This window comes from Cognataquiflexum rubidum (assembly GCF_022538115.1).
GTDB classification, from domain to species: Bacteria; Bacteroidota; Bacteroidia; order Cytophagales; family Cyclobacteriaceae; genus Cognataquiflexum; species Cognataquiflexum rubidum.
This window is the reverse complement of record NZ_JAKZAL010000022.1, coordinates 1-85017: the sequence shown is the minus strand read 5'-3', so window position 1 is coordinate 85017 and position 85017 is coordinate 1. Positions and strand designations below refer to the sequence as shown.

Below are 85017 nucleotides of genomic sequence, written 5' to 3'. Positions count from 1 at the left end.
CCTTCTGCGAAGATCCGCGAAATCTGCGGGAGAAAAGTATTCAAAAATTCCTGATTTGGTCCCGCAGACCACGCAGACTGACGCAGATGATTACGATAAAGTGTCCCGAAAAAACAACTGACCTGTCAATCCCTTCTGCGAAGATCCGCGAAATCTGCGGGAGAAAAGTATTCAAAAATTCCTGATTTGGTCCCGCAGACCACGCAGATTGACGCAGATGATTACGATAAAATGTCCCGAGAAACAACTGATCTTTCAATCCCTTCAGCGAAGATCCGCGGGAGAAGATTTATTTGTAACTGAACCTGAATGATGAAAGGTCCGGGGAATTTTCTTTTTTTCTTTTTAATTCCAATTGGTACAAATATTCCCCAAGCTCCGCAAAGAACGGAAAACCAATGGAATCGTACTCATAGACATCGTCATTGAGGGTTTCGTCGGCATTGGTATAAATCACCGCAGATACAAAAAACTCCGTTCCCGTCTCATAATCCACAAAATAAGAACCGTCCAAAAGGTGCCCATAGGCATTTCCGGTTTTGTTGAAAATCCTGAATCTCTCTGGAATGGGATTTTTGTCCGTTCCGAATTTGAAAAACTTGGAGTAGCTATCGTAAAATTCAGGCAATTCATATTTCGGATAGTCACTTTCCAAAGGCAACATCGACATGTATTTCAAGATAAATTTCCTGTCAGCCTCTGTGATTTGAAATCTTTGCTCAGGAGAAAATTTTCCGGGGAAAATGATCCTTTGGACGACACCATGAAGGTCCGAAAGCGCAAACTTATTTTTGAAGGTAAATTCCATCGGAGTATTTACCTGTTCGCCATTGCTGTAGTAAGCCTTTCCGATAGTAGGGCGGTCAGTGTTGGCATAGATTTCTGAGGTTTCCCTAGCCGGGATTTCCATCAAAACATTCCCCACACTATCCACAAACCTAATTGGGTTAAAATGTCTATTTTCCTCTTCGGTCATCGGCATACTGAGACGGTGGTTGATAATAGTGTGGTTCAGTCCCTTTTCTTTGAGCTTGGTATTGATATAATCCTGACCCAACAGTTCATACAACCTGTTGTAGGCATCATTGTCGCTGACAAGAAGAATTTTTTTGATGTATTGGGCGATGCTTGGAAGGTTGTTTTCAGCCGAACTGTCTACCAAAGCGGGAATCTGAGAAGGCCGGATCGAATCGCTGAGCATGATGCTTTTAGCAGTAAGGCCTACTATGTTTTGCGCAGCCAACCATTCCAAAGCCAAAATCGCAACCGGAAGCTTTACAGTACTCGCGGGATAAAAATAAACCTGATCATCAAGTCCTACATTGAAATCCTTGAAAACAGGATTACCCACAGAATCCCGGTCGATCTGAGTGTACAAAATCTGTGCTTTATACGTCTCAGGATGTTCCAAAACCTGCCGGAGAACGGGATAACTTTCCGGGATATCTTCAAATGGAACAGGTTCTTTTTGGGAACAGGAAATCAACAGAATTCCGAACAGGAAAATCAAAACAGGTTTTTGTAACATGCGCATCATCTTTGACTATTTGACTTCAAGTAAGCCATATTCATTTTTTTACCCAAATATCAACTTCAAAAATCTCTAAGTAAGACTTGTAATGGCCTTGTGGAGGATTAGGATATCTGACGCTTCGTGACAGCCCGAAACCACGATCCTGTTTGCAAAAGGATCAGTAGGCTTTGGGTAAGGAAAGGAGGAAACGATGATACCTGCCTCTTCAAGAACGGAAACCCAATTTTGATCAGGAAAGGAGAAAACAGGAAAATCGCCAGATTGCTGTAGCCGGGAATGGTCTCCCAATAGATTTTTGAGGAGGCTTAAATTAGATCGGGATTTTTCTTTTTGTTTTTGGAAAAGATGCTGTCCCTGAAGAAAGGCATACAAAAATCCCGGTGAAGGAGGGGAGGAAGCCCGAAAGATCGCCATTTGGGAGATTCCTGCAATGGTTTTTTCATCTGCCAAAATGATTCCGGCAGGAAGGGAAAGTCCTTTTCCCAATGAACCTGAGATGACCAAATTTACCGGAAGGTTTTTCCATTGGCTGTAAGTCCCAAAGATATCTTCGCCCAAAACCCCGAAGGCATGGCTGTCGTCGATGAGTAAAGTATAATGGTGCCGCGAAGGTAGGTCTCTGATCCAATCAAAATCAGGAACGGCAGGCTTTAGCGGGTCAACGGCATTGGCAATAATCAGAATATTGGAAGAAGGAAGCTGTGCGCAGGTTTCTTGGCAATAGCCGATCCAACGGTCGAAGCTGGGGTCAGGATAGGAATTCAGCCCCTCTGCCAAAACCGCGGGGTGTGTTTCCGGGGCAATAAAAATCTGATGCGCATCTTTCTTTAAAAAACTGACGGCGGCAGTTCCTGCTAAGAAGCCACTGCTCCAAACCAGGGATTTCTCAGCCTTTGCCTTTTCTGCAAAAAAAACTTCAAACTGCTCATAGACAGACAAACGGACATTATTGACCCTGCTGAGTCCGTGGCTGAGTCCGTATTTGGAAATTCCTTCCGTGACAAGTTTTTCAAAATCCCCAACACATCCCATTCCCAAATACGCCGTCCCGCTATAGAACAAGAATTCCCTTCCTTCGTGGAAAACGGTTCTACCGATTTTGGATTGAAGTTCAAAGGGTTTTTGGAGGGTCATGTTGGTTTGGATATTCTTGATTGGGTTATGGGGTGAATATGATGAATGGGAATCTTTTTGCCTAACTTTTTTATTGAGATGTTGTCTGTCTTTGTAAATCTAATGTTTAACACTAAAACGACTGAGTATCTACGGGGAAATAGACCGAAAAAATGGCACCCTCACCTTCAACTCCCTGTGCCTCTATGTAACCCCCGTGAAGTTCAGCTATTTTTTTACAAATGGATAAGCCAATACCTGTACCCATGAATTCTGCTTGACTATGTAAGCGTTGAAATATCTTAAATACTTTTTCTTTATAGGCTTCATCAAACCCTATTCCATTATCTTTTACAATAATTTTATAAAATCTTTGTGATTCAAATTCAATTTTGTTGCTGGTCACAATTTCACTTGAAATACTTATTGCCGGCGTAACTTCAGGTCGGGTAAATTTTATTGAATTGCTGATAAGGTTCAAAAAAAGTTGCCGTATTTGAAAATGAATTCCGTACATAATAGGTAAATGATGTAATTGTATGGAAATATTATTTTCTTCAATATTTTCCTTAAAATCTAACAAAATATCCTGGAAGATTGTATTTAAATCAACAGGATCAAGCTTTTTTTCATCGTTCACAACTTTGGAGTAAGTGAGCAGATCATTAATTAATACTTGCATTTTACTTGCCGAATTCTGCATTCGGAAAATATTTTCTTTCACAGAATCAGGGATTATAGCCCCATCTTTTTCGAGAATGATGGAACCATACATCTGAATTTTCCTTAATGGCTCTTTCAAATCGTGGGTACTAATCCAATTCATATTGGCAAGTTCATCATTTGATTTTTGCAATTTCTCATTTAGGGATACATACCTTCTTTCTTCTGCCATTAAATCCGCCAAATGCAATTGACGTTGTATAGATACGGAAATTGCACCGGCCTCCTTAAGCTCTGGGGTTTTCCATTCGGAACTGCAAAGTTTTACGGCCTGTTTCCAAATTTCAAATGATTTACGGGGTGAAAGCAATAAATTTTCATCATTTTTCTCTATAGCCTTGGAGGGGTCGCCTGCCCAATAAATATTTTTCTCCACTTCGCGTCTCGTCCATACAATACAATTCTTATTACTTAAGGGTAAATACACCACACCTGCAATGGTATTTGCTATTTGTGTTGCTCCGGCATAATGTTGGTGCAATTGATGGGTGGAAAAATTTTGGGAACCCTTTTCTAATTTTAGCCAACTTACTAAGTCCTCTATTTCAGGCGCGCCTGGTAACGACCCCTCGATATAATTTGCTTCATTAAAATGAAGAATGACTCCATTAGCATTTATTAAATCTTTTAGTTTTATGAGGGTACTTTTATCCGTAATATTATTTTGATTTTTGACCAACAGATTTTGCAAATCAACTATTTTCCTTTCTGTTTCTTTAGCAAGCTCAAACTCATCTGCTGTCTGCCTCACATCTATCTGCGATGAAAGAAATATGCCCTGTAAATGTGCTGAAAGTCTGATATAGTATGGTATGTGCTTGGCACTGTTATGCTGACAAGAAATTAAACCCCATAATTTGCCATGATGAATTAGTGAAATTACAAAAGTGGCACCCACTTTCATATTCTTTAAATACTGCAGGTGAATTGGCGAAACACTTCGTAAATTTGACAGGCTCAAATCGAGATTTTTATTTTTTGCACCTTCACTAATGGTAAAAATAGGTACAGGTGTATAGGAAACATCTACCAACATTCTTACCAAATTGCGCAGATAAAGTGCTCTAGCCTGAACAGGAATATCTGTATGAGGATAATGTAAATTTAGAAACGGATCAAGATTTTCGTTTTTACTTTCTGCATATACTTCTCCATTGTACTCTTTGTCAAAGCGATAAATCATTACCCTATCATAACCGGTAATGCTTCGGGTTTCATCAGCAATATCCTGGCAAAGACTCTGAAGATTATCTGCACGCTCGGTATAATATGCAAATCGTTTCATTTGGATAAAAATGTCCGGCAGTTCCATTTTTTCTTCTGAAAACATTTCAAATTCCAATACGATTACTTCATTTGAAGCGTGTGCTGTGACATGAAAACTTTTTTCTCCAAAATTCATCACAAAAGGTCTAGCAAGCTCTTGCGACTCATTGTTAAACTGTTGTTCTATATTGAGAATATCTTTTTTGTCAAATATGTCCTCTAGTTTTATTCCCAATAACTCTACATGTGTTTTATTTAAAAATTCAAAACAGTTTTCGCTGCAATAAGCAATTGTAAAATCAACAACAGTAACTGCAAGTAAAAAACCGTGCGGCTGAATACTGCCCGGTATATGGATGGGTTCACTTTCGCAGTTTGTGATGGATACTACATCCTCATTTATGATACTTTCTATGTTCATATGTTGTAAAGGTTAGAGGGCTGTCATCAAGTAAATCATCTATTATTTTAAAAGTAATAATGGCACCTGCTATTATTTGCTTTTCCTCAAGCTCGGATGGTGGCAGAGTGGTAAGCTGTTGTAAAAATTCTTTCCACATACTGCCGGTTTTTTGTTTATAAGCAGAAAAATAGGCCGAGTTTACAAACCCGGAGGTAAGTTTTTTTTGAAGGTGTTTTACAATTATTTGACCACCAAGCGTTGAGCCTTCCAATACATACAAGGCCCCCGCAGCACTGTAAATATCAGGATATGTTTCTTTAAAAAAGGATTCTGATGGAGAAGTATTTTTATAGTATGCGGCACCATAATTTCCCAAATCTTCTTCGATAAAATGGGCTTTTTTACGCTCGGTTATATTTTTAAAATGGGGTGGCAACATTGGATACATGAATTGTTCAAAACCTTTGACAAAGCCGTATAATCGAATCAAATAATTAAGGTAAATATTTTCATTAACGTGATCACTCAATAAAGCCAACGACAATTTATTTGTTTCAAGCTGTTTATGACATTCAGCTGAAAGAGCCCTTAAATTTTGTATAAACACCTTCGATATATTTAGGTTTGGCTTATTTTAATGTGTCCCAGTCCATTTGTAAACATTTTGATAATGAATCTTTGAATGAGCTGTAGCTGGTTGGTTTTTTCAAATACAGATTTGCCCCCATTTTATACATGTCTTTAATCTGCTCAGGGTGTGATGATGTGGAAAGAATCACAGTTTTAATAAGCTTCCACTTTTCTGAATTTTTGATCTCCTGTAAACATTCTAAACCATTTTTGAGCGGCATATTTAGATCTAAAAAAATGAAGTCAGGTAGTTGTTCTGCATTGTTAAGCAGGCTCATAAACTTGATGCCATCTTTGGCAACAAAAATTTTATAATCAGCAGAAATTTCAGAAATGGTAAGGGTAAAAAGATCCCTGTCTTCTTCATCGTCCTCGGCTAAAAAGATGTGTTCTTGCATCTTATTTTTTTAAATTTTGTAATTAAAATATTATTCAGTAAACATATTGAAAACTTTTTTGTTTTTTACATCTTTTTGTCCTGCTTAGGCTAAAAAATCAAGTTAAAGTAAGGCTTTCTATACAATCTGAAGAATTTTTATAAACCCGTATAATTTACTGACTAATTGTTTTAAAAAGAATGAGTTAGCCTTACTGACAATTTTAAATTTTTAACCCTTCCTCAAAAGAATTGCTAAATAATGGAAACGGAGCTTGAAAAAGATTAATAGTTTAGGTTTTTGCTAAAAGTCGAATTTGAAACAATAAACGGTAATTTTATTAGTGCTGTTTAGTGAAATTTCAGGGCCAAATTGGGGCATTAAAGCAGTTTTTTTCAAACCACTCTATGTGGCTTGAATGGTTAACCTAGGTTAAAAATATGACAGCTCCAATGGGTGGTACTTCTTTCTAGGTGGTAATCAGGTGAAAAATGTGTGTCTCATTTTCTGCACATCTATCCATCTTGCATCCTAACGTAGATTTGGTAACCTTAAGAAGAAAAGACAGGAATCGATGTATTCCTTCGATAAGTCCACTCATGCTATATAAGCGTGAAGGATGCCACTGAATGTTGGTAGAAGCCCCATCCTCGTTTTTTATCATCAAGTTAAAATTTATGTTCTGAATACCCCATCTCCCAAGTTTGCCGGTTTGTTGGGTTTTAGTGACCTTCAAAGAGGGTTTTACCTATTTCTGTGTAACAATTAATTATCCATAAATATGCAAAGTGGGGCTCTTTAGCTTCCTATTCCATCAAAAATTCATTTATTTGCATTCCGAATTTTACCTGCCAATAAATACCATCAGGTATGCAGCAAATATCTCCCTTGTATGCCGATTAAAACCAAGCCATTGTTTTTGATTTTTTTTATTCCCATGATATTGGGTCTAAGCTCTTGTCAGCAGGATACCGTCTGTGACTGTGAGGGAAATGATCTGGTTTATTTCAATGATTTTTCTAGTGAAGACCTCAACAATATAGAAAACGGAAGGCTATTTGTGTTTGAAAATAAAACCCTTCTCGGCAATTATCACAATGAGGAAGTAACCTTGAACCTGTCCGCTCTGCCTACGCACAATATCGTCAAAGTTACCGTTGAGTTATATGTCCATGATTCATGGGATGGCAATCCTGACAATATAGGAGGCCCAGATTATTGGTTTATGAAGGTAGATGGTGCGGAAGTTATGAGAACCACATTTTCCAATACTCCATGTGGGTTTAATTTCTGTCTGATGCAATCTTATCCGAGTAATTTTTTCCGTCAAAATTTACCAAAAACGGGAGCCATAAGAACCAACCTTCCCGGACTTTGCCATTTGGCAGGTGTACCGGAAAACACCACAGTTTACAGCATTTCGCAGTTGGTATCCCATACCGGTCCAACTGTAAAAGTCACTCTTGGTGATGAATTGCTGCAGCTCAACAGCCCCAATCCAAAATGTGATGAAAGTTGGTCTGTTGGCAAAATCGAAGTTTCTACCTTATTTGTGATGTGATAGGATGAAAAAAGCGATACCGTCATATTCAAATTTTGTTTTTAGCATCCTGTTTGTTCTGATTTTTCAAAGTATAGGATATTCCCAAACAGTACCTGTGGGCACACCGGTATTGGAGGAATACATGCGACGGATGCAGCTTCAGGGTAAACTGAGCGAAACAAGCAGTTTTTCTATACGTCCCATTCTTCCAGTACACGTTTTTGACAGGGAAGTGGGGTTCGACCTAGACAGCACTTTTATTGATCTTGAGACTTCGACTAACCAGGGTTTTTTGGGTGAAAAGGAAAAGTTGAAGTTCCTCGTCATGCCTATTACCAATAGGTTTCAATTCAATTCCGATTATGCTTTTGGACTTAATGACGGGGCAATGATCCCCAATAGAGGTTTTCAGAATGTGTTGAGCGCGGGGGTGTTTTTTGAATATGGGAAGTTCAGCCTTCAGCTTCAGCCTGAGATTCTTGTCGCCCAAAACAAAGATTACCTCGGGTTTCCGATTGAGGAGCCGTCAACTATCTTTTTTTATTATGAACACATGAACAGGATTGACATGCCGGAGCGGTTTGGGAACGCGCAATACAGCAGAATCCTAGCCGGTCAATCAAGTTTTAGATTCAACCACAAAGGTATGTCCCTTGGTGTTTCAACCGAAAATCTCTGGTGGGGACCCGGCAAAAGGAGTTCGCTCTTGATGAGTAACAATGCACCGGGATTTCTTCATTTTACCTTAAACACCCAAAAACCAATTGAAACCAAAATCGGACATTTTGAAGGTCAGCTGATTTCAGGTTTCTTAAGAAGCAGTGGATTTCTTCCACCGCATCCGGATAATGCATTTCTGCAAAACCCATTTCTTGTTTCAAAAAGGGAAAATGGAAACAGGTACTTAGGTGGGTTGGTTTTGACTTACCAACCGAAGTGGTTGAAGGGATTTTCTATCGGCTATGGTTCTGTCAGTCAGATGTACAGTGCCGACATGTCGACTTTTGCTGATTACCTTCCGGTCTTCAATGGGGAAAAAGGTCTCTATAACGTCCACAATCCAACCCGAGACAGTAGGCAACAATTCAGTACCGGGTTTTTCAGGTGGCTGAGTGCAAAAGGACATTTTGAGTTTTATGGAGAATATGGGACCAATGGCAACAGCATCAGGACCGCTGATTTTATAGTTACGCCCGAAAGAAACAGGGCTTTTACCTTTGGATTTTCAACATTGATCCCGTTGAAAAAAGAAAATCAATTTCTCCAGATCAGTTCAGAAATGACCCAATCCGGTCAGACTATCAGGGAAAGCATCTTTAACCTTGACACTTGGTATATCCATGACCATGTCAGACATGGATACACCCACCAAGGGCAGGTTTTGGGGATCGGTTATGGTCCGGCGACAAATGTCAATTGGGTGGAATTTGGATGGGTGAGAGATTTCAGCAAAATCGCCTTCCATATTGAGCGCATTGTGTATAACAATGATTTCTATAATTTCAGGTTTGAAGATATCAAAGATTGGCGGACCAAATATGTGGACATTGTTCCTTCTCTCGTGGGGGAATGGAGGTTTGGTAATCTTTTGGCTCATGGAAATTTTCAATATGTCAATACCATGAATTATAAATGGTTTCTGATAAATGATCCTGATAATTATTTTATACCGGGATGGGACAGGAAAAATGTCGTGATCAACATCGGACTTACCTACATTATAAAATAAAATATGAGTATCCGCCTTCTTACCAGAATAGGATTACTTACAGAGTGGTCTCGTCCACGATAATTATCGGGGTCGACCACCGGAATTTATTGATATTGAAGGGGGGTGGTAGAAATGCGGCTTTGCCGCATTTCTACCACCCCCCTCTGATCTCACGATATCCGTTCACCGAGCTTGCCGAGGTGTGGAAAATTGATATTTGGCTACTGGTATAAAAGCGGATAATCATAAAATAAAATATGAGTATCCGCAATGTTGCACGTTGGGCTTGTAGAGACTTAATCGGTTGCGGATGCTTGTCCACGGACGACTGTCCACAGGACCGCTGATCGTTCCCCCGCCATTATTTGTTTGGATACGTCCCATAAAGCGGATACACACAAAATAAAAAGAGACTTTAAAAAAAGCCTCCTTTCAAGTAGCAAACCGTTAAACTTTTAGATTTTTTATTTTTTGGTGAGGACAAAATTGCCGGCACCCTGCTTCAATGTCATCTCGTTGGATTCCGGATTAAATTCCAAAGTCAGTCCTGCCGGAGTAAAGACGAAAATATGCCCTTCTTTGTATTCTAATGAGAATTTGGGTTGGCCGGTAGCCTGTCCGATCAGTGTGGTATTTTCTTTGGTGATGGTTACTTCCAATGGGAACGAAGCGCTTCCGTACACACCGAGATAGGGATCAAGATCTTCGGTCTTCAGGGTATTCGCCGCAAAAGTCGGGATCTCATAATCCCTCCCAAAGTAGGCGCTTAGTACGGCGATGGCTGCTTGGTTTGGGTCATAGCTGGATCCGTTCACAGCCATGGCAAAAGCAAGTTTTTGTTCCGGAAAATAACTCAGCATGGATTTGAATTCATCAATGCCTCCGGTATGACCAAAAGAAGCTTTGTCATAAAATGGTATGACAAACATCCCCCTTCCAAAATTATCCCTCATTTCTTTCATCATTTCCAGACTTAAGAAGGATATGATTTTACCGGCAAACAGTCCTTCGATGAATATGGTCAAGTCCTCAGTAGTCGAGACCATGGCCCCTGCGCCCAACGGAATGGACATATCGGTCTCGCTTTCCTTTTCCCATTTGCCTACAAATTTGTAGGAGTATGATTCTTTCGCAGCAATTGCTGTTTTTTGTCCCACATAGGTGTCATTAAGATTTAATGGTCCGGTAATGTATTTTTTCACCAGATTGGAATAGGGCTGCATATACACATCTTCGAGAATCCAGGTCAGCAAGACATAATTGGAGTTGCTGTAATCGGCTTTGGAGTCGGGTGCGAAATCGCTTCCCCCTTCCCTGATGATGTCATAAAGACCTTTTCGGGACTTATTTTGGGTATTCCAAGATAAGTAATCCGGATTGGAAATGAAGCTGTGGATACCGCTTCGGTGGTTCATCAATTGGCTGATGGTGATGTCAGAAGCGTTTTCAATTTCAGGAAAGAACTTATCGATTTTTTGGTTAAGGTCGATTTTTCCCTCTTCCATCGCTTTTAAAATAAGTACCGATGTAAACATCTTTGTGATGGATCCGATCCTGTATTTGGTGGCAGGAGTTGCAGGGATATTGGCCTCAAGATCCGCAAAACCGAAGGCTTTCTGATAGACAACTTTGCCTTCATTGGAGAGGGTTACAGATCCCATCATTTTTTGGTTTTCGGACAAAGTCTGAAAGTACGTATCAAGTTTGGCTTTATCGAAAGTTTGGGCAGTCACCGTGTGGAGTAAAAAAACTGCGAAAAGGGTTGAAAATATTCTGGCCATGATGGATTATAGTTTTAAAGGAACATTGCTTTTATAAGGGGACTTAACTTACAACAAGAAATTAATTTTACTCGAAAACCCTACACCAATTAGATATAGGGTTCGGGATTATTTAATTGTCCAACCTGTTTCTTTCTTCTGTACTTCCGCTGCTGTTAGAGATTTTGAAATTCTCACCTTTGGCAAATTTATACCTCAAGGTAAACCTTACTCCCTGATTGCTTCTGTATTGCTGGAATTGGGTATCGATATTGTCAAACTGTACTGCGGCATTGATCACCTGACTTCTGAACAGGTCGGTACCGTTGACAGTAAGACTCAGCTTGTCTTTCATCAGGTTTTTTGAAATCCCTGCATCTACCCATCCAAATCCCTTTATGGATGCTTGGCCGTATTGGGAAGGACCGATATACATCGCCATCAACTCACCTCTGAATCCTCCAGGCAGGTTGAAAGTATGCTGTGTTCTGAGAGTCAATGAAGTTTGGGACACATCCAGCAAAGCATCTCCAATCATTGACTTCCAACGTGCATTGTTGACTTGGACCATGTTGCTGGTATTCCACCACTTTCGGATCTCGACAGGAATCATGGCTCTGAAATTCCAGTTTTGTGATTTGTCCAGGTTGGCGGTGTAAGTCGTGGTGGTTCTGCTTTCTTCATCTTGGGTAAATATTTGTTGGAATACATCTGTGGTCAACGAATATCCCAAAGTAAACTGGTACTGACCTTTGACCACGTGGTTCATTTCCAGGTTGTTGGAATACTGCGGTCTCAGGTAGGGATTTCCCTGCTCGGTAGTCAAAGGATCTATGTAGAATATAAATGGATTCAACAGTCGGTAATTGGGTCTGTTGATCCTTCTGTTGGCGTTATAGACGATTTGATAGTCTTTGCTTACTTGCTGCTGTACAAAGAAACTCGGGAAAAGGTCGATGTAGTTTTGTTTGTCTATTCTTTCCAAGGTAACTGAGTTTCCTGTGATGTCGGAATATTCAGTTCTCAATCCTACCTGATAGCTCACTTTCTCAGAAAATTTGCTTTTGTAAGTTGCATAGGCAGCGAGGACATTTTCTTCATAAATGAATTTGTTTGAATTGGGATCCTGCTCAAAAGGCTCTTCTTCAACTGCTTTGCTGAGGTCGAGGTCATTGTCCGATTTTACCCAACTTCCTTTTAGTCCTGTTTCCAGGATTCTCCCTTTTCCGAGCGGTTTGGTGAAGTCAGCTTTTGCGGTGAAGATGTTATAATCCATCTCATTGAGTGTCAGGATATAGTCTCTGTCAGCTGTTGGCTCATTGTCATTGATCCATCTATTGTTGGATAGCAGCGAGGAGGCATTTGATTTCATCTTGGTGTAATCCACGTCAGTGGTAAATTTGGTTCCCAGTGTGTCCAAAAGACCGACATAATGGAAGTTCCCAAATATCCTCTTGTTTTGACTTTCCCCTTCGTTGTTTGACCTTAGAAAGAAAAGGTCTTCCGTTCCCGGATTATTGATTTCAGTAAATGACTTCCCGTCATTTTTTCCTTTGTAATCGGAAGCTTGGAGGGAGATTCCGACACTGTGGTTGTCATTGATCTGGTAATCCGACCCGCTGTTTAAAAACAGACTTTTATTGATCGTGGTGATCTTGCTGCTTTGGTCAAAATTGGAAACCCCTTCTTCCAGTTGGAAATTTCTGTTGATGCTGATGTCGTTTAGATAGTTGAATTCATTGTAATTCAAGCTGGCAGCATTGGTCCACTTTCCTTTTTTTACATTCAATGTGATCCCTGCATTTGGGCCATATATTCCATTGTACATGCCACCTGTCTGGATATTGCCAAACATACCGTCCATGTTGTTTTTCTTCAGTTTAATATTGATGACTCCGGCAGTTCCTTCGGCATCGAATTTGGAAGTCGGGTTGTTGATGATTTCTATGCTTTTGATATTGTCAGCGGGCATGGAGCGGAGAAAGTTGGCGAGGTCATTTGCCGACATATATGTTTGACGGTCGTTGATCATCACAGTCACCCCGGGGCGGCCGTTGAGGTTGATGTTGTCATTTTCGTCCACGTAGACACCTGGTGATCTACCGATTACGTCCAAAGCTGTATTTCCGTCAGCCATGACAGTGCCTTCGACATTGATGGTGGTTTTGTCCGCTTCGACGATGATATCCGGTCTAGTGGAGCGCACCGTGACTTCCTCTAGGTTTCCGGCATCTTCCTCAATAGAAATGGTTCCGAATTCCTTATTTGATCCCACTTTGATTTCAAATTCTTCAGATTTGAAAGTTTGAAAACCTATGGAGGAAACCACAAGCTGGACTTTTCCGGATCTTGCTGTCTCGATTAAAAATTCTCCGGTGTCGTTAGTGACGGCACCTGTGATCAGGGTACAGGTCTGGGCTTCAACCAGGGCAACGTTGACAAATGGAAGTGATTCTCCTTTTTGGTCCTTGACCTGCCCGGTAATCAAAGCGACATCTTTCGCTGCAAGATTGCTCAATCCTAAAAAGAAGAATAAGAGGACTGTAAAAATCTGGGTTGAAACTTTCATAATAATAGGTTGGTTTAGTTTTCATGTACTGTACCAACCTTATTGAGAAATGGATGCCAATAAATAAAAAATAATGTAAATACCTGTTAATCAAATAATTAAATTATTTTATGTTTTTTAACCGTGTACATTACCGTACACAAAGAACGTACAGTAGGAGCACAAAAAAAGCCTTGGAAGGTGAGTTCCAAGGCTGATTTATCAATATATATATTATCAATTACTTTGCAGCGGCATATCTTTTTGATACCTCTTCCCAATTGACCACGTTCCAAAACGCAGCAACATAGTCAGGTCTTCTGTTTTGGTAATTGAGGTAATAAGCATGTTCCCAAACGTCAAGGCCCAGGATAGGTGTGCCGGGGCATTCAGACACGTCCATCAAAGGATTGTCCTGATTTGGGGAAGAACATACACAAAGTTCCTTTTTGGTATCTACACAAAGCCAAGCCCAACCTGAACCAAATCGTGTAGCGGCAGCTTTTGCGAATTCTTCTTTGAATTTGTCGAAAGAACCGAATTTTGCATCAATGGCAGCACCGATTTCTCCTGTAGGATTTCCTCCACCGTTTGGTTTCATGATGGTCCAAAACAGGCTGTGGTTGTAATGTCCGCCACCGTTGTTTCTTACAGCTGCATTGCTGCCGGCCACTTTCATCAATTCTTCAATGCTTTTGTTCTCGAGGTCAGTTCCTGCGATGGCATTGTTAAGGTTTGTCACATAAGCATTGTGGTGCTTTCCATGGTGTATTTCCATGGTTTTGGTGTCGATATGCGGCTCTAGCGCATTGAAATCATAAGGGAGTTTTGGAAGTTCAAAAGCCATTTTTATAAAGGTTTATGGTTAAACATAAAATAATGAATTCGAATGTGTCGTACTCAATCCAACCAAATTGACTGTAAAAAGGTTCTAAAATGACCTAAAATGAATCAATCTCTTAGCTTTTTGAAGAATTTATCCAGAATTTCCTTGGACTCCAAAGCCATCAATCCTTGAGTTACTTTTGTTTTGGGATGAAGGAGGTTTTCAGACAATCTTGAGAACCCTCTTTTGGGATCTGAAGCTCCATAATGAATTTCTCCTAATTGAGCCCAAAAACATGCCCCGGCACACATGGCGCATGGCTCAAGGGTAACATACATCTTGCATTCAGTCAGGTATTTGGCTCCCAAGGAATTAGAAGCGGAGGTGATGGCGAGGATCTCCGCGTGGGCGGTTACGTCTGTGAGTTTTTCGGTTTGGTTATACGCCTTGGCAATGATTCTATTTCTGCATACAATAATTGCCCCGACGGGAATTTCCCCTTCTTCAAAAGCCTGCTTGGCGAGCTTCATGGCCTCGTTCATAAAATATGCATTTGTATATAATTCCATTTACGCTCGGATATCCAAAAATAAAAATGGCGTAGATTTTTCTTAAAACCTACGCCATTCAAATTGAATTAGAATATTTTATCTGAAATAATCCAACACTTCGTTTCTAACGCCTTCATTGATAATCAAAGCCATGATCAGCGATACTACCAATCCGATGGTAGCTTTGGTAAGGTCTTTTCTAGTGAGGTATAAAGCATGCATGATGTTAAGCTTTCTTTTCTCCAGCTTTTTGGATTTGGCTAGGGCGATGGCAATTTCTCTTCCTCCCAAAAGCCCTATGAAAACCCAAGTGGTACTCATGGGGATATTGTTTGCCATTTTGAAGTAGAATAGAATAACAGCATAGACCAAATCCACCAAGGTTGCTGCCCGTACGTCAGTTACCCTTGTTTTTTCATTGACTACAGATTGGATTCTGTCTCCTTTCATATAGAATAGAAATCCCAAGCCGATGAAAATAAATCCGGCAAAAGCTACGAATTCCCAGACATTGAGACTCCTCGGCAAGAAGACAGCAATATTTGCGGCATCCTGCATGATCCAAACTCCCCATAGGATACCGGAAGTAATCCATTGCAATACCAACCAATAAGGCTTAGGTTTTCCTTTAAGGTATGTTTCAACGAATTTTTCGAGAATAAACCATACCAATATCGCCAAGGTAAATGCAAGCAAGTATCCTATGAAAGACTTCTCCATGACGTCTACGATGGTACCCGCTTTATAGGTAAAGACATTCAATAGTAAGAAAGTGGTGGAAACGGGCATCCTCAATCTGGTCATGACCAAAAGTACTATCGGTGCGGCAAGTTGGAGAAATACGAAACTTTCCGGGGCTTTTTCCAAACCCGGAACCATCAATCTCTGGTAGCTAACGTCACCGTTATAAGTAAACCAGCTGTAAGTGACCACAGCCAAAAAAATCAACCCCATAAATAACCAAAGCCAATACCACTTTCGGTTCTGATTGGAAGCGATGAATGTTCCGATAGTCTGAATGCTGTCATTGGCAATGGCAGAATAAGCAGCTAAAATAAACCCAAACCACATTGCCCAATAAGTGTACGGAGAAATTATACCTGCTATGGAAATCAGAATGCAGATGGTAACTAAAAAAGTTCTTTCTTTCTTTGTAAAATCAAAAAGTGAATAGGCTGCTTTGGATAAGGCATCCTGATTTATATTTTGGTCTTTTGGCTTAGCCATTTTGAATATGGGTGAAAGATTTTTTCCGCTGCAAATTTAAAGAAGTTTAATTCGCCTCAATATTAACAAATTGTTAAGACTAACTTGATTGCAAAATCAAATCTCTGCTAAAAATTCCAATTCTGACTTGTAATTGCTTTATAAATTAAAGCATTTGGGTCAAAAGGACAAAAACGGGGGGATATATTAGTTTTTTAAAGGTTAGTCCAAGTAAAATTTAATGTTAACAAAATATTCATCCTAAATCCCGTTTTATTAATTTGCTTTACTTTTATTTTGCACCTAAATTAAAGAGAATTAACCCCTTAATGAGGGGTTTTAAATAAATGACCGAACTCAAGGAAGCTAGTCAGAAGTCCAACAAGGGATTGATAATATTTCAAATGCTGTTGGCATTTGTTCTTTTCATGTTTTCCATTGATTTGCTGACCATGTCAATGGTCAAGTTGAACAATAACTTGGCTGAAGAACTTTTTCAGGCTACCAATAATCCTTTTGTGGGGCTTTTTGTAGGATTGTTGATAACTGCTTTGGTTCAAAGCAGTTCGATGGTGACTTCCATGATAGTGGCAGTAGTGGCCTCAGGAAACCTTACACTGACCCAAGCTGTGCCTTTGGTCATGGGTGCAAATATCGGGACGACGCTTACAAGTACTTTGGTGGCTTTTTCTTATATCATGAAGAAAGGGGAATTTAAAAGAGCCCTAACTGCAGGTGTTGTCCATGATATTTTTAATATCCTGACGGTGATGATCTTGTTTCCTTTGGAGATATACTTTGGTTTTTTGAGTAGGACTTCCTCCTTTTTGACCAATACTTTTTTTGATTTCAATTCAGAATTTGTGGGTGATTACAGTTACAACGTTTTGTTTACCAGACCTTTGACCACTTGGCTTGTCGATATTCTTAACAGTCCGGTGATTGGATTGATACTTTCTATCATTCTGGTTTTTGTTTCGATCAAGTTCCTGTCTGACACTGTTTTCAGAACATTTATTTCCACCAATTTTGAAAAAGTAAGCAGGCAAATGTTCAAATTCCCATACATATCCTTTTTGTACGGCTTGTTTTTCACTGCTGCTGTCCAATCGAGTACAGTCACGACCTCACTGATTGTGCCGGCGGTTGCCAACCGAAAGGTATCGCTATCCAAAGTTTTCCCTTTTATCATCGGGGCCAATGTGGGGACCACGATCACTGCGGTCATTGCTTCCATCTATAAAACCGAAGCGGCTATCAGCATTGCCCTTGTTCATGTGCTGTTTAATCTTATGGGTGCTTTGGTGTTTTTACCTTTTCCGGCATTGAGGAATATTCCGGTAAAATTGGCGACATTCCTTGGAGATCAGTCTATCAAAAGGAAATTCGTAGGATTTGCTTACATCTTGCTTACCTTTTTTATCATTCCCTTCATTTTGATCTATTTCAATAAAGAAAATCGCGGAGAGAAGGAACAGAATCCAAACGATCCGCCGAAAACTGAAATTCAGGCGGAGAAGCCTGTGTAGAAAAATTTATTATGATTATCCGCTACTTTGCCACTAGCTCAAAATTCAAGATTAAAACTGGGGATAATCGGTTCTTAGACCATGGTTGACAGTCCATACATGTCCGCCGTGGCGGAGCCACTTCACGGGATTTTCAATCCGAGTTTTATATGGTTTGTGGCAAGAAAGCGTTTATAAATGTAAAACAATATGTATATCCGCCTTCTTACCAGTATAGGATAACTTACAGAATGGTCTCGTCCACGATAATTATCGGGATCGACCACCGGAATTTATTGATATTGAAGGGGGGTGGTAGAAATGCGGCAAAGCCGCATTTCTACCACCCCCCTCTGATCTCACGATATCCGTTCACCGAGCTTGCCGAGGTGGAGAAAAATGATATTTGGCTACTGGTATGATAGCGGATAATCATATAAAACAATATGCTTGTCCGCTTTATTGCAGATAGCCAACAAATAATGGTTGGGGAACGATTAGCGGTTCTGTGGACAGTGGACCGTCGTCCGTGGACAAGTATCCGTACCCGATAAAGTCCTTTCAAGCCCAACGTGCAACATTGCGGATACTCATAAAATTTATTCTTTTGCTGATCTGACGATCTGCACACCCGAACTCGTCCCGATTCTATCTGCGCCGGCCCGTACCAGTCCAAGTGCCTGCTCCAAGGTTTTGATACCCCCACTTGCTTTGATGCCCACATTACTTGGCAAATGGGCCCGCATCAGCTTGATGTGGCTTTCTTTGGCCCCTTCCGGTGCAAACCCTGTGGATGTCTTCACATAATCGACCCCTGCATCTGCACAGATTTCACAGGCCTGAATGATCTCCCCGTCGCTGAGGTAAGCTGTTTCCAAGATGACTTTCAGTATCCTCTCGTGGTCATGGCAGACTTGCGAAAGCCTTGCCAGTTCTAACTTGGGCCAGTTCATTCCAGCTTTGAAAGCCGTAATAGACCAGACAACATCGATTTCGTCAGCCCCAAGCTTGATCAATTGTTCTGTTTCAAAAACTTTGGTCTCGGTAAGGTTATATCCCAAGGGAAAACCCACCACGGATACCAATTGGATGTCAGCCTCTCCGATTTCCCTTTTCGCTTTTTTTACCCAAAAAGGAGGTACACACACGCCCACAAAACCATATTCCTTGGCTTCTTTGATGAGATTTTCTATATCCGCATCCACAGTTTGCGCTTTGAGGACTGTTTGTTCTATATATTTTTCAATCTTGATCATGCTTGTTTGGTTAATCTTCCGGACTATTTACATAATCTTTCAAAAAAATAAATTCAATGGTCAGATCGCCCTCTTTGGCGATGGTGGCCTTGTCCAAAACCTTTGATTCTTCTTTTAATAATTCCGGTATCAATTGATGGATCAATTGATTTCCGAAATCCTCCGAAGCATTTCTGGGAAGTTCTGTAGGTAGATTATCGATAGCCATGACAGAGATACTCGTCTGCTTTCCAAATGCCGGCAATACTTCAAAAGTATCCCTTTCGATATCATAGATAGGATTCAGGATGGAACTGCTTTTGACAGTAGTCGGTATCGATCCGTTGATGTCGCAGGTTATGTCTGCTATCACAGAGATACTGAAATCTTCGGAGCTGATATCCTTCAATTTAAAAAGGTTCGGCGCTCGTGGATCCCAATAGGAAGCTGCCATCAGGATATCACTTACTTCAGCGTATTTCAAAAAATGACTTTCATATTTGTCAGGCGAAGAGTAAAATTCCTCCCTTTCATAACCTCCATCCGTTTTCCTTCTATAATAATCATGGGTGGAAAGGACTGTAAATACGGGCTCTTCGAAATATTGCAATAACAACTCCTTGGCGTCGACCTGTCTGATTCCGACATGTTCAAGGATTTCCACTACACCTTTTCCTACCCGGCCTGTGCCAGTCACCACGATTTTGATGGGAGGCAATTGCACTTTGACCAACTCTTGGTCTAGTTCCTCCTTATCAAAGCAGTCCATAGCTCTTTTTAATTCAAAAAGACCGGATTTTTTGCCATAGGCCCAAAGTCCGTTATATGCTCCCACTATTCCTGCCCAATGTCCAAAAGCCACGGTGCGGTTGCCTTTTTCATCTTTTAAGACTTCATAATCCATCAGGGTGATGTTTTTTTCCAGTACGGCCTGAAGCAATTTCCTGTTATGGGCTTGCTCTTTGATCGTGTGGGAAAAGAACATGTACGTTTTGTCAGGAATTAATTGGGAGACGGGCACTTCTTTGACCCCCATCAGCAAATCGCAAAACGAAATATCCCCAACCACTTCTATGCCTTCCTGTATATATTCTTCGTCAGAAAAACACCTGAAAGGACTAGACTCCACATAAAAAGAAAATGAATCCTTGTACAATTCACTTAAATATGACAATTGTTTTGGGGTAAAAGGAACCCTTCTGTCAGGTGGAACTTTGCCTTCTTTGATCAAGCCTATCTTCATGTAATCAGGATTAAAATGCCTTTTGGGTTTATTGATTTTGACATGCGGTTCACAGCAGCACTGCTTTGGATTATTATCCGCCGCAGAGGGATAGAAACTTTCTTTTTGTCAGGAGAAAAAGGATATTCGTAAAAAAAGTTGATGTCATGCCTTATCTGATTTTAGTTATCCTTTGGGTTTTGTTCTATTTTCTTCATTCTCTTCTTGCAAGCCTGAATATAAAAAGAAAAATCAAAGGATGGATGGGAAGGCAATACATATGGTACCGATTGCTGTATTCTGTTTTTACTACTGTATTTATTTTTGGCATTTTGGTATATAGTTCTACGTACACTCCATTTGATATTCTTGTCAAAACACCAACTATCACCTATCTCGGATACATGTTGGCGAGTTTCGGAACCATCATCATTGTCCGTTCATTTAAGTCTTTCAGCAAAAAGAGATTTATCGGACTCGAGCCCCATGATGACATGGAGCAAATCGAGGATTTTGTGGCTTCGGGTCTTCATGCTTACGTCCGACATCCGATTTATTCGGGTACGATCTTGATATTTTTGGGGTTTTTCTTTTTTGAGCCTACCCTCAGTTCTATTATCCACTTCGCCATGTTGCTTTTGTACTTGCCATTTGGTGTTCATTATGAAGAAAAAAAACTGATAGAACTCTACGGGGAAAAATACATTCAATATAAAAGAATGGTCCCCTCCATTATTCCCAAAAAGTGGGGGAAAGCATAAAGAAATAAAAAAGCCACCTGTTGGGGTGGCTTTATATGGGTATTATTGTTTGCTATATTAACTGCCTTCAAGGGCATTTGCACCGGCTACGATTTCCAAAATCTCGTTAGTGATGGCAGCCTGACGGTTTCTGTTGTACATCAGTTTCAATTCCTTCAATAATTCATTGGCGTTTTCTGTGGCTTTGTCCATGGAAGTCATCCTTGCACCATGTTCTGAGGCGTTACTGTCCAATATTGCTTTGTAAAATTGGGTTTTCAAAGCTGTCGGTACCAAATCACGGATTACGTATTCTTTAGAAGGTTCTAAGATATAATCAGTATTGGTCGTTACTTTCTTTGTAACCAATTTTTCCACTCCGCCCATAGGAAGGAACTGTTCTACAATGATGTCTTGGGTAGCAACATTTCGGAAATGGTTGTACACCAAAACTACCTGATCAAACTGCTTGGAAATGAATCCATTCATGGCAAATTCTGCAATATTCCTTACCTCGTCATATTTGACATCGGCAAAAACCTCGTAGAAATCGGTCTTTGTTTTATAATTCCTTCTCGTGAAAAATTCGAAAGCTTTTTTGCCCAAGGGAAGTATAGTCACATTTTTTCCTTTGTACTCTTTCTCTACCAATTGGACAGTAGCCTTAATGATATTTGAGTTGAAGGCACCACACAATCCTTTGTCAGAAGTCATCGATACTATCAGCACATTCTGGATAGGCCTTTGTTCTGCATAAACTATATCCAACTCACCACCCATGGTAGATACCACTTCGTTTAAGATGGCGGTCAGTTTTTGTGAATATGGACGCATTTTGATGATCCTATCCTGCGCTCTTCTCAGCTTGGCTGCCGCCACCATTTTCATGGCTTTGGTAATCTGCTGCGTGGAGCTTACTGAAGTGATTCTTTGCTTTACTTCCTTAAGATTGGCCATATTGTTCTTTTATGAGAAAAGAAATTTTGAAAGTCAGGAGAAGGCATGAGCTTTCTCCTGACTTTTTGTTTAATCAATTATAGTTTTGCAAATTTTGCAGACAAATCTTTAGCAGCACGCTCAAGGATTTTTCCTGCTGCATCGATGTCATTTTTAAGGATGAGTTCCAATGCTTCAGGATGGCTGCTCTTCAACAAGTTGTAGAATTCTTTCTCAAATTGTCTTGCTTTTTCAGGCGCAATGCTATCCATGAAACCTTTGGTGGAAACATAGATGATCGCCACCTGAAGCTCTACAGGTACCGGAGCATACTGAGGCTGCTTGAGGATTTCCTGGTTTCTTCTACCCCTCTCGATGGTTCTCTTGGTACTTGCATCAAGGTCCGAACCAAACTTGGAGAAAGCTTCCAATTCACGGAACTGAGCTTGGTCAAGCTTCAATGTACCCGCTACTTTCTTCATGGCTTTGATCTGAGCATTACCACCCACACGGGATACCGAGATACCTACGTTGATCGCAGGACGGATACCGGAGTTGAAAAGGTTGGACTCCAAGAAGATCTGACCGTCAGTGATGGAGATCACGTTGGTAGGGATATAAGCAGACACGTCACCTGCCTGGGTTTCGATGATCGGAAGTGCTGTCAAAGAACCGCCACCTTTCACCAAATGCTTGATAGATTCAGGCAAGTCATTCATCTGACTTGCAATTTTGTCAGAGTTATTGATTTTTGCAGCTCTTTCGAGAAGTCTGGAGTGAAGGTAGAATACGTCACCCGGATATGCCTCACGTCCCGGAGGTCTTCTAAGAAGCAAAGAAACTTCTCTGTAAGCTACCGCTTGCTTGGACAAATCATCATAAATAATCAGAGCAGGACGTCCGGTATCACGGATAAACTCACCGATACAAGCACCTGTAAATGGAGCAAAGAACTGCATCGGAGCCGGGTCAGAGGCTGCTGCTGATACCACCACAGAGTATGGAAGTGCACCGCCTTTTTCCAAAGCCGAAACAATACCCGCTACTGTAGAGGCTTTCTGTCCGATCGCAACATAGATACAATATACAGGTTCACCTTTTTCGTAATATTCTCTTTGGTTAAGGATCGTATCGATAGCCACGGCAGTCTTACCTGTCTGACGGTCACCGATAATCAGTTCACGCTGACCTCTTCCGATCGGAATCATGGAATCAATAGCCTTGATACCTGTTTGAAGTGGCTCGTTTACTGGCTGACGGTAGATTACACCCGGTGCTTTACGCTCCAAAGGCATTTCATAAAGTTCTCCTGCCAATGGACCTTTGCCATCGATAGGATTACCCAAAGTATCTACCACACGGCCCAACATGCCATCACCCACTTTGATAGAGGCGATTTTTTTGGTTCTCTTTACATTGTCGCCTTCTTTGACAAGTTTGGAATCACCGAAAAGTACAGCACCGACATTGTCTTCCTCAAGGTTGAGGACCATTGCCTTAAGACCGTTGTCAAATTCCAATAATTCACCGGCCTGAGCTTTGGTTAGTCCATAAATTCGGGCTACCCCATCACCTACTTGGAGGACGGTTCCTACTTCTTCAAGTTCAGTATCAGTCTTGGCGTTTGAGAGTTGTTCTCTCAAAATTGCCGTAACTTCATCAGGTCTTATTTGTGCCATTATATTTTTATTAAAATGTTTTCTTTGATTTAGTATAGTTTCACGAAATGCCTTTGGGCAAAATTCATTCTGGCTTTTCTTAGCTTGCCACTCAGTGAATCATCCCAAAGCTTGTCATTTACTTTGAGAACAAATCCACCGATAAGGCTTTTGTCTATTTTTTCGACCAATTCCACCTTCTCAAGTCCGGAAATCTCTTTTACGATTTCGATGATTTCTTTTTTAAGGGCCTCGGTCAATGGAAGGGTAACTGTCACCTCCGCAACTTGGATACCCTTGTACTCATTGTACTGCTTCAGAAATTCCTGTGCAGTGGTAATCAATACATTTGACCTGTTCTTTCTGGTAACCAGGTCAAAGAAACTCATCGTGATATGGTGGGCAGTTTTTCCCAACAGACCCTTTAGAATATTGAACTTTTTGTCATAGGTGACAATAGGACTGTTCAGTGCCAGTCCAACTTCTCTATTCTGTTCTGCTATGGAAAGTAATCCCTTCATGTCTCCGATTACAGCCTCTAGCGCATTCTTCTCTATTGCTAGTTCAAGAAGGGCTTTGGCGTATCGGGAGGCTACTTTAATATTTGACATATTAGTTTAACTTAATGTCTTTAACCAATTCTTCAACAAGCTTTTGTTGGGCAGCATCTTCAGAGAAGTTTCGCTTCAGCAGTTTTTCAGCAACAGCAAGTGAAAGTATTCCAACTTGTACCTTGATATCTTCTATAGCTGCCAATTTTTCTGTTTCGATGGTGGCCTTTGCGTTTTCAATCATCTTTGCACCTTCCTGATGGGCTTTTTCTTTTGCCTCATCGATCATTTGCTTGGCTGCTTCGGATGCCTTGAGAAGCATGGAATCTCTTTCTATTTTGGCTTCATGAATGATTCTCTCATTTTCAGCCTTGAGATTAGACATTTCATTTCTGGCTATTTCAGCAGACTTGAGGGCGTCGTCTATGCTTTTTTCCCTCTCATCCAATGCAGCAAGTATGGGCTTCCATGCATATTTTGTGAGGAGAAATAATACGATCAAAAATCCAAGTGCTGACCAGAATATCAATCCCAGTCCGGGTGTAATAAGTCCCATATTGCTTTATTTTAAATGAATAACAGAGCTTGTTCAATAAGTCAAAAAGGTTGGGATTGGCCTAGCGCCAATCCCAATTCTTTTTTTGTTAGAAAGTGTAATCACCCAAAGCAATAAGTAGACAAACTACCACTGCAAACAGGGAAACCACCTCAATAAGAGCAGCGATGATCAACATGGCAGTCTGGATTTTTCCAGCTGCTTCAGGCTGACGGGCAATGCCCTCCATAGCTTGGCCACCGATTCTACCGATACCTAGACCTGCGCCAATCGCAACAATTCCAGCACCGATACCAGCACCCATCAGTGCAAATCCGGCAGTTAATAAGATTGAAGTTAACATACGTGTTTGATTTATAAATTGAACAAAGTAATTACTGATTAATGATGATCATGCTCTGCCACTGCCAAGCCAATGTACATGGCTGAGAACAGGGTGAAGACATAAGCCTGAATGGTGGCAACCAAGATTTCAATAAAGTTGATAAAAACAACCATAATGGTACTCGCCACACCGACTGCCATGGACTCAAATACAAATATCAAGGCAATGAAACTCAAGATCACAATGTGACCCGCGGTAATCGCCACAAACAAACGGACCATTAAGGCAAATGGCTTGGTAAACAATCCGATGATTTCGACCGGGACAATGATCAACAACAATGGAACAGGTACTCCCGGAGTAGCAAATACGTGCTTCCAGTAATCTTTATTTCCATTGACATTGGTAATAACAAAGGTGAATATGGCAAGGGTAAATGTCAAAGCGATATTTCCTGTGAAATTGGCTGCTTCAGGAAAGAGGCCAAGGATATTTCCCACCCAAATAAAGAAAAACAGGGTCAACAGGTAAGGAGTAAATTTTCGGTATTTTTTGTGACCAATATTCGGAAGGGCGATTTCGTCCCTAACAAAAATCACAATAGGTTCGATGAAAGAGGCAATACCTTTGGGTGCAGACCCGGGATTTTTCCTGTAGAATTTTGCAGAATTGAGCATCAAGAAAAGCAATACCGCAATGATAATGAACATCATCGATACATTCTTAGTGATCGAAAAATCAATGAATGTTCTTGAAGGATCGGCTGCAAAAAGTTTGTAATTCTCATCAATATAATAGCCACCAACACCATAATCTTTTCCGAATTTATGTGTCTCGTGGTTCTGAAAATTAGAGGACAAAAAGAACTCCAATCCCTGATCGGGAGAATAAATAATGACCGGTAAATGGAGGGTAACATGTGTATGGCCGATAGTAGCAAAATGCCACTCATAATTGTCCATAACGTGCGGAAGGATAAACCCTGTCTTGCTCTCACCGTCACCGGCTGCCTGAACAGGATTCGAAAAACCTAGCCAAAATATTGATAACAAAATACTTAGGCAAAGAAATTTACGGGCCATCAAATGATTGTTTAGTACCTACTTCGGATTTGGGCGCAAATTAGCTAGAAGCGTGTAGATATCAAACAATAAGTAAAAGAAATAAATGATAAAGAAATTGACCACAAACAGAATTAAATTCTCAACTCTCAGGAACAACATGATGGCAACGAAACCTGTACTCGCTAAAAACCGAATACCTATTGCCCCCAATAAGATATTCACAGAATTTTCTTTGCTGATCTCTAGCAGATAATGGGTAAACATTCCGGTAAGCCAGGTCAATAAAACGAAAAACGAAAGGATCGTCCACAAACTTTCATGAACCCATTCGGGTTTGATATATTCCTGTAGGAGGTAAAATATCCCTCCGATCAGCAGTGAAAACAGAAACAGTTTGATGGTTAGAATTTTAATGGCCTTCATGGGATCCGAATGAGCGCGCAAAGCTAATTATTTTTACGGTTTCCCGCGGATTTGTCATCGTTTTTGAGATTGACATACAGGTGGTAAAAAGAAATCACAACCGACAGCAGGCAAAAAAGTAAAATCCAGACAGGAAATTTCATGCTGCTTTTTTGCTGCAAGTACCATCCAAACCACGTCCCTGCCCCGATGATGACAAAAAGTTGAAATGAAAGGCCTATATATTTGAGATAGGTAGGCGGATCAGACGGACTGTAACTGTTTTTGGGGTTTGTCTTCGGCATCTGAGTTTTTGGATACGACCATTCCTTTGGACATCATCTGACATTTGCCATTGAAAACCGCACCATTTTCCACGATCAGTTTTTGTGTGGTGATATTGCCGTTGATTATTGCTGTCTTTGTAAGGTAAAGGGTACCTGAGACAAACACTTCTCCGTCTATTTTTCCGGAGATTTCTGCTTCAGGCGCAGTGATGTTTCCTTTGATCAAAGCAGAATCGCCAACCACTATTTTGGTCTTTGATTCCACCAACCCCTCGAGTTGACCTTCAATCCGGATATTTCCAGCCGCAGAGATATCTCCCGTGATTTTTGTTTCTCTGGAAATAACATTGGTAGAACTGACCATGTCGGCTACCGATTTTTTTTCTTCTGTCTTGTTATTGAACATAGCTAATCAAAAGTGATGAATTCCTGAGGATTAAGTGGTGTGCCTTTGTACCATAATTCGAAGTGAAGGTGCTGACCGGTGGTGAGTTCTCCGGTGTTGCCTATGATGGAAATGATCTCGCCGGCACGGACGAGGTCTCCTACTTTCTTCAATATTACCGAATTATGTTTATAAATTGAAATCAATTCATTGGAATGTTGGATGCTGATAATGTATCCAGTATCCAAAGTCCACGAAGCCAAAATGACTGTGCCATCCGCAATAGCTTTGACCGGTTCATTTTCCTTTGCAACAATATCCACCCCAAAGTGGTCTTCCTTAGGAGCAAAAACGGCAGTCAATACGCCTTTGATCGGCGTAAAAAAGAAGGTCTCGGCAAATGAACCGGTGGAAATCCCAACGGGATCGGATACCTCTAAGGGCGAACTGTTAAATTCATCGAGGATGCTCAAGGTCGCCTCACTTGGTTCGAAAACAGTATTGCCAAAAGAATCCCGTGTAGGAATGCCGGGTGCCATTTCTGCCATTGCATTGGAATCAACGCCTTCATTGCCACTGATGATTCCTTGGATATTGGCCAGGTAAGCATCTTTCTGGCTGACGGCTACCGATAAGGAATCGACAATATCAGACAGCATGAGAATCTTGGCGGTGTTTTCGGTTTCCATGTACACGGGATCAAACCATTGCCTCAAAATGGTCCTCGTCAACACCAGAGAAACAAAAAATATTACCGAAAGAGAAAGAATACCCAGAATGATGGCCCTCGAAAATGACACATTGAAAGATCCCACAACAGAAAAATCGTGCTTCTTTCTGATCACAATGAGGTACTTTTCTGTGAGCCAGTTCCTTATTTTTATCCTGATACTCAATATTTCTTCATTTGGGTTGTGACCGTAAAAATATAATATTATTCGTAAGCGTTAATTAATTTACATCATTTCAAGTAATTTGGGCGTTCTAAGCCTTTGGCCTACCCATGAATAGAATCATTTTCCTTCTTTTGTTTCTTTGCTCTTTGGTGCTGCTGTCGTGCTCTTCGGAGAAGAATACCTTTACCAATAGGCTTTTTCACAATACAACAGCAAAATACAACGCTTATTACTATGCCGATGCAAAAATCCGGGAATTAGAGACCGGCATCGCCGCTAACCATCGGGAAGATTTCAGTCAGGTACTTCCTGTTTTCTATCTCATCGACAGCGCCTTTATTGATTCCAATGAAGAACTGTTGGAGGAGGTGCGGTCATTTGCTTCCAAAGCTGTGGATTGGCACAGGATTTCGAAATGGGTGGGTCCAAGTTATTTTCTGATCGGGATGGCGGATTATTATGAAGCCAACTTTGACGATGCGAGCAATACATTTAAATACCTCAATGTCAACGGCAAGAAAAAGGACATCCGCCACCGAAGTCTGATCCAACTGATGCGGCTTTTTACGGACTTGGAAAACTTCGACGATGCGGCCTATGTGATTGACTTCCTTTCCAAAGAATCCGGAATCAGCTCAGAAAACAAATTTTTGCTATACAAAACCCTTGCCTACTACTACCATAAAAGGGGTGAACTGAATGGCAAAATCGGTGCCCTCGACAAGTCTCTCAGCCATACCAAAGACAAAAAAGAGAAATCACGCATCAACTTTATCCTTGGACAGCTTTACCAAAGGGAAGGAATCGACGCCTTGGCATACGATTATTACCTTAAATCCGTGAGAGGCAACCCTCCTTATGAAAGGGCATTCTTTGCGCAGCTGTATGCACAGCAGGTCGCAGAACTCAATCAGACAAAGGACATCGACAAAGTCAGAAATTACTTTGATGGACTTTACAAAGACAGTAAAAACAAAGACTTGAAAGATGTCATCCTCTTCGAAAAAGCAAACTTCGAACTGAAGCAGGGAGAAATTGAGGCAGCCGAAAAGCTATTGATCCGGGCAGCCAAGGAAGAAAGCCAAAACCCGATCCAAAAAGGCTATATCTACGAAAAACTGGCTATGATCAATTTTGACAAGAAAAATGATTTCAGGGCAGCAAAGTTTTACCTAGACAGTGCTTTGGCCAATTTCCGACCGACAGATCCTTTTTATCAGGATATTACTGTCAGAAAAAAAGTCCTGGACAACTACGTCCTCCACTACGACATCGTCACCAAAAATGACAGCCTTCTCCTACTTGCTGAACTGAGTATTGAAGCCCAAACATTGATCGCAGAGAATTTCATCAAACAGGAAGAAGAGCGGTTGCTGAGTGAGGCGGCTGCCAAGGATGACAAAAAACCATCCGGCATATTCGACAACCTCTTGGCCTTCGGAGGAAGAGGCGGCGGAGGGGAATCTTTCTATTTTGATAATTCCGTAGCCATTCAGCAGGGTTCCATAGACTTTAACAGAAATTGGGGCAACAGGCCCCTGCAGGACAATTGGAGGAGAACAAGCCAAAACTTCCAGACTTCATCAACCCGTCCCGCGGAGGTGACTACCACCTCGTCAGATACGACTGCCACGGAAGAGAATCCGATATTGTCAGGACTCCCGACCACTGAAGAGCTGCTTTCAAAAATCCCAAGTAATCCCGAACAGATCAATGAAATGAAATTGGAATTGGAGCGGTCTTACTTTGAGCTGGGAAAAATTTTGTTTTTTGACCTCAAAAATCCCCCAATCAGCATCGAAAACCTCGAAAGCCTGATTACCAAGTACCCCAACACGATCAAAAAACCCGAGGCATATTATATCCTTTACCTTGCCAACAAAGAAACCGGAGGCAATACCGACATTTTTGCGCAGCGGCTCAACAGGGAATTTCCGGATTCACCGTTTACCATGTCGGTCAATAATCCCGACCAAGCTTCAGGCAATGTCGCTTTCCTCGAAACGTCCCGAAGTTACAAAACGGCCTACGAATTGTACCATAACAATCAGTTTGGTGAGGCAAAGACCCTGATAAGGTCCACGCTCGAAGCACATCCGCTGACTGCCAATACCAACCGACTCCTCCTATTGGACATCATGGTCACAGGTAAGACTGAAGACATCTCAAGGTATCAGGAAAGGCTTGAAAACTATATACAGACCACCGAGGATGAAGGGCTTGTAGAAATGGCAAGAAATATGCTAGGTGCATTTAAGGTAGATGAAGAAGTGGCGGAAGCCGAAATTACCGAACAAAATGAGGCTGAAGTGCAGGAAGAAACCGTCGCGGAAGAGGGTGTCGCTGAAGAAGAGGAAGCAGAAGCAGAATCTCCCTACAAAAATAATCCTAACCAAACCCATATATTTGTGATCGTGCTCGGCGCAGATAAGTCAGGCGAATCCAAAAACCTCCTCGCAGATCTGGAAGGTTTTCACAATGAAAACTTCAAAGGATCAAGACTGCGGACCGGAAACATGAACTTAAGCAGAGAAAATACGATTTTCATTGTCAGTCCATTTATCTCCGCCCAAAAAGGAATCGAGTACCGCAAAATATTCATGGAAGGATTTAAGAATGAATCATTGACTGACGAAGACAAGGGCAACTGTTTTCTGATTTCGATCGAAAACTTCCAAGAACTGAACAAAAGGAAAAATCTGGACGAATACAGAAATTTCTACAAGAATTCATATTATTAACTATGTATGTTTGCAATGATGCCAGTTGTTGGAATTCAATTTTAATTCTTGCGTGCGGACGTAATTGCCCGGTACATCCCTGTCCGACGGCAGGCGGGGGTCTTCCGACTTCCGTCTTCCGTCTTCCGTCCCGTTTAAAGAGTATAAAGGATTACTGGCAAAGAAGCATATATCCACAATAAACAATCACAGTACCAAATACCTGAACATAGATGACCCAAAAAATAATTAAATATATCTGGATGGTTTTTGCAGCGGGACTCTTGGGTTTCGTTTTGTTTGTCTGGGCAGTAAGCGGAAATTTCCTCGGACTTTTCGGTGAATTGCCTGATTTCAAAGAACTCGAAAATCCCCAAAGTGAGCTCGCCTCGGAATTGTATTCCTCAGACGGGGTTTTGCTCGGAAACTATTTCAGAGAAAACAGAAGCCCCGTGGCCTACAGCGATCTTTCTGTAAACCTTGTCAATGCGCTTATTGCTACGGAAGACATCCGGTTCAACGACCATTCCGGCATTGATTTCTTCAGTATGGGGCGGGTGCTGTTCAAGTCCATCATCCTCCAACAGGGCACAGGTGGTGGCAGTACACTCAGTCAGCAGACAGCCAAAAACCTCTTCAAAACCAGAAACCTTGAATCACAGGGGATATTGAGCAGAATCCCCGGTTTGAGGATGCTTATTATCAAAACCAAGGAATGGATCGTTGCTGCCAAGCTGGAGAAATCCTACACCAAAGAAGAAATTTTGACTTTGTACCTCAACACTTCTGAATTTGGCAGCAATGCCTACGGCATCAAAACTGCCGCAAAAACATTTTTCAACAAAGAACCCATTGATCTCAATATTCAGGAATCTGCCACATTGGTTGGTTTGTTTAAAGCTCCTTCTTATTACAGTCCTGTATTCAATCCGGATAATTCTTTGAGAAGAAGAAATACCGTTTTGGGACAAATGGAAAAATATGATTACCTCACCGAGGCTGAATTTGACTCCATATCCAATATTCCGATTGAGTTGGATTACCGGGTTGGCAATCAAAACCAAGGATTGGCAACCTACTTCCGAGAAGTGATCAAAGCTGACCTGATCAAATGGACCAAGGAAAACCTCAAATCTGATGGTACTCCCTATGACCTGTTTGGAGATGGGCTGAGGATCTATACCACCATTGACAGCCGCATGCAGCAGTATGCCGAAGAATCTGTTGAAGAGCACATGCGGGAGTTGCAGAAGAAATTTGAAAAAGAAATGGGTACCCGTGCCCCATGGATCGACAGCAACGGAAAGGTTATTCCTGATTTCCTCGAGACTGCCGTCAAGCGGACTGATGCTTACCGAAATTTGGAAAAAAGGTACGGTGCCGGTGCTGATTCCATTGACATCAAGTTGAATGAGAAAAAGAAAATGAGGATATTCTCATGGGAAAAAGGAGAAATCGATACCCTGATGAGTACCATGGATTCGATGAGCCATTACAAAAAACACCTGCAGACCGGCTTCGTCTCTATGGATCCGCATACCGGCCATATCAAGGCTTGGGTCGGTGGTATCAACCACAAATACTTCAAGTTTGACCATGTGAAGCAAAGCAAAAGACAGCCGGGCTCGACTTTCAAGGCCTTCGTCTATGCCGCTGCCATCGAAAATGGCTACAGCCCTTGCTATACAGTCATCGATCAACCTGTAGAAATCAATACACCGGGACAGCCAACCTGGAGTCCAAGCAATGCGGACGGGAAGTTCTCTTATGAAAAGATGACGATCCGTCTTGCGATGGCACAGTCCATCAACTCCATTACTGCCTTTATGATGAAAAAACTCGGTCCAAAGGTTGTGGTCGAAACTGCCCACCGATTGGGGATCACTTCTGATTTGGAAGAAGTCCCCGCACTTTCCCTGGGAACTTCCGATGTATCGGTGTATGAGATGGTCGGTGCCATGGGCACTTTTGTCAACAAAGGAGAGCATATCGTTCCTTTCTACATAGACAGGATCGAGGACAAAAACGGAAACTTATTACAGCAATTTACCCCGAAGAAAAAACCTGCCATGAGCGAAGAACACGCCTACCTGATGGTATACATGCTTCGTGGAGGTTTTGAAGAATCAAGAGGAACCTCACAGGGGGTATCCTGGACACTGCGGGATGAAGGCAATCAGTTGGCAGGTAAAACCGGTACTACCCAAAATGCCTCTGATGGTTGGTACATCGGAATGAGCAAAGACCTCGTGTCCGGAGCGTGGGTTGGTGGAGATGACAGGGCGATCCACTTCAGAAGTTGGACTAATGGTCAGGGCAGTCAGACAGCTAGGCCGATTTGGGTCAAGTACATGGCCAAAGTCTACGCCGATCAGACCTTAGGCTATACCAAAGGACCTTTCCCAAGACCTGAAAGACCGCTGAGCATCGAGATCGATTGTGACAAATACGAATTGGAAAACAGCCGGTTCACGGATTTTGATTACGATCAGAAGAAGAATGATTTTTAGTCCATGGTTGATAGTCGATAGTCCATGTTTGAAAGTCGACAGACCACAGTCGACAGTCCATAGCCGCGGCAATTGAACTTCAATCCGAGTTTGATTTGGTAGGGGCTGTAAGAGGGAAGAAACATGCTGTTTATTTCTTTTTCCAATTTCATGCTTACTCACCTCACCATAGAATGGATAAGTTGAAAATCAGTTCATGACACTATGGACTATGGTCTGTCAACTATTGTCTCTTAGAGAAAAACCATTTCTAGAAAATAAATTCAGCCTTTCACAGGGCTGTTTTTTTTATATTTGCACCCATGCAGGCATCCTCCTACCTCGTTGAAGACTACCATTCCCTTCCGGATCTGCCGGGAGTGTACAAGTATTTCAATGCCGAAAATGAACTCATCTATGTGGGTAAAGCAAAGAGCCTGAAGAAAAGAGTGGCTAGCTATTTTGTCAAAACCCTCGGCATCAATTACAAAACCAAAAGGATGGTGAAGGAGATCCGAAAGATCGAAATCACCATCGTGGACACAGAGTTTGATGCCCTGCTGCTGGAAAATAACCTGATCAAAAAGATCCAGCCCAAGTACAACATCATGCTCAAGGATGACAAGACCTATCCTTACCTCCTGCTGACCAATGAGCCTTTTCCCCGGCTGTTTCCCACCAGAAGAATGATCTCCGGAAGGGGAACATACTTTGGACCATTTGCCAGTGTCAAGGGGATGAACAATGTCCTCGAACTCATCCGTGGCATTTTTACCATCCGTACCTGTCGCCTCGACCTGAGTCCGCCCAAGATCAAAGAAAAAAAGTATAAAGTCTGCCTCGAGTACCATATCGGCAATTGCCTTGGTCCCTGTGAAGGGCTTCAGACCGAAGCCGATTACCTCAAAGAGATCGAACAGGCCAAGCATATCCTCAAGGGAAATCTGGGAGTACCCAAAATCCACTTCAAAAAGAAAATGCAGGAGGCAGCCGAAAGCCTGGCTTTTGAAAGGGCGCACTATTTCAAAAACAAACTCGAACTCCTCGAAAAATACCAAGCCAAATCCATGGTGGCCAATCCGGCCATCCACGACCTCGATGTTTTTGGGATAGAGTCGGACGAGAAATCTGCCTATGTCAACTTCCTCAAAATCAAAAACGGCGCAGTCATCCTCACCAAAACCGTCGAACTCAAAAAGAAACTTGATGAAACGGACGGAGAACTTCTTCTGACGGCCATCATCCGTCTGCGGGATCAATTCAACTCCGAGTCACTGGAAATCATCGCCAATATTCCCCTCGAAGAGGAATTTGAAGGACTAAACTTTGCCGTCCCAAAAATCGGGGACAAAAAGAAACTCGTCGAACTCTCCCTCAAAAACGCCAAGTACTACAAAAAGGAAAAGCTGCTTGCCTCCGGTGAAGTGCAGGACAAGAAAAACCGCGTACTCCGGCAGCTACAATCGGACCTTTCTCTCAAGGAACTGCCCATCCACATCGAGTGCTTTGACAACTCCAATATCCAAGGAACCAATCCCGTGGCAAGTATGGTATGCTTTATCAACGGCAAGCCCGCCAACAAGGAATACCGCCACTTCCATATCAAGACCGTCACAGGTGCAAACGACTTTGCGAGTATGAAGGAAATCGTGGGCAGAAGGTATGAGCGCATCCTCGAAGAGGCAAAGCCACTTCCCAAGCTGATCGTCGTCGATGGCGGCAAGGGACAGCTGTCTTCCGCTGTGGAGGCGCTGAAAGAACTTGGCATCTATGGTCAGGTGCCGATCATCGGGATTGCCAAGAGGCTGGAGGAAATCTACTTTCCCGAAGACAACTACCCGCTGCATATCGACAAAAAATCCGAATCCCTGCGTCTGATCCAAAAGATCCGGGATGAGGCACACCGCTTTGCTATTACCTTCCACCGTCAGGTCCGCAGCAAAAACGCCTTCAACACCAAGCTGACCGATATCGAAGGCATCGGCGAAAACACCGCCAACAAACTCCTGAAACACTTCCGCTCTTTCAAAAAAATCCAGGAAGCCGATATCGAAGCCCTTGCCGAAGTGGTCGGCAAAGACAAAGCCGAGAAGGTGTATTTGGCGGTGAGGCCGGATGGGGATCAGAAAGATCAGGAAGGGCCAAGCTTTATTTAGGAGGAGGGGTATCTCAAGATTTAAGAATTCTCTCATCCATAAACAAGCGCTTTAGATTTATTAATGGAGTTGATTAAGATTGGGTTTTTTAGAGTTTGCTCTTCTACTAAGTCAACTTCACGTCCAAATAATTTCTCCAATCTTTCCTTGAAATCCATATAGTTGTCAAAATACTTTGATAATTCAATGGGTTTAAATCTTACAAGAAAATCAATATCACTTTCTTTATTGAAGCTAGAATTTAGTACTGAACCAAATAGATACAGCCTTTCCACATTGTACATGGAACAAAGTTTTTTTAAGTCTTCTATATTTCGGTCAACTATTCCCATGAGGCAAATTTAGGCATAAAATGTACAATTTTTTGTGATAGCAAAATAATTACCGGAAACGTTGGACCCCTTTGCATTCACCTTTCACCGCCGCAGAAACGCCTTCAACACCAAGCTGACCGACATCGAAGGCATCGGTGAAATCACTGCCAACAAGCTATTGAAGCACTTCCGCTCCTTCAAAAAAATCCAGGAAGCCAATATCGAAGCACTTGCCGAAGTCGTCGGCAAAGACAAAGCAGAAAAGGTTTTTTTAGCGGTGAGGCCGGAGAGGGATCGGGATGAGCCGGGAGGGGAAAATGATCTGTAGGTGGTTGGCTTTGGGGATCTGTATTGAAAAGTTTTAGGTTTTGAGCAAAGAGAGCTTAAAAACTTTAACTCGATTGGTGGTTATATTTTTTACTTCGCTTCTATCTCTGTTAAGTTGTCATTATTCCAAAGGAGTCCAATGTAGTCTGTGTCGTTCTCTTTAATTGGTTCAAAATTTATCTCAAATTGTTTACCCCCTCCTTTAACGTTTGGGTTATATGGTGTAATAGCTGCTAGATAAAAGTCCTTAGTCCAATCGTCCTTAAATCTTTGTTTGATGTTCAATTGTCCCTTTAATTCTTTGTCCACACAAGCAATGATTTGATCTAATGTGTCAATAATGCGGTGAACTCCATTTAGTTGATCACCATAAGGTCCGGCATTATTTCCTTCTAATATAAAAACTGTTGGCTTTCCCTGTCCTGCTAATTGATGTTCGCCTGTCCAAGTGTAATTTTTGGATGGATTATCACCCTTGATTCTGGTTGTTAGCTCTCCGATTTTGTGATCTTGAATCTTTATTTTTCGTCCGAATAGAAATTCACTTATTAGTCCCATTTTTTGTTTTCTTTTAGTGTTCCTATTTCAACAGCAACTTGTTAACATCCTTCAATTGAATTTTGGGTAAACCCCTAATTCAATCAAGTTCTGGATTAACCTTATACCTGTATCATTGGTATCGTGGAAACTCAATAATCCAAACGCAATTCAACCACTACCGGCAAATGATCTGATAAGATTTGGGTAGTGTCAGTGCTAATGACATTTGCTTTAGTCACTTTATCAACCAAATTTTTTGATGCAAAAATATAATCCAGTCGTCTTTGATCCCCATGTTCGCCTTCTTTTTCAATCAATGTTGGAAAGCTTCCTGTAAAAGCATAAGAAGAGCCACGCATCTTGGCATCAAGATCAGTGAATCCAAAATCCATAACTTCCTGGATCACTGAATAATCCAGATTACCCTGATTTAGGTTTACATCTTTGTTCTTTTTGTCCATTTCATCGAAAAAAGGTTCCAGCCTTCCATGTGCATAAAATTCCGAATCAAGTGGAGAGAGGTTATTGAAATCGCCGGCAAGGATAACTCCGGCATTTGAAGGAAGTCCTTCAACATCCTTAAGGATTTGATCTATTTCGTTTTTTCTGATTTCCCAGTTGCTGGGGTGCAAATGAATAACGTAATAATATATGTCCTGTATCTTCACCCGCAGTAAGCCATGATGGAAGCCTTCTTTGATTCTGTATATATCTTCTATGGGATATCGGGAAGTAATACCGGTTGGAAATCCATCCTCTTTCAACAAGACCGAATATGCATGCCCATAACTTTTGGCATCTTCAGCTAACTTTTGATGGGTATATTCATTAAGTTCCTGAAGTGATACAATATCAGGTTGTTGCCCGTTCATCCATGCAATCCATGCCTTTTTTCTTTCCGGTACTTCAGTAAATCCATACCAGACATTGTAACTGATAATTTTCAGATTATCGGATTTTTGATTTACCTTATTTTTCTCTGAATTACACGAATAGAAAAAAAATGTACATAATACGATAATGGCTGCTGTTCTAATCTTTACAGATTTATTCATTATTGAAGTAATTTTTTTGATTGGTTTTTTTGAATGTCAGCAATGCTTCCTGTTGCTCCTGTTATTAGAATTGGTTTCATTTTCTATAAATGCTCCCCAAAGGATTGTATAGCAACAATACTAGTTGTTATTTTTCAATCATCTAAACTTAATCTCTTTTAGATATAAATCCAATCCTTCCGTATTCTGAGTTACTTGACTAGTGGGATTTTGATATGGAGTGACAAAATAGCTCTTGAATAAAAAAACCGTACTTTCTGAAAGTACGGTTTGGGAAATCTTCCAAAACAGATCTGAAAGATGATTGCTTCCTGACCTGTTTTGTGTTTGGATGGGCATGGGATAATTTAGCGGAACAGTCCAAATTTCAATCCGATATAGCCTGTCAATCCCGAAATATCTGACTGATTGAAGTTGCGGTACTCCATCTGTCCCACAAACCGGTAACCGGCCCCGACATTCAACCGGACGTATTTGTGCAGGTTGACTGCCAACAATGCGGAAGGTTCGAGCTGAAAGAAATTGGCTTCGCCAAGACCTACATTTCCGTTTTCATTGTCCATTTCCACTTCCCCATAGCCGATATAGAGGGGAAAGCTTACGTGCAGCAGGTTTTTGGACAATAGGGTATATTCCGCAAATCCGCCGACTGACCAATAATCCATATACACATTAGGGACGGTTTCGCTTTGCGGCCGGATATCATTTACGGAGGTATTGAAATACGCCCCAAAGGCAATATTGTCCTTAAGGTTTACACCGCCTCTCAGGTTGAAAAGTGAAGCACTGCCTCCGTCCATTTGGGTAAAGCCAAAAGACGGTGCTACAAAAAAGCCCAAATCTTTGGTATTTATTCGTGTATTGTTTCCAAAAAGAGTTTTGGCTTCGCCTTCTTCTTGGGCCATCAGATTACTATGGGAAAGTGTAAGGCAAAGAACAATTAGTGTGGAATAGAGGATTGTTTTCATATTATTTGATTTTAGGTTTTTTTACTGTTGTTGAAATACGAGTTTGTCGCCGCTGTCTTCAAATCTGATGGTATTGCCACTTTGGGAGATAAAATACCAATCATCACTGAGTTCGTACAACTCGGAACTTTCCGGAAAATCCATCCGCAATTCCACCCGGCCGTCATCCCTGAAAACAAGGTAGGTGCCGTTGATGGAGGTTCCGGTTTTGGAGGCGACAACCGAACCATCCGAGTTGAACAAAAAAGTAAAAGGGCTGAAAATTGCTGTTTTGTCCCTTCCTTCTTCGACAAACTCTGTTATAATCAATCCATCAGGCAAGGTGAGTGAAGCATTGATGGATTCGGTCGAATTCTGAGGGCTGAGGTTGTCCTCATTTTCACAGGCAGTAAGCGCAAACAAAATGCAAAATGCGATTAGGATTCTAGTCATATTTCTGATCTTATTTAGGTTTAGTCCAAATAACGATAAGGGCATTTGCGGGTTGGGTTTTTTGAATTATTTTTTTCTTTTTCCGTAAAAAGCCCCTTCTGACTACCTGTAGAGGTATTAATCAAAATGGAACCATCTCCAAGCCATTGGCTTGCTTTGACTCCTATTTACATTTTGACAATACCCGATGTGGATTTTCATTATTCAAAAAGACTTCAGAAAAAGGGGTGGGCAGTACGACATATTTCGGAGTAAGAAAAAAAAGGTGTTTCAATACCTTCCGAAGGTCCGCGTCATACTTCGGAAGGTAGCCATCATACTTCCCTGAGTACGCAGGGATTTCAAAAAATAGACTTTGAATCAAAAAAGGGGGAAACGCTATTAATTTCTACTGAACATTGATACCGCCATCAATAACCTGGGTCGTGCCTGTGATAAACTGACTGTCGTCGCTTGCCAAAAACAAGACGAGTTTTGCAATTTCAATGGGTTTGGCATACCGGCCAAGGGGGATGGTCAGCTCGAGTTGCTTCTTGACCGCATCTCCCTGACCCGGGGAAAATCCTTCTTCGAGCGAACGCATCATGCGGTTGTCGACCGGGGAAGGATGCACACTGTTGACACGGATTTTTCTTGGAGCAGCCTCCACCGATGTCGCCCGCATGATGCCTACGCCGGCATGCTTGCTGATGATGTAGGCACTGACATTGGGACTGCCCAGCAAGCCTGCCACTGAGGAGGTGATGATGATGCTGCCGCCGTCATTCATGTGGGGCAAGACGTATTTATTTCCCAACCAAACACCCCGCACATTGACGGCAATGACTTTGTCAAACATTTCTTCCGGGTAGTCAACGATCGGTTTTACCGTTCCCTCAATTCCTGCATTGTTAAAAAACACATCGATTTTTCCAAAGGCTTTTACTGCCGTGTCCACGTAACTTTTGACATCCGATGCTTTGGTCACATCCGCCACACAATACTGCACGGCTTTTCCTCCCAATTCTTTCACCGCTTTTTTGAGAGGCTCTTCCTCCAAATCTACCAACAGGACTTTTGCTCCTTCTTCTAAAAATAGCTTGGCCGTGGTCATGCCGATACTGCCTGCACCACCGGTAATGATGGCAACCTTGTTCTCTAATTTTTTCATCTCAAATTGCTTAAATTAAAATCAATATGTTTTTGTGTTTTCTAATTCTTAAATCAATGTCGTTCAGTTAAGCTTTTGCGTACTACAAACCTTTTCCAAAGTTGGGATCAGACCATGAAAATCTTAAAACCCATTCCGAACTTTGGAAAAGTTTATCAGATCCCCCTAACTAAATGACATTGATTTTTAATTCCTGATTGCTGCCGGAGATTTGTCAGTTTTATTGATTGGATTCCTTTTCTTTCATCTTTTTCATCATTTCCATCATTTCCGGGTTTTTCATCATGGACTTGCACATGTCCGACATCATGGTGGTGTCTTCTTTGGCAGTTTCCATCATTACTGACATCATGCGTTTTGACATTTCAGGATTTTCTTTCATCATTTTCTTCATCATGCTTTTGTCTTCCATCATGACATTCATTCTTTCGTGCATCAGCATTTTGCCGTGGTCGCCGGACATGATGGCCTGCATCATTTCTTTTGACATATCATGGTCGCTGGCTATGTTGTTCATGATCTCCATCCTGGAATCTGATTCAGAAAGAACCTGCTTCGGTGACTGACATGAAGCAAACAGCGCGGTGAGGGCAATAAGCCCAACAAATTTTTGTAGTGTTTTCATAGTTTTAGTGGTTAGTTTTTATGGGTATTCGCAATGTTGCACTTTGGGCTGGAGGAGCCTTTATCTTATTCGGACTCTTGTCCACGGACGACAGTTCACCCTCGACAGAACCTGAGTTACCTCTCGTGATAAACACTGTTCTGTTTTCCAGCTTTTTCATATTTCCACAATCATTTTTCCTTTGTTTTTTCCATCAAACAAATCAATAAATGCCTGGGGAATATTATCGAAGCCTTTCACAAGGGTTTCGCTAAAGGTGATTTTGTCGTCTTTTAGCCATGCTGATAATTGTTTGATGGCAGGCGGAAATTTTTCCTTTAAATCACCAATAATAAATCCTCTCATTGTAGCACTTTTGGTGAGAATGATGGGTTGCAATCGGGGGCCCAACTGAACCTCAGTTTCATTGTAGAGCGATATAGCACCACAAACAGGCAGTCGGGCGTACTTATTTATGTTTGCTAAAACAGCGTCGGAAATCTCTCCACCGACATTATCAAAGTAGATATCTACCCCTTTCGGACAGGCAGTTTTGATAGCATCTTTTAAATTTTTTGCTGTTTTATAATTGATGGCATGATCGAAATTAAACTTTGATGTAAGTAGAGATACTTTTTCATCCGAACCGGTAAGGCCAACCACCCGGCAACCGTGCAATTTGCCAATTTGACCCACTACTGTCCCAACTGCCCCTCCTGCTCCGGAAACGACAAGAGTTTCGCCTTTCTTGGGTAACCCTATTTCCATCAAGCCTAAATAAGCCGTAAGCCCTGTCATGCCTAATATTCCCAAATAGCTTGATAATTTGGCGTCAGCTTTATTCACCTTAACTAAGTCTTTACCATCAGAAATCTGATATTCCTTCCAATCCAAATTATCCGAAACAAAATCACCCTTTTTAAAATCGGCATGTTTACTTTCTATTACCTCGGCGATAATTCCCGATTGAATGGGTTTATTTAATTCAAATGCAGGGGTATATGATTTAACATCATTCATTCTGCCTCGCAAATAGGGATCGACAGAGACATACACTGTTTTTAAAAGTACCTCACTGTCTTTTGGTGCCGGCATTTCTTCACTACTGATTTTAAAATCATGAAGTGTTGGTTTTCCATGAAAGCGTTTGTTCAAAAGGATAATCTTGTTCATGATTTTTAATTTTGGTGAACGGCTTTCTCTATTGGAACTTCTCCACTTAGAATTTCGAAAACCTGGTTCTGTTTAACGCCATCTTCCAAGGCTTCCACTAGTGTTTTAGCTACATCCGCTCTTGAAATAGTCCCTTGAATTTTCAGTTTCTCATTGAGTTGAATTTTGCCTGTTCCATCCTCGTCTGTCAAATGACCAGGTCTCACAATACTATAATTCATACCACTTGAACGCAGGTGATCATCTGCATTTTGCTTTGCTCTCAAATAATCTTCAAGTTCGTCACTCACAGATGGATTATCTGCTCCCATAGTGCTCAACATGACAAACTTCTCAAGTCCTGCCTCCTTAGCAGCATCTGTTAGCCTTTTTGCGCCCTCCTGATCCACACCTATTATATTTTTACCTTTTGATCCAGCCGCAAAAATTACTTTATCCGCATTTTTCATCACGTGGTTTACATCTTCCTCTAAATCGGCAAGTACCGCAGATACACCTTGCTTTTCAAAATAATCTTTTTGATCCTGTTTTCTGACCATCGCTATAGGTTGATAGATTTCTGATCTCCTTAATAAATCGATGATGATTCTCCCTGTGGTTCCGTTGGCACCTGCCACTAATACATTTTTTCTTACTATTTGTAAGGCCTTCATATTTTTTAGTTTTAATAAATTTTTAGATTACACATGCTGTTTATTTCTCAGAATTTCTCCATGACTGCCATGCACCAGTCGACCAAAGTGCCCAAGCTATGAGAACTGGTGGCGTAGCTTACTTTTGCTCGGTTGGTAGGATATGCACATCGTTTACATTCACTCGAAGCGGTTGCTTGAGAGCATAATAAATCGCTTCCGCTATATCCTCTGGTTCAAGTGCAGTCATCTTCTGCATTTCTGTTAGGTTACCTAAAATATCTTCATCAGTTATGGTATCCAGTAGGTTTGTAGCTACAACTCCCGGTTCTATAGAGGTAACGCGTATGCCATACGTTGGAGCTAACTCCTGTCGCAGTCCTTCGGTAAACATTTTCACCGCGGCCTTTGTGGCGCAATAAACGGCACCGCCCGGAAAATAACTATAAGATGCGGTTGATGAAATATTGATAATATGTCCGCTTTTATTTTTTATAAGGGTAGGAAGAACAGCTGCGACACCATTCAACACGCCTTTTATATTTACGTCTACCATTTTCTCCCACTCGTTGGTTTTGAGTTTCTCAACAAACGATAAAGGCATCAAGCCCGCATTGTTAATTATGGCGTCTACAGTTCCATAAGCTTCGAGTGTTTTGGCAACTAACCTGTCCATATCAGGCATCTTGGTAACATCTGCAATGACAACCAAGGCCTCACCAGTTTCCTTCTCGATGGACTTCTTCAGCGCTTCCAGTTCATCTTTTCTCCGTGCAGAAAGTACTACTTTAGCACCATTTTTGGATAGTTTTAAGGCTGTTGCTTTGCCTATACCACTGGAGGCTCCTGTTATTATGATGACTTTTCCTTTCATTTCCATTTTACAATTAATTTTAGTTTCACTGAATTTATGTTTTGATGCAACCGCATGTTAAAATGGATCATTGAGCTCACTTACACGGATAAGCTTCTTATTGACAAACTCATGGATTCCCAGCTCGGAGAGTTCACGGCCAAATCCCGAACGCTTGGTTCCGCCAAAAGGAAGGTCAGCCTGTGTCCAGGTAGGGTGGTTGATAAATACCATTCCGACATCAATCTGATCGGCAATCCTTTTACCGCGCTCGATGTCTTGGGTAAAAACAGATGCCGCCAAACCAAAATCAGAATCGTTGGCAAGGGCGATGGCAGCCTGTTCGTCTTTTACCACATAGAAGGAAGCCACCGGACCAAATAATTCTTCATGGTAGGCAGCGATACCAGGTTTCAGGTCGGTGAGTATGGTCGGTTCCATAAAGGCACCTTCTCGGTCTGCACGTTTTCCTCCCAATAAGATTTTAGCGCCTTGGTCAACGGAGCGTTTTACCTGATCAGCTACTTGAACGGCTCCTTCTTCACTGCTCAAAGGGCCCAATTCTGTCTCGGGATCCATCGGATCACCTACTTTCATTATTGAGAGCGCATCCTTAAATTTTTGGATAAATGTGTCTGCAATGGCCTCCACTGCGATGAAACGCTTGGAAGCAACACAACATTGACCGTTGTTATTCATCCTGCCGACAACTGCCCATTCGACGGTTTTATCCATATCGGCATCCTCAAGGATAATAAAGACATCGTTTCCGCCAAGTTCCAAGACCACCTTTTTCAGATATTTCCCGGCTTCCATGGCGACACTTGCGCCGGCCTCTTCACTTCCTGTCAGGGAAACTCCTTTGATTCTTTTGTCGGAAACAAGTGCAGACGCACGCTTGCCTGAAATAAAGAGATTGGTGTACAATCCCTGAGGCGCTTCTGCTTCTGCAAAAAGTTCTTCAAGAGCAGCGGCACATTGTGGTACGATGGAGGCGTGCTTGAGCAAAATAGTATTGCCGACCATGATATTGGGAGCGACAAAGCGGGCTACCTGATAGAATGGAAAATTCCAAGGCATAACGCCTAGCAAAACCCCAATAGGACTGCTGCGTACTATGGCCGATCCAAATTCAGGATCGAGAACTTTATCTGCGAGAAATTCCTCTCCATGATTAGCGTAATAATCAAATATATCGGCGCTCAGGTCGATCTCGCCTTCGGCCTGCGCTAGGATTTTTCCCATCTCCAAGGTAATGGTTTGAGCGAGTTCTGATTTTTTGACCCGCATGAGGGTGGCGACTTTGTGTAGTAAATCAGCCCGGTGCTGGTAGCCGGTTTCTTTCCAGTTGGTAAAAGTTTCCTGTGCTTTGGCTACTTTACCTTCCACTGCCGTCTCCGTCATTTCTTCGAATGACTTTACTGTTTTATTTGTAAAAGGATTGGTTGTTTGAATGGCCATATTGGTTTGTCTTTAATTTAATAGGATAAGGATCTCTTCCTTACCTGTGTCGAAAGCACTTCCGGGAGTATGCTTCCATTCCATGATCCGAAGAAGAGGAATCAGAAATGGCAGCAGACCTAAAAAAAAGCTTTGATGATGATGTGTCTCCCCAGCTCAAAATGTTAGGCTTTGGTTGGCATTTGTTGCGATATTTGCTCAAAAAATTGTCTTGAGGGATAGAGTTAGCTACCTTATTTCAAAGTAGCCAAGCCAAAAAAAGACAGCATGAGTAATCCTCCCTTTTCCAGCTTAATTGGGATCAGGCTTTTGCAGAATCCATTTGTTCACAGATCTCTGCACATTTTTTGCAGGCCTCTGCACACTCTTTACAGCTATCATGGTGAGCGGCATGTTTTTCACATTCTGCGGCACAGGCCCTGCAGATTTCTGCACACAAAGCGTGGAGTCCCGACCCGTAAACAGATCCCCTCGCATCAAACCTTGCACACAATGCGCAGATGTCAGCACAGTCCCGGCATATTGAAATACAATTCAGGTTGCTTTCTTTGATACAATCGGTGATGCATTTTTCGCAGGTCACCAGACAGGCCAAGCAAGCGTCAATACAACTTCTCAAGTTTTCCATTTTGTTGTGGTCTAAATAATGAAAGAATTATTACAATCTTAAAGGTGACCATCTTTGAAGCGGTAAGCATTGTGGATATTAAACAACATGTTATGTATATCCCACATTTTGCCTATGTACAATTGCAAAGGTTTGGGTAATCTGTTGTTTTCCTTTGTCCAAAAAAAGGTCTAATGACAATGGATTTCTGCCATCTGTATGGTTTTGAAACAGGGGGATTTTACCGACTTCTTATGGGTTACCTTAGTGGAAAAAAAGAGTATTTCAATACCTTCGGAAGGTATTAATCAGGATTCTGGTTTTAAAAATGGTCTGAAAAACTAGTTTACAAAACTTTGAAAAATTCTTTGATCAGGAGCTGATATACTTTGTCAACCTTTGGATTTGGACCCGGTGCATCCGCTGCAAAATGATAGGGTAAAGGTTTGATATGATGTTCAAAGCCATCGTCAGCAGCAATGTGATGACATGACCATTTGACAGGAGTATCATGCATACAATGGTGGTCACAATAAAAGCTCCTAAGTGCCCGAATTCCGATTGTCTGGTTTGGAAATCAAAATTTTGGATCCCGGATTTGGTTCCGTTAAAGTATTTTTTTCTGTTCTTTTCCTTTCCCCAAAATGCAATCAATAAGAATGACCTGAAGAATTTTATCCCCAAAATGTTGTAGGCAGCAGAGAGGGCTTTTGGGTTTTTGACCTCATAGTAGGCATCGGGTAAGAGTCTGCTGCTTGGATGGGCAAATCCCGTAAATGCAAAAATTCCTGAAATGAAAAGGTTGAGCAATACCGCCAAAATGAAGCTCAGCAACAAAGATAATCTGTCAGGGGATGCAGTGTCAAATACAAGAATGAGCTTGTAGGTATTGTAGGCCAAAAAGATCGAAATCAAGGGAAAAAATATCTTTTTAAGCATGAGGGAGTGGTTTTTTTATGGGAACAATTAAGCAGGGAAGAAAGGATTTAAGAATCATAATTTGCCCTAGGGATTATTTTGATTTAGTGTACAACAATTCAATTCCGTCATATATTCCCTGTGGGATGACAGAGTTGTGGGTGGCGTTTTCGTATTGCTTGTATGTCATTACTAATTTTTCGTTGTCTTTGGATTTCAACTCTTCGGTAAGTTCTCCCAAAGGAATCTTCAACATATTGATTTCACCTGTGCCCATGGCAATGAACATTTTCGCTTCTTTTTGACTCAGAAGGGAGGCTTTATCCTGAAATATTTCCGAATCATTCCACCATATAGCCGGGGCAATCAGGATGTAATTGGCAAATAAATCATTGTAATTCACAAAGGAATAAAAAGCCAACAAACCGCCGAAGGAGTGACCCAAAATACCCCTTGTCTTGGCATCGACTTTATATTCTTTTTCAATTGATGGAATGACCCGGTTTTTCAGAAATTGCATAAAATGCTCCGCACCTCCCGTGTTGGTTTCATCCAAGAACATACCACCAAACTCAATTTTTAAATTCAACCAGCTTAAGTCATAAACAGATGGCGTGTAATCCATATTCCGCTGTTTGTGCCAGTCTTTTTCATTCCCTACTGATAATATTCCCACCAAAATCACCTCGTCCATTTCGCTCGACATGGATTTAAGGCGATAGCATCCCCTCACCAAATCCTGTAACCAATAAGCATCTAAATAATAGAGGATTTTATATTCTTTATCCAGTTGATAGTTTGATGGAAGCGTTATAGCGAGTTCATAAGCTTGGCCTTTATCGTTATTTAGCTGTTTGATAATTGTTTTGGGAGGGTTGATTTCTTTTGATAAGTTTTGGGACTTTGACTCAGTTACATGTAAAAAGAATGAAATCGAGAGGAGTAAAAGAATTTTGTACATAAGCCGGAATAATTTTGTGGTTTGAATAGGAGGCTTTCCGAATGCCCTAATAGAATTCGAAAAAGAGTAATTCTATCAATGTTGTCTCTTCTTTGAAAACAAAGCTTTAACCGGATATGAAAAAGATTGATGGACAAATTGATTACCTAAACTAAACCATTTTTTTGGGAAGTGCAATCATTCCATTGGAAGTTAAAAAACCCTTTGTCTTGGCTTGAATTTATGGTTGTTGGTAGATGGCCTAGTTCTGTTCCATTTAAGGGGGCTTTACTTCCGCAGCCAATCTTTGTGTCTTCACAAACATTATCATTCTGAATTTTTCCTTCTCCTCTTTTTTCCTCTGTGCCCTCTGAGTGCTCTGGGGTGAATTATTTTTCCCCGCAAAGGAAAAGAAGGTTCCGCAACGGGACGCAAAGGATTTTGATTTCCCTGTTTTTGGCGGAAAGCTCAATACACAATTTGCATGGTTTCGGCCAAAAACCGGAATCGTGGTTTTTGTTTCTAAACCCGAGTTGCGTTCCTCACTCGGGGCTACCCATATTTGACCACTACGTGGTCGGTCGCCGCCGCCAATGTTTGTGTCTTCACAAACATTATCATTCTTAAATCCTTTTGCTCTCCGTCTCTGCGTGAGGTTTATTTTTTACCTCAAAGGAAAAGAAGGTTCCGCAACGGTGCGCAAAGGGAGAAGTTTATCCCTTCAGACATATCTTATCACAGGAGCTCACGAGCACAGAAATCTCAGCGTTTTTGTTTTTTCTTGGTAAAAGCCCTGAAAGGGCGGGATACCAAAGGGATGGGTGCAGCCCATCCATAGGAGTGTTTGGATTTTGGGTAGCCCTGAAGGGGCGGAATAATCTCTTAGTCAAGTTTCGCCCTTTCAGGGCTGAAGGGATAGCAGGGTCCAAGCGGGAGAAATAAAAAATCCCTGTAAGATCGCTCTCACAGGGATTTATCAATTTAAATGGATCTTAATTTTCCCTTTGTTTCCAGTTGGTTCAAAAACCAATTTTTACGTCAATTGAGGGATAAATATCTATCAATATCCATCCCGATAGCTATCGGGATCAATGAATATCAATTTTTATACATTAAGAATTTTCATTGGCTTAATGATCTCCACTTTCAGACGCAAGGTCCACCTTCTCAGGTGATCTCCAGAGTGCCGACAGCAACAATTCCCTCATAAAGAAAAACTCTTTCGGGACTTTGTCATAGGCTTTTTCGAACAGTTCACTGTGGCCGAGCAATTCAGTCTTCCAAGGCTCCGGTTCGATCATCATGATCTTGTCAAAATCCTCTTTGCTGAAATCATGCATGCCTTCCCAGTCCATGTCTTTGTACCTAGGTCTCCAGCCAATCGGACATTCGACAGCAGAAATCCTTCCTTTGCAACGGCCGATGATCCACTTGAGCACACGCATGTTGTCACCGAATCCCGGCCAGATGAAGTTGCCTTCTTCGTCTTTTCTAAACCAGTTGACACCAAAGATTCTTGGGGCGTTTTGCAGGTCTCTGCCAAACTGTAGCCAATGGTTGAAATAGTCTCCCATGTGGTAGCCCATAAATGGCAGCATCGCAAATGGATCCCTTCGGACTTTTCCTACTTCGCCAAAAGCTGCCGCGGTAGTCTCCGAACCCATTGTCGCAGCCATATAGACCCCAAAATTCCAGTTGAAAGCCTGGTATACCAAAGGCACCGTAGAGCTTCTTCTTCCTCCAAAAACAAATGCTGTGATGGGCACGCCCTCGGCATTGTTCCACTCCGGATCTATTGCAGGATTTTGGTTTGCAGGAGCGGTAAATCTTGAATTGGGATGCGCAGCAGGTTTTCCGCTTGCTTTGTCATAGGGTTTGCCGTGCCAGTCAGTAAGACCTTCAGGCACTTCTTTGGTCATGCCTTCCCACCATACATCCCCGTCAGCGGTGACGGCGACATTGGTAAAAATCGTATTTGCCCGGATGCTTTCCATGGCATTGGGGTTGGTCTTGTAGTTGGTGCCGGGAGCTACGCCAAAGTATCCTGCTTCGGGATTGATGGCGTGAAGCCTTCCGTTTTCTCCTTTGTGAACCCATGCAATGTCATCCCCGATGGTGGTGATTCGCCATCCTTCCATTTCTTTGGGAGGGATCATCATGGCAAAGTTGGTCTTGCCGCAGGCGCTTGGAAACGCTGCTGCGATATAGCTTTTTTCCTTTTGAGGACTTTCTACTCCTAGGATCAGCATGTGCTCGGCGAGCCATCCTTCTTCCCTTCCCATGGTGGAGGCAATCCGCAGTGCAAAGCATTTCTTACCCAAAAGGGCATTTCCGCCATACCCGCTTCCGTAGGAGATGATCAATCTTTCTTCGGGAAAATGTGATATGTATTTGACAGCGGGATTGCAGGGCCATTTGACGTCTTTCTTTCCTGCTTCTAATGGTGCACCAAGTGTATGGATACACTTTACAAAGTTTTCATCGATGTATTTTAAGATCGGAGCTCCCATCCGTGTCATGATTCTCATATTGACGACCACGTATTCGCTATCAGTAATCTGAACACCATATCTGGAAAGGTGCGAACCCACCGGACCCATGCAAAAAGGAATGACAAACATCGTCCTGCCCTTCATACTTCCAGCCGTAAGACCGTTCAAAATCTCCTTCATTTCTGACGGATTCATCCAGTTATTGGTCGGTCCGGCATCTTCTTTTCTTCTGCTGCAGATAAAAGTTTTGTCTTCTACCCTCGCTACATCACTTGGATCAGAAAAACAGGCAAAACTATTCGGTCTTTTCTCAGGATTGAGTTTGATGAAGGTTCCTTTGTCCACCAATTTTTGGCAAAGTGTATCATACTCATGTTCAGAACCATCGCACCAGTGGACATTTTCAGGGCCGAAGTGGGTTGTCATGGAATCCACCCAGTCCTTTAATTCAGTTTTGATTTGTGTCAGCATAGTTTCTTGATTTTAGCAGATTGTTTTTTTAGAGTTGAAATTTGGGTTTAAAAGTCAATTGTAGGTTTTTTTGCTGCAAAAATACAGGCATTCAATCCAAAAAGCCTATTTCTTTCTTTATTCAGAATTTTATATTTTTTGATTAAATTTTACCTGATTTCCACAACCCTAAATTATTCATTTCTCAGCGAAAAATAGCCTAAAGTCAGGTGATTAAAATTTTACTAAAACATGATAGATGTCATTTTCAGGTAATTATGAAAAGTATCTCCGAATGGAGACTTTCCGGTTTGTGGAGGATTCCCGGAGTCAGTGAGGATTATTTGCTATGTGTTTCCTATAATCCAAAGACTTTTATTTGAAATTCAAGGCATTTCCAATTCTTTAAAACCGCATTTTCTAACTTATAAATAGTAAAGCCATGGGCAAACTTTCATTTGTACTGAGTCTTGTATTTTATGCAGGGCTGTTGTTCCTGAATTATCCTAAGCCCAATTTGGGAGGAGACAGCGCCATGGGCTATGGACTTGGATTGGCTTTTCTCGGATTTGGCTTTGCTTTAAGCAGTATTGGTCTGTTCGTTGGCTTGGCACGCGTTGGGGTATTTGGATATTTCGTTCAGGATCCTTTTTGGAGAAACCTTTTGGCAGTAATACTCTGCATCGCATTTGTAATTACAGTGTTTTTTTCAGCCGCACTAAAATGGGACAATATCACCGAGGCAGTGAGTTTTTCCCCTTGGCTAGCCAACATGAATTCCCTGATTTGGTTTCCTTTGTTGATTTTCATCCCCTCGTTTCTGGTGCTTTTTTTGGGAAAAGAGCCAAGTTTTGCGCCGGCAAAGATCTTTTTCTCCATAGGATTTTTGTTCAGCCTTGTTTTTACTGCCGGTCTGTTGGTTGATTGGCTTGTCTACCAAAGTAAGCAGCAAAAAGAAATGGTTTCCCAAATCCAGACGCAGGACAAAGAACAATATGAAACTTACATGAGGGAAATTGAGGGTTTGGATTCTACCCAAAGTATCCTTGGGGTTTTGCCGCTAACCGGGAGGTTTCACGAAGCTGAAGTCAGAGAGGCGGCAGTGGCTAAAATCAAATCGAGGCCTGATTGGGAAAATGAATTGATCGGGATTCTGGTATCAGAATACAATTACCATTACGCCTATGATTTTTTGGATGGAAATAATGTGGACCATCCAGCATTGTTTACCGAGCCGGTCCGCCTCAGCATCCTGCAGATGGCTTCGGATATCAGGACGACCATTCCAAGCGCGGACAACCTTCAGGATTGGTCATTTGATCATTTTGGGATTGAAAGGTTACTCCGTGTGGTTGACGGGCAACTTGCGGGACAGGGTATGAATTTTTATCCTGCGATCCTCGAAGTCAGAAAAGCCTTGGACACAACACCTCCGGAGCGATTCAAAGGAGTTAAGTATTCGGTTACTCCTGTTTTGGATAAGTGGTTGAAAAATAATCCGCGGTAGGGATTTAGGGTAATTGATAAAGATTTTCTGCGGATATAGTTTTCAGTTCGCCGAATCTGAAATTCGAGTTACAGCTACCAAAATAAATATGAATAGAGGTTCAATGAAGCCTGCTGTGGACTATGGTCTGTGGACTATTGACAAAAATTTAAAACTCCTTCCATTTAAATACCTCCAAATCAAACCTAGGCTTTTTCCCAAGGATTTTATCGGCAATGCCTTCTCCAAGTCCGGCGGAGTGTTTGAACCCATGTCCGCTGCAGGCTGAAGCCACCAAAACCTCCTGGAAATCAGGCAATTCATCCACTACAAAATAAGAATCGGAAGTGACGGTATAGATGCAGACTTTGGATTGGACCACCTTTTTTTCGATGTGGTTAAACCGGTTGGCAATTTTATTTTGGATAAAATCCTCACATTCTGCTTCTGAAACATCCCTCAAAATCGTGTCGGGATGGTTTCTTTCTACAAATGATTCCGAGGCGACTTTGATCGTAGCGCCATCCAAAGAAGGAAAACCATAGATAAAGTCTTCAGGCCCCGAATCATAGCCCCACATGAATATGGGGGTTTTTCCCAGTTCAAATGCTTTTCCTTTTTTGGGAATCCAATGCAAGATCTGTCTGCAGATTTTGAATTGGGTCTTGACAAAGGAAGGCAGGAAATCCTTGACCCAAGGACCAGCGCTGATCACAGCCTGAGCCGCTTCGAATGTCCCTTGGTTGGTTTGGATCTGCACACCGCCACCCGATATAGGCGAGATACCCAAAACTTTTGTGTGGGTTTTGATCACGGCGTCATTTTGTGCGGCAAGTTGGAGTTGGGTAGAAATCGTCAACTCCGGTCTAAGAAATCCTGCACTCGGTTCGAAATAGACTTTGCCGCTTTCTTCCAAATTGAATTCAGGATATCGGTTTCGGAGTTCTTGGGCATCAAAAACCTCATAGGGGATGTTTCCCTCTTTGGCGAATTGGACTGTCCTTTCGAAAAACCCTTCCGAGCCATGCTTCGCCCAACTTTGGACTCCAGAGTCAAAAAGCAAACCGCCTGTGGTCGTCATGATGGTAGTCCCGGTTTGGGACTCAAGTTCCTTCCAGATTTCGTGGGACCTTTTGACAATCGGTACGAAATCCATTCCTTCGCCAACCGCAAGTCGGGTAATCCTTGTTTCTCCATGGGAAGAACCCATGGTATGTGGAGGGGAGAATTGGTCGATACCAAGGATTTTTTTTCCTGATTTGCTCAGTTGCCAAAGGGTCGATGAGCCCAATGCGCCAAGGCCGATCACTGCCACATCATATGTATTTCTTTCCATGAGGATTGGATGGATTTCTATTTGTCAAAAAAGGGAGGTCTCTTTTTCTGCCATTCGGTATTTTCCTGATAAGCTTTGCCCAGCATTACCAGCTTCTCTTCATCAAAAAGATTGGCAAGAAAAGTAATGGAAGTCGGACTCCCGTTTTCAGCAAAACCGTTTGGCATGCAGAGGGCCGGATGTCCAGTCAGGTTGGTAATCTGAAGTTGGTTTCCCGCAAAGGAAGGAGTTACGATCACATCATATTCCTGAAAGAGAGAATGCATTTCTTCAATCAAAATGCTGCGATACCTGTTGGCTTGGATGTATTCGACCGCCGGGATAAACCTTGCTGCACGGAAGAGATTGGGCCAGGCATTGCGGTGTTGGGCGACCAGTTGGTCATCTAGATTCAATCTTGTCAAGTCATCAAAAGCCGCGGCACCCTCCACATACAGTGATATCAACATGCTGCTCGGGTCAACAGAAGTTTTGAGTTCGACAGGATGGAGTTCCAATCCCATCGCCCTGAGGTCTTCCAATACTTTTTGGTCTTTGTCTATATTTGGCCTGTCACCTTCGAAGAAAGGAGCGAAATACCCGATTTTAAGGTCTTTGACTGATTTTTTGGAATTGTATTGAAAGGCAGCGGCAATAGTACTTTTGTCTTTGGAGTCAAATCCATGGATGACCGAAAGCACGATACCGTTGTCCAAAGCAGACCTGGAAATTGGGCCGATTTTGTCCATGCTCCAACTCAGTGCCATGGCACCGTGTCGACTTACCCTTCCAAATGTAGGTCTCAGTCCTGTTACTCCGTTTCTTGTGGAAGGCGAGACGATGCTTCCGAGTGTTTCTGTTCCGATGGCAAAAGGCACCAATCCCGCACTCACGGCAGAGGCCGATCCAGCTGATGAACCGCTTGAACCTTGCTTCATGTTCCAAGGATTTTTGGTCACACCTCCGTACCACACATCCCCCATGGCCAAGGCACCCAAGGTAAATTTTCCTACCAATACTGCGCCTGCTTCATTGAGCTTTTCGACCACTGTTGCTGTTTCATCAATTGCCTGATCTTTATAAGGCATGGCACCCCAAGTGGTTTTGGTTCCTTTTACTGCCAACAGATCCTTGATGCCATAAGGAATGCCATGCAGCGGACCGCGGTCGATTCCTTTTGCTAGCTCGGCATCCATGGCTTTGGCTTTTTGCATGGCCTCAGTTTCCATTAAGGTGATAAGGCACTGAAGTGTATCCGAATAAGTTTTGATCCTGTCGAGGTAGATTTTTGTCAATCTTTCCGAGCTCAGCTTTTTGCTTTTGATCAAAGAAGAAAGTTCAGCGACAGAAAGGTAGGCGATGTCAGCTTCTTTTTTGGGTAGACTGACATTGACAGGTAATCCCCAATCACTTTCTTCCTGAATCTGGTTTGGTACAAAACCATGGGGAAGGGGGTTGAAACCAATGGCAGGAGCAACTGAATTTGTGATGGGCTGCTTGCGCATGGTCTCGTAGCTTGTCCTGTAATTGGTCAGGTTTCGGTTCATGCTGTCTCTCTCGGCCGGAGAAAATTCCAGTCCGATCAGGATTTCGGCGTTTGCAATGTTTTCGGAAGTGATGTCCGCCATCATTTTGCCGCCGACAAACCCTGCAGACAAAAGAAGTATTCCTCCTGCAATTAAACCTATCCGGTTCCTATTTATGATTCTCTTCATGTAGATTTACGTTTGGGTAAAAAACCTATTCGGACAAGTAAATGTTATTTTCGAGGAATATAGCCAATTTAGATTATGGACAAAAACAGCATTACACCAAGTTTTCCAATGCCCCTGCGCGGCCTGTTATTGCTTACAGGGATGTACACCTTTGCTTGGTCCGCTTTCTTCAGATATTTTGGAGAAGACTTTTTGAAATGGCTGTCTATGAATCCGGGTTACCTCGCTGATTCCAATACCAACGTCTTCGGGATTTTCGGGATGATCTTAGGGTTCCTGATTTTTATGAGTGCCTTTTATCCGATCAGTTGGCAGTATTTGATTTTGGTCGGGATCGTCGGACATCTGGCACTTCTTGTTTGGGTTTTCATTGCTTTTATCCCTGATTTGGGATGGAACAAAAGGACTGTGTTCCAAATCGGTTTCAATCAAATCATCTGGGTGATACTGCTCTCAATTATTTTTATACGGTCTGTCAAAGTGAAAAAATATTTGAAAACCATAGAAGACTGACCCTCGGAGAAATGTTTTTTTAGGCTCAACATTGATCCATTGTGAAAAAATCAGGAGCCAAGCATTTTCTGTTAGAAAAAGACCTGACTCCTGATCCTGTAAATGCCCTTCAAAAAAGCTTTGATTACCTCTCTGCTTTGAATCTGAAGTGCTGATTGTCTTAAAGAAGGATAATCAAAAGGATGATAATGATAATCAAAGCCCCTGTGGAAATGTAAAGACCTGTTCCACGGAGGGCTCTGGCTTCTTTTTCAAGGCTTTTCAATTCTGCTTTGATTTCGGCTTTTTCAGCTTTTTCAAGATTGGATAATTCCATATCTCGGATTTCAAGAACCCGGGCTTCGATTTCCTCAAGTTTTACCTGCTCTTCAGCGGTCAATACTTTTGGTTCTTTTTTGCCTTTGCCTTCAGCAAATGTAGGTGTGGAGGAAAACAGGAGCAAGGCGGCCGCTGTCGTCATCAAAATGTTCGATTTTTTCATATGGGGGTAAAATTGATTTGCTTATTTAAGGCTGCCGATCATGTCCTCTGGCTTCACCCATTCGTCAAACTGCTCGTTTGTCAATAGACCCAATGCCAAAGCAGCTTCCCTTAGGCTTGTGCCTTCTTTGTGCGCTTTCTTCGCAATGGCTGCTGCGTTTTCATAACCAATGTAAGGATTTAACGCTGTCACCAACATCAGGGAATTCTCCAAATGTCTCTTGATAAATGGTTTATTTGGCTCAATACCGATAGCGCAGTTGTCATTGAAGGAAACACAGGCATCACCGATCAACCTAGCGGACTGTAGGAAGTTGGCAATCATCATCGGTTTGAAGACATTCAGCTCAAAATGTCCGTTTGATCCGCCGATGGAAATAGCCACGTCGTTGCCCATGACCTGTGCGGCAACCATCGTCATGGCTTCCACTTGGGTCGGATTGACTTTGCCTGGCATGATAGATGATCCCGGTTCATTTTCAGGGATCAGGATTTCACCGATACCGGATCTTGGTCCTGAAGAAAGCATCCGGATGTCATTGGCGATTTTCATCAGACTTACTGCCAATTGCTTCAAGGCGCCGTGGGTTTCCACAATGCCGTCATGGGCCGCAAGTGCTTCAAATTTGTTGGGTGCAGTGACCATCGGCTGTCCGGAGAATTGGGCGATTTTGGCGGCCACCAATTCAGAATAACCTGCAGGGGTATTCAATCCGGTGCCTACTGCAGTTCCGCCAAGGGCAAGTTCTGACAGGTGGGACAAAGTATTTCTCAATGCTTTCAGTCCATGTTCAAGTTGCGCGACATATCCCGAAAACTCCTGTCCCAAAGTAAGCGGGGTGGCGTCCATAAAGTGGGTCCTGCCGATCTTTACGACACCCATAAACTCCTCTGATTTTGCTTTAAGTGTATTTTTGAGGAGCTCCACACCAGGGATGGTGGTTTCCAAAACCATCTTGTAAGCCGCAATGTGCATGGCAGTGGGGAAAGTATCGTTCGAAGACTGTGATTTGTTCACATCATCGTTGGGGTGGATTTTCTTTTTGGCATCTTCCAATGAACCTCCCAAAAGCACATGTGCCCTGTAGGCGATTACTTCGTTGGCGTTCATGTTGGATTGTGTCCCAGAACCTGTCTGCCAGATCACGAGTGGAAACTGATCATCATGCTGCCCTGTCAATATCTCATCGCAGACCTTGGCAATGATATCGGCTTTGTCCTGAGTCAATACTCCGAGCTCGGCATTGGCGATGGCAGCGGATTTTTTGAGGATGGCAAATGCCCTGATGATTTCGATAGGCATCCTGTTTTTTTCACCGCCGATTTTAAAATTGTTGATGGACCTTTGGGTCTGCGCTCCCCAATATTTGTCAGCAGGAACCTCAACAGGCCCCATGGTATCTTTTTCTATCCTGATGCTCATATTTATTTGATCCTGTGGTTATTTTTTGATGCGCTAAATTACTACCTGATTGGAAGAATACATAAGGATAAGGGGAATTAATCCTTTCGATCCAAATTGAGCATCTCATGGAATATCTCCTGTGAGATTTTGATTTTCCTTTTGAAATAACTCCATGCAAAATAGTAGTTGCCAATGGCGGCAAGAAGACTGATGCCGGCATAAACAGGATTTTGGGAGACCAAGCCAAAAACCACAGCCAGGCCCAAGGTCACCACCGTCCAAAAACCCAAGAAAAATGTAGAACTCGGGAATAGCCTATATCTGAGAAAAAGGATACAACCTTTGGGTGTGGCCTCGATTTTGCCCAAGATCAAGGGCAAAAAACTGTCCGGCTTATTGATGGCCAAGGAGAGTCTGAATGATTCTTTTTCCACTTTTCCGTTGAATTGAAATCCTTTTTGCAGTCTTTGCTCATAATCCAAAAAGTTGACATCCAGGGTTACTTTTTCTAACCGCTGTTCCACTTCCTTTTTGGACAATGCAGATACGAGGACTTCGCTGTGGTTTGGAAATGGATTCATTGGATTTTAACTCTAGCCCACCAAAAAAGTTATTGAGCAGGATTCCTCTTTAAAGTAAGATACCGATTGATGCCTTTAAAATTCTGATTTCCTATTTTACTGCAATACAGGAAATTTCCACATTGACATTCTTCGGAAGTTTGCTGACTTCGACGGTTTCTCTTGCGGGGGGATTGGTTTTGAAATACTGCCCGTATGCTTCATTGATTGTCGCAAACTGACCCATGTCCCTGATAAATATGGTGCATTTGACCACATCGGCAAAGGTAAAACCTCCGGCTCTCAGCACCGCATCCATGTTTTTCATGACAGCGTGGGTTTCTTCGGTAATATTTTCATTGATCAACTCACCGGTGACAGGATCCAAGGCAATCTGACCTGACAGATAAAGCGTATTTCCGGTTTTAACAGCTTGGCTATAGGGCCCGATAGGCGCAGGGGCATCACTTGAGAAGATGATTTCTTTGGACATGGGATATCTATTTTTGTGCAAAATACAGATTCAGAAACAACCGCCGAAATCAAATCGGTTTTTTTCAAAACGGAAACATGGTAATTTTGATGATGGAGACAAACCTATTGCCTGCATGGTGGTTTAGTCTTTGCCAACACCCTTCTTTCCATTACTAAAAATGAAAAAAACAGACTACCGATTTTCAGAAGATTTTGCCAGAGAAATGGATGAAAAGGATCCTTTAGCAGGATTCCGGTCAAGATTTTATTTTCCCAAAGTCGATGGAAAGGAGGCGATTTATTTTTGTGGCAATTCCCTTGGGCTACAGCCCAAAACCACAAAAGAATACATCCAAAAGGAGTTGGATAACTGGGCCAATCTGGCAGTAGATGGACATTTTCATGGGGAAGACGCATGGTATCATGTCCGCAAAAAATCCAAACCGGCTTTGGCTGAGATTGTCGGTGCACATGAGCATGAGGTCGTGGCGATGAATAACCTAAGTTCAAACCTTCATTTTTTGATGGTGTCATTTTACCAGCCTACCAAAGAGCGATTCAAAATCATCACTGAAGCTGGTGCTTTTCCTTCGGATATGTATATGCTCGAGACGCAAGTCAAGTTTCATGGCTTGGATCCCGATCAGACCATCATCGAATTAAAGCCAAGGGAGGGAGAATATACGCTGAGGACTGAAGACATCCTTAAAACCATTTCAGAAAATCAGGGCCAACTTGCCTTGGTCATGATGGGAGGTTTGCAATATTATACCGGGCAGGTGTTTGACATGGAGGCGATCACTGCCGCGGGGCATGCAGCAGGAGCAAAAGTGGGATTTGACCTGGCCCATGCTGCAGGAAATGTTCCCCTTCAGTTGCATGATTGGGGAGTTGATTTTGCCACTTGGTGCAGTTACAAATACATGAACTCGGGGCCGGGAAATATCTCCGGTATTTTTGTTCATGAGCGCCATGCCGAAAGTCCCGACTTGCCGAGATTTGCAGGTTGGTGGGGACATGACGAAGGACAGCGATTCAAGATGGAAAAAGGTTTTAAACCGATGTTTGGTGCAGACGGGTGGCAGTTGGCCAATTCCAATGTTCTCGCATTGGCTGCACATCAGGCTTCCTTGGATATTTTTCAGGAAGCAGGCATGGATAGACTGAGGCAAAAAAGTGAACTTTTGACAGGTTATTTGGAGTTTTTACTCCAAGAAATCAACGGTGAACGCGGTGTAATTGAAATAATTACCCCCAAAAACACCAACGAAAGAGGCTGTCAATTATCTTTGCTTGTCATAAAAGGCGGAAAAGCTGTCTTTGATGAACTTTACCAAAATGCAATAGTTGGGGATTGGCGTCATCCCAATGTAATTAGAATCGCACCCACACCGTTATATAACAGCTTTCTGGATGTCTATAGGTTTGCCAAAATCCTAGAACAATCCCTTCACAAATTTGCCTGATCAGGCAGAAAGTATCTCTCAAACCATGAAAAAAAATGAAATCAGCATCCTTGGTTCCGGGCTTATCGGGTCATTGTTGAGCATATATATGAAAAAAAGAGGTCTTGACGTAAATGTTTACGAGAAAAGACCCGACAACCGAAAAGGGCAGTACCAAGAAGAAGGAAGGTCTATCAACATGGCCTTGAGTGACAGAGGGTGGAATGCCTTGGAAAAAGCCGGTTTAAGGGAAAAAGTACTCCCCTTGACCATTCCCATGTACGGGCGAAAAGTCCACGATGAACATGGGAAAACCAGCTTCATCCCTTACGGAAAAGAAGGTCAGGCCATTTATTCCATTTCCCGTGGCAGGTTCAACCAATTGCTGATGGATGAGGCTGAAAAGATTGGTGTGAAGTTGAATTTTGGCCATAAGATCGATGACGTGGACCTCAGGTCCAATGAGCTTTTGGTCGTGGATCCGGAAGGGAACAAAGAAACAATTTCCTCAAATGTCATTATTGGATCAGATGGAGCCTATTCTGCGCTTAGAAATGCCATGCTGAAGCAAGTCCGATTTGACTACAAGCAGGAATATATCACCCATGGTTATAAAGAACTCAGCATCCCGCCGACGGAATCCGGTGAATTTGCCATGGATCCCAATGCCCTCCATATCTGGCCAAGGGGAAGCTTTATGCTTATCGCACTTCCCAATCCGGACAAATCATTTACCTGCACCCTTTTTCTTCCCTTCGAAGGGGAGAGAGTCAGTTTTGAAAATATAAGAGATGAAAAGGATGTGGCGAATATCTTTGAAACCTACTTTGACGATGCATTTAAGTTAATGCCCAACTTGAAGGAACAATATTTCAAAAACCCTTCCTCAGCCCTTATCAATATTGAATGCTATCCTTGGATGCTCAAAAGCGCGCTATTGATCGGTGATGCTTCTCATGCCATGGTTCCTTTTTATGGACAGGGCATGAATTGTGGATTTGAGGATTGTTTTATTTTGGATGAATTGATTGAAAAATTCGGAACCAATGCTTGGGAGTTGGTTTTTGCCAAATTTCAGAAAAAGAGGAAAAGAGATACGGATGCGATCTGTCAGCTAGCGATGGAAAATTTCGAAGAAATGAGAAATGAAGTGTCTGACCCAAAATTCCTGATCAGAAAAAAAATAGAAGCCAAGTTGCATGCCCTTTACCCTAAAGAGTGGATTCCGCTCTATACCATGGTGACATTTTCCAATATGCCATACTCGGAGGCATATGCCCAAGGGAAGCTGCAGGAAAAGATCATGGACAAGGTCATGTCAAGCCCATTGATTTCCCAAAATTGGGACAAACTGGATTATGAAGATATCCTTTACCAAATGGACAAAGCGAAAGCTGTATAAAGTAAACGACTGCTTCTAATCAAAGCAGTCTTTTTTTTTCACCTAATTTATTACCTCCCTGCTAATTTTTCTGAATAAGAGTTCAAGGTGTGTTTTGAATTTTGAATTGAACATATCCTGTTAAAATTGTATTTTTATTAGAACATACTTGATTTTACAAACAGGAATTTTCTAAATGAGTTTTTAGTATTTTACATTAAGTTTTTTGTGTCGAATAAATCGCAATATTTTTTACTGATTTAGGTATAAAAAACCAATAGAAGGATAAAAAAACTGAAGGCCTTGAGTACTGCAAATTTCCAAAAACTTCTAAATCAGCCTTTAAAGACATATCTTAAAATGCAAGCCTTTTTTATCCACATTTTCGAATACTTTTCCACACACCCTAAAAAAAAGCGCATAACCTATTGATAATCAATTAATTAAATCACTTCACTTTTATATGATTTTGTGGATAATTAACTGTAAATGAGAATTTTACGTAATCGTTGTATTTTTTTGGGTTGGAAATTTGGGGAAAAATTTCATAAAAACAGTGGCCTTTATTCTTGATTTTGCCGGATCAGTTTCTTCCTGTAGGCATGGAAAATTCTGGCTTTGGAGATAAATCCCAAGTATTTTCCTGACTCGATCACGGGAAGGTTCCAAGCACCTGATTTTTCGAACTTATCCATCACATTTTGCATATTTTCGTTACTGTTTATCACTTCTGGGGGAGAATGCATCAGTTGCTTGACCTTCAGCGTTTTCTGGCTTTCTGCATCAAACATGAGCTCTCTGATATCGTCCAAAGTGACTATTCCGTTCAGGTCGCCCTCGTCATTCACTACAGGAAAAATATTTCTCTTCGAAAGTTTTACCAATTCGCAGAGGTCACCAAGACTCGCTTCAGGCGAAACAGGAAGGAGGTCAGTTTCCATGATTTTTTTGATGTCCATAAGTTCGAGAACCTCTTCATCCTTGGTGGCAGGAAGGAAAGTACCTTTGGCTATCAGTTGCTTTTTGTAAAGGGAATCCTTGTCAAAATAAGTTGTCGTGACGTAGGAGACTGAAGAAACCAACATCAGCGGGATCAACAATTCGTATCCACCAGTCAATTCCGCTATCAAAAATATGGCTGACAGCGGGGCATGCTGCACTCCACTCATGACGGCACACATGCCCACCAAGGTAAATGAGGCTAAAGGAAGCACAATAGGTAGGTTAAAGAGGTTGGCAGTATAGGCAAAGAGAAAGCCGGCAATTCCTCCCACAAACAGGGAAGGAGCAAAAATACCCCCGCTCCCACCGCTACCAATGGTAATAGCAGAAGCAATCGGTTTTATTAAAATGATCAGGGATAAAAACAAAATAATGAAATAGGGATTATCAATTTCTGAAAAAAAAGGACTCTTGGAGAGGATATTGTTAGGTTGCCCGGAGACCAGGTGATTCAGCGTATCATATCCCTCTCCATAGATAGGAGGGAAAATAAATAGGATAAGCCCCAAAAAGGCTCCGCCGTAGAGTAGCTTTAAAAATGGCTCATCGAATTTGTCTAACAAACTCTCTGTATTTATTATAGTCTTACTGAAATACAATGAAATAAATCCCGTAAACACAGCAAGCCCAAAATAGTAGGGGACATGCGAGGCAACAAATTCCTCAGAAATAGAAAAGTTGAAGGTGCTCTCATTGCCCTGCAAAAGAATAGAGGTCAATGCTCCTGTCACGGACGCTATCAGCAGAGGGATAAAACTTCCTATGCTGACCTCCAGCAGAATCACCTCGATGGCAAAAATCACCGCACCAATGGGAGCACCAAAGATAGCCGAAATGGCCCCTGCTGCCCCGCAACCTATCAAAAGTGTTCTTTTTTTGGCATTGAGGTGCATCAGTACCCCGACATTCGAACCGATTGCTGATCCGGTCACTACTATCGGCGCCTCCAATCCAACCGAGCCACCAAATCCAACCGTCAAGGCAGAAGTGATTACCCGGCTATACATTTTTACCCTTGGAATCAAACTACTTTTCTTTGAAATGCTCAGCAGGACATCAGGGATTCCATGTCCGCCTTTGTCGTTAAGGACGTAATGGCCGATGATGTAAGCTAGAGATATCCCGATGATGGGATAAATGATGTAGAAAAAATTGGCGTATTCCTCATAAAAGCTGTTGGTGAGAAATTCCTGAATAGCATGCACTGAACTTTTTAAAATCACCGCCGCAACTCCCGAAACAATGCCGATTACTCCACTTACTATTAATACAAAGTTTTTTGTACTGAGGTGGCGGAGCCTCCAAATCAAAAAGCGTGTTATATAGTCTGTTTTGGCCAATTCTATTTATTGATTTTCAATTAAAGATATCCATTTCATCCTAATCATTATTCAGTTCCCGATCAAAGGCAATTACAATATCCAAAATCAGTTCTACTGCACCAATATAAAATTCGGGTTGAATCCTCTCAAATGTATCGGTCTCCTTATGGTAATCCTCATGGTCTTCGACACCAAAATAAATGAAAGGGATTCCCTTCCTGTGAAATTGGGAATGGTCAGAAGCGTTTGTCCAATCGGCTTTTTCGCCGGGTACATCATGCCCAAACAATAATTTTGGAAACCGGCCTTCCGCGACTTTTTCTATAGTGGGCTTCAGTTGGGGATAATGATATGTACCGACAGCATATATTTCACCGTCAATGTTTCTACTGATCATGTCCATGTTGATATTCAGGACAGTCTGTTCAATAGGAAAAGGGAAATCATCTACCAAAGCTTTTGCTCCCTGATGACCCATTTCTTCAGCATCCAAAGCGACAAATAACATAGAGTGGGTGGGTCGGTTTTTGGAAAAGTACTCCGCCATGGCCAAAACACCACCTGTTCCTGAGGCATTGTCATCTGCGCCATTAAAAATCTTTTCTCCGTCCATTCCGATATGGTCATAATGTGCCATGACCACGATCAGCTTGTCAGTTTCTTTTCCGCCGATAAAGCCGACTATATTGGCAGCTTTTTCATACAACTTGCCCTCTCTGCTGTAATTGAAATCAAAATATTGGGTATAATCCGGGTATTGGGATTTGAGCCCCAATGCCTTAAACCTGTCCTGAATGTATTTTCTTGCTTTTAAACTTCCCTCCGAAAGCGGTTTCCTTCCACCCAACTCATCAGATGAAAGGTACTCGATGTCTTTGACCAACTTATTTTGGTCGATATTTTGTGCAATCAGTGCTGTCGGGGCAACAAGAAAAAATAGGATTAAAAATTTCAATAAATTTTTCATATATCTATTTAAATTGGTCCGTTATGTATATTCGTAAAAATAGTAAGATATAATCGCTCGAATCTTAACACCTATGAAATATCTTTTGGCCTTGCTGACGGTTTTGGCTTTGATCCAACCTGCTATGGCTCAGAATGCCCTTCCTCAGACTTTTTTGGATGGGAAATCGGTAATCCTTATTTCGAATTCTCCCCAGGCCCGACCGCTACTATCCTGGGAAGCTTTGGCCCATGAGTTCCATCCTGCTTTGGTTTCGACAGGAGGAGATCCCATTGCTTATTATGAACTGGAATCGGTCGTGATATCCGAAGAAGTCCAAGCAGGTTTTGCCACCATGTTTTCCAAAAGAATGGTTTCCTCCATTGTGATCTTGACAAGAAAGGCCAATGGGAGTGTGACATTAAATATTGGCCCTTTTTCCAATAACAAAAGCATGGTTCCCACCAACGGGATGTGGAGCATGGAAGCAGGAAGTATTCAGCAGTTGAATGAAACAATGACAGTCATTGGTCAAAGCATCAAATCCAAAAACCTCATGGTCTTGGAAGTCCCGGAATTCCCCTCAGGAGCCAATGCCACCGCCTCTGCCGCACAAAGGTACCTGAATAGAAATCCGCTCAACCTGGATATTTTCAAACTTGGAATACCGCTATCTGGCTCCGCCGGGGAAAGTGGCTACCTGAATACTTTCAGGTATGACCTTTTGGGTAAATCTGAGGAAAGTGTCTTGGCAGAACAGAATGCCGAAAAGAACGGGCTGCAAGCCATTTTTTCTCAGTCGTATCCACATCAGGTCGAATTCCTCACCACTCCCAAGACCGATGCGGCACTGATCAGTGAACGGGTTCAGTTTGTTTTGATGCGAGTGGAGGCTAGAGAAGCGGATCTGATGGAGAATATGGGTTTGGCTACAGACAGTCTCACAGACGGCGATCGGATCGTAGTGAAATATTACATCAGGTTTTTGGTTCGTAATGAATTGTATATCGGACTTGTATGGGATGCTGATCCCGATTGGAGAAAATCTCTGGAGAATTTTTTGAATAACCTGAAAATAAAATGAGCCCAAAAGCGGGCTCTTTAAAAATCAGAGTTAACTGTTTTGGTGACCAAACACGCTCTGCTATTTATCTATTTATATCCTGAAATGATTTCCTTTGGAGAACACCGGACCTATTTTTTCAGATTAAATTCTAACTTCATCTATAACCAAGGGAAAACCCAAAAGTTTGGATCGGTCTAAAATCCTAAAACACGGTGAAGGATTATTTTCTAGAAAGTCAGACAGATTTCAACCCTCAAAGCTATGTATATAACTGAGGCAAAGCCAATTGAAAAAATCTATCACTCATATAAGAAATTTTAATACAACTCTTCTTTCAGAAATGGGATCAATGCCAACACGACTGCTTGTTGGTAATAATTTTTTCTGTCGAGGGCTCCTTTGGTAAGAATCCCCACAGCTCCGATTTGTTCTTTGGAATTTTCGAGCTTGAAAAATTTATCGTCCGCTGCCCCGAGTTCCATGCCACCATCAACCAAATCCGCGATGCCTTTGGGTAAGAAAAACTGGGAAGTCTTGGCTTTGCCGATCTTACCATTCTTGTCTATAACCACCACCCAAGCAAATGCCGCCAATTCTCCCTGAAATTTTTCCACACCACCTTCTATGCCTACCCAATAATCCGCCTCAGGAAATATAGCCTTTGAATTTTTAGCCCTGTTTATAGCGCCTTTGAAAGTCTGTTCATTTCCGACAGGCTGGGCTTCGACGTCAGAACTTACGTTCAGGCCTTCTACCAGGTAAGTGCCCTCAAATACCTGATGAAAACCGCCATCTGTACAACTGATTTTTACTGGATTTCTACTGCCAACAATTACTAGATTTTGCCTTTGTTGTTCTTGGATATTCTTTCTTTTTGGAAAACTCGTTGTTCCGGTCATGGATGATCAGATGTAAAGATGATATGAATGTGAAATGCTGGATTTTGGGCAATATTATGCAACGTTGGTGAATACTTGGTTGACGTCATCGTCTTCCTCAAGTCTCTCTATCATTTTGTTGATTTCTTCTTCCTGTTCTTCGGTAAGGTCGACTGTAGTGGAAGGAAACCATTGGAAATCAGCATTGATGACTTCAATATGCTTGTCTTCAAGTGCTTTTTGCATTTTTCCAAAATCTTCAAATTCTGTGTATGCAAATATTTCTCCTTCATTCTCGGCGATTTCTTCGAGGCCATGGTCTATCAGTTCCAATTCCAATTCTTCTATGTCCATGTCTTTTTGGGCAAAACGGAATACAGCTTTTTTGGTAAACATAAAGCTTACGGAACCTGAGGTACCCAAGGCGCCTCCTGATTTTGTGAAATAGCTTCGGATATTGGCCACTGTCCGGTTGATATTGTCTGTGGAGGTTTCGATGATGACAGCTACGCCATAGGGGCCATATCCTTCATAGACTATCTCCTCGTAATTTTTTTCGTCCTTGTTTGACGCCCTTTTTATCGCAGCTTCGATCGTGTGCTTAGGCATGGAAGCACCTTTCGCGTTTTGGATTACAGTACGGAGCTTGGTGTTGTTGCTTGGGTCTGGACCACCTGCTTTGACAGCCATGACAATCTCTTTTCCTAGTCTTGTAAAGACCTTGGACATCTGACTCCAACGCTTAAATTTTCTTTCTTTCCTGAATTCAAATGCTCTTCCCATTTTTGATCTTTTTTAAAAGGTGGGTAAAAATAATAAATCTTTTTAAAGTGCCTAAAAACAAAGAAAACCAATCCCAACAATTCTTCTTGGAACGGTAATGATAATGCAAAATTTAATAGATTTACTGCTATTATTGAGCAAATTACTTTTACCATGACCACTTCAGAAAACCTCCCCATTCCCAATATCCCAATTCCAAAATACAAGAGAATCGTCATTGTCGGTGCGGGATTTGCCGGGTTGAAAATTGCCCAGAATCTTGCTCACACAGATTATCAGGTGGTTTTGATGGACAAAAACAATTACCACCAATTCCAGCCTTTGCTCTACCAGGTGGCCACAGCGGCCCTTTCACCAAGTGCCGTTTCTTTTCCGTTGAGGAGGATATTTCACAAAATAGACAACGTGATTTTTAGAATGGCCGTCGTCAAAGAAATTGATAAAACAAATAAAATTATCCAAACCAACCTGGGTACAATTGCCTATGATATCCTGATTTTGTCTCAAGGAGCCACTACCAATTATTTCGGGAACCAAAACATCCAAAAATTCTGTGCACCGATGAAATCAACTTCTGAGGCGTTGTATATCCGGAATAAGATCATTTCCAATTATGAGCGAGCTGTCAATATCGCTGATGTGGAGGAACGCAAACCCATCATGAATGTAGTGATTGTAGGTGGGGGAGCCACCGGTGTGGAACTTGCAGGATCTATTGCCGAATTGAGAAACAAAGTTCTTCCCAAAGATTATCCTCAGCTCAGCTTTCAAAATATGCGGGTGATATTGATCGAGGCAAGCGGTTCGCTGTTGAACGGGCTGTTACCAAAATCCCGTGAAAAAGCCTTGGAGTATGTCAAGGAATTGGGAGTCGAAGTTTTGCTCAACACGATGGTGGAAGATTACGATGGATTTATTGTCAAATTGAAAGGGCAGGAATCTATCAAAACCCTGACCTTGCTTTGGGCTGCCGGGATCAAGGCCAATTCACTCATTGGTGTGGAAGATGACCAAAAGGCGCCAAATGGGAGATTATTGGTTGATGAATTCAATAAACTAGTCCGGGAGGAGTCCATCTATGTGGTGGGTGACCAATGTGTCCAAAAGGATGAGGCTTTTCCTAACGGCCATCCGCAAGTGGCTCAGGTAGCTATCCAACAAGCGGCTAACCTTTCCAAAAACCTGAAGAATGATTTGAAGCAAAAGCCCTGGAAACCTTTTAGGTACAAAGACCTTGGATCTATGGCGACCATAGGAAAGAAAATGGCTGTGGTAGACCTTCCCTTCGTAAGTTTTCATGGCTCCTTCGCCTGGCTTGTTTGGCTTTTCGTCCATTTGATGGCCATTTTGGGAGTGAAAAACAAACTCATGGTTTTCCTGACCTGGTCATGGAAGTATCTTTCATTTGACCCAAGCCTACGGCTTTTGATCCGGCCGAGATATGTCAAGGATTTCAAAAGGCAGTGGATGCTGGAGGAGAAAGATTATGAGGATTGATAAATAGTTACTGTTTATGTACGCTTCTCTGCGAATAACTCAACTTTCTACAACAATTGGGTAAGAAGACCGAAGTCGGAAGACCGATGTAACGAACATTTCTGAGTCTTGCCTTGAATTATTTTGGATTTCCAATTCACTGATATCATAGCGTACATATAAATAATTATATTCAGTAATCAATATGCCAAACTTTATGAGAAATGCCATTTCCCTTATTATAATCCTGATTGCGGCTTTTGTTTTCAATCCTGCATGGGGACAATCTGCCAAAATGAGAATTCAGCCCGGAAGGATGTATAATTCCCTGGATACGCTGTATGCACCGAGCTTTGGTTTTTCTTCTCAGGTTCCGGTTGGTTGGATAGGAACTTTGCCCCGAGAAAGTGAGGTTTTTTTATTGACTTCCTCAAATGGCTCCTTCGGCGAGATTTATGTCTTTGGAAGGGCTACGACAGACCTTCAGCAACTTTCGGAACTTTGGAAGCAGGGCGTCGATGTCACAGAATCATTGAAATTGAAAGCAATAGACCCGAAAATTTCAGGACAACTTCTTCAATCCGAAGTCGTGGCGGATGGGGATTATGTACAAAGAAAATCCAGGGCTTTTGCTGCAACCAAATGTGGCAATCAGGGAACCTGTATCACGATCTTGGCGGTAGGGACAGAGGAATCCTATGAAGCTGTTTCAGGTGCTGCTCTTGAATTTTTAGAGAAAGGAACATTTGCTGTCCCATCATTTGAATCTCCCTATGAGAATTTTGATTGGAAAGAATTCCTTTCCAACAAGCTGATGATCACCTATGACCAAGTAGCGGGAGGCGCCCGTCAAACACAAATCAATCTCTGTGAGAACGGGACTTTTTCTGCCAATGTCAAAAAGAGGGGAATAATGAGAAACGTCAATCCTGAATACAAAAACAGGATGTCCGGCACTTGGACCGTAATGGGAGATGGTCCGGAGGCAACCTTGAATTTGACTTTCAACAAAAAAGGATTGAGCCCATTGGCCATCCCGCTGACTTTGAAAGAGGAAGCGCTATTTGTAGGCGAAGAGCGGTATTATGCAAGTGAGGCCACCGGATGTAAAAAATAAGTAAATGGTATCAGAAAGATTTTCCGGGAACTGACATTTCCGGAAAATCATATTTTCCCCACCCTGTTGATGACCTGTGCAAGATAGGTTTCAGGAATTCCTGATTCTTTGCCCCCTTTCAAAATCACTTTCCAATATTCTTCTTTTGGAAAAAGGCCTTCCCTCGTTTCGGTGGAGATAAAAACCAAAGCATTGAGCCTTCCCTTTTTTGTAAATATTTCTTTTTCCACCAAATCATATCCCGGCTCAGAAGTCAGGAAATAAACCATGTCTTCTTTTTTAATTTCGAAGACAAGCCCATACACCGATTCATTTTCACTTGGTACAATGTTGGCCCTTGCAGAACCATCCTGATTGGGATGGTTGAACCGAAATCCATAATGAGGCAATATACCGATACCGATTTTTAGAGGTTTTGTTTGGAGCCTTCCTTCTAAGGTAGTTGTATCCAAGTTGCTCGCATATCCGAAATAATAGAAACTGTCCATTTCCCAATTTAAGATTTGTTAACAGTAATTTCCAAAATTGGGATTAAACCATCTGTCACGGCCTAAGTCTAATCTTCAAATTCACAGCTTATAGATTCCAATGATTTGTCCGGGAAATCAAAATTTCTAAAGCTATCCTTTCAAAAAATTTCTAAAAACAAAATAAAGACATGAAAAAGCTATTGATGATTGCCGCATTATTTACCATGACATTTGCAGGTGCATTTGCGCAAAGAGGCCAAGGAGGTTCAAAAGGAGGTCAACAGAAAGAATCACTGACCGCCGAACAAAGAGCGGATAAAATGACGACCAGGATGACCGAAGAATTGGGTCTTTCTGAGGATCAAAAACAAAAGATCTACAAGATCAACTTAGAGAATGCCCAAAAAAGAGAGGCCCAAAGAGCAGCCTTGGAAGAAGATAGAAAGGCCAAAAGAACAGAAATGCAGGCCCAGAACCAAGTTCAAAACGAACAGATTGAGGCGGTTCTGACTCCTGATCAAAAAACCAAATGGGAGGAAGTCAAAAAAGAAAACCGAAAGGAAATCCAGGAACGTAGTGGAAGCGGAAGAGGTCACCGAGGAGGCAGAGGTTCATCAGGAGGAAAAGGCAGTTCCGGAAGCAATATTTAAAACAGATTGATTGGGTTTATTTGTAACGAAAAAGCAGGCTATTGGCCTGCTTTTTTTTTATGAACTTCTTAATTTCTATCTCCGGAAGAAGGTGATTGGACCTGTGCACAGTGCGTTGGGTGGGCATGGGCCAAAATCCAACACCAATTGAGACTTTCTTTCTTTTAGAGATATTGTTATTTCTGTTTCCCTGTTCCAGTCTCCTCCGACAAGTTTATCCATTCCAGTATACCAAACCGTACTTCCTTCAGGAATTGTTAAAAACTCTTTTTCTTGAAGAGATAGGGTATTCCCTGCCAATGAATACGTTCCGCTAGTGAGAGAATTATATCCAAAATCAATGTTGGAATCCTGTTGTCGTGCGGTCACCCTAAGTTCAAATGTGCCGTCTTCATTGAATTCATATGCCTGAACTAAGAAGAGTTCTGATTCCTCCCAATAGGAACTCAGTTCCCATGTTCCATGAAGATTTTCCTGATTGAAATCGTTGTCATCAATACTACAGGAAAGCGTAATGCAGAGGATAGTAGCTATAGCAAGTGAAGATGATAATTTCATAGGTTCTACAAGTTATGGTTTTTGGTAAGGACGTAATCAATTAAAAGGATGTCCTGATTGATGTTCATTTTTTTGAAAATGTTCATACAGAATGTTTTGCAAGATGGATTCATTGGGTTTTTATCAAAATTTTCAAATGTAACAAACCAAAAAGAGCAGGCCACCGACCTGCTCTTTCTGATTAGATTGCTAAAAAATCATAACAATCACAAACTAAACTTATTATCACGCTTACTCTTATTCTAGGCTTATTGCTTCATTGGATTCAATTATGGATTTGTTGCTCCACTTCATAATATCCTTCATCTTTTCTTGGTAATACAGAGTTGCCCTGAAGGAATCCATCGACTTTGACTGCCGCTTCCCTTCCTTCGGATATGGCCCATACGACCAGAGATTGACCTCTTCGCATATCACCGGCAAGGAATACTTTCTTATTTGTGCTTTGGTATTCTTTTGATATTGGAAGTGTATTGTCCATGGTCTGTACTCCAAATGCCTCAAGCAAGCCATTCTGTGCCGGACCTCCATACCCGATAGCGATGAAGGCTAGGTCGCAAGGGACTGTCCTCGTTGTTCCCGGAACTTCTACAAACTGCATTCTGCCGTTTTGTTCTTTCCATTCCAGATCTACCAATACCAACCCTGTGACTTCCCCTTTGTCATTTCCGACAAATTCCTTTGTCAATACAGAGAATACCCGATCCGCACCTTCTTCGTGAGAACTTGAGGTCTTCAAAGTCATCGGCCATTCCGGCCAAGGATTCAGTACTGTTCTTTGCTTGGGAGGTTTGGGCAGCAATTCCAATTGGGTGATGCTCGCAGCACCATGCCTGTTGGAGGTGCCGATACAGTCACTTCCGGTGTCACCGCCACCGATGACAAGGACATGTTTTCCTTCCGCCGAAATCGGATTTGAGGGAATTTCTCCTGCGATGACCTGATTTTGTTTCCCGAGAAATTCCATCGCAAAATGGACTCCCTTTAGGTTGGATCCTTTTATTTTAAGTTCCCTTGGCTGCTGTGCCCCTGTGGAAAGTACAACTGCGTCAAAATTCCGCAGGATATTTTCGGCTTTGATATTGAAACCGACTTCAGTACCTGTACTGAAAATCACCCCTTCTTTTTCCATTATTTCTACCCTGCGGTCAATGACCCATTTCTCGAGTTTGAAATCAGGAATCCCATACCGTAGCAATCCACCGACTTTTTTGTCTTTTTCAAAAAGAGTGACTTCATGTCCGGCCTGATTGAGTTGGTCGGCGGCTGCCAATCCTGCAGGGCCCGAACCGATCACAGCTACTTTAAAACCTGTTTTAACTGTTGGCATCTTTGGCTTGACAAAGCCAAGCTCATAAGCTTTTTCCGCAATGTTTTTTTCGATGAGTTCAATGGCCACCGGATCTTTGTTGATACCAAGTACACAAGAACCCTCACAGGGTGCAGGACATATTCTTCCTGTAAATTCCGGAAAGTTGTTTGTACTTCTCAAAATCTGGAAGGCTTCTTCCCATTCATTCCTGTATACCGCGTCATTGAAATCAGGTATGATATTTCCCAACGGGCATCCCTGATGACAAAACGGAACACCACAATCCATGCACCTTGCGGCCTGATGGTTGAGTTTTTCTCCGTCAAACGGCTTATAGATTTCCTTATAATCGTGTATCCTTTCTTCCGGGTTTCTGGATTCCGGAAGCTCTCTTTTAAATAAAATAAATCCCTCTTTAGCTCCCATCTTACACCAATGTTGTTGATTTTTCCAATGCTTTCTTTCTCAAAACTTCTTTGTAATCCCTTGGAATCACTTTTAGGAAACGTTCCCTGTATTCATCCCAATTGTCGAGATATTCGATTGCCAATTGGCTATTGGTAAATGAAACGTGTTTGTTGAGTTGTTCTTTGATGGTTACATAATCATCCTCGTTCAATGGATCGAGATCCACCATTTCCTGATTGATCAGGTGGATATAATCCTTTAGGATGTAGGCGATACCCCCACTCATACCTGCGCCAAAGTTCCTGCCGATCTCACCGAGGTTGATCACAAGTCCTCCGGTCATGTATTCACAGCCATGGTCGCCGATACCTTCTATGACAGCAGCCACTCCGGAATTTCTCACACAGAATCTTTCTCCTCCTTTTCCATTGATATAAGCTTCTCCAGAGGTAGCACCGTAAAATGCCACGTTGCCAATAATGATGTTTTCGTGGGCAAGGAAGTTGGCATTACGGCTAGGATACACAATCAGTTTTCCTCCAGAAAGCCCTTTTCCGAAGTAATCATTGGATTCTCCTTCGAGCTCAAAAGTCACTCCTTTTGTCAGAAAACCTCCGAATGTCTGTCCTGCTGATCCTGAGAAATTGAAATGAATCGTATCTTCAGGCAAACCCGGACTTCCATAAATTTTGGATATCTCGTTAGACAGCATCGCACCGACAGTCCTGTCTGTATTGTTGATTTTGAATGTACCGATTACAGGGCTTGCTTGTTCCAAAGCTGGAATAGCAGCTTGGATCAATTGTCTGTCTAAGACATTTTTCAGATCAAATTCCTGATCAATCTGCTTGTGGATACCGACATGGTCAGGAACTTCCACTTTGTGGAAGATCGGACTCAAATCTATTTTGTCCCATTTCCAATGATTCATATGCCCTGTGGCTTTCAGCACGTCACTTTGTCCGACCATTTCGGATATGGTGCTGAATCCGAGTGAAGCCATGATTTCTCTGAGGTCCTGCGCCAAAAACATAAAGTAATTGACCACATGGTCAGGATCTCCGGTAAAGAGTTTTCTCAGTTCAGGATCCTGGGTTGCAACACCCACAGGGCAGGTGTTCAGATGGCATTTACGCATCATGATGCAGCCTTCCACTACCAATGCTCCTGTTGAGATTCCCCATTCCTCAGCACCAAGCAAAGTGGCTATAGCAATATCCCTTCCTGTTCTCAGTTGTCCGTCGGTCTGTAATACCACACGGCTACGTAAGTTATTTTTGACTAATGTCTGATGCGCCTCAGACAATCCAAGTTCCCAAGGCAATCCGGCGTGTCTGATCGAACTCAAAGGCGATGCTCCTGTGCCTCCATCTGCGCCTGAAATCAGAATCACATCTGACATAGCTTTGGCGACGCCTGCAGCTACCGTTCCGACACCTGCCTGTGATACCAGCTTGACATTGATCCGCGCTTTTCTGTTTGCATTTTTTAAGTCAAAGATCAGCTGAGCCAAATCCTCGATGGAATAAATATCGTGGTGCGGAGGTGGGGAAATCAACCCCACTCCAGGAGTCGAGTGCCTTACCCTTCCGATCCATTCATCAACTTTATGTCCGGGCAGCTGACCGCCTTCTCCCGGTTTTGCACCTTGGGCCATTTTGATCTGAAGCTCGGCGGCATTAGTCAGGTAATTACTTGTGACTCCAAATCTTCCGGATGCGACCTGCTTGATGGCAGACCTTTCCCAATCACCGTTTTCTTTTTTCTCGAATCGGATTTCATCTTCTCCCCCTTCTCCGCTGTTGCTTTTGGCACCGATCCTATTCATGGCAATAGCCAAAGTAGAATGGGCTTCATGTGAAATAGACCCAAATGACATTGCACCCGTGGCAAAACGCTTCAGGATGGATTCAACAGGTTCTACCTCATCTATCGGTATAGAGATTCTTTTCTTGAATTCGAACAATCCCCTAAGCGTCAAAGCATCTTTTGTTTGGTCGTTGATTTTCTGGGCAAACTTCTTGTACATCCCATAATCATTGAGCTTGGTGGATTTCTGTAACAGGTGGATCGTTTCAGGATTGAACATGTGTTTTTCACCACGTCTTTTCCACTGATACACTCCCCCGGTTTCCAAAATCGGGCTTTCGGTTTCATAGGCAGCATGGTGACGGATAAGCACCTCTTCGGCCAATTCATCAAATGAAATCCCCGAAATCCTGCTGACAGTCCCTTTAAAGCACCTGTCAATAACTTCAGGTCCAAGACCGATGGCTTCAAAGATCTGGGAACCCTGATATGACTGTAAAGTACTGATTCCCATTTTGGAAAGGACTTTCAACAGCCCGCTGCCTACCGCCTTCTGGAAATTATAGAAAAGCTGATTTTGGGGAATGTCTTTTGCAAACGCCCCTTTTTCATTCAGGTGAATGAGGGATTCCAATGCCAGATAAGGATTGATGGCCGATGCGCCATATCCGATCACTGTCGCAAAATGATGTGTTTCCCGGATGTCTCCGGCTTCCACTACCAAACCTGCACGGGTTCTGAGCTTCTTTTTAACCAAATGATGGTGTACTGCGCCGATAGCTAACAATGTTGGGATCGGAGCTTTAGAATCAGTACTGTTGCGATCAGAAATAATGATGATATTTTTACCGGCATAGATAGCACCTTCTGCTTCTTTGCACAGATGGTTCAAAGCCTCCAATAGCCTGCCCGGCTGATGGTCAGTTTCAAAATGAGCATATAATGTCACCGTCCTGTATCCCTGATCTTCTAGATGTTTGATCTTTTCCAGGTCTTCGTTGAGTAAGACAGGTTGGGAAATGTGGATTTGCCTTGTGTGACGTGGACTTTCGGCCAGGATATTGTGGCTTTCCCCGATTCTTGTAAACAATGACATGACCAATCTTTCTCTGATCGGATCAATCGGCGGGTTACTGACCTGGGCAAACAGTTGCTTGAAGTAATTGGATATATGTTGGCTTTGTTTTGAAAGAACAGCCAATGGAGTATCTGCTCCCATTGAACCGACAGCTTCATATCCCGCTTCACCCATTGGGGAAAGGATTACTTTCAATTCCTCAGAAGTATACCCGAATATAGTTTGGCGTTTTTTGATTTCTTCTGTAGTGTAAGGATGCTCTAATTTTTCCGGATCTGGCATCATCCTGAGCTTGAGACGTTCCTCTCTTACCCAAGTTTCGTATGGTTTATTGTCGCAGACGGAGGATTTGATTTCATCATCGAAGGAAATTTTACCTTTTTCCAGATCTGCCCAAAGCATTCTTCCGGGGCTGATTCGTCCTTTTTCTTTGATGGTTGCTTCCCGGATGGGCAGAGCACCTGCCTCAGAAGATAGAATCAACCTGTCATCCGTGGTAATGAAATACCGGAGAGGCCGCAGACCATTTCTGTCCAAGGTCGCCCCGAGGGATTTACCATCTGTAAACAATAGCGCTGCAGGACCGTCCCAAGGTTCCATTAAAGAAGCATGAAATTTATAGAATGCCTTGCGGTCTTTGTCCATCATTTGATTGTCCTGCCAAGCTTCTGGAACCATCATCATCATCACATGGGGAAGGGTTCGGCCACTTAATGTCAGCAACTCCACCATCGCATCGAGATTGGCGCTATCCGAATTTTTCTTGTTGGTGATCGGCATCAGCTTTGAAAGCTCGTCATCGGTGAAGAAAACCGAACGCATCAATGTCTCCTTGGACTTCATTTTATTGAGGTTACCGCGGATGGTATTGATTTCACCGTTATGAGAAAGGTATCGGAATGGCTGTGCCAATCGCCAGTTTGGGAAAGTATTGGTCGAAAACCTGGAATGGACGATGGCCAAACCGGACGTGATATTTTTATTTTGAAGGTCTTTGTAAAAAGGAAGGACCTGATCGGTTCTCAGCTGACCTTTATAAATCAATGTAAATGCAGAAAAACTTGCAAAGTAAAAGGCCGAATTGACTCCGGGAATCGCCAGGTTGATGGTTTTGGAGGAATAATTTCTCAAAACATACAGCTTACGCTCCAGCTCTAGGCCACTTAGTCCGTTTTTGTGGGTGACAAAGACCATCTCAATATTGGGCATCACATCCAAAGCACCGGATCCGGGAACAGTTTCATCTACAGGTACATTTCTGTATCCGATAAGATTGAAGCCCAATTCATCAATGATTTGGTTAAGCTGTTCTTTTGATTTTTTGTAGAGCTGCCTGTTTTTAGGAAAAAAAGTCATTCCCACGCCATAGCTTCCCTGTTCCGGCAATTGAAAACCTGCTCTAGCTGTTACCTCTCTGAGAAAGGAATGGGGGATCTGTATCAAGATACCTGCGCCATCGCCGGTCTTTGGATCACTACCCCGGCCGCCTCTATGTTCCATGTTGCTAAGCATAAAGAGCGCATCGCTGATTGTCTCATGGCTTTTGACGCCTTTGACATTCACTACAGCTCCAATACCGCAGGAATCATGTTCAAATTCCTCATGATAAAGTCCGTTATTCATTATAATCAGGTTTAATAGGTTTTAAAGATATTGTTGCGAAAATTACAAAAAAAATTATATTTTTTAAGATACAAGCAACGAAACAGGCTTATAAATACATAGTTTGTACTTAAATGTAGTAATGATTACATTTAATAAAAATTTTTATTTGGTAAAAATTCAAATCATATTTTACCTAATTAACAAAATTTAGCGGAAAACAAGTGTTCTTTTTGTTAAGAAATACAAAATTACTCGGGAAAATTTGGAATGATGGTTTATCAAAAAAATCTGAATTTTTTTTAAAAATTTTTATATCGTATTATTTAGAAGAGAATCTCTGGAAAATCATCAAGACTTAAAAAGGAAGAATAATAAGTATATAAATAAAAAATGTACAGAATAATATTCTTTCAAAAAAATCGATTAATCCACATTATTCCCTCCATTTTCCTTCTCATTGCCGAGGATCCGGACTTTCACCTTTTTGATTCTTTTGGTGTCAACTGCCAAGATGGTAAATTCAAATTGTTCGAATACAATTTTGGTTCCGTTTTTGGGGAAGCTGGAGTTAATTTCCAATAATAGTCCGCCAAGGGATTCGCTTTCACCTTTGACTTCATCAAACAGTTGTTGGTCAAGGTCCAGCTTTTTGCAGAAATCATTCAGGGAAATTTTCCCCTCAAAAATAAACGTGGAAGGATCTATTTCCTTGAAATAATAATCTTCAATATCATCAAATTCATCGTTGATTTCACCGATGATTTCTTCGATCAGGTCTTCAAGTGTGACCAATCCGGAGGTTCCACCATACTCATCGACGACAATGGCCATATGAACCCTTTTTTTCTGAAAATCCTTGAGCAAGGTATCCACCTTTTTGTTTTCAGGAACAAAAAAACCTTTTCGGATCAAGGCATGCCATTCAAAATTCTCATCCTGATCGATGTGGGGAAGGAGGTCTTTGATGTATAAAATCCCTTCCACATTGTCGATAGTTTCTTTAAATACAGGAATTCTTGAGTAGCCACTCTTATTGATTTTATCCATCAATTCATGGAAATCCGTGTCGATTTCAATGGCTGTGATATCCATTCGGGACTGCATGACTTGCTTCACTGAAAGCGTCCCAAAGTTTACAATTCCTTTCAGAATGTCTTTTTCTTCCTCAGAAGTGTCTTCAGTTGTAATTTCAAGTGCCTGATTGAGTTCGTCTACCGACAGAGAATATCCCTTTTTTACAATCCTTCTTTCTACCACATTACTGATAGCCGTCAAAAAAGCCGATAATGGTTTTAAGAAAACCGAGAAAAAATAAAGGACAGGCGCCATCATAAGCGATAGCTCAATTTTGGCTTTGGTAGCATAGACCTTGGGAACGATCTCACCAAAGAACACAATAGCAAAAGTGACACCGATAGTCTGTACCAAAATCACTATGATCCCTGTGGCATCGGATCCAAAAAACTTCCATGCAATGAAAGTTGTCAGGGTGACTATGCCGATATTGATAAGGTTATTGAGGATCAGAATGGTGCTAAGTAATTTTTTGGGAGACTCTACCAGCAAAATAACTTTGGTCGCTCTAGAATCCACTTTTTCGTCAAATGAAGCAATATCATCGGAATTCAAAGAAAAAAACGCCACCTCTGAGCCCGAAACCAGCCCTGAGCTAATCAAAAGCAAAACAAAAATTACAGAATTAAACAATATATAACCGGCTGAAACCTCTACGATTTCAGCCAGCAAAATAAGACTCGGGTACGGGTCATCCATTAATTCCAAAATATGATCGATGTAAAATTAATCAAATCCTAAGGAATTTTTCAACTTTTTGATTTAGAAGGGCAAATCATCGTCTTCCATCGGCGGTTCACTGACGGTTGAAGGCTGGTTTGACGTCATGTTGGTACTGTAATTTGGTGCAGCAGCAGGTGCGCTTCCTCCACCATCAGGCTTGCCTCCGAGCATGGTAAAACTCAAAACCCTGATTTTGGTTCGTTTCCTGTTTTGGCCTTGGTCATCCTGCCATGTGTCAGATTTGATTTTGCCTTCTACAAAAAGTTGCATTCCTTTTTTCAAGTACTGTTCCGCGATCCGGGCCTGTCCGTCCCAAAGCTCCAAATCATGCCATTCCGTGTTTTCAACACGGTTTCCTGACTTGTCTTTATAGGCTTCAGTGGTCGCAAGCCTAAGGTTTGCTACCACTTTGTCTCCCTCCAAATGCTTCACTTCAGGATCTGCTCCCAAGTTGCCTACTAAAATGACTTTGTTTACTCCGGCCATATTGCTATTTGTTTATATTGTTAACGAAAACTTTGTCTTTAATTTAATGATTATTTTTGATCCTCCAAAAATTTTAGAATCAATCGTGGTTTTCCCAATTGTTCTAATTTTTCGAAGCTTACCACTTGAAAGCCGTTTTTCTCAGTCCAAGCTTGAAGCGCGGTACGGTTTTGTTTTAGAACTGTTACCGATACAAAGTTGGCGAAAATTCTCTGATGGGTAAGGATATGCTTGTACCACTTTTTAGGTTCAGGGACAGAGATTGTCATAAAATCTCCGATTTCTTCCAAAAATCCAGGTTGGTCCTGACTTCCATTTTGTCCTAATAATTCTTCCATAGGAAAATCATAGAGTCCTTGCCAAATATCTCCTTCTCCTCTCCTGCGGACCACCACTTCATGGTCACATATTATAAAGGCATATCTGAAATACCTTTCTTTGATTTTTAGCTTTTTTATTTTGACAGGAAGTGAATCTACCAAGTCGTTTTTGAAAGAAAAACAGCCGGACTTCAAGGGACAGTGACTGCAATCCGGATTTTTTGGAACACACTGCAAGGCGCCGAATTCCATGATGGCCTGATTGAATTCTGCCGGTCGGTCTTTTGGAATAAGCGTATTCGCCAAGGCTTCGAATTCTTTTTTTCCTGAATTTCCTGCAATGTCAGTGGCGATGCCAAAGTACCTGGCCAACACCCTGAAAACATTGCCATCCACAACAGCCACCGGTTCATCAAAGGCAAAAGAAGCAATGGCTGCTGCGGTATAACTGCCCACACCTTTTAATTGAAGCAGGGATTGGTAATTAGCCGGAAAGACGCCGCTATGGATATCTCTGATGTCTTTGGCACAGCGGTGGAGGTTACGAGCGCGGCTATAATAGCCCAAACCCTGCCAAAGCCGCATGACCGTTTCCTCAGGCGCATTGGCCAAATCTTCCACATTTGGGAAGTTTTCTAAAAATTTTTCAAAATAAGGAAGGCCTTGGGCCACTCTTGTCTGCTGAAGAATAATTTCAGACAACCAAATGATATATGGGTTATTGGTGTTTCTCCATGGCAAATCACGCTTATTATGGGGGTACCACTCTAATAAAGTATGGACAAACGGGTCGGAAATCAAAATCTATGCAGTTAAGGTGTTATGGCAATGTTAAACATTTCAATCTAATTTTGGGCATTTTGTTTTTATATTGGATTGCTTCCTTTAAATTTGCAGTCCCAAAAATAGTTGGTTAATAGGTCGTTAAGCTTATTCGATAATAAATTAAATTCATTAAACAGTGACTAAAGCAGAAGTAATCACCAAGATTTCGGAAAAAACCGGCATCCAGAAAGACGATGTAACTCAGACAATTGAGGCATTCTTCAAAGTGGTAAAAGATTCCATGGCGGAGGGAGATAATATTTATGTAAGAGGCTTTGGCAGCTTTGTGAATAAAAAGAGAGCTAAGAAAATAGCTCGTAACATCTCTAAAAACACAGCGATCGTGATCGAAGAGCACTTTGTGCCATCTTTCAAACCTTCAAAAGTGTTCATTGAAAAAATCAAAAACAGTAAGAAAATCAAAGAACTAGCACCTCAGGATTAATCCTGAGTGCTTTTTTCCTTATGAAAAAATCCCAAATTCTAGTTCTAATCCTTGGGGTAGCCACGATTACGGTACTGTATTTTCTTCCGCGTGTGGTGGTTGACAATGAGGAGGGTAACACCCAAATCACCGAAGAACAGACTTCTGCGCCAGCTACAACCGAGGAAATGCATGACGCGCCGATGGATGCCGCGGATAGAAATGTTCTCGACGGATTGTTATCTGAGCTAGAAAAACAGGATGATAAGGAGAAGATCGGCTCTCTGTCAGAAGAAATTGCCTCCCTTTACATCAAAGCGGGCAAATTTGACAGCGCTGCATACACCTTTGATCGGGCTGCTGCAAAACTTGAAACTCCAGAAAGCTGGGAAAAAGCAGGGGCTGCTTATTATGAAGCCTACACTTTTGCCCTAGATCAAGAAAAAGTTTCTCTTCTTGCAGAAAAAACCCGTACTTACCTCACCAAAGTTTTGGAGAAAGATCCAAAACGCCTTGACCTGAAAACCAAAATGGCGATGACATACGTCTCTTCCGCCAACCCGATGCAGGGAATCACCATGCTGAGGGAGGTATTGGAAGAAGATCCAACCAATGAAGATGGTCTTTTCAATATGGGTGTCTTATCAATGCAGTCAGGTCAATACAAAAGAGCTGCTGAAAGATTTGAAGAATTGGTAAAACACCATCCTGACAATGTACAGGGCCAGTTTTATCTTGGCGTAAGCTACTTCGAATCCAAGCAAAACAACAAAGCAAAACAGCAATTCGAGTTGGTTCAAAACATGAGTAAAGACCCTATGGTTTTGGCAAGTGTAGAGGGTTACCTTGATAGGCTATAAATAATTGTTCAACTTTAAATCCTTAAAACTATGCCTTGCGGTAAAAAAAGAAAGAGACATAAAATCGCTACGCACAAGCGTAAGAAAAGACTTAGAAAAAACAGACATAAGAAGAAGTAATACACTTCTTCTTTTTGAGTTTTTACACTAAACGTTCATTTACATCATATAAAAACAGACACGATTGAGCACAGAATTATTAATCGATTCTGCTCAGAACGGTAGTCGGATTGCCCTTCTCAAAGACAAAAACCTGGTAGAAATCCACTCAGAAGGTGGAGAAAATCAGTTCAAAGTCGGAGATATTTATTTGGGTACGGTCCGTAAAATTGTCAATGGTCTCAACGCCGCCTTCATCGATGTCGGTTATGAAAAGGATGCTTTCCTGCATTATCAGGATTTGGGTCCCCAAATCACAAGCCTAAACAAGTTTACAAAACTCGTACGCAACAATAATTATCCCAACTTGAATCTTAAAGGATTTGAGAAAGAACCTGATATAGAAAAACTTGGAAAAATTTCCAATGTGCTGACTAAAGGAAATCAGGTTTTGGTGCAGGTGGTCAAAGAGCCCATCTCTACCAAAGGCCCGAGATTATCGTGCGAGCTCTCCATCGCAGGTCGCTACTTGGTATTAGTCCCGTTTTCAGATACAGTCAACGTGTCCAAAAAGATACGCAGCGCTGAAGAAAGAAAAAGGCTGGTACGCTTAATTACCTCCATCAAGCCGGCCAATTTTGGTGTCATCATCAGAACGGTAGCTGAAAGTCAGTCAGTTTTAGAACTTGACAAAGACCTCAGAAACCTACTGTCGACCTGGGAAGAAGGCATGAAAAAACTGGCTAAGGCCAAAGGACGCGACAAAGTAATTGGAGAAATGAGCATGGCTTCCTCTATCATCAGAGACCTGCTCAACGAATCATTCGATGCAATCACCGTAGAGGATGAATTGACCTATGATCAAATCAGGTCTTACATCAGATCTATTGCCCCTGAAAAGGAAAAAATTGTGAAGCTTTACAACGGTAAAGCAAAGCTCTTTGAAAGTTTTGGAATAGAAAAGCAAATCAAAAGCTTGTTTGGTCAGACGATAAGTCTTCCACAGGGCGGTTATGTCATTATCGAACATACCGAAGCCCTTCACGTCATCGACGTCAACAGTGGAAACAAGTCCAACCAAGAAAGCGATCAGGAAACAACAGCATTGAAAACCAACCTGGTCGCAGCAAAAGAAATTGCACGACAGCTTCGCCTCCGGGATATGGGGGGAATCATCGTCATCGACTTCATCGACATGAAAAAGGCCGACAATAAAAAGGCCATTTATGATGCCATGAGGGAAGAGATGAAAGATGACAGGTCAAAAAACACCGTTTTGCCATTGACCAAATTTGGTCTGATGCAGATTACAAGGCAGCGCGTGAGACCCGAAGTCAACATTGTCACCAAAGAAACCTGTCCGTCATGTAACGGTACCGGCAAGATTCAGGCCTCCATCTTGGTGGCCGATCAATTGGAAAAAGACCTCGAGCATATTGCTACTATCCAGAATGTTTCCAACATCCAGATCGGATTACACCCTTACCTGTATGCGTACTTCACGCATGGAGTCATCTCTCAGAGAGTAAGGTGGTTTTTCAAATACTTTAAGTGGGTAAAGCTGACTAAAGACTCTTCACTCCCGGTGACGGAGTACAAATTCCTGGACGACTCAGGAGAAGAAATAGAACTAACTGTAAAAAGCGAGACCGAATAGGTCTCGCTTTTTTTTTGGATTTCATATTTTTATTGAATAGAATTTTTCCATTTGTAGCGATGAAAAAACTTAAAAAGTGAATTGTCGGTAGGATAATGACAGGTGTTTCAATTTTATGAATCACTTTTTTTACTAACCTGAAAATTAATTTTGTCCGGAGAGGTTGTATAAAATTGTTGGGTCAGGTGATATATTTTTCCTTCCAGATCAACCAAAAATATGGTGTATTGCCACTTTTTAACCTCATCAGTTGGTTGGAAGGATGATCCGCCTAAAGTACCGGGTTGTCCAGGTAGTCCTGGACCAGAAGCCATTCCCCCATGAAGGAATTTCACTTCTTCAGCAAAGACCAGAATTTCGCCTCCCGGTTCAACTTCCACGATTTTGGATGGAATTCCCCAATCCGAAATCAGTTTTTCTTTGGATGAACCTACCCACTTGTTCATTAATTTTTTTTGCCCTGTACAAGAAGCGAGCAATAGGATAGCAAAAATTGGGATCAACCTTTTCATATGAAGTCAAGGAAGGAATTTGAAAATTTATCAATTTTCTGACTCTTCGGAATCCTACACGTATCCAAATATAGTTTGTCAACTGGTGTCAAAGGTTTTTTTGAGTGGATTCGATGATGTTTCTTGGATAAAAATACATAAAGCCATGAACATCTTCGAGTTTGTCACACATTTTCCAAATGAAGAGAGCTGTGAATATCATCTGAAACTCCACAGGGAAAGGACCGGTATCTATTGTAAGACCTGTCAGATAATATCAAAACATTACTGGTTTTCGGGAAAGAAATTCTTTGAATGTAGTAAATGCAGGAGAAGGACATCACTCAAAGCCGGTACAGTTATGGAATCAAGCAACCTGTCTCTACATACTTGGTTTACAGCGTTTCTTTTGATGTCTGCGACCAAGAAGGGCTTTTCCTGTCTTGAATTTCAGCGTCAGTTAGGTTTGAAGAGATATGAAACAGCATTTAACCTTATGCATAAGATTAGAACTGTAATGGGGAAAAGAGACGGTTTGTATCTCCTCAAAGGAATGGTAGAGTATGA

75 protein-coding genes are annotated in these 85017 nt (G+C 42.0%); 20 read left to right on the top strand and 55 right to left on the bottom strand.

Features of this window, described 5'->3' with window-relative positions:
* Positions 1–289 precede the first annotated feature (289 nt).
* The 5 genes from MMU05_RS19300 to MMU05_RS19280 form a co-directional block, all read right to left on the bottom strand.
* Positions 290–1528 carry a serine hydrolase gene (locus MMU05_RS19300; RefSeq protein WP_241143303.1) on the bottom strand — a complete coding sequence of 413 codons (1239 nt, stop codon included), beginning with the start codon at positions 1526–1528 and terminating at the stop codon, positions 290–292.
* A 75-nt stretch (positions 1529–1603) separates the two neighbouring features.
* Positions 1604–2668, bottom strand: a complete 1065-nt coding sequence (locus MMU05_RS19295) for an aminotransferase class I/II-fold pyridoxal phosphate-dependent enzyme (protein ID WP_241143302.1) — start codon at positions 2666–2668, stop codon at positions 1604–1606.
* A gap of 112 nt (positions 2669–2780) precedes the next feature.
* Complete coding sequence (locus MMU05_RS19290; protein WP_241143301.1) at positions 2781–5057, bottom strand: ATP-binding protein; 2277 nt, start codon at positions 5055–5057, stop codon at positions 2781–2783.
* Positions 5032–5646: a biliverdin-producing heme oxygenase gene (locus MMU05_RS19285; protein WP_241143300.1), complete on the bottom strand. Its 615-nt coding sequence runs from the start codon at positions 5644–5646 to the stop codon at positions 5032–5034. Before MMU05_RS19285 ends, MMU05_RS19290 begins: the two co-directional genes overlap by 26 nt.
* Before the next feature lie 22 nt (positions 5647–5668).
* Entirely contained in the window at positions 5669–6067 is a 399-nt protein-coding gene (locus tag MMU05_RS19280; protein WP_241143299.1) for a response regulator, read from the bottom strand.
* Between the two features lie 871 nt (positions 6068–6938).
* On the opposite strand from MMU05_RS19280, the gene MMU05_RS19275 reads away from it, so the two are divergent.
* Both MMU05_RS19275 and MMU05_RS19270 read left to right on the top strand, forming a co-directional pair.
* Positions 6939–7607, top strand: a complete 669-nt coding sequence (locus tag MMU05_RS19275) for a hypothetical protein (protein ID WP_241143298.1) — start codon at positions 6939–6941, stop codon at positions 7605–7607.
* A 4-nt stretch (positions 7608–7611) separates the two neighbouring features.
* Entirely contained in the window at positions 7612–9318 is a 1707-nt protein-coding gene (locus MMU05_RS19270) for a capsule assembly Wzi family protein (protein ID WP_241143297.1), read from the top strand.
* 446 nt (positions 9319–9764) lie between these two features.
* Here MMU05_RS19270 and MMU05_RS19265 read toward each other — a convergent pair whose 3' ends face one another.
* The 5 genes from MMU05_RS19265 to MMU05_RS19245 all read right to left on the bottom strand — a co-directional run bounded on the left by MMU05_RS19265 (position 9765) and on the right by MMU05_RS19245 (position 16212).
* Positions 9765–11081 (bottom strand): serine hydrolase domain-containing protein, encoded by a 1317-nt coding sequence (locus tag MMU05_RS19265; protein ID WP_241143296.1) that lies wholly within the window; start codon positions 11079–11081, stop codon positions 9765–9767.
* Positions 11082–11193: 112 nt separating this feature from the next.
* A complete protein-coding gene (locus tag MMU05_RS19260) occupies positions 11194–13629 on the bottom strand; it encodes a TonB-dependent receptor (protein ID WP_241143295.1) in 2436 nt (811 codons plus the stop codon).
* 220 nt (positions 13630–13849) lie between these two features.
* The gene (locus tag MMU05_RS19255) at positions 13850–14455 is read right to left on the bottom strand and encodes a superoxide dismutase (RefSeq protein ID WP_241143294.1); all 606 of its coding nucleotides are present in this window, start codon (positions 14453–14455) and stop codon (positions 13850–13852) included.
* Positions 14456–14559: 104 nt separating this feature from the next.
* Positions 14560–15003, bottom strand: coding sequence for a nucleoside deaminase (locus tag MMU05_RS19250; RefSeq protein WP_241143293.1), 444 nt, complete (start codon positions 15001–15003; stop codon positions 14560–14562).
* Positions 15004–15081: 78 nt separating this feature from the next.
* Positions 15082–16212 carry a hypothetical protein gene (locus MMU05_RS19245; RefSeq protein WP_241143292.1) on the bottom strand — a complete coding sequence of 377 codons (1131 nt, stop codon included), beginning with the start codon at positions 16210–16212 and terminating at the stop codon, positions 15082–15084.
* Positions 16213–16538: 326 nt separating this feature from the next.
* Here MMU05_RS19245 and MMU05_RS19240 point away from each other — a divergent pair, with 326 nt between their 5' ends.
* Positions 16539–17720 carry a Na/Pi symporter gene (locus tag MMU05_RS19240; protein WP_241143291.1) on the top strand — a complete coding sequence of 394 codons (1182 nt, stop codon included), beginning with the start codon at positions 16539–16541 and terminating at the stop codon, positions 17718–17720.
* A gap of 578 nt (positions 17721–18298) precedes the next feature.
* Here MMU05_RS19240 and deoC read toward each other — a convergent pair.
* Complete coding sequence (gene deoC, locus MMU05_RS19235; protein WP_241143290.1) at positions 18299–18955, bottom strand: deoxyribose-phosphate aldolase; 657 nt, start codon at positions 18953–18955, stop codon at positions 18299–18301.
* Positions 18956–18965: 10 nt separating this feature from the next.
* Positions 18966–20177: an NAD(P)-dependent oxidoreductase gene (locus tag MMU05_RS19230; protein WP_241143289.1), complete on the bottom strand. Its 1212-nt coding sequence runs from the start codon at positions 20175–20177 to the stop codon at positions 18966–18968.
* A gap of 146 nt (positions 20178–20323) precedes the next feature.
* On the opposite strand from MMU05_RS19230, the gene MMU05_RS19225 reads away from it, so the two are divergent.
* Entirely contained in the window at positions 20324–20917 is a 594-nt protein-coding gene (locus MMU05_RS19225; RefSeq protein WP_241143288.1) for a methyltransferase family protein, read from the top strand.
* Positions 20918–20974: 57 nt separating this feature from the next.
* Here the strand turns inward: MMU05_RS19225 and atpG are convergent, their stop codons facing one another.
* The 10 genes from atpG to MMU05_RS19175 all read right to left on the bottom strand — a co-directional run bounded on the left by atpG (position 20975) and on the right by MMU05_RS19175 (position 27956).
* Positions 20975–21853, bottom strand: coding sequence for an ATP synthase F1 subunit gamma (atpG, locus tag MMU05_RS19220; protein ID WP_241143287.1), 879 nt, complete (start codon positions 21851–21853; stop codon positions 20975–20977).
* A 77-nt stretch (positions 21854–21930) separates the two neighbouring features.
* Positions 21931–23511, bottom strand: a complete 1581-nt coding sequence (atpA, locus tag MMU05_RS19215; protein ID WP_241143286.1) for a F0F1 ATP synthase subunit alpha — start codon at positions 23509–23511, stop codon at positions 21931–21933.
* A 29-nt stretch (positions 23512–23540) separates the two neighbouring features.
* Positions 23541–24101 carry an ATP synthase F1 subunit delta gene (gene atpH / locus MMU05_RS19210; RefSeq protein WP_241143285.1) on the bottom strand — a complete coding sequence of 187 codons (561 nt, stop codon included), beginning with the start codon at positions 24099–24101 and terminating at the stop codon, positions 23541–23543.
* Between the two features lies 1 nt (position 24102).
* Positions 24103–24597 (bottom strand): F0F1 ATP synthase subunit B, encoded by a 495-nt coding sequence (gene atpF, locus MMU05_RS19205; protein ID WP_241143284.1) that lies wholly within the window; start codon positions 24595–24597, stop codon positions 24103–24105.
* A gap of 88 nt (positions 24598–24685) precedes the next feature.
* A complete protein-coding gene (gene atpE / locus MMU05_RS19200) occupies positions 24686–24940 on the bottom strand; it encodes an ATP synthase F0 subunit C (RefSeq protein WP_009032918.1) in 255 nt (84 codons plus the stop codon).
* Positions 24941–24978: 38 nt separating this feature from the next.
* Positions 24979–26004, bottom strand: coding sequence for a F0F1 ATP synthase subunit A (atpB, locus tag MMU05_RS19195; RefSeq protein ID WP_241143283.1), 1026 nt, complete (start codon positions 26002–26004; stop codon positions 24979–24981).
* An 18-nt stretch (positions 26005–26022) separates the two neighbouring features.
* On the bottom strand, positions 26023–26409 hold the full coding sequence (locus MMU05_RS19190) for a hypothetical protein (RefSeq protein ID WP_241143282.1): 387 nt from the start codon (positions 26407–26409) through the stop codon (positions 26023–26025).
* A gap of 23 nt (positions 26410–26432) precedes the next feature.
* On the bottom strand, positions 26433–26693 hold the full coding sequence (locus MMU05_RS19185) for an AtpZ/AtpI family protein (protein WP_113923558.1): 261 nt from the start codon (positions 26691–26693) through the stop codon (positions 26433–26435).
* On the bottom strand, positions 26653–27081 hold the full coding sequence (locus MMU05_RS19180; RefSeq protein WP_241143281.1) for a bactofilin family protein: 429 nt from the start codon (positions 27079–27081) through the stop codon (positions 26653–26655). The genes MMU05_RS19185 and MMU05_RS19180 overlap by 41 nt, the downstream gene beginning before the upstream one ends.
* A gap of 2 nt (positions 27082–27083) precedes the next feature.
* The gene (locus MMU05_RS19175) at positions 27084–27956 is read right to left on the bottom strand and encodes a M23 family metallopeptidase (protein ID WP_241143280.1); all 873 of its coding nucleotides are present in this window, start codon (positions 27954–27956) and stop codon (positions 27084–27086) included.
* A 107-nt stretch (positions 27957–28063) separates the two neighbouring features.
* Here MMU05_RS19175 and porW point away from each other — a divergent pair, with 107 nt between their 5' ends.
* From porW to uvrC, 3 genes are all read left to right on the top strand, one after another.
* The gene (gene porW, locus MMU05_RS19170) at positions 28064–30697 is read left to right on the top strand and encodes a type IX secretion system periplasmic lipoprotein PorW/SprE (RefSeq protein WP_241143279.1); all 2634 of its coding nucleotides are present in this window, start codon (positions 28064–28066) and stop codon (positions 30695–30697) included.
* 212 nt (positions 30698–30909) lie between these two features.
* On the top strand, positions 30910–33186 hold the full coding sequence (locus MMU05_RS19165; protein WP_241143278.1) for a penicillin-binding protein 1A: 2277 nt from the start codon (positions 30910–30912) through the stop codon (positions 33184–33186).
* 302 nt (positions 33187–33488) lie between these two features.
* Positions 33489–35321 carry an excinuclease ABC subunit UvrC gene (gene uvrC / locus MMU05_RS19160; RefSeq protein WP_241143277.1) on the top strand — a complete coding sequence of 611 codons (1833 nt, stop codon included), beginning with the start codon at positions 33489–33491 and terminating at the stop codon, positions 35319–35321.
* A gap of 32 nt (positions 35322–35353) precedes the next feature.
* Here uvrC and MMU05_RS19155 read toward each other — a convergent pair whose 3' ends face one another.
* Positions 35354–35653: a nucleotidyltransferase family protein gene (locus MMU05_RS19155; RefSeq protein ID WP_241143276.1), complete on the bottom strand. Its 300-nt coding sequence runs from the start codon at positions 35651–35653 to the stop codon at positions 35354–35356.
* A gap of 61 nt (positions 35654–35714) precedes the next feature.
* Between MMU05_RS19155 and MMU05_RS19150 the strand changes: the two genes are divergently transcribed.
* Entirely contained in the window at positions 35715–35963 is a 249-nt protein-coding gene (locus tag MMU05_RS19150; RefSeq protein WP_241143275.1) for a helix-hairpin-helix domain-containing protein, read from the top strand.
* 89 nt (positions 35964–36052) lie between these two features.
* Here MMU05_RS19150 and MMU05_RS19145 read toward each other — a convergent pair whose 3' ends face one another.
* The 14 genes from MMU05_RS19145 to MMU05_RS19080 all read right to left on the bottom strand — a co-directional run bounded on the left by MMU05_RS19145 (position 36053) and on the right by MMU05_RS19080 (position 50258).
* Positions 36053–36520: a hypothetical protein gene (locus tag MMU05_RS19145; protein WP_241143274.1), complete on the bottom strand. Its 468-nt coding sequence runs from the start codon at positions 36518–36520 to the stop codon at positions 36053–36055.
* 131 nt (positions 36521–36651) lie between these two features.
* Positions 36652–37557 carry an endonuclease/exonuclease/phosphatase family protein gene (locus MMU05_RS19140; RefSeq protein WP_241143273.1) on the bottom strand — a complete coding sequence of 302 codons (906 nt, stop codon included), beginning with the start codon at positions 37555–37557 and terminating at the stop codon, positions 36652–36654.
* Between the two features lie 347 nt (positions 37558–37904).
* Positions 37905–38525 carry a hypothetical protein gene (locus MMU05_RS19135; protein WP_241143272.1) on the bottom strand — a complete coding sequence of 207 codons (621 nt, stop codon included), beginning with the start codon at positions 38523–38525 and terminating at the stop codon, positions 37905–37907.
* A 21-nt stretch (positions 38526–38546) separates the two neighbouring features.
* Positions 38547–38957, bottom strand: a complete 411-nt coding sequence (locus MMU05_RS19130) for a hypothetical protein (protein WP_241143271.1) — start codon at positions 38955–38957, stop codon at positions 38547–38549.
* Between the two features lie 388 nt (positions 38958–39345).
* Complete coding sequence (locus MMU05_RS19125) at positions 39346–40107, bottom strand: SDR family NAD(P)-dependent oxidoreductase (RefSeq protein WP_241143270.1); 762 nt, start codon at positions 40105–40107, stop codon at positions 39346–39348.
* A gap of 220 nt (positions 40108–40327) precedes the next feature.
* Positions 40328–40732: a hypothetical protein gene (locus tag MMU05_RS19120; RefSeq protein WP_241143269.1), complete on the bottom strand. Its 405-nt coding sequence runs from the start codon at positions 40730–40732 to the stop codon at positions 40328–40330.
* Positions 40733–40888: 156 nt separating this feature from the next.
* On the bottom strand, positions 40889–41884 hold the full coding sequence (locus MMU05_RS19115; RefSeq protein WP_241143268.1) for an NADP-dependent oxidoreductase: 996 nt from the start codon (positions 41882–41884) through the stop codon (positions 40889–40891).
* 5 nt (positions 41885–41889) lie between these two features.
* Positions 41890–42537 carry an SDR family oxidoreductase gene (locus MMU05_RS19110; protein WP_241143267.1) on the bottom strand — a complete coding sequence of 216 codons (648 nt, stop codon included), beginning with the start codon at positions 42535–42537 and terminating at the stop codon, positions 41890–41892.
* Between the two features lie 118 nt (positions 42538–42655).
* Positions 42656–43396 carry an SDR family oxidoreductase gene (locus MMU05_RS19105; protein ID WP_241143266.1) on the bottom strand — a complete coding sequence of 247 codons (741 nt, stop codon included), beginning with the start codon at positions 43394–43396 and terminating at the stop codon, positions 42656–42658.
* Between the two features lie 51 nt (positions 43397–43447).
* Positions 43448–44830 carry an NAD-dependent succinate-semialdehyde dehydrogenase gene (locus tag MMU05_RS19100; protein ID WP_241143265.1) on the bottom strand — a complete coding sequence of 461 codons (1383 nt, stop codon included), beginning with the start codon at positions 44828–44830 and terminating at the stop codon, positions 43448–43450.
* A gap of 301 nt (positions 44831–45131) precedes the next feature.
* Positions 45132–45458, bottom strand: coding sequence for a four-helix bundle copper-binding protein (locus MMU05_RS19095; RefSeq protein ID WP_241143264.1), 327 nt, complete (start codon positions 45456–45458; stop codon positions 45132–45134).
* Between the two features lie 351 nt (positions 45459–45809).
* Positions 45810–46376, bottom strand: a complete 567-nt coding sequence (locus MMU05_RS19090; protein WP_241143263.1) for a glycosyl-4,4'-diaponeurosporenoate acyltransferase CrtO family protein — start codon at positions 46374–46376, stop codon at positions 45810–45812.
* 73 nt (positions 46377–46449) lie between these two features.
* Complete coding sequence (locus MMU05_RS19085; RefSeq protein ID WP_241143262.1) at positions 46450–47316, bottom strand: alpha/beta hydrolase; 867 nt, start codon at positions 47314–47316, stop codon at positions 46450–46452.
* Positions 47317–48425: 1109 nt separating this feature from the next.
* The gene (locus tag MMU05_RS19080) at positions 48426–50258 is read right to left on the bottom strand and encodes a phosphoenolpyruvate carboxykinase (GTP) (protein ID WP_241143261.1); all 1833 of its coding nucleotides are present in this window, start codon (positions 50256–50258) and stop codon (positions 48426–48428) included.
* Between the two features lie 421 nt (positions 50259–50679).
* Here MMU05_RS19080 and MMU05_RS19075 point away from each other — a divergent pair, with 421 nt between their 5' ends.
* Positions 50680–51744, top strand: a complete 1065-nt coding sequence (locus MMU05_RS19075) for a hypothetical protein (RefSeq protein ID WP_241143260.1) — start codon at positions 50680–50682, stop codon at positions 51742–51744.
* A 148-nt stretch (positions 51745–51892) separates the two neighbouring features.
* On the opposite strand, the gene solA is transcribed toward MMU05_RS19075, so the two are convergent.
* Positions 51893–53059 (bottom strand): N-methyl-L-tryptophan oxidase, encoded by a 1167-nt coding sequence (solA, locus tag MMU05_RS19070; RefSeq protein ID WP_241143259.1) that lies wholly within the window; start codon positions 53057–53059, stop codon positions 51893–51895.
* Positions 53060–53076: 17 nt separating this feature from the next.
* A complete protein-coding gene (locus MMU05_RS19065; protein WP_241143258.1) occupies positions 53077–54753 on the bottom strand; it encodes an amidase in 1677 nt (558 codons plus the stop codon).
* 75 nt (positions 54754–54828) lie between these two features.
* Here MMU05_RS19065 and MMU05_RS19060 point away from each other — a divergent pair, with 75 nt between their 5' ends.
* The gene (locus MMU05_RS19060; protein ID WP_241143257.1) at positions 54829–55266 is read left to right on the top strand and encodes a hypothetical protein; all 438 of its coding nucleotides are present in this window, start codon (positions 54829–54831) and stop codon (positions 55264–55266) included.
* A gap of 160 nt (positions 55267–55426) precedes the next feature.
* Here MMU05_RS19060 and MMU05_RS19055 read toward each other — a convergent pair whose 3' ends face one another.
* The 4 genes from MMU05_RS19055 to MMU05_RS19040 all read right to left on the bottom strand — a co-directional run bounded on the left by MMU05_RS19055 (position 55427) and on the right by MMU05_RS19040 (position 58204).
* Positions 55427–55747 (bottom strand): hypothetical protein, encoded by a 321-nt coding sequence (locus MMU05_RS19055; protein ID WP_241143256.1) that lies wholly within the window; start codon positions 55745–55747, stop codon positions 55427–55429.
* A gap of 21 nt (positions 55748–55768) precedes the next feature.
* Positions 55769–57169 carry a class II fumarate hydratase gene (gene fumC, locus MMU05_RS19050; RefSeq protein WP_241143255.1) on the bottom strand — a complete coding sequence of 467 codons (1401 nt, stop codon included), beginning with the start codon at positions 57167–57169 and terminating at the stop codon, positions 55769–55771.
* A 77-nt stretch (positions 57170–57246) separates the two neighbouring features.
* A complete protein-coding gene (locus MMU05_RS19045) occupies positions 57247–57732 on the bottom strand; it encodes a hypothetical protein (protein ID WP_113923585.1) in 486 nt (161 codons plus the stop codon).
* Between the two features lie 91 nt (positions 57733–57823).
* Positions 57824–58204, bottom strand: a complete 381-nt coding sequence (locus MMU05_RS19040; RefSeq protein WP_113923586.1) for a RidA family protein — start codon at positions 58202–58204, stop codon at positions 57824–57826.
* A 160-nt stretch (positions 58205–58364) separates the two neighbouring features.
* On the opposite strand from MMU05_RS19040, the gene kynU reads away from it, so the two are divergent.
* Complete coding sequence (kynU, locus tag MMU05_RS19035; protein WP_241143254.1) at positions 58365–59651, top strand: kynureninase; 1287 nt, start codon at positions 58365–58367, stop codon at positions 59649–59651.
* 25 nt (positions 59652–59676) lie between these two features.
* A complete protein-coding gene (locus MMU05_RS19030; protein WP_241143253.1) occupies positions 59677–61032 on the top strand; it encodes an FAD-dependent oxidoreductase in 1356 nt (451 codons plus the stop codon).
* Positions 61033–61574: 542 nt separating this feature from the next.
* On the opposite strand, the gene MMU05_RS19025 is transcribed toward MMU05_RS19030, so the two are convergent.
* Entirely contained in the window at positions 61575–63353 is a 1779-nt protein-coding gene (locus MMU05_RS19025) for a chloride channel protein (protein WP_241143252.1), read from the bottom strand.
* A gap of 40 nt (positions 63354–63393) precedes the next feature.
* On the bottom strand, positions 63394–64302 hold the full coding sequence (locus tag MMU05_RS19020) for a M28 family peptidase (protein WP_241143251.1): 909 nt from the start codon (positions 64300–64302) through the stop codon (positions 63394–63396).
* A 73-nt stretch (positions 64303–64375) separates the two neighbouring features.
* On the opposite strand from MMU05_RS19020, the gene MMU05_RS19015 reads away from it, so the two are divergent.
* Complete coding sequence (locus MMU05_RS19015; protein ID WP_241143250.1) at positions 64376–65365, top strand: NTPase; 990 nt, start codon at positions 64376–64378, stop codon at positions 65363–65365.
* A 299-nt stretch (positions 65366–65664) separates the two neighbouring features.
* Here MMU05_RS19015 and yjjX read toward each other — a convergent pair whose 3' ends face one another.
* Positions 65665–66246, bottom strand: coding sequence for an inosine/xanthosine triphosphatase (yjjX, locus tag MMU05_RS19010; protein WP_241143249.1), 582 nt, complete (start codon positions 66244–66246; stop codon positions 65665–65667).
* 54 nt (positions 66247–66300) lie between these two features.
* Positions 66301–67008 (bottom strand): YebC/PmpR family DNA-binding transcriptional regulator, encoded by a 708-nt coding sequence (locus MMU05_RS19005; protein ID WP_241143248.1) that lies wholly within the window; start codon positions 67006–67008, stop codon positions 66301–66303.
* 153 nt (positions 67009–67161) lie between these two features.
* On the opposite strand from MMU05_RS19005, the gene MMU05_RS19000 reads away from it, so the two are divergent.
* Positions 67162–68505, top strand: a complete 1344-nt coding sequence (locus MMU05_RS19000) for an NAD(P)/FAD-dependent oxidoreductase (RefSeq protein ID WP_241143247.1) — start codon at positions 67162–67164, stop codon at positions 68503–68505.
* 196 nt (positions 68506–68701) lie between these two features.
* Positions 68702–69601, top strand: a complete 900-nt coding sequence (locus MMU05_RS18995) for a hypothetical protein (protein WP_241143246.1) — start codon at positions 68702–68704, stop codon at positions 69599–69601.
* A 47-nt stretch (positions 69602–69648) separates the two neighbouring features.
* Here MMU05_RS18995 and MMU05_RS18990 read toward each other — a convergent pair whose 3' ends face one another.
* A complete protein-coding gene (locus tag MMU05_RS18990; RefSeq protein WP_241143245.1) occupies positions 69649–70089 on the bottom strand; it encodes a gamma-glutamylcyclotransferase family protein in 441 nt (146 codons plus the stop codon).
* A 170-nt stretch (positions 70090–70259) separates the two neighbouring features.
* Between MMU05_RS18990 and MMU05_RS18985 the strand changes: the two genes are divergently transcribed.
* Positions 70260–70721 (top strand): DUF4890 domain-containing protein, encoded by a 462-nt coding sequence (locus tag MMU05_RS18985; RefSeq protein WP_241143244.1) that lies wholly within the window; start codon positions 70260–70262, stop codon positions 70719–70721.
* Positions 70722–70796: 75 nt separating this feature from the next.
* Here the strand turns inward: MMU05_RS18985 and MMU05_RS18980 are convergent, their stop codons facing one another.
* From MMU05_RS18980 to mutY, 6 genes are all read right to left on the bottom strand, one after another.
* Positions 70797–71279 (bottom strand): lipocalin-like domain-containing protein, encoded by a 483-nt coding sequence (locus tag MMU05_RS18980; RefSeq protein WP_241143243.1) that lies wholly within the window; start codon positions 71277–71279, stop codon positions 70797–70799.
* Positions 71280–71544: 265 nt separating this feature from the next.
* Positions 71545–73017 (bottom strand): glutamate synthase subunit beta, encoded by a 1473-nt coding sequence (locus tag MMU05_RS18975; RefSeq protein ID WP_241143242.1) that lies wholly within the window; start codon positions 73015–73017, stop codon positions 71545–71547.
* Position 73018: 1 nt separating this feature from the next.
* The gene (gene gltB / locus MMU05_RS18970; protein WP_241143241.1) at positions 73019–77509 is read right to left on the bottom strand and encodes a glutamate synthase large subunit; all 4491 of its coding nucleotides are present in this window, start codon (positions 77507–77509) and stop codon (positions 73019–73021) included.
* A gap of 405 nt (positions 77510–77914) precedes the next feature.
* The gene (gene gldE, locus MMU05_RS18965) at positions 77915–79264 is read right to left on the bottom strand and encodes a gliding motility-associated protein GldE (protein WP_241143240.1); all 1350 of its coding nucleotides are present in this window, start codon (positions 79262–79264) and stop codon (positions 77915–77917) included.
* Positions 79265–79327: 63 nt separating this feature from the next.
* A complete protein-coding gene (locus MMU05_RS18960) occupies positions 79328–79774 on the bottom strand; it encodes a single-stranded DNA-binding protein (protein ID WP_241143239.1) in 447 nt (148 codons plus the stop codon).
* A gap of 50 nt (positions 79775–79824) precedes the next feature.
* On the bottom strand, positions 79825–80835 hold the full coding sequence (gene mutY, locus MMU05_RS18955) for an A/G-specific adenine glycosylase (RefSeq protein ID WP_418884483.1): 1011 nt from the start codon (positions 80833–80835) through the stop codon (positions 79825–79827).
* 220 nt (positions 80836–81055) lie between these two features.
* Between mutY and MMU05_RS18950 the strand changes: the two genes are divergently transcribed.
* From MMU05_RS18950 to MMU05_RS18940, 3 genes are all read left to right on the top strand, one after another.
* Positions 81056–81364 carry an HU family DNA-binding protein gene (locus MMU05_RS18950; protein WP_241143237.1) on the top strand — a complete coding sequence of 103 codons (309 nt, stop codon included), beginning with the start codon at positions 81056–81058 and terminating at the stop codon, positions 81362–81364.
* Positions 81365–81384: 20 nt separating this feature from the next.
* Complete coding sequence (locus tag MMU05_RS18945; RefSeq protein WP_241143236.1) at positions 81385–82203, top strand: tetratricopeptide repeat protein; 819 nt, start codon at positions 81385–81387, stop codon at positions 82201–82203.
* Positions 82204–82387: 184 nt separating this feature from the next.
* Positions 82388–83959 (top strand): Rne/Rng family ribonuclease, encoded by a 1572-nt coding sequence (locus tag MMU05_RS18940; protein ID WP_241143235.1) that lies wholly within the window; start codon positions 82388–82390, stop codon positions 83957–83959.
* Positions 83960–84072: 113 nt separating this feature from the next.
* Here MMU05_RS18940 and MMU05_RS18935 read toward each other — a convergent pair whose 3' ends face one another.
* On the bottom strand, positions 84073–84405 hold the full coding sequence (locus tag MMU05_RS18935) for a hypothetical protein (RefSeq protein WP_241143234.1): 333 nt from the start codon (positions 84403–84405) through the stop codon (positions 84073–84075).
* Between the two features lie 211 nt (positions 84406–84616).
* On the opposite strand from MMU05_RS18935, the gene MMU05_RS18930 reads away from it, so the two are divergent.
* A partial coding sequence (locus tag MMU05_RS18930; RefSeq protein WP_472843691.1) for a transposase occupies positions 84617–85017 on the top strand: 401 nt, incomplete at its 3' end.

Bases quoted from the DNA above. Each gene is read 5' to 3' on its own strand.
- MMU05_RS19055 (WP_241143256.1), bottom strand. From the start codon at position 55,747: ATGAAAAAATCGAACATTTTGATGACGACAGCGGCCGCCTTGCTCCTG.
- atpG (WP_241143287.1), bottom strand. From the start codon at position 21,853: ATGGCCAATCTTAAGGAAGTAAAGCAAAGAATCACTTCAGTAAGCTCC.
- atpA (WP_241143286.1), bottom strand. From the start codon at position 23,511: ATGGCACAAATAAGACCTGATGAAGTTACGGCAATTTTGAGAGAACAA.
- MMU05_RS19155 (WP_241143276.1), bottom strand. From the start codon at position 35,653: ATGGGAATAGTTGACCGAAATATAGAAGACTTAAAAAAACTTTGTTCC.
- MMU05_RS19255 (WP_241143294.1), bottom strand. From the start codon at position 14,455: ATGGCTTTTGAACTTCCAAAACTCCCTTATGATTTCAATGCGCTAGAG.
- MMU05_RS18985 (WP_241143244.1), top strand. From the start codon at position 70,260: ATGAAAAAGCTATTGATGATTGCCGCATTATTTACCATGACATTTGCA.
- MMU05_RS19280 (WP_241143299.1), bottom strand. From the start codon at position 6,067: ATGCAAGAACACATCTTTTTAGCCGAGGACGATGAAGAAGACAGGGAT.
- atpE (WP_009032918.1), bottom strand. From the start codon at position 24,940: ATGTTAACTTCAATCTTATTAACTGCCGGATTTGCACTGATGGGTGCT.
- MMU05_RS19270 (WP_241143297.1), top strand. From the start codon at position 7,612: ATGAAAAAAGCGATACCGTCATATTCAAATTTTGTTTTTAGCATCCTG.
- MMU05_RS19300 (WP_241143303.1), bottom strand. From the start codon at position 1,528: ATGTTACAAAAACCTGTTTTGATTTTCCTGTTCGGAATTCTGTTGATT.
- MMU05_RS18975 (WP_241143242.1), bottom strand. From the start codon at position 73,017: ATGGGAGCTAAAGAGGGATTTATTTTATTTAAAAGAGAGCTTCCGGAA.
- MMU05_RS18980 (WP_241143243.1), bottom strand. From the start codon at position 71,279: ATGAAATTATCATCTTCACTTGCTATAGCTACTATCCTCTGCATTACG.
- MMU05_RS19060 (WP_241143257.1), top strand. From the start codon at position 54,829: ATGGACAAAAACAGCATTACACCAAGTTTTCCAATGCCCCTGCGCGGC.
- deoC (WP_241143290.1), bottom strand. From the start codon at position 18,955: ATGATCAAGATTGAAAAATATATAGAACAAACAGTCCTCAAAGCGCAA.
- MMU05_RS19180 (WP_241143281.1), bottom strand. From the start codon at position 27,081: ATGTTCAATAACAAGACAGAAGAAAAAAAATCGGTAGCCGACATGGTC.
- MMU05_RS19045 (WP_113923585.1), bottom strand. From the start codon at position 57,732: ATGAATCCATTTCCAAACCACAGCGAAGTCCTCGTATCTGCATTGTCC.
- MMU05_RS19135 (WP_241143272.1), bottom strand. From the start codon at position 38,525: ATGAAAACAATCCTCTATTCCACACTAATTGTTCTTTGCCTTACACTT.
- MMU05_RS19250 (WP_241143293.1), bottom strand. From the start codon at position 15,003: ATGGAATTATATACAAATGCATATTTTATGAACGAGGCCATGAAGCTC.
- kynU (WP_241143254.1), top strand. From the start codon at position 58,365: ATGAAAAAAACAGACTACCGATTTTCAGAAGATTTTGCCAGAGAAATG.
- MMU05_RS18945 (WP_241143236.1), top strand. From the start codon at position 81,385: ATGAAAAAATCCCAAATTCTAGTTCTAATCCTTGGGGTAGCCACGATT.
- MMU05_RS19015 (WP_241143250.1), top strand. From the start codon at position 64,376: ATGAAATATCTTTTGGCCTTGCTGACGGTTTTGGCTTTGATCCAACCT.
- porW (WP_241143279.1), top strand. From the start codon at position 28,064: ATGAATAGAATCATTTTCCTTCTTTTGTTTCTTTGCTCTTTGGTGCTG.
- MMU05_RS19185 (WP_113923558.1), bottom strand. From the start codon at position 26,693: ATGCCGAAGACAAACCCCAAAAACAGTTACAGTCCGTCTGATCCGCCT.
- MMU05_RS18935 (WP_241143234.1), bottom strand. From the start codon at position 84,405: ATGAACAAGTGGGTAGGTTCATCCAAAGAAAAACTGATTTCGGATTGG.
- MMU05_RS19090 (WP_241143263.1), bottom strand. From the start codon at position 46,376: ATGCTTAAAAAGATATTTTTTCCCTTGATTTCGATCTTTTTGGCCTAC.
- fumC (WP_241143255.1), bottom strand. From the start codon at position 57,169: ATGAGCATCAGGATAGAAAAAGATACCATGGGGCCTGTTGAGGTTCCT.
- MMU05_RS19030 (WP_241143253.1), top strand. From the start codon at position 59,677: ATGAAAAAAAATGAAATCAGCATCCTTGGTTCCGGGCTTATCGGGTCA.
- MMU05_RS19095 (WP_241143264.1), bottom strand. From the start codon at position 45,458: ATGGAAAACTTGAGAAGTTGTATTGACGCTTGCTTGGCCTGTCTGGTG.
- MMU05_RS19125 (WP_241143270.1), bottom strand. From the start codon at position 40,107: ATGAAAAAATTAGAGAACAAGGTTGCCATCATTACCGGTGGTGCAGGC.
- MMU05_RS18990 (WP_241143245.1), bottom strand. From the start codon at position 70,089: ATGGACAGTTTCTATTATTTCGGATATGCGAGCAACTTGGATACAACT.
- MMU05_RS19080 (WP_241143261.1), bottom strand. From the start codon at position 50,258: ATGCTGACACAAATCAAAACTGAATTAAAGGACTGGGTGGATTCCATG.
- MMU05_RS19120 (WP_241143269.1), bottom strand. From the start codon at position 40,732: ATGAAAACACTACAAAAATTTGTTGGGCTTATTGCCCTCACCGCGCTG.
- uvrC (WP_241143277.1), top strand. From the start codon at position 33,489: ATGCAGGCATCCTCCTACCTCGTTGAAGACTACCATTCCCTTCCGGAT.
- atpH (WP_241143285.1), bottom strand. From the start codon at position 24,101: ATGTCAAATATTAAAGTAGCCTCCCGATACGCCAAAGCCCTTCTTGAA.
- MMU05_RS19265 (WP_241143296.1), bottom strand. From the start codon at position 11,081: ATGGCCAGAATATTTTCAACCCTTTTCGCAGTTTTTTTACTCCACACG.
- MMU05_RS19190 (WP_241143282.1), bottom strand. From the start codon at position 26,409: ATGAAGGCCATTAAAATTCTAACCATCAAACTGTTTCTGTTTTCACTG.
- MMU05_RS19075 (WP_241143260.1), top strand. From the start codon at position 50,680: ATGGGCAAACTTTCATTTGTACTGAGTCTTGTATTTTATGCAGGGCTG.
- MMU05_RS19230 (WP_241143289.1), bottom strand. From the start codon at position 20,177: ATGAAGATAGGCTTGATCAAAGAAGGCAAAGTTCCACCTGACAGAAGG.
- MMU05_RS19040 (WP_113923586.1), bottom strand. From the start codon at position 58,204: ATGTCCAAAGAAATCATCTTCTCAAGTGATGCCCCTGCGCCTATCGGG.
- MMU05_RS19105 (WP_241143266.1), bottom strand. From the start codon at position 43,396: ATGGAAATGAAAGGAAAAGTCATCATAATAACAGGAGCCTCCAGTGGT.
- MMU05_RS19005 (WP_241143248.1), bottom strand. From the start codon at position 67,008: ATGGGAAGAGCATTTGAATTCAGGAAAGAAAGAAAATTTAAGCGTTGG.
- MMU05_RS19115 (WP_241143268.1), bottom strand. From the start codon at position 41,884: ATGAACAAGATTATCCTTTTGAACAAACGCTTTCATGGAAAACCAACA.
- MMU05_RS18960 (WP_241143239.1), bottom strand. From the start codon at position 79,774: ATGGCCGGAGTAAACAAAGTCATTTTAGTAGGCAACTTGGGAGCAGAT.
- atpB (WP_241143283.1), bottom strand. From the start codon at position 26,004: ATGGCCCGTAAATTTCTTTGCCTAAGTATTTTGTTATCAATATTTTGG.
- gldE (WP_241143240.1), bottom strand. From the start codon at position 79,264: ATGGATGACCCGTACCCGAGTCTTATTTTGCTGGCTGAAATCGTAGAG.
- MMU05_RS18995 (WP_241143246.1), top strand. From the start codon at position 68,702: ATGAGAAATGCCATTTCCCTTATTATAATCCTGATTGCGGCTTTTGTT.
- yjjX (WP_241143249.1), bottom strand. From the start codon at position 66,246: ATGACCGGAACAACGAGTTTTCCAAAAAGAAAGAATATCCAAGAACAA.
- MMU05_RS19245 (WP_241143292.1), bottom strand. From the start codon at position 16,212: ATGGCTAAGCCAAAAGACCAAAATATAAATCAGGATGCCTTATCCAAA.
- MMU05_RS19065 (WP_241143258.1), bottom strand. From the start codon at position 54,753: ATGAAGAGAATCATAAATAGGAACCGGATAGGTTTAATTGCAGGAGGA.
- MMU05_RS19275 (WP_241143298.1), top strand. From the start codon at position 6,939: ATGCCGATTAAAACCAAGCCATTGTTTTTGATTTTTTTTATTCCCATG.
- gltB (WP_241143241.1), bottom strand. From the start codon at position 77,509: ATGAATAACGGACTTTATCATGAGGAATTTGAACATGATTCCTGCGGT.
- MMU05_RS19085 (WP_241143262.1), bottom strand. From the start codon at position 47,316: ATGTACAAAATTCTTTTACTCCTCTCGATTTCATTCTTTTTACATGTA.
- MMU05_RS19165 (WP_241143278.1), top strand. From the start codon at position 30,910: ATGACCCAAAAAATAATTAAATATATCTGGATGGTTTTTGCAGCGGGA.
- atpF (WP_241143284.1), bottom strand. From the start codon at position 24,597: ATGGGACTTATTACACCCGGACTGGGATTGATATTCTGGTCAGCACTT.
- MMU05_RS19110 (WP_241143267.1), bottom strand. From the start codon at position 42,537: ATGAAGGCCTTACAAATAGTAAGAAAAAATGTATTAGTGGCAGGTGCC.
- MMU05_RS19145 (WP_241143274.1), bottom strand. From the start codon at position 36,520: ATGGGACTAATAAGTGAATTTCTATTCGGACGAAAAATAAAGATTCAA.
- solA (WP_241143259.1), bottom strand. From the start codon at position 53,059: ATGGAAAGAAATACATATGATGTGGCAGTGATCGGCCTTGGCGCATTG.
- MMU05_RS19100 (WP_241143265.1), bottom strand. From the start codon at position 44,830: ATGGCCATTCAAACAACCAATCCTTTTACAAATAAAACAGTAAAGTCA.
- MMU05_RS19000 (WP_241143247.1), top strand. From the start codon at position 67,162: ATGACCACTTCAGAAAACCTCCCCATTCCCAATATCCCAATTCCAAAA.
- MMU05_RS19295 (WP_241143302.1), bottom strand. From the start codon at position 2,668: ATGACCCTCCAAAAACCCTTTGAACTTCAATCCAAAATCGGTAGAACC.
- MMU05_RS19020 (WP_241143251.1), bottom strand. From the start codon at position 64,302: ATGAAAAATTTATTGAAATTTTTAATCCTATTTTTTCTTGTTGCCCCG.
- MMU05_RS19260 (WP_241143295.1), bottom strand. From the start codon at position 13,629: ATGAAAGTTTCAACCCAGATTTTTACAGTCCTCTTATTCTTCTTTTTA.
- MMU05_RS19130 (WP_241143271.1), bottom strand. From the start codon at position 38,957: ATGACTAGAATCCTAATCGCATTTTGCATTTTGTTTGCGCTTACTGCC.
- MMU05_RS19140 (WP_241143273.1), bottom strand. From the start codon at position 37,557: ATGAATAAATCTGTAAAGATTAGAACAGCAGCCATTATCGTATTATGT.
- MMU05_RS19225 (WP_241143288.1), top strand. From the start codon at position 20,324: ATGCCTTATCTGATTTTAGTTATCCTTTGGGTTTTGTTCTATTTTCTT.
- MMU05_RS19290 (WP_241143301.1), bottom strand. From the start codon at position 5,057: ATGAACATAGAAAGTATCATAAATGAGGATGTAGTATCCATCACAAAC.
- MMU05_RS19240 (WP_241143291.1), top strand. From the start codon at position 16,539: ATGACCGAACTCAAGGAAGCTAGTCAGAAGTCCAACAAGGGATTGATA.